Genomic DNA, 113,361 nt, shown 5'->3' with positions numbered 1-113,361 from the left:
GGAGCGACGCTTACGGCGGACGTGCGGCCCTTGTTGACAGCCGATTCATCGCCCCAGGCCAGCTCCTTCTCGTTACCGGTCTCGATGTCATAGATGTAGTGCAGGGAGACAAGCCGGGTGGCTTTCTCGTTGAAATACAGGGTGCTGAACTGACGCGGGACCTGATACACCGCATCCGGGTATTCCTCGATCACCTGCCGATGCCTGCTGTCCAGTTCCATGACGGCGAACCGGTCCCGGCCCACATAGGCGATGCGATCGCCCTGATTGGCCACCCCGATGGCATAGAGCCCGGAATCCAGCTGCTCCACCGTGCGCTTGATGCTCATATCCTGCAGATCGACGATATGCAGCGTCGAGTCATACTGGGCGATCGGTACCTGGCGGTCATTCTCGGCCTTGCAGGTATTGACCACCACCGCGGCATAGCGGCCGTTGTCCGAGGCAGCCACGGGGCCGATGAACTCATAGGCGCTGTCCGTGCCGCAGCCCTTGGCCTGGCTGTTTGCCGTCAGCGGAATACGTGCCGGCTGCTTGCCGTCGAGATTGAAGTAACCGCCGATCAGATCGGGCAGCTGCACCTCGGTGCGGTCCTGGATCCGTCCGAGTGAACTCGGCAGCAGCACGACCTTGCCGTCCGGGTAGTTGCCGGAGACGACGATGTCCTTGAAGCTGTGAATGTTCCAGCGGCGCTTGCCGACCCGGCCATGCTGTTCGCCGAAGATGGTCTGGATATCCGCCTGCTGGCCGAAGGCCCTGACCAGTTTGCCGCTGCCCACGTCCCACAGCTTGATGCCGCCGCTGAAATTCTCGTCGTATTCCAGGCTGTGGCCGCCGGAGCCGCCGGTCACCAGATGTTTGCCGTCGGCGGAGAACTGCACGGCATAGATGTCTTCCGCCCCGGCCTGAGCCTGGCTCAGGCCCAGATGGCTGACAAAGGCAAAACTGACGATAAAGAGTGATTTCAGGCCATTCATAATTCAAGCTCGCTCTGATCGAGGGGCCCCGCGGGTCCCGTGTGCATTGAGTACCGGTGCGTCGTCTCTGCCCTGGTTCCCGGGCATTCCGTTGCTGGTTGCCCCGATGGGGGTATTTGTGCGCCAAAACCTTGACATCTGTTTCTACTTCAGGTATCGGCGTTTTGCGGGGTGACTTGAATCGTGTCAGGCGGGGGGATGTGACGGCCGCTCGGAAGGTATGGGGAGGATGTTTTTTAATATATTATAAACATGATGTTATGAGATTTCAGGGGCGCTGGCGTGGGGACTGCCGGGCGTCGTTGCAGGGCCCCGGATGCCGGCCCGGGATGCCCGGCGGGATCTGGAACGAGTCCAGGCAATCGGTCGCGGGCCCGCCCGAAAAGACAACGGAAATCCGTCAGGCCAGGACCGTCTCGATCATGGAGCGCAGGGTTTCGACATCGAAGGGCTTGTCGAACACGGCCGAGACCCCGATCTGCTGTAGGGCGGCGATGCGACTTTCGTCAGTGCGGGAACTGACCATGAGGACCGGCACGCCCGGCTGGCTGCTCTGGTTGCGGATATAGTCGACCAGGGCCTGGCCGTCCATTTCCGGCATGTAGTAATCGCTGATGATAAGATCGTAGAAGTTGTGGTCGATGAGATCGCGGGCCTCGCGGCCGTTGGCGGCTTCCTCGATCTTCTCGATACCGAGCCGTTCCAGGATGTGACGCATGAAGCGCCGGCCGGTCTGCATGTCATCGACCAGCAGGACATTGAGTTCCTCGGCGCTGTAGTGGCCCAGCTGCAGGCTGCCGGGTTCCAGATAGTCCAGGGTCGAGTACAGTGCCCGCTTCAACTGCTCCTGATCGAAGGGTTTGGGAAGGATGGCGGTCACACCGGCCTGACGCAGCGGCTCCAGATAGCGCAACCCGGTTTCGCTGGAAATCAGGATGAAGCCGGTCTCCTCGGAATCGGGCGCGTTGCGCATGACCTGCAACAGCTCGGTGCCGGTCATGTCGGCCAGGTGCATGGCGCTGATGACCAGATCGGGGCGCCGGCCCTGGATGTGCTTCAGTCCTTCGCCGCCGGTCTGGACACAGGTGAGGTGCGTGACACCGAAGGTCTGCAACCAGTCGCGGACAATGCGCTGTTGCGTGGTGGAAGGTTCGACCAGCAGTACATACAGCTGGGTAATATCCATTCACCGGCCCTTTGTTCAGATTGTAATCGTCAGCGGTTGGCCCGGTTCTCGGTCAGCTCGCCCACCACCCCCGGATCGGCGAGGGTTGAGGTGTCGCCCAGCGAGTCCAGTTCGTTGGCGGCAATCTTGCGCAGGATACGGCGCATGATCTTGCCCGAGCGGGTCTTGGGCAGGGCCGGCGCCCACTGGATGACATCCGGCTTGGCGATCGGGCCGATTTCCTCGCGGACCAGGTCCACCAGTTCCTGGCGTAATTCGTCACTGGGGTCGATATCTTTAACCAGGGTGACATAGGCGTAGATGCCCTGGCCCTTGACGTCGTGGGGATAACCGACCACCGCGGCTTCGGCCACCGCCTTGTGCAGCACCAGCGCGCTTTCCACCTCGGCGGTGCCCAGCCGGTGGCCCGAGACATTGAGCACGTCGTCCACCCGCCCGGTGATCCAGTAATCGCCGTCGGCGTCGCGGCGGGCGCCGTCGCCGGAAAAGTAATAGCCCGGGAAGGCCTTGAAATAGGTGTCGATGAAGCGCTGGTGATCGCCGTAGACGGTGCGCATCTGGCCCGGCCAGGGCCGGGTGATGACCAGGCTGCCCTCGCATTCGCCTTCCATGAGTTTGCCCTCGTTGTCGACGATGCCCGGTACCACCCCGAAGAAGGGACGGGTGGCTGAACCGGGTTTCATCGGGATGGCGCCTGGCAGCGAGGTGATCATGTGGCCGCCGGTCTCGGTTTGCCACCAGGTGTCCACGATCGGGCAGCGTTCGTCGCCCACCACCCGGTAATACCATTCCCAGGCTTCCGGATTGATGGGCTCGCCCACCGTGCCGAGCAGCTTGAGTGAGCTGCGGGTGGTCTGCTTGACCGGCGCCTCGCCCTCGCGCATCAGGGCACGGATGGCGGTCGGGGCGGTGTAGAAGGTGTTGACCTGATGCTTGTCGACCACCTGCCAGAAGCGGGAGGCGTCAGGCCAGGTCGGGACACCCTCGAACACCAGGCTGATGGCGCCGTTGGCCAGCGGGCCATAGACGATATAGGAATGACCCGTGATCCAGCCCACGTCGGCGGTGCACCAGTAGACGTCGCCGTCGTGGTAGTCGAAGGTGTACTTGTGGGTGATGGCGGCGAACAGCAGGTAGCCGCCGGTGGTGTGCAGCACGCCCTTGGGTTTGCCGGTGGAACCGGAGGTGTAGAGGATGAACAGCGGATCCTCGGCATCCATCTCCTCGGCCGGACAGTCGGTGGAGGCCTCGGCCACCTCCTCGTGATACCAGACATCGCGGTTCGGGTTCCATTCCACCTCGCCGCCGGTGCGCTTGACGGTGAATACCGTGTGCACGTCGGGGCAGGACTGCAGCGCCTTATCGGCATTGGCCTTGAGCGGGACCTGGCGGCCGCCGCGCACGCCCTCGTCGGCAGTGATCAGCACCCGGCAGTCGGAGTCCAGGATGCGGTCCTTGAGCGATTCCGGTGAGAAGCCGCCGAAGACCACCGAGTGCACCGCGCCGATGCGAGCGCAGGCCAGCATGGCGATGCAGGCCTCAGGGATCATGGGCATGTAGATGCATACCCGGTCGCCTTTTTTCACACCCCGCGACTTGAGGGCATTGGCGAATCTGCACACGGCCGCGTGGAGTTCACGATAGGTCAGCGTTTTGTCAATGTTCGGATCGTCGCCTTCCCAGATCAGGGCGGTCTGTTCACCACGGCTTTCCAGGTGGCGGTCCAGGCAGTTGTAGCAGGCATTGAGCCTGCCGCCCTCGAACCAGCGGATATGTGCCTTGTGGTAATCCCATTCAAGGGTTTTGTCCCAGGGGCTGAACCAGGTAAGGAACTGCTCGGCCTGCTCGGACCAGAAGCCTTCCGGGTCCTCGACGGAACGCTGGTACATGGCCTTGTACTGATCGGCGTCGATGAGCGCATTGGCCGCGAAACCGTCCGGGACGGGGTGGATCCTGATATCCGACATAAAAGCCTCCTGGGTACCGGTCTGTTGCCTGTGCCGTGACGCGCGCTGTCCAGGCGTAGTCTCCGCCTTCACGCCCGGGCGGGTCGGGAAACCATTCTAGCCCAGAGCGACGGTCCATGTGGAGTCGTCTGCAGGCTGAACTGCGAAGGGCGTTGTTCGGGGACGGAATAAAAGGCCGGTGGGGAGGCTCTAGTGGTAGACGGCTGGCAAAGCCAACCCGGATTCATCACACAGCGTCAGGAGGAATGACATCATGAAACATCTCATCGCCGCCGTACTGGCAGCTCTGTTCACTCTGGCATCCGCTGTGGGGACGGCGGGAGAATACGGCAAGCAGAAGGTGGTGTATCACATCAACATGGATGACCCCGCGATCCACAATGCCGCCATGCGCAACATCCAGAATCATATCAATGCCGTTGGTGCGGAGAATCTCGATCTGCGCATCGTCATGCACGGCGATGGCGTGTCGCTGCTCCAGAACGCCAATTCCGACATGAACGTACAGAGCAAGGTGGTCAGCCTGAAGAGCCAGAACATCAGGTTTCATGTCTGCGCCAATACCCTGCGTGGTCGCGGGATCGACAAGGATAACGATCTGTTCAACGTCACCGAGGCGGATATCGTTCCCAGCGGGGTGGCGGAACTGTCCCATCTGCAGCAGCAGGGCTTTACCTATATCAAGCCCTGATGACCACCGATCCGGTCAACCGGGCCGGGCCCGGGCTTTTTCTGCTGTCCGGCCAGCGCCTCGGTTCGCCAGTGCGCCCGGGCCCAGTCCCAGAATTCCCTGACCGATGCCGCCAGCAGGTCGCGCGGCGGCTCCAGTTCCAGGAAGGCGGCGGCCCGCCACAGGGCGGGTAGCGGTTGGCTGGCATCCAGCGCGGGCGCATGGGTCTGCTTGCTGAGTTTCTCTCCCGCCGTATTGACCGCTACCGGAATGTGCATGTAACGCGGCCGGGGCAGACCGAGCTGCGCCTGCAGCCAGCACTGGCGCGGGGTGGAGGCCAGCAGATCACTGCCGCGCACCACATCCGTGATCCCCTGTTCGGCATCGTCGATGACCACCGCCAGTTGATAGGCGAACAGGCCGTCGGCGCGGCGGATCACGAAATCGCCCAGTTCCCGGGCCAGGTTCTGGCTGATGCGTCCCTGCAGCCGGTCCTCGAAGCTCACGTCCTGGTCGGCAACCCGCAGCCGCACCGCTCGCGGTGCCTTGCCCGCGGCCAGGCCGTCGCGGCAGGTGCCGGGATAGACAGGACCCTCTATGCCGGGACGCGCCGCCTCCAGGATCTCACGCCGGCTGCAGCCGCAGTGAAAGGCGAAGCCTGCTTCGAGCAGCCGGTCGATCTGCGCCTGATAGATTTCGCCGCGCCGCCCCTGAAACCAGACCGGGCCGTCCCACTCGAACCCGAAGGCTTCCAGCGAACGCAGGATATCCGCCGCCGCTCCCGGTACCTCGCGCGGCGGATCCAGGTCCTCCATCCGCACCAGCCACTGACCCTGGTGTGCACGCGCATCCAGATAGCTCGCCATGGCAGCGATCAGGGAGCCGATATGCAGGGGCCCGGTGGGCGAGGGGGCGAAACGGCCGCGATAAGAGGGAGCGCTCATGGGGAGATTCTATCCAACCCATGAAAAGGGAGGAACTGGCGAACCGGCTATCGTCCATCCCCTCCGGCGGGAGAGGGGATGGACTGTCCGCACTATCAGGGGAAGGCCGGCGGGGCCTTACTTGCCCATGTGCTTCTCGCGGATCTCGTCCAGGGTCTTGCAGTCGATGCACAGGGTGGCGGTGGGACGTGCCTCCAGCCGGCGGATACCGATCTCGATGCCACAGGACTCGCAGTAGCCGTACTCGTCGTGGTCCAGCTTGTCCAGCGCCTCGTCGATCTTCTTGATCAGCTTGCGTTCACGGTCGCGCGTGCGCAGTTCCAGGCTGAACTCGGATTCCTGGGTGGCCCGGTCGTTCGGGTCGGGGAAGTTGGCCGCTTCGTCCTGCATGTGATGCACGGTGCGGTCGACCTCTTCCATCAGTTCGCGCTTCCAGGCCCAGAGCAGGTCGCGGAAGTGCGACTTCTGGTCCTCGTTCATGTACTCCTCGCCGACCACTTCCTGGTAGGGCGCGATCTCCTCGATCAGGGTCGTGCCCTTGCCGCCGACCTTTTCTGCCGCGGGTGTTTTTCTGGCACCTGTCTTCCCGGTCACCGTCTTTTTTGCGGCTGCCTTTTTCGCGGTTGCCTTTTTCGTCGCGGCCTTCTTCACGGCAGCCTTTTTCTTCGCCGTGGTCTTTTTCGCCGCTGTCTTCTTGCTCGCGCTCTTTTTGGCTGCCGTCCTGCCGGTTACGGCCTTCTTGACCGCTGCTTTCTTCTTCACGGTGGCCTTCTTTTTCGCCGTAGCCTTTTTCCTGACTGCGGCCGGCGCTGCCTTCTTCGTGACCGCCTTCTTCTTGGCGGTGGCCTTTTTCTTGGTAGCCATCCAGTTCTCCTACAGGATTCGGTTACTGCGGGTTGTCCCGGTTCAACGCCGGCGGGCTGCCATGCGAAAAACTACAAGCGGCTAAGTTTCGGGATACAGCGGGCCCGAGTCAAGCCCGCTGCGGGCGAATTTGCCGCTCCGGCGCCGCGGGTATGAAAACCTGTGCCGGCTCGGGTAAGCTTGGCCGCCTGCAAAATTTCGGGGGACAGCCTTCGATGACGGAATTACAGGCACTGCTGTTCGATGTGGACGGGACGCTGGCCGAGACCGAGGAGGTCCATCGCGAGGCCTTCAATGCCGCCTTTGCCGAGGCCGGGCTGGACTGGCACTGGGATGAGGCCACCTACGGCGACCTGCTCAGCGTGACCGGGGGACGCGAACGCATCCGCTTTTTTCTGGAGAAATATCGCCCACCGTTCGAGCCGCCCGCGGATCTGGATGGCTACATCGCCGGCCTGCACCAGGCCAAGACCCGCATCTATACCGAACGGGTCGCGGGCGGCGGCCTGCCGTTGCGCCCCGGTGTGCGCCGGCTGCTGGAGGAGGCGCGCGCTGCCGGGCTGCGGCTGGCCATCGCCACCACCACCACCCCGGACAACGTCATCGCCCTGCTCAGGGCCAGCCTGGCCCCGGATGCCGAGGACTGGTTCGAACTGATCGCAGCCGGCGGTATCGTACCGAGCAAGAAGCCGGCCCCGGACATCTATCATCACACCCTCGACGCCATGGGGCTGGCCCCGCAGGCCTGCCTGGCGCTGGAGGATTCGCATAACGGCCTGCTTTCGGCGCGCGCGGCCGCTATCCCCACCCTGATCACGGTCAGTCACTATACCCGGGACCAGGACTTCAGCGGCGCGGCCCTGGTGGTCGACCAGCTGGGCGAACCGGGGGCACCCTGCCGGGTACTGGCGGGTGAGGCCGGCGCGACCGAGTACGTGGATGTGGCGCTGCTGCGTGAGATTCACCGCCGCAGCCTGACACCGGCAGCGGAGCGTGCCGAGGCACCCTGATGCCGCCGCGCGCCGCACGCCTGAGCGAGATCCGGCCCTTCCACGTCATGCGCCTGCTGGAGCGGGCGCGGGAGCTGGAGGCGCAGGGCCGGGACGTCGTGCACATGGAGATCGGCGAGCCGGATTTTCCCACCCCCGCGCCGGTGATCGAGGCGGGCTGCCGGGCCCTGGCGGAAGGCCGGGTCCACTATACCCCGGCCCGCGGCCTGGCTCCGCTGCGCGCGGCGGTGAGCCACTATTACCGCGATCGCTACGGTGTGGAGGTCGACCCGGCGCGCATCCTGATCACCCCGGGCGCCACGGGTGCCCTGCAGCTGGTGCTGGCAGCTCTGGTCGATCCGGGGCGGCGGGTGATGCTCACCGACCCCGGCTATCCCTGCAATCGCAACCTGGTGCGCCTGTTCGAGGGCCTGGCCCAGCCGGTCCCCACCGGGCCGGACGCGGGCTATCAGCTCACCCCGGCGCTGGCGGCCGCGCACTGGCAGACCGACACCGCGGCCCTGCTGGTGGCCACCCCGGCCAACCCCTCCGGCACCCTGCTCACGGACGGAGAACTGGCCGGCCTGGCTGCATTGAGCCGGGAACGCGGCGCGGCCCTGATCGTCGACGAGATCTACCAGGGCCTGACCTATGACACCGAAGATGTCACGGCCCTGGCCCTCGGTGAGGACATCTTCGTCATCAACAGCTTCTCCAAGTACTTCGGCATGACCGGCTGGCGCCTGGGCTGGCTGGTCGCGCCGCCCGATTATGCCGCCGAACTGGATGTGCTGGCGCAGAACCTGTTTCTGGCCGCGCCGACCGTCTCCCAGTGGGCAGCGCTGGCGGCCTTCGGGGAGGACACCCGGATCCTCCTGGAGCAGCGGCGGGAGGCGTTTCAGCAGCGGCGGGACTTTCTGCTGCCGGCGCTGCGCAGGTTGGGTTTCGATATCCCGGTCACGCCGCAGGGCGCCTTCTACCTGTATGCCAACTGCCGCCGCCTGACCGACGACAGCTTCGACCTCTCCCATCGCCTGCTGGAAGAGGCCGGCGTGGCCGTCACCCCCGGCATCGACTTCGGCGATTACCGTGCCGGCGAGCATGTGCGCTTTGCCTACACCACCTCGCTGGATGCACTGGAGAAGGGGGTTGAGCGTCTGCGACGGTTTCTTTCCTGACGGCTATTTCCAACGCAGAGGCAGGTGCGAAGACGCAAAGATAACTCATCGTGTGCATATTGTTCGCTTCTCGTCATCCCGGCGAAAGCCGGGATCCAGGAGGAATAAGGCACATGGATGCCGGCCTTCACCGGCATGACGGATTAATCTGATGGCAGGAAGCTCCTGATTACTAGATTCTCTGCGTCCTTTGCGTCTCTGCGTTAACCCGGATTCTGTCCCTTCATCCCCTTCACCCACAGCGCCGTCGCGCCGGCCACGGCCGCCGGCATGGCGATGAAGTTCACCACCGGGATCAGGGTCATCAGCATCGCCCCGGTGCCGAAGCCCAGGGTGAGCAGGCGGTGGCCGCGGGCGCGCTCGCGCTGCTGTTTGAACAACAGTCCATGGTTGCCCAACGGCGGGTCCAGGTATTCCAGCGCGAGCATCCAGGCGCTGAATACCGCCCACAGGAAGGGGGCGAACAGGTTCAGGCCCGGGATCAGGAAGGTCAGGCCCACCGGGATGGCCCAGAGTACGAAATAGAGCAGCTTGCGGACCTCCGAGAACAGGGTGGCCGGCAGTTCCTTCAGCATCTGCTTCCAGCTCTCGCCACCCGGCAGGGGCTGGTCGGTCAGGTGTTTTTCCACCGCCTCGGCCAGCAGGCCGTTGAAGGGCGCGGCGATCAGGTTGGCCACCAGGGTGAAGCTGTAGAAGATGATGAGCAGCGCGCTGATGGCCAGCAGCGGCCACAGCAGATACTGCAGCCACTCCAGCCAGCTCGGCAGGTAGTCCAGCACGGCGGCCATCAACTGCTGGAACCAGCCATAGGCGGCGTACAGCAGGCCGGCGAACAGCAGCAGGTTGACCAGCAGCGGCACCAGCACGAACCGGCGCAGGCGCGGGCGCTGGATCAGCCGCAGGCCCTCCAGCATGAAGGCGAAGCCGCGGGGGAAGTCGGTCATCGGATTACTCCATTCGAGGTCGTCAGCAAGCAGGTCGGGGCAGCCCGTCAGGGCGTAACCCGACATCGCCCGCGCTTGTGTCGGGCTACGCTGCGCTAACCCGACCTGCGGGACAGCCCCTGCGCCAGCCGCGCGCTGCCGTAGGCGGCTTCCTGCTGCGGGGCGAGCCGTACCGGACACCGCAGCAGACGTTCACGCATGACCCGCCAGGGGGCATTGGCCGCGCCGCCGCCACTGCTCAGCACCTCGCCGGGCCAGGGCGCACCCAGATCACGCAGCCGCCGGTAGCCGCTGCGCTCGATGCGCGCCAGGCCTTCCAGTATGCCCTGAAGGAATTTCAGATCGGAATCGGGCCGGGGGTGCAGCCTGGGCTCCCGCTGCGGGTCGTTCCAGGGGAAGCGCTCGCCCGGGGCCGGCAGGGGATAATATTCCAGGCAGGTGGGACGGTCGGGCCGCAGCCGCGGGGTCAGTTCGGCCAGTTCGGCGTCACTGAAGTGCTGGCGCAGCACCGCGCCGCCCGCATTGGAAGCGCCGCCGGCCAGCCACAGATCGCCCAGGCGATGACTGTAGATGCCGTACTCGGGGGCGAATACCGGCTGCGGCGAAAGCACCTTCAGCACCAGGGTCGAACCCAGCACTGTGACCGCCTGGCCGATGTGTTCGGCGCCGGTGGCGATGACCGCAGCGGTACTGTCGGTGGTCCCGGCGCAGACTGTGGCGGCTTCGGGCAGGCCCCAGCGCGCGCGCAGTTCCGGCCGCAGCGGCCCCAGCAGAGTGCCGGCAGGCCGTACCGTCGGCAGCAGACCGGCGGGCAGCTCCAGCCGTTCCAGCCAGCCGGGCCAGCGCCGCTGAACCGGGTCGTACCCCAGCTTCAGGGCATTGTTCTCGTCGCCCAGGTCGAAGCGGCCGGTGAGCCGGCCTGTGATCCACTCGGCCTGATGCAGGGCATGGGCGTTCCGGGCCGGGTGCTGGTCACACAGCCACAGCAGCTTGGCCAGGCTGGCGCAGGCGCTGTGCACCGGGGCCTCGGGCGGTGCGGCGGCGGCGATGTCGGCGAGCCGGTTCCCGGCGCGGGCATCGTTGTACATCAATGCCCGCGTGAGCGGTGTGCCATCGGGGCTGCACAGCAGCAGGGTGGCGGCGGTGCCGTCGACGGCGATGCGCTCAACCCGGCTCAGGGCATCCCGGCCGGCGAGCTCATCCAACAGCTGCTCCAGCTGCCGCCACCAGTGCTCCGGATCCTGGGAGACGGCTGCACCGTCGCGTTCGGGCGCGGGCAGGTCGGCCCGGGCCTCGGCCCGGATGGCGCCGCCGGTGTCGATCACGCAGGCGCGGACCCCGGAGGTGCCGAAGTCGATGCCGAGTGCCAGGCTCACGATCTCAGGGCAGGGTGACGGGCGGGGCGGGCTGCCAGTGTTCGGCCCGGTGCTCGGCCACCACGGTGGTGTAGATGCCGCCGCGCACATTGAATTCGGCGGTCAGCCGCATGAAGCGTGGCTGGATCGCCGCCACCAGGTCGTCGAGGATGCGGTTGGTCACCGCCTCGTGGAAGGCGCCCTGGTCACGGAAGGCCCAGACGTAGAGCTTGAGGGACTTGAGTTCCACGCACTTGTATTCGGGTACGTATTCCAGGTGCAGGGTAGCGAAGTCGGGCTGGCCGGTCTTGGGACACAGGCAGGTGAATTCGGGCACCCGGATGCGGATGGTGTAGTCGCGCTCGGGCTGCGGGTTGTCGAAGGTCTCGAGGTCTTTACTGGGCTGGGACGGCATGGGTCGGAATAGGGTATCGGGTGGCTGTGGCCGGAGCCGGGCTCCGGGTGATTCAGGGTCGACGCTGCACGGTATCGGGCACGGCGATTGTGATAGGATACCGCACTTGCGAGGCGGGGCTCCACAGCAATTCTCCCCGCCTTTACGCGCCGGTTGCAGCCATCCCGGGCATGGGTCCGCGAATGCGCTGTGGCCAGCTTGTATCCTGAATCCTGAATCCTGTATCTTGCCCCGATGCGTCTGACCAAAATCAAACTGGCTGGCTTCAAGTCCTTCGTCGACCCCACCACGATCCACATTCCGACCAACCTGGTCGGTATCGTCGGACCGAACGGCTGCGGCAAATCCAACACCATCGACGCCGTGCGCTGGGTGATGGGCGAATCCTCGGCCAAGCACCTGCGCGGTGACTCCATGGCGGATGTCATCTTCAACGGCTCCAACGCCCGCAAGCCGGTGGGGCACGCCAGCGTCGAGCTGATCTTCGACAACAGCGAGGGCAAGGTCACCGGCCAGTACGCGCATTACAACGAGATTTCCATCAAGCGTCAGGTCTCCCGCGACGGCCAGTCCAGCTACTATCTCAACGGCACCCGCTGCCGGCGCCGCGACATCACCGACATCTTCCTCGGCACCGGCCTGGGGCCGCGCAGCTATTCCATCATCGAGCAGGGCATGATCTCGCGCCTGATCGAGGCCAAGCCGGAGGAACTGCGCATCTACCTGGAAGAGGCCGCCGGCATCTCCAAGTACAAGGAGCGCCGCCGCGAGACCGAGAACCGCATCCGGCACACGCATGAAAATCTCGATCGTCTCAATGATTTGCGAGATGAAATTGAGAAATATCTTGAGAAGCTGCAGCGTCAGGCGCGCACCGCCGAGCGGTACAAGGAACTCAAGCAGCAGGAACGCCGCCTGCGCGCCGAACTGCTGACCCTGAAATACTCGGCCCTGCACCAGGACTTCGCCACCAAGGAACGCGCCATCAAGGAACAGGAGACGGCCCTGGAAGGGGTGGTCGCCGAACAGCGCGCCATCGAGACCGAAATCGAGAAATCCCGCGAGTCCCTGGTCGAGGCCAACGAGACCTTCAACGAGGTACAGGGCCGCTACTATGGCCTGGGCGCCGAGATCGCCCGGTTGGAGCAGGCCATCCAGCACAGCAAGGAAAGCCGTCAGCGCCAGCAGGAGGAACTGCGCAAGGCCGAGCAGGCCTGGAACGAGGTCGAGGCCCATATCAGTGTCGACGGCAAGCGGTTGCAGGAGCTGGACGGCGAACTCACCGAGAAGCAGCCGGTCCTGGAACAACTCCAGGGCAGGGCCGAGGCCTCGCGCGAGGCGCTGCAGCAGGCCGAGCAGACCATGCAGCAGTGGCAGAACGAGTGGGAGGCCTTCAATCAGCGCGCCGCCGAACCGCAGCAGACCGCCCAGGTCGAGCGCGCCCGCATCGATCAGCTGGAGCGCCAGCTGGCCCAGTACGAACAGCGTCTGACCCGTATCGAGGAAGAGAAAAATCGTCTGGATGACAGTCAGTTGCAGCAGGAAATTGATACGCTTTCAAACCAGGAGGCCGAGCGCGCCCGGGCCGTCGAGGCCCTGCAGGCTGAACTCGACACGATCCGTAATCGTATCAATGAGCTGAGAGAGCAACTTCAGAAACAACAGCAGGAACTCGAGGCCCTGCACAGCACCCAGCAGGAAGCGCGCGGCCGACTGGTCTCGCTGGAGGCGCTGCAGAAGGCGGCCCTGGGCAAGGAGGGCGGTACGGTTAACGCCTGGCTGGAATCGCGCGGCCTGCACGAGGCCCCCCGCCTGGCCGAACAGCTCCAGGTCGAGCCCGGCTGGGAACGCGCGGTCGAGACCGTGCTGGGCGCCTATCTCGAGGCTGTCTGTGTCGAGGATCTCAACCAGCCGGCCCGGGCGCTGGATGAACTGGGCGAGGGAAGTCTGAGCCTGTTCGACATCCGCGCCGTCGCCGGTGCCGGCCCTGCCGGTGACCGCGCCCTGGCAGCGAAAGTCAGTGCGCCCTGGTCGCTGCAGGGCCTGATGGACGGCGTCCAGGCCGTCGACAGCCTGACCGAGGCCCTGGCACTGCGACCGCAGCTGGGCCCGGAGCAGTCCGTGATCACCCGTGACGGCATCTGGCTGGGTCCGCGCTGGCTGCGTCTGAGCCGGGATCAGGATGCCCAGGCGGGCGTGCTGGAAAGAGAAAAAGAAATCAGTGAATTATCAGAATCTATTGATGTCAATGCTGAAGAGATAGAGCGCCAGCAATCGGCCCTGCAGCAGGCCCGTGACGAACTCCATAGCCTGGAGCAGCAGCGCGACGAACTGCAGACGGGCGTCAACCAGGCGCATCGGACTCACAGCGATCTGCGGGCCCAGCTCAGCGCCAAACGTTCGCGCCAGGAACAGATCCACAATCGGCGCGAGGCGCTGGACAAGGAAGCCGGCGAGATCCGCACCCAGCAGCAAACCGACACCGAGACCCACGCCACTGCCCGCAGCCGGCTGCACGCGGCAATGGCCTCGATGGACGAACTGGCGCGCGAGCGTGAGACCCGCGAGGCCGAACGCAACCGCCATCGCGAGGCCCTGCAGGCGGCCCGCCAGCAGGCCCAGACCGACCGCGACGAGGCCCATGGCCTGGCCATCCAGGTCGAGTCCATGCGTACGGCACTCAAGAGCACCCGCGAGAACCTGGAGCGGATGCAGGGACAGCAGGCCCATCTGCGCCAGCGCCGCGAGGAACTGCAACAGGCCATCGCCGCGGGCGAGGCGCCGCTGCGCGAACAGGAGCAGGAGCTGGAACGGCTGCTGACCCAGCGCGGTGAGGTGGAGAAGGAACTGCAGGCTGCCCGCCGCGCGGTCGAGGAGATCGAGCACAATCTGCGCACCCGGGAACAGAACCGTCAGCGCAGGGAGCAGGACAGCCAGCGCCTGCGCGAGGAACTGGGCCAGCAGCGCATGGCCTGGCAGGAACTCAAGACCCGCAGCCAGACCCTGCTCGAGCAGCTGAATGAAACCGGCTACGAACTGGAGACCCTGAAGCAGGAGCTGTCCGGGGAGGCCAGCATCGAGGCCTGGGCGGAGGAACTGGACAAGCTCGAGACCCGCATCCAGCGCCTGGGGCCGATCAACCTGGCGGCGATCGAGGAGTTCGAGGAACAGTCCAGGCGCAAGGAATACCTGGACGCCCAGCACAAGGATCTGACCGAGGCGCTGGATACGCTGGAAAACGCCATCCGCAAGATCGACCGCGAGACCCGCACCCGCTTCAAGGAGACCTTCGACAAGGTCAACACCGGCCTGCAGGCCATGTTCCCGCGCCTGTTCGGCGGCGGTCACGCCTACCTGGAACTGACCGGTGAGGACCTGCTCGATACCGGCGTGGCCGTCATGGCACGCCCGCCGGGCAAGCGCAACAGCACCATCCATCTGCTCTCCGGCGGCGAGAAGGCGCTGACCGCCGTGGCCCTGGTGTTCGCCATCTTCGAGCTCAATCCCTCGCCCTTCTGCATGCTCGACGAGGTCGATGCGCCGCTCGACGATGCCAACGTCGGACGCTTCTGCGGCATGGTGCGGGAGATGGCCGAACGGGTGCAGTTCATCTTCATCACCCACAACAAGATCACCATGGAACTGTCTAACCAGCTGATCGGTGTGACCATGAACGAACCGGGCGTGTCGCGCCTGGTGGCGGTCGACATCGACGAGGCCGCACAGATGGCGGCCATGTAGGGACATAAGGCATGGAATCCTTGCGCTGGATACTGCTGGGAGTGGGGTTGGTGGTCATCGCGGGCGTCTATTTCTGGTCGCGCCGTCCCTCCCGGCCGTCGCGGGTCGAACCCCGGGTCGAGTCCGACTCCGCGCCCGAGCCGGGCGATTTCGATATCGGCGGTGACGCGACACTGGAATCCGAGACCTTCAGTCAGGTCGAATCGGCTGCAGCGGAATCCGAACCGCAGGCCTGGCCGGACGCGGTGGACGAGGAACTCGCCGAGCTCAGCGCCGCCATCCAGGAGGAGCGCGAGGGTGCTGCGCCGCCCCCGCCGCCTGACGCGGTGGAGAAGATCATCGTCTTCTATCTCATCGCCCCGCGCGGCGAGCCCTTCACCGGCCCCGAAATGGATCGCGCCTTCACCGAGCTGGGTCTGGAGTACGGCGACATGCAGATCTACCATCGCATGGCGCCGGGCAGTTATCGCCGGCCGGTGTTCAGTATCGCCAACCTCACCGAACCCGGCACCTTCGATCCGGCCGCGCTGGGGCATTTCACCACCCCGGGCCTGAGCCTGTTCCTGCAACTGCCGGCGCCCATCGACTCGCTCAAGGCCTTCGACGACCTGGACGACACCGCGCACAGGCTCGCCGACAGGCTCGGCGGCGAGCTGCGCGACGAGACCCGCAGCCCGCTGAGTCGCCAGCGTATCGAAAACCTGCGCGAGGAGGTGGCCGAGTTCGAGCGTCGGCAGAAACTCAAGCACGCCGGCCGATGAGCACCCCGAAGCAGATCCGCAAGCGGGTCGAGACACTGCGCGAACAGATCCGCCATCACAACCATCTCTACTACGCCCTCGACGCGCCCGAGATCTCCGACGCCGAGTACGACGCCCTGCTGCGCGAGCTGCAGGCGCTCGAAGCCGAACATCCCGACCTGGTCACCGAGGATTCGCCCACCCAGCGCGTCGGCGCCGAGCCGGTGGAGGCCTTTGGCACGGTCCGCCATGAACAGCCCATGCTGTCGCTGGACAATGCCTTCTCCGACGCTGAGCTCAGCGACTTCGACCGCCGCATCCGCGAGCGGCTCAAGACCGACGATGAAATCGAATATGCGGCCGAGCCCAAGCTCGACGGCCTGGCGGTCAGCCTTCTGTATGAAGACGGCAGGCTGGTTCGGGGTGCGACCCGCGGCGACGGCACCACCGGCGAGGACATCACCCAGAATGTGCGCACCATCGGTTCCATCCCCTTGAAGCTGGTCGGCAGGGACTACCCCCGCCGGCTCGAGGTGCGCGGCGAGGTCTACATGACCCACGCCGGTTTCAGGAAACTGAACGCGGCGGCGGAAAAGGCGGGCGGCAAGACCTTCGTCAATCCCCGCAACGCCGCCGCCGGCAGCCTGCGCCAGCTCGATCCGAAGGTGACGGCGAAGCGCCCGCTTGAGTTTTTCTGCTACGGTGCCGGACTGATCGAAGGGGCCGAGCTGCCCGATCGCCACATCGACATACTGGAGCGGCTCAGGCAATGGGGGCAGCGCATCTATCCCGAGATCCGGCGGGTGAAGGGTCTCGAGGGTTGTCATGCGTACTATCAGGAAATGGAGCGCCGGCGCGAGTCGCTGGACTTCGATATCGACGGCGTGGTGTTCAAGGTCGACCGCCGCGACCTGCAGGAACGGCTGGGCTATGTCTCGCGCGCTCCGCGCTGGGCCATCGCCCGCAAGTTCCCGGCCCAGGAGGTCAACACCGTGCTGCGCGAAGTGGAATGGCAGGTCGGGCGTACCGGCGTGCTCACCCCGGTGGCGCGGCTGGAACCGGTGTTCGTTGGCGGGGTGACGGTAACCAACGCCACCCTGCACAATCCCGACGAGATCGAGCGCAAGGACATCCGCCTGGGCGACACCGTGGTGGTGCGCCGCGCCGGCGACGTCATCCCGCAGGTGGTTGCCGTGGTCAAGGCCAGACGGCCGAAGGGCGCCGGACGCATCAGCCTGCCCAGGAAATGCCCCGTGTGTCACTCCGATGTGGTGCGCGACGAGGGCGCGGCTGCACTGCGCTGCAGCGGCGGCCTGCACTGTCCGGCCCAGCGCAAGGCCGGGCTGATGCATTTCGCCTCGCGCCGGGCCATGGATATCGACGGTCTGGGCGAAAAGCTCATCGAGCAGCTGGTCGAGCGCGATCTGGTGCATGACGCCGCCGACCTGTATGCGCTGACGCAGGAACAGCTCGCCGGTCTCGACCGCATGGCCGGAAAATCCGCACAGAACCTGGTCGAGGCGCTGGAAAAAAGCAAGGACGTCACCCTGCCGCGGTTCATCCACGCGTTAGGCATTCCCGAGGTGGGGGAGGCCACGGCCAAGGCGCTGGCCGGACACTTCGGCAGTCTGGATGCCCTGATGTCCGCCGATGCGGATGCCCTGCAGGAGGTGCCCGATGTAGGCCCGGTGGTGGCCCGCGAGATCGCCACCTTCTTCGACCAGAAACACAACCGGGAAGTGATCGACAAGCTGCGCGACCACGGCATCGAGCCGCCGGCTCAGGAGATCAGGCGCCGCGCCGAACTGCCGCTGAAGGGACAATCCTGGGTGCTCACGGGGACGCTGGAATCCATGACCCGTGACGAGGCGAAGGAACAACTGGAAGCGCTGGGCGCGAAGGTGACCGGCAGCGTGTCGAAAAAGACCGATTATGTGGTTGCCGGCAGCGCAGCGGGCTCAAAGCTGGCTAAGGCCGAGCAGCTGGGGGTCGAGGTGCTGGACGAGGACGCCTTCCTCAAACGGCTCGAAGCACTCGAATAACTGTTGTGCGAGGCGCACGCCCGGCTTCGCCCGGGGAGAACCATCCACCCGGAAGCTGGCTGCGGTCCGCCCGCTCTCGGTATGGTCCGCAGCAGCAGGCGCTGATATATTGGCAGCGCCTGATCGGATGGCCGCAGTGAACCTCAGGGAACCCGAGCAGAATGACAACCACACCACAAGCGCGCACCACCCCTCTCGGTGGCAAGTTCGGCAAACTGATGGAAAGCTGCCGGCGCATGACCCGTTCGCATCTCGCCCCGCTCATTCGCAGCCTGCTCGAGCAGGTGGAAGTCGCCCTGCTGGAAGCCGCCGACAAGGCCGGCGACAACCAGAAGCAGCTCCAGTATTTCGACACCATGAACCTGGTGAAACGCAACCAGGACCGGATCGCCGAACACTACCTGAAGACGATCGACGCCGGCTTCGAACGTTTCATCCAGGGACAGCTGCCGACTTCCGGCGGCGGTGGTCTGGCCGGCATGCAGATGCAGCAGCTGGCGCTGGTGGACAAGCAGGCCATCGAATACGAACTGCCGGTCAAGAACCTCGTCGCCAAGGCCAATGCGGCCTATGCCGACGATCTGTACGGTCTCGACCAGCGCCTGGCCGTGGTCAACGGCGGCGAGCGGGTACCGGAACCGGCCCAGCCCGGCGGGCCGGTGCAGCTGGCCCAGGCCTTCGCCGACGCCCTGCAGGACATCGAGATGGCCAAGCCGGTACTGCTGATCCTGTTCGCGCTCTATGACCGCCATGTGATCCGCGAGCTCCAGGCCTTTTACGATGAATACAACCGGCGACTGGTCAGTGCCGGCATCCTGCCCAACCTGCGCTACGAAATCCGCAAGCACCATGATGCCCGCCGGGCGCGGCCGACGGCGCCGCCACCGGCCGGTGGTGCCGGCGGAGCCGGTGGCCGGGGGGGCGGCAACAGCGGTTTTTCGGTGGTTGACGCCCCGGCGGGAAATGTCGCGGAAGCCGGCGGGCACGCGTATGCCGATGCGGGCGGTATGGCGGGCAGCGCCGGCGCGGCAGGCAATGCCATGCTCTCCGACGAGGAACTGGACCTGCTGTCCGATCTGCGCCGCGGCATGGCCTCGCAGCGCGGCGAGACGGAACCGGATACCCGCCAGCTGCCGCCGGAACAGCGCGAGTCCAGCCGGCGCCGCATCGTCCAGTCGGCCCAGACCATCCAGGACACCTATGCCGAGGGCAGCGCCGCTCAGAATCTGGACCAGCTGATCACCAATCTGGAGGTCGATGCCGACCTGCTGAGTCATCTGCAGACGGTCATCAGCACCGAGCGGCGCCAGATCGAAAGCGCGGTGGAACAGGAGGCGCTGGATCCCGAGGACGCCGATATCATCGACCTGGTCGGGCTGCTGTTCGACCGCATGCTGGCCGAACAGCGGCTGCCCAACGCGGTCAAGGCCCTGCTCAGTCGGCTGCATACGCCCTATCTCAAGATCGGGCTGCTGGACAAGGCCTTCTTCATGCGTCAGGACCATCCGGCCCGGCGCCTGCTGGACCGGATGGTCGATGCCGGCGGCCAGTGGGTGATGGAGGACGACCTGCAGCGCGGCATCTTCCCCTGTCTGCGCGAGACGGTGGAGCGGATCATGCAGGACTATGCCCAGGATCCGCAGCTGTTCGAGGAGCTGGAGCAGGGGCTCGGTTCACACATCGATGAGCTCGAGCACAAGACCGGCATCATCGAGAACCGCGCCGTCGAGGCCGCCAATGGCCAGGAGCGCCTGGGCCAGGCCCGCCGGCGCGCGCATGCCGAGATCGCCCGTATCATCGCCGAACGGCACCTGCCCGAGGAGGCGGCGGTTCACCTGACCCAGGTGTGGGCGGAAAAGCTGATGTTCATCCTGCTGCGCGAGCGCGATGGCGAGGCCAGCCCGGCCTGGAAACTGGCCACGCGCGTGCTGCAGGACGTGATCGAGAGCATCGAGACGCCTGAATCCGAGGCCGAGTGCGAACGCCGCCAGGCCCGTCTGCCGCGGGTGCAGACGGCGATCCGGGATTCGCTGGGTGAACTCAGCGAATACGGCCGCAAGGACACGCCGGAACTGATGAAACGCATCCAGGCCTGGCAGGAAGCGGCCTGCGATCCCCGGGCCGGCGCCACGACCGGGCCGGTCAGGCTGGAGGTGCTGGACCTGACCCTGCCCGGACAGGCCGAGGCGGAAACCGCCGGAAGCAGCCTCTCGGCCCTCGAGCAGGCCCATGCCGATCACCTGGAGCAGATCGACTACGGGACCTGGTTCCAGTTCATGGATCCGGACAGTCGCCCGCGGCGCCTGCGCCTGGCCTGGTACAGCAAGCTCAGCAAACGCTACCTGTTCGTCGATCCGATGGGGGTGAAGGCGGCCGAGTACACGCGTGACCAGCTGGCGCGGCGCCTGGCCGCCGACAGCGCGCGGATCGTGCAGCAGGACCCGCGGCCCTTCGTGGACCGGGTCATGGATACGGTCCTGTCCTGGATCGCGGACAAATAACGGCCACGGGAGCCGCCATGAAGGAAAAACGCCAACATGCCCGCAAGTCCGTCCCCGGTGGGGTACGGGTGCGTGATGTGAACACCGGCCGGGAACTGGGTACGCTGCTCAATCTCTCACCCAGCGGCATGATGGTATTCACTGAACAGCCGGTGCCCGCCAATGCCGTCTATCAGTGCGAACTGGATCTGGGCACCGCCGTGCAGGACGAGGCCGGGCCGCTGCGCTTCGGGGTCGAATCCCTCTGGTGTCAGCCCTCGGAGCAGCCGGGCGCCTGGTGGGTCGGGCTGCGCATTATCGACATCGAATCCGGACACAGCGCCAGTCTGGAACGCTACCTGGACGAACTCTGACCAGGCCGCGCTGCGCTGGCCGCCCCACCGGGTTGTCATGTCACATATGAAATGCTTTCTGCCGCTGACACTGGCGTTGCTGCTGCCCCTGGCAGCGGCCCGCGGCCAGAGCTTCCCACTGCCGCCGGACGACGTCGATCTGGTGGGCCGGATTCAGGTCATCGAGGCCGCCCACGAGGACACCCTGCTGGATATCGCCCGCCGCCATCAGCTCGGCCATGACGAGATCCTGCTTGCCAACCCCGGCGTGGACCGCTGGCTGCCGGGAGCGGATACCCGGGTCACCCTGCCCACCCGATTCATCCTGCCGGCCGGTGAACGGGAGGGGCTGGTGCTGAACGTGCCGGAGATGCGGCTGTATTATTATCCGCCGGCCGGACGGGGCGAGAGACCGGAGGTGCGCACCTGGCCGGTCAGCGTCGGGCGCATGGACTGGAACACACCGCTGGGCAGCTGGAAGATCAGCCGCAAGCAGACAGATCCCGCCTGGTATCCCCCGGCCTCGATCCGCGAGGAGGCGGCGGCCCGCGGCGAGCCGCTGCCCGAGGTGGTGCCGCCCGGTCCCGACAACCCACTGGGTCAACACGCCCTGCGATTGAGTGTGCCCGGCTACCTGATTCACGGTACCAACAAGCCCTGGGGCATCGGTATGCGGGTCACCCACGGTTGTATCCGCATGTACCCGGAGGATGTCGCCGTCCTCTACGAGCAGGTACCGGTCGGTACGCCGGTGCGGATCGTCAACCAGACGGTGAAGGCGGGGTGGCTGCTGGGGACCCTCTACCTCGAGGTGCATCCCCCGCTGGAGGAGGACCGCCCCGGACGCGAACAGCTGCTGTCCATTGCCCTGGATGCCATCGAGACGGCCACGCAGGGACGGCCGCCGGTGCGGCTGAGCGGCCGGCGGATCAACCAGGCCGTGGAGAATCCGAGCGGCTATCCGGTCGCGGTTTCGCTGCCGGAATGAGGCGCCGCCCTCTTACTTGTACATGGACTTCTTGAACATGCGGTCGATCTTGGCATCCGTTTCCTCGGACCTGGCCTTGGCGGCGGCCGCATCGTCCTGGGCCTCTTCGGCCAGCCTGCGGGCAGCAGCAGCCTCGCTCCGGGCCGCGGCGGCCTCGGCGGCGGCATCGTCCGCGGTGCTCTGCGCCCGTTCGATATCGGAACGCAGCTGATCGATTTCACCGGTACTGGCGCAGCCGCCGAGGGCGAAGGCGCCGAGGAGCAGGATGGCGCCGAACTGTGTTTTTTGCTTCATTGTCGCGTCTCCCAGTAATGAGGGGTGGGTGAAAGAAACCTGCCGTGATGAATCGGGTTTCACCCCGGAGTATATCCAAGCCCGGTGTCTATTCAATGACCACCCGCGTGCCTTTGTCGATCCATTGAGCCAGATCATCAACCTGTTCGTTGGTCAGGGCGATGCAGCCCTCGGTCCAGTTGAAATCGGCGTGGATCGCGGAGTCGCCGTCACCCAGGCCGTGAATACCGATGTAACCGCCCAGGGCCGTGTGCTGTGGTGGCTCGGTCTCCTGGCGCAGGGCCTGGCGGATGCGTTCGAATTGCGTCGCCGTGATGCGGCCCGCCTGCAGCCCGGCACGGGCATGGGACAGGTTGGGATAATCCAGACCGTAGAAGCGGTGGAAGTCGGTGCGCGCGGCAATGCGCACGATGCGGAACTCGCCCAGCGGCGTCATGCCGTCGCCGACGCGCTTGGCCGCGGTGGTACCGTAACGGCCGATGGCGATCCCGGAGTAGGTGCGCAACCGCTCACCGCCGCGCATGACATGAAGTTCCAGGGCGGCGGTGTCGATCCGCAGCCAGACAGCCGGCTGTCCGGCACCGACCCCGGCCGCGGCCAGACCGGACAGCAGCAGGCAGACAAGGCCTGCCAGCCAGCCCCGGCGCCGGTTACGCGGACCGCGCATCCAGCTCGGCGGCCAGCGCCGTCGCGTCGATCTCCGCACCCAGGAAGGCCGCGAGGCTGCGCAGGTCCTGCTCGGCGTTGTCCAGGCAGGAGGTGCCGCCGGGCGAGGGGGTCATGTTGAAGATGGCGCCACGGCCGGTGTCGATCTTGGCCTCGCCCATGAGCAGCCGGGCGTTGGGCTTGTCGATCAGCTGCGGCCGGATGCCGCCGAAGCGACGGGCAAAGCTCAGGTCCCGGTAGCGCAGTCCCGGCACGATCTTGCGCACATCGCGCAGGAACAGCGTCTTGCGCAGCACCGGCACCTCGAACAGCAGATTCTTGAACATGTAGTTGCGGATATCCTTCACCTTGAGCAGGTCCCACAGCACCTTCGCCACCCGGCGGTCGAAGCGCAGTACGCGCAGGAAGTCCGGCAGGGTGCGGTAATTGTAACGCTCCAGGATGGGCAGGATCAGGGCCGTGGGCCCGAAACGGGTCTTGCCCGGCACCATGACATCCGGATCACCGTGGATGGCGGCAAAGGGCAGCTTGTCGTTCTGCAGGGTGTAGACCTTGCCGTTGAGGATCTGGGGCGTGAAGTAGTAGCTGCCGGCCACCGGCAGGCAGGAATACTCCAGCCCATAGCCCAGGTCCTGCGCCAGCTTCAGGCTGTGTCCGCCGGCGCAGACCACCAGCGACCGGGTCCGATAGCAGGCCTCTGCCGTGTCGACCCGCAGGCCGTCGTCCTCGATGACGATGCGGCTGACCGGCTCGTTGTAGCGCACATCGATCTGTTTGCCGGCCACGGCCTGCGCCTGGCGCAGGAAGGAGCGCGACACGGCGCCGAAATCCACCGCCGTGTACTCATCGGTCGAGCCCAGCGCCAGCAGCGGTTCCGGACGCAGGTGGCCGTCGGCACCGATGGCCACGGCCGGCTCGATGCGGGCGATATCCTTCTTTTCCAGCCGTTGCAGGGCAGGGTAGTGCGGACGCAGGGCCTCGAAGCGGCTTTCCAGCGCGGCGCACTCGGACGCGCCCACGCCCAGCACCATCTTGGGGTATTTGAAGATCAGGTGATCCCGGTCCGGCTGGGCAAGGCAATAGTTGGCCAGCTTGCGCGCGGCCTGCTGCACCTTGAGGGCCTTGTCCAGACTGTAATTGGTCTCGATATCGCCGCAGTGCAGGGTCTGGCTGTTATTGCTGGACAGGGTGTTGACCTGCGCCGGTGCGGCGTATTTCTCGATGATGCCGATGCGTTCGATGCCGCTGTAGCGTGCCGCCAGGTACAGCAGCGCCGTGCCGGTGATGCCGGCGCCGATGATCAGCAGGTCGTACTGGTCGTTGGGCATGAATCAGCCGGCCTCGGGTTCCAGCAGCTCGATCCAGTGCCGCACCGGCCGGTCGCTTTCGCTCTGCAGGTGCAGCTGGCAGCCGACGTTGGCAGTGGCGATCAGTTCCGGTCCGCCGCTGTCCAGGGCGGCCAGCTTGTTGTCGCGCAGCTGTGCGGCCAGTGCCGGCTGGGTGATGGAATAGGTCCCGGCCGAGCCGCAGCACAGATGCTTGTCCGGCACCGGCGTGAGCTGATACCCCAGCCGGGTGAGTATCCCTTCGACAATCTCCGGCAGCTGCTGGCCGTGCTGCAGAGTACAGGGCGGATGGTAGGCAACTCTGCGACCGCCGCCGTCCAGGCCCAGCGCGGCGAGATCCTCCTGCTGCAATACCTCGGCCGGATCGCGTGCCAGTTCGCTCACGCGTGCCGCCTTGTCGGCATAGGCCGGGTCGTCGGCCAGCAGTTTGCCGTATTCCTTGACGAAGGCGCCGCAGCCGCTGGCCGTGACCAGGATCACCTCCGCGCCCTGTTCGATATGCGGCCACCAGGCATCGATATTGCGCCGCATCATGGCGCGTGCCTCGTCGCCGGCGGCGAAGTGATGACTCATGGCGCCGCAGCAGCCCGCGGCCGGCGCCTCGATGAGCTGAATGCCGAGCCGGTCCAGCACCCGGGCGGTGACCGCATTGGTGGCAGGTGTGGTCACCGACTGCACGCAGCCGGCCAGCGCCAGCATGCGGCGGGCATGCGTGGTCGTCGGCCAGGCGGGCACGTTCTGCACCGGCGGCAGCTTGCGCCTGAGCCCGGCCGGCAGCAGCCGGGCGAAGCCCCGTCCCAGACCCAGCAGGGGTTTGAAGCGGCGTGGGTAGGGCAGGGTCAGACGCAGGGCGCGCTGCAGCAGACGCTGGGAATGCGGCCGGGGCAGCCGCCGGTCCAGCTCCTCGCGGCCGATGTCGAGCAGGCGGTGGTAGACCACGCCCGAGGGGCAGGTGGTCTCGCAGGCGCGGCAGCTCAGACAGCGGTCCAGGTGCTGGCGGGTATGGGTACCGGCTTCATCGCCTTCCAACATCTGTTTGATGAGATAGATGCGTCCGCGCGGGCTGTCCAGCTCGTCGCCCAGCAGCTGGTAGGTCGGGCAGGTGGCGGTGCAGAAACCGCAGTGCACACAGCTGCGCAGAATGGCGTCGGCCTCCTGGCCGGCGGCGGTGGCAAGCAGTGATTCGGGCAGGCGCGTCTGCATCAGAACTCCGGGTACATGCGGCCGGGATTGAGAATGCCCTGCGGGTCCAGGGCCTGCTTGAGACGCTGGTGCAACGCCAGCAGGGCGGGATCGAGCGGGTGAAAGCGCGGCGTGTCCTCATCGCCATTGCGGTACAGGGTGGCGTGGCCGCCGGCCCCGGCGGCCAGACGCCGGATGCGCTCGGCCGGCTGACGGCTGGCGAGCCAGCGCAGACCGCCGCCCCAGTCGACCAGCTGGGCATCGTCCAGCGCCAGCGGCGGACTGGCCGGGGCCACGGCGCAGCGCCACAGCGGCGCCTTGTGTTTGAAGAAACTCAGTTCCTGTTCGCGCAGACGCTGCCAGAAGGATTCCGCCCTGGCGTGCGGTTCGCCGCCGAGCTTATTCGCGGCCGCTTTCACCGCGGTCTCGGCGCCGCTCAGGCGCACATACAGATGATCGCCGTCATAGCAGGCGCCGGACAGGGGCAGCGGCTTGCCGGCCCAGGTGTTCATCAGCTCGATGGCTTCCCGATCCCCTCGCTCCTGGACCAGGGTCTGTTCCACCTCGGGGCGGGGCAGTACCTTGAGGCTGGCCTCCAGGATCACGCCCAGGGTGCCGAAGGCACCGATCTGCAGCCGGGACAGGTCGTAGCCGGCGACGTTCTTCATCACCTCGCCGCCGAAATGCAGGTCCTCGCCCCGGCCGTTGAGCAGCCGGCAGCCCAGCATGAAATCGCGCGCCGCCCCGGCATAAGGCCGGCGTGGGCCGGACAGACCGGCGGCGAGCGTTCCGCCCAGGGTCGCGGTTGGGCCGAAGTGGGGCGGTTCGAAGGCCAGCATCTGACCCTCGGCGGCAAGCAGGCGTTCAATCTCACTGAGCGGCGTGCCGGCACGTGCAGTAATGACCAGTTCGCTCGGCTCGTAATGCAGTACGCCGTCGTGGTCGTGCACCGACAGGGCCTCGCCCCGGACTGCCAGGCCGAGAAAGGCCTTGGTGTTGCCGCCATGGATGCGCAGCGCGCTGCCGCTGTCGGCGGCGGCGCGCACCCGCTCGCTGAGTTCGGCGGTCATATCGCACATCAGAAGCGTTCCAGCTCGGGATGCGGCAACTCGCCCTGGTGCACATGCATGGCGCCGAATCGGCGGCGCAGCGGTGCAGGGTGGGTACGGCCTTGCCCGGGTTGAGCAGGCCGGCGGGATCGAACGCGGCCTTGACGGCATGGAACTGCGCCAGCTCCAGCGGCCGGAACTGGACGCACATCTGGTCGATCTTCTCCATGCCCACGCCGTGCTCGCCGGTGATGGTACCGCCGACTTCGACGCACAGCTCCAGGATCCGGCCGCCGAACTCCTCGGTGCGTTCCAGCTCGCCGGGGATTGTTGGCATCGTAGAGGATCAGCGGATGCAGGTTGCCGTCGCCGGCATGAAAGACATTGGCCACGGCCAGGCCGTATTCCCGTGACAGTTCGCCGATGCGGGTCAGCACCTCGGCCAGGCGGCTGCGGGGAATGGTGCCGTCCATGCAGTAGTAGTCCGGCGAGATGCGTCCCACGGCCGGGAAGGCGGCCTTGCGTCCCTGCCAGAAGCGGGCGCGTTCGGCCTCGTCGCGGGCGGTGCGCACTTCCACCGCGCCGTGCTCCTGCAGCAGCCCTGCGCACCTGGCTGATGTGTTCGGAGACCTCTTCGTTGGTGCCGTCCAGTTCGCACAGCAGGATGGCCTCGACCTCGGGGTAGCCGGCATGCACGAAATCCTCGGCGGCGCGGATGGCGAGGCGATCCATCATCTCCAGTCCCGCCGGGACGATACCGGCGGCGATGATCGCGCCCACGGCCCGGCCGGCCCGGGCCACGTCGTCGAAGGCGGCCAGGATCACCTGGGCGCGTTCGGGAATCGGCAGCAGCTTGACCGTGACCTCGGTGATGACCCCGAGCATGCCTTCCGAGCCGGTCATGAGTGCCAGCAGATCGTAGCCGGGCGCGTCAGGCGCGGCCGTGCCGATGCGCAGGCGTTCGCCGTCGATGGTGAGGATTTCCAGTTCGACCAGGTTGTGCACCGTCAGGCCGTATTTGAGGCAGTGCACGCCGCCGGAGTTCTCGGCCACGTTGCCGCCGATGGTACAGGCGATCTGGGAGGAGGGATCGGGCGCATAGTAGAGCCCATAGGGTTTCGCCGCTTCGGAGATGGCCAGGTTGCGCACGCCGGGCTGAACGCGCGCAGTGCGGTTGCGCGGATCGATCTCGAGGATGCGGTTGAACTTCGCCAGGCTGAGCAGAATGCCCTCGGCATGGGGCAGGGCGCCGCCGGACAGACCGGTGCCGGCGCCGCGCGCCACGACCGGTATGTCATGTTCACTGGCGTAGCCGAGTACGGCCCGGACCTGTTCCACCGTCGCCGGCAGGGCCACGGCCAGGGGCAGTTTCCGGTAGGCCGACAGGCCGTCGCATTCGTACGGGTGCAGATCCTCGGGCAGGTGCAGCAGCTGGTCGCTGCCGAGCAGGGCCTGCAGATCAGCGATGATACGGGCGCGCGATGGGCGGGGGGCTGTAGCGGTGGCTGTGGACATCGGCTCTGGTAATCCGGTTTGGGATACTTGCAACTTTAACATTTATGTCTGGGATGAACGGCATTTACTTTAGCCGTCATTGCGAGCGCAGCGTGGCAATCTCATACTGCGGAATCAATCGGTTGGAGATTGCCACGTCACTTCGTTCCTCGCAATGACGGGTGTTATTCTGCATGAGTGGACGGCATTCATGCACGGGAGATTAACTCTCGCCGGTCCGGGTTATTCCTGTGCCGCAGGCTTGCTCCGGCATGCCTGGCGCCGGACAATGCGCCTTTCGTAACACGGCCGCGGGCAGTCATTCCATGGACAAGCAATTCTGGCTCGAACGCTGGGACAACAACCAGATCGGTTTTCACCAGGACGAGATCAACACCCACCTGCAGCGTTTCTGGCCGCAACTCGGCCTGGCGCCGGACCGGCATGTGTTCGTGCCGCTGGCCGGCAAGACGCTGGACCTGCTCTGGCTGGCCGCCCAGGGCCACCGCGTGACCGGGGTCGAGATCAGCGAACGGGCTGTGCGTGCCTTCTTCGACGACAACGATCTGACACCCCAGACCCGTGACACGGATGGCTTCCGCCTCTGGCAGGCCGGCGAGATCACCCTCATCGAAGGCGATTACTTCGACCTGATGCCGGCCGAGCTCGGGCCGGTGGATGCCGTCTTCGACCGCGCCTCCCTGATCGCCCTGCCGCCGGCCATGCGTCCGAACTATGCCCGTCAGCTGCAACAGCTGGCACCCGCCTGCCCGGTGCTGCTGGTGACCCTGGACTATGACCAGCACGAGATGGACGGCCCGCCCTTTGCCGTCAGCGCCGATGAGATCGAGCAACTCTACGGTGCCAGCCACCGGATCACCCCGCTGGACAGCCTGGACGTGCTGGCCGAGAACGCCCGCTTTCGCGAGCGCGGTCTGACCCGGCTGGAGGAGCGGGTCTACCGTCTGGAGCCCAGCGACTGAATCCCGCCCGCCCGCTTTTCTCACGAAAACAGCCCGTTGTACCGCCTTTCTGCTAAGTTCTGACAGCCTGCGGCCGTTATAGGCTGTAGCTCCGCCAGTGCGGGTGGCCGGATCCGCCCGGCACCCGCCCGGGGTTTATGATTAATCTATAAAACATGATGTTATGTCAGGGATAGAGAAAGGATCGAGATTATGGAGCCCATCCTGACCGGCCGCTCCGCCGGCCCCGAGTCCGATGTTTCCCACCCCGCCGGTACCTGGCTGTCCGGCCTGGTCCTGGCCGCTGTCCTGTGGCTGCTGAGTTCGGCGGTCACGGCGGCCGGCTCCGACGATTTCGTCGCCGCCGGCAACGGCGAGGGTGTCGATGCGGTGCTGATCATCGACAGCTCCGGCAGCATGAAGGAGACCGACCCCAGGCGCCTGCGGGTTGCCGCCGCGCGCATGTTCATCTCCCTGCTGGCCGGACAGGACCGGGTCGGGGTCATCAGCTTCAGCGATGCCGGCTATCCGGTCGCCCATCTCACCCCGGCCACCGAGGCCAACCGCAGCCAGCTGTTCGCGGCCGTGGACAAGGTCTCCGCGCTGGGCGCCTACACCAATCTGCATGCCGCGCTGGAGACCGGCCGCCGGATGCTGGCCGAGGAAGGGGGCGAGGGTCGGCGGCGCATGCTGCTGCTGATGTCCGACGGCAGGATGGATACAGGCGACTTCGATCAGGATCAGCGCCTCACCGCCGTCATCGAACAGGACATGATCGGGGAACTGCGCGCGGCCGGCATCGAGGTCTATACCCTGGCCTTCACCGAGGCTTCGGACATGCCCCTGCTGCGTACCATCGCCAGCGGCACCGGCGCGATCTCGCGCCTGGCGTCCAACGATCGGGAGCTGCACCGGGTCTTCAGCACCCTGTTCGAAAGCGCCAAGCAGCCCGACATGCTGCCCATCGCCGGCGGCGAATTCATGGTCGACGAAGCCATCGAGGAGGTCACGGTGGTGGCCTCGAAGAACACCCCGGGCTCCGAGATCAAGCTGGTCATGCCCGATGAACGCATCATCCGGCCCGACGTCGCCGGTCCCGCCGTGCGCTGGTTCCAGTCCGAGCGCTTCGACATGATCACCATCGAAAAGCCGCCGGCCGGGACCTGGCGGCTGGTCTCCGACAGCGAGGATAACCGCGCCTATGTAGTGACCAACATGCGCCTGGAGGGCCGCCTCGGCGATGCCGATTCCGACCCCGCCATCGGCGAGCCGATGCAGGCCAGCGCCTGGCTGGAGCAGGCCGGAGAGACGATCAAGGCGGCCGAGATCCTGGATCACACCGAATTCCGCATGCAGATCACCCCGCCCGAGGGCGAACCGCGCCACCTGTCACTGCAGGCCGGTGCGGACGCCGATCCGGGCCACTTCCTGCAGAGCTTTGAATTCACCCGCCCGGGCTCTCACCGCATCCGCCTGATCGCCAGCAGCCAGACCTTTCAGCGGGAAAAGTCCCTGTTCATCGAGGTGCCGCCGCTGCCGGAAGGCGAGGCACCGCCGCCCGATCCGGTTACGGCCGAGGAGCCTGATCCCGAACCTGAATCTGAATCTGAGCCCGAAGCCGAAGCCGAACCCGAGCCCGAGCCTGAACCGCAGGCCGAACCGGAACCCGAGCCCGAGCCGCAGGCCATGCGGGAAGAGATCATCGATCCCGAGCCGGAAGCGGAACAGGATTCCGGCCTGAACCTGAATCTGGGCCTGATCCTGGGCCTGTTCATCCTGGTCAATGTGCTCATCGGCTCGGCCGTCGGCGGCTTCCTGTGGTGGCGCAGGCGCCGCGCCCGCAAGGCCGCTGCGCAGGACGGGGAGGACGCCGAGACGGCCGACGACGAGGGCCCGGACAAGGGCTGATCGCGGCAGGATGACGCCATGATCGAACTGCACATATACGGCATCCTCGCCATCCTGGAACTACTGCTGCTGGTCTGCGTCCTGGCCGGGTATCTGTATGTGCGCAACCGCCGGAACACCCGCACCATCGCCCGGCTGAGTCAGTCGCTGGCGCAGCAGCCCGCAGTCCCCACAGCCCCGGTGGCGGAACCGGCGCCCACGCCGGACACCCAGGCCGAGACCCGCGCCTACAGCGATTTCCTGCGCGAGGAACTGGATGCCTCCAGCCTGATGCTGGGTTCCGACCCGGCGTCGGGGACGGACGACGGGACCGATCCCGGGGACGGATCGCAGCAGGGACAGGCGCGTGAAATGCTGGCCGCGCGCCATCAGTTTCTGCAGCTGGAACTGGATGCCCAGGCTATGGCCGGGGACCCCGAGGCCCGGCGTCAGCATATCGTGCAGCAGATGCAGAATCTGCTCGCCACCTTCACGCCCACCGCAGCGGAAACGGTGGAGGAAGACGAAGCCGATGAGGCAGCCGGCGCCCTGGCGCGCGAGCAGCAGCTGGAAAGCCAGCTCGCCCATCTGCGCACGGTGGTCGGCAACCAGCAGGACGTGATGCGCGAGCTGCGCGACCTGCTGGAAAAGGAGATGAGCGAGTCCGAGGAAATGCGCGACATCATTGCCAAACTGCAGGACGCCGAAGCGAGCAGCCTCGAACTGGAACGCTCGCTGGAGGCCATGGACAGGCAGACACCAGAGCCGGGTGAACAGGGGCAGGGCAGTGTCGGGCCACAGGGCGCGCATGCCAGCCCGGACTCCGACATGCTGCGCAACCTGGTCGGCAACCAGCAACAGGACCATCAACAAGTTACAGAGCATGCTCAAGCAGTCGGTGGGGGAGAAGGAGGCCTCGGTCGAGCTGCGCGATGCGATGGAGAAGATCCAGCGCTCCAATCAGGAACTGGGCACCTGTGTGATGGTGCTGGAAGACGAGAACAGCCTGCTGCGCGAGCAGATCGAATCGCTGCAGTCTCAGCTGGAGAATCCCATGGGGGAGGAGACTGACCCGCCGGCGGCGCAGAGTGCTGCCCCGGCCGAGTATGAGTGCGGCTTGCAGCGCGCGGATGCGACGCGCCCGATCGGAGGCTGCAAATCGCCATCCCGCAGCGGACACCGCCCTCAGTGGAAGTGATGAAACGCGCACCTGCAGCCGAATTCCGCAGGGAAGCGGCGGCCGCCGCGGCGACGCGACGGTCGATGCCCTGCTGGAGGAGGCCGCCCCGCAGCCGCCCCTGCTGCCGGGGTTGAGACCAGAACGCCGTAGTCCGCCGCCTAGACGCGGGCAATCAATACCCCAGGGAGGTTCGGCCTTCGACCACGAGGAGGAGACGCCCGGTCCATCGATATGACAGCGACACCCTGAATTCGAATCTGAAGAAGGACTGAATACAGCGGCCCGGCCCGTTGCGCAGCACAGTTCGTTGATTCAGGGGAGATGGGCCGAGCCGTCCGAGCCAATTCGTGGCTGGGGATCGATCCCCGCGCACCGTCGACGCCGGACGGACAAAGATGTGGTCGATGCGGGCTGCCGGGGAACGGCTGGGATAGGTTCCCCTTGCACCCCAACGCGGCCAGCCTCCCGGAATCGACTTCGCCAGGCGGCACAGAGCTTGGCGTACAACCGCGATGCGAAGGCGTTGAATCGCCGCAAAGGATGACGGGTCACGCATTGCGCGTGAGCCAGCCAGTCGCTTCCTCCCAGCAGGGGCAGGGCCGCCACCTCGACAGGCGTGTCGCCAGCGGAGACAGCCGCCAGGTGGGTGTTGAGGCCCTGAACCTCTCTGCCTTCCAACTCCACGCGCCCAATCGCCCCCCGCGTTCCAGTTTGGGCCGCTCGGCAGGCCCGGCCGGCATGAGCCGCACGCACGATCCGCAGCGGGCAGATGGGTTCAAGAATCGCGTCCCCGTAGCGTTTCTTCCCTCGAATGCAGGGCCGGATGGAAATGAAACTCCATTTCCAGATAGCGCGCGATCAGGTGTGCCTGATCCATCCCGGCGGTGCGTTGCCGTCCCACGTCCAGTTCCTGCAAGGCAACCACGTCCGGGCGCGCGCGCGCAATGATGCGGGCGATGCGTTCGACGTCGATCCGTCCGTCCATGCCGATACAGCTGTGCACGTTGTAGCTCATGACCCGGAGCCGGGCTGAGCGGGCGGCGGCCGGGCGCCGTCGCGCCGCCCCGGTGCGGGTCGCAACGCGCCCCAGTTGCCGCAGGGCCGCATCGCGCAGATCGCCGGGACGCAGATAGGTGTGGTCTGAGCGGGGCAGCGCTGTGTCCGGGGGCAGCAGCGCAAAGCCGTGGGTTTCCTCCGGATGCAGGCCGGCGTGGGCCCCCGCCTCGTTGGCGAAGCTCAGCGGGCTGCTGCCGGCGTGCCAGCCCAGGAGCACCAGGTCCCCGGCATCGGGATGTTCACACAGGCGCAGCAGGTCGTCGCCGAGCGAATCGATGAAGGGATGCCGCGCCCCGAACAGGGCCGGGACCTCCTGCGGCAGATCGAACCCGCCGGTGTCGGTCCAGGCCCGCAGCCGGCCCGCCGCCCGGCAGCTGAGCACGACGGGGATCCCGTGGTTCCGGGCCAGATCGCGGGCGAGCAGCTCGCGTTCCCGCACCTTCAACCGGGCCGGCAGGTAGACATGCGCCACCGGACCCAGCGCGGCGATCATCGCATCGTCCTGATCCTGATCCTGGTCCGGTTCGCCCCCGTTTATACCCAGGACCGAGAACAGCCGCTGGATGTTCCGCCCGCCCAGCAGGCGCACGCGCTGGGTCTGAACCCCGGGGAGATCCCGGTTGCCGGTGACAGCCGGGTGGACGGCCAGTTGCGCAAGCGCCGTCCTGACGGATTGCTCCAGGTCATGGCCCTGCAGCTCATGGTAGGGTCTTACCCCGACCTGGCCGTGATCGGAATAGATCCAGACATCATAATGCCGCCAGACGCTGCGGTTGGCGGCGCGCCACAGCCGGGCGACGGCATCGTCGATGCCCTTCAGGGTCCAGTGGGCGAACAGCGAGTCCGGTCCGCGCCGATGGGCCTGCTCGTCATAGCCCAGAAAGTTGAGGTGAATGATGGGCAGGCCGCGGCTGATGTCCAGCTTGCCGCCGATCACGCAGAGTTCGCGCAGCAGGATGGAGATGGCGACCCGGGTGGGAATGAACTTCAGCTCCTTGATGAAGTCCTGACCCCGGGCTTGACCGCGAACGAAATCGGTCAGGGCCAGGCCTGATTCCAGCGCCAGCAGGGCCGCGATGCGCATCAGGCTGTACAGATGACTCAGCACAAAGGCGACCAGCACCAGCGGATTGGCGCCGCGCAGCGCCGGCCCCCAGCCCATGGAGGAGGGGCAGAAATGCGTCTCCTCGGCGCCGCCGCTGAAGTTGTCCAGATAGGCGCTGCCGCCCCTGAGCAGGGGCTCGTCTCCGGCATCGCGGTAGCGGTCCTCGATCCGCGCGGCGGCCTCGGGCTCGTACATGCGCACGATCCGGCCCGAGTTTCGTTCCCGGAAGGAAAACGCCGGAACGGCGGCCCTGACGCCATAGAACAGTTCCGCCTGTACCGCCGGCGTGGTCGACGGCAGGCCCGAGTAATGCGCATGCACCTGATAGTCTTCACGCCGTATCAGGCGCCGCAGGAAAGGCAGTTCACCCCGCTGCAGTGCCTGTTCCAGCTGCGGTTGCGAAAGTCCGTCGATCTGGATCATGATCAGCCCGGGCCGGTTCGGCGAACCCTCCGACACCGGCAGGCGCAGCAGACGCGACAGCCAGAGGCTGCGGCTGAGGCTGCGGCGCAGCCGCCGCAGCGCAGTCTCGAGGCGGCCGATCATGGGACGGCCGGCACGCCTGTGTCCCGGCTCCAGCTCACGGCTGCTCTTCCTCGATTACGCCGGCGTCGCGGTAGCGCTTCAGCGCCCGTTGCGCGATCCGGTTGAGATACACGACAACGGTCACGGTGGCGACGAAGCCGGTGGCATAAAGGCCCCATGCCAGCGGGCTGCGCTCCAGGCCGCCCGTGCCCAGGCTGGTGAGATCGGCCGCGATCGAGCCGAGATAGGCGTTGTGCAGGGAGAAGGGGATGAAGCCCACGAGCGAGCCGCCCGTGTAACCGCGCAGGGAAAACGAGGTCATGCCGAAGAAGTAATTGGACAGCTTGCTCGGAAAGAAGGGAATCAGGCGTGTCAACAGCACGATCTTCCATCCCTGCGGTGTCAGCTCATCGCTCAGCACGCGCAGCCTGGCCCGCGCCATGATCCAGGCCCTGACGCGCCGACCGAACAGATGGCGGGCCATGAGAAACGCCAGCGCCGCGCCGAGTGTGGTCCCGAGTACGACATACACAGTCCCCTCCACAACCCCGAAGATGAAGCCCGCACCGGTGGTGAACAGCACTCCCGGCAGCAGCAGTATCACCACTAACGCCATGATCAGGATGAACAGCAGCGGCGCCCAGGCGCCCTGTGCCTCGAACCAGCGCAGCAGTTCCAGCACCCGGGCGTGGACGCCGAAATGAATCAGCAGGGCAAGTACCGCGGCCACGAACAGGATACTGGCCGCAATCCCCCACAATGGCGAGAGGGTAGAGGCTGTGGCAGGGTCTGGCCGGGGCGGCTTCATGCCCGGGACGATAGCCTATCGCCGCGCCTCCGGGAAGCCCGCAGGCGCGCGCCGGACAGGGACGCTGTGCTCTGGCAATTCCCCGGCGCTTCGCGTACTCTTCGCCGGCATCGCCAGACGGATCAACAGGCATGGCAAGGCGCCGATCGACTTCCCCCCGCAAACGCAAACGCCCCGCACGTCAAACCCAGCGCCGGCCGCGCCGCGCTTTTCCCTGGTTGCGCATCCTGTTGGTGCTGCTCGTCGTCCTGGCGGCCTACGGGGTGTACCTGGATGCGAGCATCCGGGCCAAGTTCGAGGGCCAGCGCTGGGCGCTGCCGGCACGCGTCTATGCCCAGCCGCTGGAACTCTACACCGGCCTGGAGCTGAGCCCGGCGCGCTTCGCCGCTGTGCTGGATCGGCTCGGCTACCAGCAGGTACCGGCGCTGCGTCATGCCGGCGAGTTCTCGCGCGACCGCGACCGGTTTCATGTGCATACCCAGCGCTTCCAGTTCTGGGATGCCACCGAGCCGGCGCGGCGTCTGCGCATCGACTTCGCCGGCGGGCGTATCAGTGCCATCAGCGATCTGGCCGGCGGCCGGGCGGTGCCCATCGTCCGGTTGGAGCCGGAACAGATCGCCAGCATCTATCCCACCCACGGCGAGGACCGCATCCTGGTCAGTCTGGATGGGGTGCCCGACTTTCTCACCGCCGCCCTGATCGCCACCGAGGACCGCGGCTTCTACGATCACCACGGCATCTCGCTGCGCGGCATCGCCCGTGCCCTGTTCGCCAACATCCGCGCCGGCGGGGTGGTGCAGGGCGGCAGCACCCTCACCCAGCAGCTGGTGAAGAACTTCTTCCTCACCCACGAACGCACCCTGGTCCGCAAGCTCAACGAGGCCCTGATGGCCCTGCTGCTGGAGCTGCATTACAGCAAGAATGAGATCCTCGAGGCCTATCTCAACGAGGTCTACCTGGGCCAGGACGGCGCCCGCAGCATCCACGGCTTCGGTCTGGCCAGCCGTTTCTATTACGGCCGCGCCCTGGAAGCGCTCACGCCGGAGCAGACTGCGCTGCTGGTGGGCATGGTCAAGGGACCTTCCTATTATGATCCCCGGCGTCATCCCGAGCGTGCCCGCGAGCGGCGCAACCTGGTGCTGGAGCTGCTGGCCGAACAGGGCCGGCTCGAGGCACGCGATGCCGCCCGGCTCCAGGCCCGACCGCTGGGCGTGGTGGACAAGCGCCGGGTGGCCAGCAATGCGCATCCCGCCTTCCTGGAACTGGTACGCCGGCAGCTGCAGCGCGATTACCGCGAGGAGGACCTGCGTTCGGAAGGGCTGCGCATCTTCACCACCCTCGACCCGCTGCTGCAGCGCACGGTCGAGGCGCAGGCCGACGCCCGTCTGACGCAGCTCGAGCGCGGCTACAATATCGAGCCCGACGCCCTGCAGGCCGCCGTGATCGTCACCCGTTATCAGAACGGTGAGGTACTGGCACTGCTCGGCGACCGTGACCCGCACGCCGCCGGCTTCAACCGGGCACTGGAGGCACGGCGCCAGATCGGCTCCCTGATCAAGCCCTTTGTCTATCTCACCGCCCTGGAATCGGGGGGCTATACCCTGGCCAGCCGGCTGGAGGATACCCCCTTCACCCTGGACATGCCCATCGGCGATCCCTGGCAGCCCCGCAACTACGACAGGAAATTCCGCGGCGAGGTGCTGCTGATCGATGCCCTGGTCGAATCCCTGAACGTGCCCACCGCGCGGGTGGGTCTGGATACCGGCCTGGACAGCCTCATCCGTACTCTCGACCGTATGGGCCTGGAGCGCGACATCCGGCCGCTGCCCTCGTTGCTGCTGGGCGCGCTGGAACTGACACCGCTCGAGCTCACCCAGCTCTACCAGGGCCTGGCGGCCAACGGTTTCCGCTCGCCGCTGCAGGCGATCCGTGAAGTGGTGGACGCCGAGGGCCTGCCGTTGCAGCGCTATCCGCTGGAAGTGCAGCGGGTGGCCGAACCGGCGGCCGTCTCTCTGGTGCAGTTCGCCCTGCGCGAGGTTGCCCTGCGCGGTACGGCCAGGGCGCTGGGCGCGCGCTTCGGCGCCGGGGCCGGACTCTCGGGCAAGACCGGCACCACTGACGAACTTCGCGACAGCTGGTTCGCCGGCTATGATGATGACCGGCTGATGGTGGTCTGGGTGGGACGCGATGACAACCGCAACATGGGTCTGACCGGCAGCCAGGGCGCGTTGCAGCTGTGGAGCGAAATCATGGCGCGCAGGGGCGTGCTGCCGTCGGTCTACACCCCGGCGACCGGGGTGGAACTGGCGGAAATCGACCCCGCTTCGGGCCTGCGGGCCGACCGTGGCTGCGCAGATCGGGTACAATTGCCCTTTATCGAAGGCACCGTACCCGAAACCCTGGCGCCCTGTGCGCGGGGCGAGGGCCTGAGTCCCGGCAACTGGTTCAAACGATGGTTCGACTGACACAGATTCTGTTCCGATTACTGCCCCTGACCGCGCTGCTGCTCTCGGCCTGCGCCAGCGTGCCGCCGGGGGAACGCGCGCCGGTCATCGATGCCGGCCAACCGGCCGGGACCGGCGGGGGCAGGGCGCCCGCGCCGGCCGCCACCGCCGACACCCCGGAAGATGGAGCGGATGTGGTCGTTATCCCGCTGGAACGTTCCAGTTCCGGTGCCAGTCCGGCAGTGGCCAGCCTGCTCGGACAGGCCGAGGCGGCCAGCCGCGAGCGCGACTGGTCGGCCGCGGCCGTGTCGCTGGAACGCGGCCTGCGCATCGAGCCGCGCAATCCCGTGCTGTGGAACCGTCTGGCCGAGGTCCGGCTGCAGCAGGGCCAGTACCGCCAGGCCGAACAGCTGGCGGCCAAATCCAGCAGTCTGGCCGGCGACGATTCCCTGCTGCAGGCCCGTAACTGGCGCCTGATCGCCCGTGCCCGGCGCCATCAGGGGGACGAGCGAGGGGCGGCCGAGGCCGAGCGCCGGGCCGATTCCTTGCGCTAACTGGCTGTCAACATTGTAGAATGCCCGAGAGTGCGGGATGTCGTAGGTTGGGCTTGGCTGGGCAAGGCCCAACATCTCACAGACAGGAGCGACCGGGCATCATGGCCGAGCCGAAATCCAACGACAATGACAAGCAGGGCGGCGAGGAGAATCCCTACGCCGTCGACAAGCTGATCTCCCAGGCCCGCCAGCTGGCGGCCGATTACTGGCGGGCCACCGGCAAGCCGCTGCCCGGCATCAGCGCCGAGATCGCCGAGAACGATGCCGCCCGGCTGCTCGACCTGGAACTGGTCGGCGATCGTGAGGCCGGTTACGACGCCGTCGGTCGCGGCCGCCGGGTCCAGATCAAGTGCCGCACCATTTTCGACGAGAGCAAGTCCGGCCACCGTCTCGGCCAGCTCAAGCTGGACAAGGACTGGGACAGCGTGGTGCTGGTGCTGATGGACGACAGCTACGAGCCCACCGAGATCTACGAAGCCGGACGCGACGTCATCACCGCGACCATCGACGAGGCCGCGGCCAGCAAACGCAGCAAGCGCGGCCCCCTGTCGATCGCCCGCTTCAAGGCCATCGGCCGGCTGGTCTGGACCCGGGAAGAGGGGCGGCTTGATTGAGACTGCGGAAGCGTTTTGAATCATTCAACAGAGTCCGTCATTGCGAGGCGCGGAGCCGCGGTACGAGATTGCCACGCTGCGCTCGCAGTGACGGATTGATATCAGAGAGTTCCGATAAATACCTGCCGGATTTGCCCAGCCAGCCACGAACTGACGCGTGACCGATTTCCACACCACAGCCGCCGACCTCCTGGGCCAATCCGGCCCCTTCGCCGAACTGGTGAACGGCTTCAATGTGCGCGAACCGCAGCTGCGCATGGCCGCTGCCGTGGAGCAGGCCATCGAGGCCCGCGAACAGCTGGTGGTCGAGGCCGGTACCGGCATCGGCAAGACCTACGCCTATCTGGTGCCGGTGCTGCACAGCGGCAAACGGGCCATCCTCTCCACCGGCACGCGACACCTGCAGGATCAGCTGTTCCACACCGACCTGCCGCGCGTGTGCGAGGCGCTGGGTGTGCAACCGAAAATCGCCCTGCTCAAGGGCCGGTCCAATTACCTGTGCCTGCACCGCCTGCAGCTCACCCTGGAGGAAGGACGCTTCGCCCGGCGCCGCCAGGCCGCCGAGGTGCAGAGCATCAACGACTGGTCCGGCCGCACCCGCACCGGCGATGTCAGTGAACTGTCCGACATCCCCGAGGACGCGCCGGTGTGGCCGCGCGTGACTTCCACGGCCGACAACTGCCTGGGCAGCGACTGCCCGTCCTATCGTGACTGCTACGTGCTCAAGGCCCGGCGCCGCGCCCAGGAGGCCGAGGTGGTGGTGGTGAACCATCATCTGCTCAGCGCCGACATGGCACTCAAGGAAGAGGGCTTCGGCGAGCTGCTACCGGGCGCCGAGGTGGTGGTGATCGACGAGGCGCATCAACTGCCCGAGACCGCCGCCCGGTTCTTCGGTCTGAGCCTGGGCAGCCGCCAGCTGCAGCAACTGGCGCGCGACACCCGGGCCGAACACCTGCGCGAGGCCGGTGATATGCAGGACCTGCCCGACAGCGCCGACGCGCTGGACAAGGCCGCCGCCGACCTGCGCCTGGCCTTCGGCCAGGGCAACCGCCGTCTGCCCTGGAAGGATATCCGCCACAAGCCCGAAGTGCGGGCCGCGCTCGACGGGCTCAGGGACGCGCTGGAGCAGCTGCGCGTTTGGCTGGAGACCGCTGCGGCGCGCGGCAAGGGCCTGGAAGGTTGCTGGCACCGGGCCGAACAGCTCGTCCACAAACTGGCCAGCGTGTGCACGGAGGAGGGCGGCGATCATGTCCAGTGGCTGGAAACCTACACCCGCAGTTTCGCCATTCATCTCACGCCGCTCAACGTCGCCGCCATCTTCCAGCAGCAGCTCGAACGCCTGCCGGCGAGCTGGGTATTCACCTCCGCCACTCTGGCCGTGGGACAGGACTTCCATCATTTCACCAGGCAGCTGGGCCTGGTGGAACCACGCACCCTGCAGCTCGACAGCCCGTTCGACTTTCAGTCCAATGGCCTGCTATACGTGCCAGCCGCACTGCCCGAGCCGAACAGCCCGAGCTATACCGACGCGGTCATGGACCAGGCCGAACACCTGATCGAGGCCAGCGGCGGCCGCGCCTTCCTGCTGTTCACCAGTCACCGCGCCCTGCAGGCGGCCGCCGAGCGGCTGCAGGAGTGTGAGCACCCCGTGCTGGTCCAGGGCCAGATGCCCAAACGCGAACTGCTGCGCCGTTTCCGCGAACTCGGCAATGCCGTGCTGCTCGGCACCAGCAGCTTCTGGGAAGGCGTGGACGTGCGCGGCGAGGCCCTCTCATTGGTGCTGATCGACAAGCTGCCCTTCGCCGCCCCGGGCGATCCGGTGGTGCAGGCCCGCATCGACCGGCTGCGCGAGGCCGGCGGCAATCCCTTCATGGATTTCCAGGTGCCCAGCGCCGTGATCACCCTCAAGCAGGGCGTGGGCCGGCTGATCCGCGATGCCACCGATCGCGGCGTACTGGTGCTGTGCGACCCGCGTCTGCTGAACAAGCCCTACGGCCGGATATTCCGCCGCAGCCTGCCGCCCATGCCGCTGACCCGCGAGCTGCGCGACGTCGAGGCCTTCTTCGCTGCGGGCATCGCCGACAGGGAAGCGAAGGCCCGCGCATGAACGCTCCCGCCCAGTACATCCTGGCCCTGGACACCGCCACCGAGGCCTGCAGTGCCGCCCTGTACGTTCAGGGGGACATGACTTCGACCTGTCAGGTCGATCCGCGCGGCCATGCCCGCAACATCCTGCCCATGATCGAGGAATTGCTCAACGGGGCCGGCCTGGCCATCCGGGAACTGAATGCCATCGCCTTCGGCCGCGGCCCGGGCAGCTTCACCGGCCTGCGCATCGCCGCCGGCATCACCCAGGGACTGGCCTTCGGCGCCGGGCTGCCGGTCATCCCGGTCTCCACCCTCGCCACCCTGGCGCAGGGCAGCGATAATGACGAGGTGCTCGCCGCCATCGACGCCCGCATGCATGAAGTCTACTGGGGTGCCTTCCGCCGCGATCGCGACGGTGTCATGCAGCCGGTCGTGGATGAGACCGTGCGTCCGCCGGACCGGGTGACCTGTCCCGGCCAGGGCGAATGGCAGGCCCGCGGCAGCGGCTGGAAGACCTACGGCGAGGCCCTGAACAACCACTGCACCGGGCGAATCGTCCAGTATGAACCCGATGCCCTGCCGCACGCCGCCGACATGATCCCCATCGCCCTGCAGCTGTATCGGCAGGGCCGGACCGTCAGCGCCGAACAGGCGGTTCCGATCTATCTGCGTGACCAGGTGGTCCAGACCCCGTCAAAAAGTTCCATTCCTCTCCCTTGACGGGGGAGGCCAGTCTTGTAGGTCGGGTTAGCAAAGCGTAACCCGACACTCACGGCGGGAACGTCGGGTTACGCCCTTCCGGGGCTAACCCGACCTACGATACTGCGTTGAGATTTGAACTGTTCAAGGAAAACCCATGGATCTGACACCCCTCGAGGAAACCAGACAGATCGTCAGGGACAACACTCACGGCGGTGCCTCGCTGCTGCTGTTCGCCCTGCTCAAGACCCTGTCCGCCGAGAACGGCCAGTACCTCTACCTGCTCAACAAACTCCGGGACATGACCCCCGAAACCCGCCAGCTTGCCTACCGCCTCATGGAACTGATGGCCCAGGGCGGCAATGAGAGCGAGGAATGGAAGACCACTGTCGTCGAGATCGAGGAACTGATCAGGAAAGGCTGACTCCTTCGGTATGGCTGGTACCGCATGAAGTTCCCTACTATAGTTTTCCGTAGCGCATTTTTCTTGTTAATGACCTGCTGTATCGGAGGAAAAGGAAATGAGTCAGAAACAAGCCTACGAAAAGAAGCTGCGGGCACAACTGGATGAATGGAATTCCGAGATAGACCGGCTCAAGGCAAAAGCGGACTCAGCCGAAGCCGATGCGCAGCTTGAATATTACAAGCATATTGAGGAGTTGAGGACACGGCAGGAAGCGGCCAGAACGAAGCTCGAAGAGCTGGAAAACGCCAGTGAAGATGCGTGGGAAGATCTCAAGGCGGGAGTCGAGAGCGCCTGGGATGATCTCGGTCAGGCAATCCGCTCGGCCGCAACAAGATTCAAATAAATCTCATTACTCCGATGAAGCTGCCAACTATTTCGCTTATCGTCTGCCTGATCCTGGCGGGCTGCGTTCATATGCGCGAGCCGGATACGATAATGGTGTACAAATACGACGGTTCCGTCCAATGCGAGGAGAGCGGGGTGGCCGTCGAGGACATGCGCCGGGAACTTACCCGCGCAGGGGTGGAGGTCGTGTGCGGCCGCAAGGCGCAGGACGGCAGGGCCTACCCGGCCATGTGCGGGGCGGCGACCGGCCGGATCAATGTCTACACCATCGACGAATCGGGTCTTGATACGGCCGAGGCGCTGGACTTCAAGTCGGTCGAGACGCTGCCCGACGCCAGGATTCCCCCCTGTGAATAGCTATTCCGCCACCGCCTTCTGAATCAGCGGCACCAGCGCCTCCGGCAGCCGGATCCCGCCGGTCAGGGCGAATTCCTGCGCCCGCGGAGACATCTTGCGCCAGGTGCGCTGGATGATGGTGATCCACTTCTCCTCGTCGTATTCCGGATGCTTGCCGGCGAACTCTTCCATGTAGTGTTCGATGAAGACAAGGGCGGCGATGTCCTCCACCATCTGGGTGTCCGGGTTGCGCTTGAGCGCCTTCTTGCCCACGGCCTGCTTGACCCGGTCGACGAAGTCCTCGTCGTAGCCGGCCTGTTCCAGCAGGGCGCCGACGGTTTCGGCATGGAAGTCGTACAGGGCGGTACGCCACTGGTGATAGCCCTTGCGGTCCATCGGATAGTCGCTGCGTGGGGACTTCCAGCGCTGAATGTGCTGCGCCCGCACGGCCAGTTTGGCGGCGGCGTCGGCATCCGGATCGAAACGCTCGATCATGTCACTCATGCGGTGGCCGTAGAGCAGTTCCTTGGGCCAGGTCTCGCCGTCGACCGTTTCCTGGTTGGGATCCTCGCGGTTGGCGGCGTCGATCCAGTTCGACGGCACGGTTGAACTTTGCGGTATCTGACATGCAGGAATTCCTTGTTGTGATTCCCGTCGAGTTTACCTCAGGCCCTGCAGTTCCAGCCAGCCGGACTTTCTCCTCACTCCTCGCTACATAAAAAACCCGCGCAAATGCGCGGGCAGGTTTCAGGCCAATGGAGTGTGTAATCCGATCAGATGAACAGGCAGACGTCCGATTCGCGCGCTACCGGCATAAAGTAGGTGGCGCCGACATAATCCAGGCCGTCGATGAATTCACTCTGCTCAAAGCCGAACACGTCCACCGTCATCTGGCAGGCATACATCTTCACGTCGGCCTCGATGCACAGTTCACGCAGTTCCTCGACCGTAGCCACACCCTTGTTCTTGAAGGTCTTCTTCATCAGGGAGGTGGCGACCTTCTCGAATCCCGGGATGCGGCCATGATCAGATTCGGCATTGGCCAGGTGATGTTCTGGAACCACTTGGGTCCGAACGGCATCTTCATCGGCATGGCCGGGTTGCCCAGCGGGCTGACCTCGGAGGGGATCTCCTTCTTCAGCAGCAGCAGGCCGTAAAAGGTGAAGAAGATGCTGGTTTCCCAGCCCAGCGCCGCGGCGGTGGAGGCCAGGATGAAGGGTGGATAGGCCCAGTCCAGGGTCCCCTTGGTGGCGATCAGTGACATGCTCGGGGTCTTGCTCTCCTCGATGGCCTCGAGCTTCTGTGGCAGGAGTTCATCGAGTTTCTCGTTCAGCCACTGGTCCATTTGTGCATTCGGTTCGTTCATGTGAGGTCTCCTCGGTCGATCGTGTACAGGGTCCCTTGATTGCCGTCAGTGTTGGTCTTGTGCGCGGGACGGCACGCGCTGGCTTCAATAGCCGAAGTCACCGGCCCAGGCGCCGGAACGGTGATCGATACTCACCCATTTCGGGATGAAGGCATCGGCACGCTTGGCCGGCATGGTCTTGACCGGCGGTGCGCCTTCCAGGGTGTCGATGTTGCAGACTTCCGCGACGACGGGCCGGAACAGCAGGCTCAGGCCGGGGTAAAGCTCGACTGGTTCCAGCACCGATTCCGGGGCGGCATCCACCTGATGAAAGCGTAGACGCTTGCGCAGCAGGCAGCTGAAAAACAGTTCCATCTCCACCACCATGGGGATGCCGAGCGACTCGGCTGCCTTGCGGGCACGGGGTGTCAGGGTCGCGGTGATTGGTCGTCCCTGCAGGAATACGGTAAAACTGCCTTCCTGTAAGGTCTGGGCCAGGCCCCGGGCGGGGCGGGCCTGGGTCGGTGTGCCGGTCATAAACGCCTCCTTATGTCGGTATGGGCGTGGAAACAACCAGTTGGTAGTAAAATAGACCTCGCAGGAGAAAAGTCAAGTAAATAAAATGAGTATGTATTTATAAGCTTCTTTCAATCAGGATTTTCAAATTGCTTGCTTACAGGGGAGAGGGACGCCAGACTGCGTAGCCCGTAATCATGACCAAGACCATGCCAACCGAAGAACGCCAGCGCACCCGCAATCCGGACGCCACCCGACGGCGGATCCTGGAATCCGCCTATCAGGAGGTCTATCGCCACGGTGTATCAGGGCACCGCCTGGACGACGTGCTCAGGGCGACGACCGGGCCGAAAACCAGGCGCTCTGTATCATCATTTTTCCCAACAAGCAGGCCCTGGGCTACGCCGTGGTCGAGGACGTGATCCGCGGCATCATCAGCGATATGTGGCTCAGACGCTGAGCAGGCCGAGATCACTGGCCAACATCATTCATATAATAAGGAACCAAAATGGGAAAAAAAAACACCCTGGCCGGGGACAAGCTCACACCCTGGGCTGTCCGCTCAACAACCTGGCCCAGGAGATGTCGCCGTTGGACGAGGGCTTCCGTCAGCGCATCGACCACGTCTACCGGGACTGGCGGACCTGGCTGGCGCGGAGGCGCTGGAAGTGCCCGGCGCAGGGACAGTTCGGTCCACGTGGGACGTGCGAACAGGTGGCGACCTTTTCATCGGGCCGCCCTTGCCGGCTGCATCGCATCGCCAAGAAGGCCCCAGAGCAAGGAGCCGCTTGGCCGTAATGGCGGCACCGGTCTGATAGCTATCTGGAGTTGTTGCGCGCCTGAGAACGCAATCCGAACCCACCCCGACGAGAACAATACTAATGAGAACGCAAGTTAGACGACACGCACAGGCTTCAAGGCCGCGGTCTGCATCAAGGCGCGTGCGCCGGGAATGGGGCCACCCGTGCAAAGCGGCGCAACAGCGCGAGCGACGCGCGTGAAGCCCTAACAATTGATTTTGAAAGGACAGGCCGTTGTGTGGCTCAACGTAGGCCTGCGTTATCGAAGCTTGCTGTAGGAGTGCTACAGCGGCGCTTCGCTGCCTTGGCCTACGTGAGCACACAACGGCTGAGTGTCCGCTAACTTGCGTTCTCATTAGTAAACGGATGATCCCCCGACTGGCCGAATGGATCCTGCGGTTGCGGCTGCTGTTGATCCCACTGCTGATCCTGCTGGCGCTGCTGGCCGGGACGGGTGCGCAGAAACTTCACTTCAGCAACGACTACCAGATCTTCTTCAGCGAGGAAAATCCTCAGCTTCTGGCCTTCGAACGGCTGCAGGACACCTACACCCAGAACGACAACATCCTGTTGTGGCTTGCGCCGGAAAACGGCACTGTCTTTACCCGCCATAACCTGGCCGCGGTGGAGTGGCTGACCGAGCAGGCCTGGCAGATTCCCTATTCCCTGCGGGTCGATTCCATCAGCAATTTCCAGCACACCTATGCCGAGTCGGATGATCTGGTGGTGGAGGACCTGGTCGCCGATGCCGAGGCGCTGGATGCAGACCGGATCGAGCGTATCCGCAGGGTGGCACTGATGAAACCCCTGCTGCACAACCGCCTGATCGCCCCGGGCGCGGACGTGACCGGAGTGAACGTGGTGCTGCAACTGCCGGGCGAGAACCTGACCGAGGAAACCCCCGAGGCGGTGGCGCATGCCCGTGCGCTGGTCGAACGCTTTCAGACCCGATTTCCCGGCATCGAGGTCTACACCACCGGCATGGTGATGATGAACAATGCCTTCTCCGAGGAGACCCGCCACGATATGGCCACCCTGGTGCCGGCCATGTTCGCCATCATCTTCGTTGTGCTGCTGGTGCTGCTGCGCTCGCTCACGGCCACCCTGGCGACCTTCGCCGCCATCGGCCTGTCCATCGCCACGGCCATGGGGCTGGCCGGCTGGCTGGGCATCGCCCTGTCGCCGCCCTCGGCCTTCTCGCCCCAGATCATCATGACCCTGGCCCTGGCCAACTGCGTACACGTGCTGGTCAATTTTCTGCATGGGATGCGGCTGGGCCACGGCCGGCGCGAGGCCATGCTGGAAAGCCTGCGTATCAACATCCAGCGGGTATTCCTCACCAGCCTGACCACCGCCATCGGCTTTCTCAGCATGAATTTCTCGGACGCGCCGCCGTTCCGCGACCTGGGTAACATCGTCGCCATGGGCATGGGTGCGGCCTTTGTCGCCTCGATCTTTCTGCTGCCGGGGCTGATGCTGCTGCTGCCGCTGCGGGTCCGCCCGCAGCCGGAAGCACGGCGGATGGCCATGGATGCACTGGCCGAGTTCGTCATCCGTTACAAGCGGTCACTGCTGTGGGGTATGGGACTGCTGATACTGGGACTGATCGCCCTGATCCCGAAAAACGAGCTCAACGACGAGTTCGTGAAATATTTCGACGAGAGCATCGAGTTCCGTACCCACACCGATTTCGCCATCGACAACCTCACCGGCATCTACACCATCGAGTATTCGCTGCCGGCAGGCGAGCCGGGCGGCATCGCCGACCCCGACTTCCTGCGTCGGGTCGAGGCCTTCGCCGACTGGTACCGGGAGCAGCCGGGCGTGCTGCACGTCAATACCTTTACCGACATCATGAAGCGGTTTGACATGAACCTGCATGCTGACGATCCGGACTGGTACCGCCTGCCGCGTGAACGCAACCTGGCCGCCCAGTACCTGCTGCTCTACGAGATGTCGCTGCCCTACGGACTGGACCTGAACAACCAGATCAACGTGGACAAATCCGCCACCCGCCTGACCGTCACGGTCGACAGCCTGTCTTCCAATGAGCTGCTGGCGCTGGAGGAGCAGGCCCGGGCCCTGGCTGCGCGAGCATGCCCCGGCGCAGCTGGTGGAGGGGGCGAGTCCGGCGCTGATGTTCGCCCATATCGGCAAGCGCAATATCCAGAGCATGCTGGGCGGGACCACGCTGGCGCTGGTGCTGATATCCATGATCCTGGTCCTGGCGCTGCGCTCGCTGCGCATCGGATTGATCAGCCTGATCCCCAACCTGGTCCCGGCGGCGATGGCCTTCGGCCTGTGGGGACTGCTGGTCGGGCAGGTGGGGCTGGCCCTGTCGGTGGTCACCGGCATGACTCTGGGAATCGTGGTCGACGATACCGTGCATTTTCTCAGCAAGTACCTGCGGGCACGGCGCGAGCAGCACCTGGCCAGCGAGCACGCCGTGCGCTATGCCTTCCATACGGTCGGCACGGCGCTGTGGATGACCACCCTGGTGCTGGCCGCCGGTTTCCTGGTGCTGGCGCAGTCGGCCTTCGTGATCAACGCCGGCATGGGTACCCTGAGCGCCATGACCATCCTGCTGGCCCTGCTGGCGGACTTCCTGCTGCTGCCCCCCCTGCTGATCTACGCCGACCGGCGCAGAAACTATTGAAGGGACTCCCGCCGAGGGCCGCGGGCGGCTACCAGCGGTCAGGGATGCGCTTGTTGATGACGAAGCGCTTGCCGTCCATGGAAATGTAATTTCCGGCCCGCAGATCCTTGAGGATGCGGCTCACCATTTCGCGCGAGGATCCCACCTGATCGGCGATATCCTGCTGGGTCAGGGACGGCGTGACCAGACGCCCGTCCTCCTCGATCGCCAGCTGCAGCAGCAGGTTGGCATACGACGCCCGAATACATCCATCAACGCGAGGCTCTTGGCATGATCGGTGGTCCGGCGCAGGCGCTCGCCCATCCCCTCGAGCATCCGGATGGCCACCCTGGGATGCGTCTCCAGATAGTCGATGAAATACGCCCGCGTCAGCACCGACAGGCGACACCGGGTCAGCGCTTCGATGGAAGCGGAGCGCGGCTGTTCGTCGATGAGTGAGAGCTCGCCGAAATAGTCCCCCGGGCCCAGGCGGTTGATGATGTTGGCCCTGCCGTCCTCGTCGCTGACGTAGACCTTCAGCTCGCCGTCCAGAACCAGATAGAGTGAACTCGAGGCATCACCCTCGCTGATGATGATGCTGTTCTTTCTGTAGCTGCGGACCGTTGAGGCGGCCGCGATCTGCGCCAGGTCGTGGTCATCCACGTTGGCGAACAGGGGGATTGTGCGCAGGGCTTCGACGCTCATGCCCCGATGGTATACGAATTCAGCCCGGACGGCGAAACGTCGGGATACATCCCGGTTAGCGGATGGTTCCATTGTCCCTGCGGATGGCCTATGCTTGCGTTCAGACACCGGCGGTCAATAGGGGGCCGGTGTCGCCGGGTCACGCGCCGGAGAGCGCGGACCATCAGGATACCTGCTGTGCATTAGGGAGGGGGCTGTGGGGATAACTGCCAAATTCAACCTGATTCTGGTCTCTGTGCTCGGAACCGGCTTCGCGGTAATCGGCCTGAACACCCATCGAACGCTGTACGAGAGCGCCTATCACGAGGTCCTCAGACAGGCCGGCCTGATGATGGACAGCGCCATGGCGGTGCGCGGCTATACCATCGACGAGATCCGGCCGCTGCTGGTCGATGACCTGGAGGAAAGCTTCCTGCCCCAGATCGTGCCGGCCTATGCGGCGACCCGGAGTTTCATGCGTCTGCACGAAAGCAATCCCGACTACGTCTACAAGGAAGCCACCCTGAACCCGACCAACCCGCGCAACCGGGCCGTGGACTGGGAAACCGACATCATCAGCATGTTCCAGAACCAGCCGCAGCTGGAGGAGTTCACCGGCGAGCGTGATACTCCGAAGCGGCGCTCCCTGTACCTCTCGCGTCCGATTCGCATCGGCAATCAGGACTGCCTGAGCTGCCACAGCACACCGTCGCAAGCACCGCAGACCATGCTGGCACGCTATGGCAACGCCAACGGTTTCGGCTGGAAGCTACACCAGGTGGTGGGTGCACAGATCGTATCGGTCCCGATGGAGGTTCCCATCGCCAAGGCCCAGGAGACCTTCCGGCTGCTGATGATCGTGCTGGCAGTCACCTTCATCGTCGTGATCGTACTGATCAATGTGCTGCTGCGGTTGACCGTGATCAGCCCGATCCAGAAGATGTCGCATACCGCGGACCAGGTAAGCCGGGGCACCCTGGATGTGCCGGAGTTCGAGACGGCGGGCAGAGACGAGATTTCCGTACTGGCCGCTTCCTTCAACCGCATGCGCCGCAGCCTGGACAAGGCAATGGCCCTGCTCGACGGCGAACGGCGGTGAGCGGATGAGTGAGCGGATGAGTGAGCGCAACCGTACCTGGCTGTGCTGCGTGGCCTTTCTGGATGTCGTTGGTTTCAGCAAGCACCACCTGCAGGCCCAGATCGCGATCAAGGCTCACCTCGATGCCCAGGTACAGAAGCTGCTCGCCAAATACACCGAAAACGATTATATCCTGCTCGATCGCGGCGACGGGGCGGCCGCGTGTTTTCTGGTGGAACCGGAAGCGGCCCTGTATTTCGCGCTCGATCTGCGCGATGCCGTCCGTGCTCAGGAGGGCGGCACGGTGCCCTATGAGGTACGCATCGGCATCAACCTGGGGCCGGTCAGGATCGTGCACGACGTCAAGGGTGAGGAAACCACCCTGGGCGAAGGCATCAACTGCGCCGCCCGGGTCATGGATTTTGCCGGCGCTGGTCAGATCCTCGTCTCGCGCTCCTTCTACGAGGTGATCGGCTGTCTCAGCCAGGAGTATTCCGAACTCTTTCAGTATATGGGCAGGAAAGCGGACAAGCATGTCCGCGAATTCGATGTCTATGAAGTGGCGCCGGCCCGAAGCGAAGCGGGCAACCGGGCGGCAGTACTCAATCAGCCGGTTCCGGCGGTCGTGACCGGGCCATGGGGACCGGAAGCGCTGCAGGACCGCGTGGATCGCCTGAGCCAGGAGATCGGTCCCATGGCCAGGATACTCGTGCACCGGGCCGCCCAGCGGGCCGGATCACTCGAGGAAATCGATCAGATCCTGGCCGCGCCTGAAATCCGGGTGACACCGCAATCCAGTGACACCACTCCCGCACCGGCCAGTGACATCGATCCGGCTCTGCTGGCACGGGCCGAGCAGCTGCTCAGCGATTATATCGGTCCGATCGCGTCACTTCTGGTCAGGAACGCCGCCGGGCAGGCCCCTGATCCTGACAGTCTGGGCAGGATGCTGGCCGCCGAACTCGCCGACCAGACCGAACAGCAGGCCTTTCTTGCTGACCTGGGGCAGGACCGCTAGGCTGCCATTGTCCGGCGGCAGGCACGCTTTCCTGCGCAATCTAAAAACATATAACTTATTATTATATATATTATTTTCCCGTCATTGCGAGGCGCGCAGCGCCGTGGCAATCTCCAAAATTTCATGCCCCACTCCCGGGGTGTGAATAAGTCACAGAATCCGCTCCACTAGTTAACGGCGCCTCCATGGGCTCTTCCGTACAGTTGTTTCCATCGGGACGGCAACAGGCCACCCGAAAACAAACGACCAGAGGAGAGCACCCCATGAAGACGATCATCACAAACAACCTCCGCCGCACCTTCATTTCTCTCACCGCCGCCGTGGCCGTCGCTGTACCCGGCCTGGCCTCCGCCGGTTTCGGCGACCGCATCCAGACGGTCAAGACCCGGGCCAATGTCCACATCACCAACGTGCGGGACAAGCAGCCGATCCGAAACCGGATCGATGAAGCGAAGGAACCCGCCGCCGAGATCTTCCAGCAGGTAAAGGATATGCAGGTCATGGAACAGTTCCGGGAGAGCATGGGGCTGATCAGGGAAAATGCAGTCCGATTATGTGTATTTCACCGGCGGTGAGGGATGCAACGCGCACTGCGCCGGTTTCCGCGCCAGCCTCAGGAACACGTTCAACAATTTTTCCGCGCTGGTCGACGAGGTGCCCGCGCTCAGCGGCAACGGCAACCTGAAGGCGAACATCCAGCGTATGTCCAATCTGATCGACTACATGCCGCCGCGGGCCCTGTACCTGATGTGGCAGGCGACTTCGTCCAGGGTGGCCGAGATGGAGTCGATGGCTGACGAGATCCGTCAGGCGTTGGACACGCTGCCGCCGCTGATGCGTCCTTCGACGCTCGGCGCCCCGCAGACGTCGGCGGATACGCGCAACGCCGGCTCCGGTTCCGGCAGCGGTCTCTGCGCCTGGTCGGATCAGGACGACAAGCCTTACGTCGAACTGATTCAGGCCCGTCTGGAGCAGCTGGGATGGACCTTCGAGAAACTGGCCGGCATCATTCCCGACCTGATGGTGAGGGGCGAGGCCGGGGTCTCTGCCGGTGCCGCCGTGACCAACGGCGAGGCCAGCGCCGCCGTCGGCATGAAGCCCTCCGACAGCATGAAGATCAGCCTGAAGGTACTGGCCGCAGTGCCGCAGGAGATCAACTGGATCATCAGAATCAATATGCTGCGCGCCAAGGTCTACTGCTCCTGAATCCCGACTCTCCCTGATCAGGAAGGGAAGCGGACTGCTTCCCTTCCTGTGTCGTTGCACACCAGAGCGCCGAACATATCCCCGTACCTGTGCCAATCCTGATCCAGATCAAGTTCGCTGCAGTCATGACACACCTGACAGGCTGCGCAGCTTCCCTGGCATACATTCTGCTCCTATCATGTGCGTCAACAGGAGTCGGATTATCAGGAGAACTGTAATGGCACATATTGTCATCATCGGCGCCAGTACCGGCGGCATGCCGGCCGCCTACGAAATCAAGGAAGCGCTGGGCAGCGGTCACAAGGTCACCGTCATCAACGCCACGCCGGATTTCCATTTCGTTCCATCCAATCCCTGGGTGGCCGTCGGCTGGCGCAGCCGCGCCGATATCAGCTTCGACATCAAGCCCCGGCTGGAGAAGAAGGACATCGATTTCATTCCGGTTGCGGTCAGCGAGATCAAGCCCGAGGATAACCGGCTCACCCTGGCCGATGGCCGGACGATCGATTACGACTATCTGGTAATCGCCACCGGGCCGAAGCTGGCCTTCGACGAGGTCGAGGGACTGGGCCCGGAGGGCTTTACCGAATCGGTCTGCACCGTCGGGCACGCCGAGAAGGCCTATGCGGGCTGGCAGAAGTTCGTGGAGAGCCCCGGCCCGATCGTGGTCGGCGCAGTGCAGGGCGCATCCTGCTTCGGTCCGGCCTACGAGTTCGCCTTCATCATGGACGCGGACCTGCGCAACCGCAAACTGCGCGACAAGGTACCCATGACTTTCGTTACCTCCGAGCCCTACATCGGCCACCTGGGTCTGGGCGGGGTTGGCGATTCCAAGGGCATGATGGAATCCGAACTGCGCCAGCGCCATATCAACTGGATCACCAACGCCAAGGTCACCCGGGTCGACGCGGGCAAGATGCACGTCGCCGAGCACAATGCGGACGGTGAGGTAATCAAGGAGCACGAACTGCCGTTCGATTATTCCATGATGCTTCCTGCCTTCAAGGGGGTGGACGCCGTCGCCGCGCTCGGCGAGGATCTGGTCAATCCACGCGGTTTCGTCAAGGTCGACGAATACCAGCGCAATCCCAAATGGCACAATATCTATTCAGTGGGCGTATGCATCGCCATCCCACCCGTGGAGCCAACGCCGATACCAACGGGTACACCCAAGACCGGTTACATGATCGAATCCATGGTCACGGCCGTGACCCACAACATAAAGAACGATCTGGAGGGTAAACCGGTTGACCGCGAGGCGACCTGGAATGCCATCTGCCTGGCAGACATGGGCGACACCGGGGTGGCCTTCGTCGCCATGCCGCAGATCCCGCCCCGCAATGTTTCCTGGATGAAGAAGGGTAAGTGGGTGCACTACGCCAAGGTCGCCTTCGAGAAATATTTTCTGTCCAAGATGAAGCGCGGCTCGACCGAACCCGTGTACGAGAAATACGTCCTCAAGGCAGTGGGCATCGCCAAGCTGAAGTAGGACGGAGACATTGCCGCGCGGGATTGTTTGTCAGGATATGTCAGGCCGGAAGGATTGTATCCCGCGCTGACTTTTGCTGTCATTGACATGACAGTGTCATGAAGTGAACCAGGCAGACCGCAGGAACCCAGCATGCCGAACCGGATCAGACCCAGTTGCGACCAGATCATCATCGATATCATGCCGAACCCCTTCGTGGTGATCGACAGCGATTTCAACATCGTCGCCGCCAACCGCAGCTACCGCGAACGCTATGGCGTACAGCCCGACCAGCTGATCGGACGCAAGTGTCACCAGATATCGCACCATTCCGATGTGCCCTGCAGCCAGCACGGAGAACATTGTCCACTCGAAGAGGTATTCGCCCGCCGCCAGGCCACGCAGGTCATGCACATCCACTATGACGGCAAGGGCCGCGAGGAGTATGTCCAGCTGCATGCCAACCCGCTGCTGGGAGACAGCGGCCAGGTACGCTATATCGGCGAGACCATCTTTCCGGTCACGGCCCCGGATACGGCCACGGACACCCTGCTGATCGGCCGTTCCCGGCCCCTGCTGCGCATGACCAGCCTGCTGCAACGGGTTGCCCCCACCCAGACCACGGCCCTGCTGCTGGGAGAGAGCGGCGTGGGCAAGGAGGAGGTGTCCAAGTACATCCATCATTATTCGACGCGCGCCAATGGGCCCTTCATCGTGGTGGACTGTGGTGCACTCGGCGAAAGCCTGATCGAAAGCGAGCTGTTCGGGTATGAAAAGGGCGCCTTTACCGGGGCGGCACAGCGCAAGAAGGGCCTGTTCGAGGCCGCCAACGGAGGCACCCTGTTCATCGACGAGGTCGGCGAGCTGCCGCTCCCGCTGCAGACCAAACTGTTGCGGGTACTGGAAAGCGGTCAGATCCGCCGCATCGGCGGTACCGACTACATCGACGTGGATGTGCGTATCATTACCGCCACCAATCGCGATCTGCAGCGCATGGTCGCCGCAGGCGAGTTCCGTCAGGACCTCTACTACCGGTTATCCGCCTTCCCCGTCTATGTACCGACCCTGCGCGAGCGCAAGGACGACATCCCGCAGCTGGCGGAGCATTTTCTCGGCCGCATGGAGAGCGCGGACCGTCATCTGCCGCTGTCGGCAGAGGTGATCGAGGCCCTACTGGATCACGACTACCCCGGCAATGTGCGCGAGCTGCGCAACATCATTGAGCGCGCCGCCATCCTCGCTGCCGACGGCATGATCCGTCCCGAACACATCGTGTTCGAGGACACCCCGGTGCCGATCGACACCCATGTGCCCTCCCATCGTACCGACAAGCTGCTCTCGCGGCGCAGCGGACGCCTGAGTGTGCAGGACGTGATGTCGGCCCTGGACCGGGCCAACGGCCATCGGGCCCGTGCCGCCGGCCTGCTGGGGGTGAGCGAGCGTACTCTGTACCGCTACATCAAGCGTCTCAAGCTCGACACCTGCCATCAGGGCGGACTACAGGAAGGCTGACATATCTGCCAGTCAGCGCCAGCAGTTGCAGTCATTGTCAGGCAATGGCAGTGATTTACTCAGGAGTCAGAATACACGGCTACAGTTTCACGGCGTCATTCCCGCGCGGGCGGGACAAAAGCGTGCAGCGCGTTGAACGCCTTTATGCCCTATGGGGACGAAGGACGAGCGCAGCGAGTAATCCATAAACCGCTGCGGCGGCTGGATCCCCGCCTGCGCGGGGATGACGGTGCCTCCGGTTCTGTAGCCACTATTTCTGACTACTGTGTAACACGAATAATTTGGTTGCCGGATTAAATCAGGACATAAAAAAACGGAGCGGCACCGGCCGCTCCGCTGGACTGCGTCAGGCTGAATTACTTGCCTTCGACCGTGGTCAGGCCAAGAATCTCCCAGTTCTGCATGCCGCCGCGGTACCACTTGATCTTGTGTGCGGGATAGCCGAACTTGAGCAGAGACTTGATGTTGTTCGGTGACTGACCGCACCACATGCCGTTGCAGAACATCACCAGGGTCTTCACGTTCGAGAAGTCCCACAGGCCCTCCTGCTTGCGTGCCCCGAACTGATTTTCCATGATGTCCTCGATGGTGAAGGGGTCGGAGCGGCTGGCATTGAGCTGGGTCCAGGGGATGTTGATCGAACCCGGGATGGTGCCGCGCTCGATCCAGTCCGGCGTGCGCGAGTCGATGACCAGAATGCTGTCATCGCCGTTTTCCTTGCGCTGCAGGTAGTCCAGCATCTCGGTCTCGGCGATGGTTTCCACCCCCGGCGCCAGGCTTATCGGCTGAATGCAGAAGGGCGGACATTTGCGTGAAGTCTTGGAAAAGGCCGGATCGACCGTGTTCTTCTCGTTCTGATCACGCATGATGGTGACCTTCTTGCCCTGATGGGTCACCGTCAGGCTGGCCTGTTCCGGGGTTATCTTGACGGCGATGTCGTCCTCAGCTGCCAGAACTGGCGTGCTCAGGCACAGGCCCAGCAGGATGCTGGATACAGTGTTTCGGATTGATATCATCGATTCTCTCCTCTGGTGTGTTATGCGTTGTTACCGGGTTTTCGTGCCTGTCGGCGCGATGACGGGATGGATTGACCGGGCGTCCGGCATCAGCAGTCCGGGTCTTCGGGGATGACGGGCTCTTCGGTGCCGCCGTTGCTGTCGTCGCCCTCGGCGTCTTCCGCCGCGGTCAGCGCAGGCTGGGTGGCGAGAAGGACAAGCAGGATCAGGCTCCAGTAAGGCATCTCAGACACTCCTCCATGGTGGCATCGGGTCCGAGACGGGACGGTCAGGGGTCGGCCGTGTACTCCCGCATCAGTGCCACTCGTTTCAAATAGGCCTCTCGGGCTACCTGAACGTCTTGCAGGAAGGGTGCCAACTCATCCAGACGCAGGGCCTGGGGGCCATCGACCAGGGCCTTCTCCGGCGCCGGGTGGAAATCCACCAGCACCATGTTGGCCCCGGCGATCACGCCCTGTGCGGTGACATGCATGACATCGAGCAGCCGATCCGGCGCCCGATCGCGGCTGCCGACCGAGTGCGAGGGGTCGATGCACACGGGCAGGCGGCTCAGGCGCTTGACCACGGGTACGTGGGCAAAGTCGACGAAGTTGCGGTGCGGATCGCCCATGTTGGTCTTCATGCCGCGCAGTCCGAACACGATGCGGCTGTTGCCCTCGCTGGCGAGATACTCGGCCGCGTTGAGGGACTCCTCCAGGGTGATGCCGAAACCGCGTTTGAGCAGTACCGGCATCTCGGTCTGCCGGCCGACGGCCTTGAGCAGTTCGAAGTTCTGGGTGTTGCGGGTACCGATCTGCAGCATCACCCCGGTTGGGTGCCCGGTCTGTTCCAGCGCCTCGTGGATCTCGCGCACATGATTTTCGTGCGTGACCTCCATGGCGATGACCCGGATACCGTACTTGCCGGCCAGCTCGAACACATAGGGCAGGCAGCTCTTGCCGTGGCCCTGAAAGGCATAGGGGCTGGTACGCGGCTTGTAGACACCCATACGGGTGCAGACCTGGCCGTGTTCCTGCAGGGCCTGCATCATCGTTTCGACATGTTCGGGGGTGTCCACCGCGCACAGGCCGGCGAACACGTGCAGTTCGTGCTGGCTGAAGGTCACGCCCTTATAGGTGAATTCCAGCGAGCGTTCGTTGTCATGATGGCGGCCGATGATGCGGTACTCCTCGGAGATACGCACAACGCGTTCCACCGTCGGCAGAGTGGACATCTCCTCGATCGACAGGGCGCTGGTGTTGCCGATGAGATAGATCTCGGTCAGTACCTGTTCGGCACCTACAACCCGATGGGTGCGGCTCTGGATGTCGGGCAGCTGGTCGAGAAAACGCATCAGCTGCCGGTAGGTATCGGATTCGGGATCGGTATTGGGTTCGAGGATGAGAATCATCGGTCGCGTCCTGTGAGTCTGCGGGGATTGTTGTTGTATCCTGTATCCTTATACTAACGGCTTACCCCGACTCCAGGCCAGCAGGACCATGACCATCAGCTATCCCGGCCCGGCCAGCGCGGCCTGCCAGCAGGACTGGCAGCGTTTCGACCGCGAGCACGTCTGGATCCCTACAGTTCCCTCACCCGCCCGATCACCGCCTATCCGGTGGCCGGCGCCAGCGGCACCCGCATCCGGCTCGAGGACGGCCGCGAGCTGGTCGACGGCATGGCCAGCTGGTGGTCGGCTATCCATGGCTACAATCATCCGGTGCTCAACGCCGCCGCCCGCGACCAGCTGGAGGCCATGGCTCACGTCATGTTCGGCGGCCTGACCCACCGGCCGGCCGTGCGTCTGGCCGCCACCCTGATCGACATCACCCCGGAGCCGCTGCAGTACGTCTTCTTCGCCGATTCCGGCTCGGTGTCGGTGGAGGTTGCCATCAAAATGGCGCTGCAATACTGGTTCGCCCGGGGCCACAGTCAGCGCAGCAAGCTGCTGACCATTCGCGCCGGCTACCACGGTGATACCTTCGGCGCCATGTCGGTGTGCGATCCGGTCGGCGGCATGCATCACCTGTTCAGCGGTGTGCTGCCGCAGCACCTGTTCGTGAGAACGCCCGACTGCCGCCGCGATGACGAATGGCGCGAATCGCAGATCGCCGAACTCAGGCAGCACCTGGAGCATGCCGGCCATGAGATCGCCGCCGTGATCCTCGAACCCATTGTGCAGGGCGCGGGTGGCATGCGCTTCTACTGCCCTGAATTTCTGCGCCGGGTGCGCGCCCTGTGCGATGCGCACGAGGTACTGCTGATCTTCGACGAGATCGCCACCGGCTTCGGCCGCACCGGCGAGCTGTTCGCCATGCACCACGCCGACGTGGTGCCGGACATCCTGTGCCTGGGCAAGGCCCTGACCGGCGGCTACATGACCCTGGCAGCGACCCTGTGCAACGCCCGGGTGGCCGAAGGCATCAGCGAGCACGATCCGGGCGTGTTCATGCACGGGCCGACCTTCATGGCCAACCCGCTGGCCTGCAGCGTGGCGCAGGCCTCGATCGAACTGCTGCTGGAATCGGACTGGCGGACAAATATCCACCGCATCGAAACGGCGCTTGAGACCGGTCTGGCACCCTGTCGTGAACTGGAACAGGTGCGCGACGTGCGGGTGCTGGGCGCGATCGGGGTGGTGGAACTGATTCATCCGGTGGACATGCACACACTGCCCGAGGCCTTCGTCCAGCGCGGGGTGTGGGTGCGGCCCTTCCGCAACCTGGTGTATGTGATGCCGCCCTACATCATCAGCGACGAGGAACTGGGAGTGCTGACCGTGGCGATCTGCGAGGTGGTGCGGGAGTGTTGCTGAGTTTCAGGCCTGGGTGATGGGTAACGCAGAGGACGCGGAGACGCGGAGACGCGGAAACGCGGAAACGCAAAGGAACATCAAGGCTGAGAAAACTTCTTTCTGCCATCCGGACTCATTTTTCCCGTCATTCCCGCGCAGGCGGGAATCCATTGACCACAGCGGTTACTGGATTCCCGCCTGCGCGGGAATGACGGACAATCGTATATTCAGAACAGAATGTAGGTTGGGCTGACGCAGGAAGCCCAACACTCCTGACGTATCCCCTGTCGGGCTTCGCCTGCGCTCAGCCCAACCTACATCACTTGATATTCCTCTGCGCCTCCGCGTCTTTGCGCCCTCTGCATTTATCCCGCCACAGCTCAATCCCGATACCGCTTGACGATATCCCCATAGGCATCGATGCGCCGGTCGCGCAGGTAGGGCCAGACGCGGCGCACCTGCTCGCTGCGTGACAGGTCGATGTCGACGACCAGGGTTTCGGCGTCCTCACCGGCCCGGGCCAGGACCTCACCCTGGGGGCCGGCGACGAAACTGCTGCCCCAGAAGCGGCTGCCGGCAGTCTGACCTGAGGGGTCGGGCTCGAAGCCGACCCGGTTGCAGGCCAGCACCGGCAGGCCGTTGGCCACGGCGTGGGCGCGCTGGACGGTCTCCCAGGCCTCGCGCTGACGCTGCTGCTCGTCCGGCGTGTCGTCGGGGTCCCAGCCGATGGCGGTGGGATAGAGCAGCAGCTCGGCCCCGGCCAGGGCCATCAGGCGCGCGGCCTCCGGATACCACTGGTCCCAGCACACCAGCACGCCCAGCCGGCCGAGCGCGGTGTCGATGGGCTCGAACCCGAGATCGCCCGGAGTGAAGTAGAACTTCTCGTAATAGCCGGGATCATCGGGGATATGCATCTTGCGGTAGCGCCCGGCCAGGCGGCCGTCGGCGTCCAGCACCACGGCGGTGTTGTGATACAGGCCGGCGGCGCGGCGTTCGAACAGGGAGGCGACGATAACCACGCCGAGTTCGGCGGCCAGGGCAGCCAGCCGTTCGCTGCTCGGCCCGGGGATCGGTTCGGCCAGATCGAAATGCCGCGCCTCCTCGGTCACGCAGAAGTAACGGCTGTTGTGCAGTTCCTGCAGCAGCACCAGCCGCGCGCCGCGCGCGGCGGCATCCCGCACGCCCTGGACCATGGTGTCCAGATTGGCGGCCGTGTCCTCACCGCAGGCGGCCTGCACCAGCCCGACTGTGAGCGTCTTCGTCATGCCCGGGTACCTGTCCCGTCCAGGACTCCGCCTGGCAGTTGCATGGTCACACAATGCAGGCTGCCGTACTGGCGGATCAAGGGGCGGCAGTCCAGCGCGACCAGCTCGCGCTCGGGAAAGGCGGTGGCCAGGCGGTCGCAGGCGAGATCATCCAGCGGGTCGCCGTAGACCGGCACCAGCACGGCCTGGTTGAGGATCAGGAAATTGGCATAGGTGGCGGGCAGGCGCCGCCCCTCGGCATCATGAATCGCGGCCGGGAGGGGCAGGGGGATCAGTTCGTAGGGACTGCCGTCGGGGCGGCGCAGGGCCTCGAGTTCGCGCTGCATGGCCTGCAGCGGCACATAGTGAGTGTCGGCCGGATCCTCGCACTGCACATGGGCGATGGTGTGGTCATTGCAGAAGCGGGCGAGGGTGTCGATGTGGCCGTCGGTGTCGTCGCCCTCCAGCGCGCCGTGCTCCAGCCACAGGATGCGCTCCACGCCCAGGTGGCGGCGCAGCCGCTCCTCGAGTTCGAAACGGCCCAGGCCCGGATTGCGTCCGGGACTGAGCAGACAGGAAACGGTCGTCAGCAGGCTGCCGGCGCCGTCGACCTCGATGCTGCCGCCTTCCAGCACCAGATCGACCGGTTCCACCGGGGTGTTGCCGAAGGCGCCGGCCTCGGCCAGCCGGCGCGTGACCCGGTTGTCGAGTTCGGCCGGATACTTGCCGCCCCAGCCGTTGAAGACGAAATCGAGCAGCACCGCGCGCCCGTCCTGCTGTACGGTGACGGGGCCGTGGTCCCGGACCCAGCTGTCGTTGGAGGCGGCGACATAGAGCTCGACCCGGTTGAGATCGGCGCAGGAATGCATCAGCAGATCGGCCACATGGGCGCGGTGTTCGTCGTCGTGGCAGGCGATGAGCACGGTTTCGCGCCGGGCGATCTCGCAGGCCAGGCGCGCGAACAGGGCATCGACTTCATCGATGTGAGCGGCCCAGTCGCCGTGATAATGCGGCCAGGTCAGCATGACCGCATCCTGGGGTGCCCATTCGGGCGGAAGATAGGGTCGGGTCATGCGCAGAGAGGAAATATCAGCGCTGATCGCGGCGCACGACCGCGTGAATGACGCGATCGTGCTCGAAATAGACGGTGAAATCCGGGTATGACCAGCGGGTGATGGGCGGCTCGCCGACGGCGGGCAGGGCCTCGCGCGGCTCGCCGAAGCGGCTGCGCACGGTTTCCATGCTCGTTCCCCGCGCCGGGGTCGGGACCGCGGCGCTGTCCGCGACGGTATCGATCAGCAGCACCTCGGCCTGCAGCGGCAGGGCGGTCAGCGCCAGGACCAGGACGGCGAACAGGGACGGAAACCGGTACATGGTTGAATCTCCTTGCAAAGCAGGTTTTGCGGCAACTATATCACGGCCCCCCATGAATGCGAATCTGGACGGCCGCCGGGTGCAGAGCGGCGGTAAAGTCCGGGCCCGGGATGCCGACATACTGAGCATGAACAGCACCCTGTCCGCACACCGCTGCCGGAACACGGCCCTGGGTCTGGTACTGGGCCTGGTTGCCGGTTCCGCCCTGGCCCAGATCGCGCCACGCCACTACCAGGCCGATTTCGAAACCGCCGACTGGCGGGTCGAGGCCGGCAGTCGCAGCTGTGCGCTCAGCCACGAGGTACCGGGCTTCGGCACGGTGCGCTTCGTCCAGCACTGGGCCGAACCGATGCGGTTCCAGGTGCGGGTGCCGATGGCGGTGTCCGATTACTCCCGGGTCAGCATCCATTCCACGCCCGCGCCCTGGCAGCACGACGGCGGGGCCAGGGATATCGGCAGCGTACGGGTCGCCAGCGCCATGCAGCCGCTCGACCTGCAGGGTGGGGCGGTGCGCACGCTGCTGCACGAACTGGAACAGGGCCGCTTCACCCGGCTGGACTGGCAGCCGGAACAGGCGGCAGCCGAACCGCTGGTGGTCACCGTCCCGGCGGTGCGGCTGCGCAACGCCCTGCCCGAATTCCAGCGCTGCCTGGCCGGCGTCATGCAGCTGGACTTCATGCCGACAGGCGAATACAGCGTGAGCTTCGACAGCAATTCAACCCGTCTGAGCTACCTGGCCCGGCGCGCCCTGGAGCCCGCCATCCGCCGGTATAAGGCCAGCCGCGGCGGTGTTGCCCGTATCGTGGTCGCCGGTCATACCGACAGCAGCGGGGCGGCCTGGGCCAATGAGAAGGTTTCGCTGGCACGGGCCCGGGCGGTGCGTGACTACCTCACCCGGCGCGGCATCCCGGCCGGCCGTATCGAGATCCGCGGTTATGGTGAACGCTGGCAACTGGACCCGGACAACCCCGCCGGCAACCGCCGGGCGACGGTCTGGCTGGTGGAAAAGTGATCGGTAAGCGCCCCTGACGGTCACGGCCGCCGTTCGTCTTCCCCGCTGCCGGATTTCTCCTGCACTTCATCTTCCTCTTCCAGCTCCCAGCTGTAACGCCGCCGTTCGACCGGATCGCGCCGGCGCAGGGCGAAGGCGGCCAGCAGACCGCTGAGTGCACCGAACAGGTGGTACTCGAAGGAGATGCCGGGCGCGAGCGGAAACACACCCCAGATCATGCCGCCATAAAGAAAGAACACCAGCATGGACAGCGCCATGGCACTGCGGTCGCGCCGGATCACCCCGCTGGCGAAGATGAAGAACATCAGTCCATGGGTCAGGCCGCTGGCGCCGATATGGAAGCTGTCGCGGCCGAACAGCCACACGCCCAGCCCGGACAGCAGATAGATCGCCGGCAGGGCCAGTCGGCTGGCCCGGGGATAGCGGTACAGACTGACCACCAGCAGCAGGAACAGGGCCGGCGTGTTCACCGCCAGGTGCGACCAGGAACCGTGGATCCAGGGCGCGGTCAGGATACCGGGCAGACCCGTGATTTCACGCGGAAGCACGCCCAGGCGCTGGGCCGGCCAGTCGAAAAACGTATGAACCGCATGCAGGCACCAGAGCAGGGCGATGACCAGCCCCACACCGAGGGCGATCTGTTTGAGACGGCCGTCACGCGGATGATTCATGCCGGCACCTTCAGCCACGTCGGCTGACACGATTCGCAATTGCGCCGAAGTGTGGTTTAATCCGCGCATGTTTCGCCCCTACGAAATCTTCATCGGGCTGCGCTATACCCGCGCCAAGCGCCGCAATCATTTCATCTCCTTCATCTCGCTGGTTTCCATCCTGGGCATCGCGCTGGGCGTGACCGCGCTGATCACGGTGCTGTCGGTGATGAACGGCTTCGAAAACGAGTTGCGTACCCGCATCCTGGGCATGGCATCGCACGCCACGGTGACCTCCGCCGGCGGCGGTATCGACGACTGGCAAGGTATCATGCAAACGGTCACGCAGCATCCCGACGTGGTGGGCGCCGCACCCTTCGTCCGCGGCGAGGCGATGCTGGCGCTGAACGAGCGGGTCAGCGGTGCCATGCTGAGGGGTATCCTCCCCGGGCAGGAAGGGGCGGTCTCGGACGTCGGCGCGCACATGAAGCTGGGCCGGCTGGAAGATCTGCGGCCCGGTGAATACGGCATCGTGCTGGGCAGCGAGCTGGCCTACAGCATGGGCGTGCGGGTCGGCGATCGCATCACCGTCATCAGCCCGCAGGCCACGGTGACGGTTGCCGGCGCGCTGCCGCGGCTGCGGCGCTTCACCGTGGTCGGCCTGTTCGAGGTGGGCATGTATGAATACGACCGCGGCGTGGCCCTGGTGCACATGCAGGATGCGGCGAAGCTGTTCCGGCTGAACGACCAGGTCAGCGGGGTGCGGCTCAAGCTGCGCGACCTGTTCGAGGTCAAGCGGGTGGTGCATGAGCTGTCCACGCAGCTGCCGGTGCGCTACCGGCTGTCCGACTGGACCCGCGAGCATCACAACTTCTTCCGCGCCATCCAGACCGAAAAGCGGGTCATGTTCGTGATCCTGGCCCTGATCGTGGCGGTGGCGGCCTTCAATATCGTGTCCACCCTGGTGATGGTGGTCACCGACAAGCAGTCCGATATCGCCATCCTGCGCACCCTGGGTTCGACCCCGGGCTCGGTGATGGCCATCTTCACCATCCAGGGCCTGGTCATCGGTGTGCTCGGCACCCTGCTGGGCATGGCCGGCGGCATCGGCCTGGCGTTGAACGTGGAGACCCTGGTGCCGGCCATCGAGCGCTTGTTCCAGGTCGAATTCCTGCCGGCCGACGTCTATTACATCAGCGACCTGCCGTCGGACCTGAACTGGCCAGATGTCTGGCACATCAGCTCGGTGGCCTTCCTGCTGAGCCTGCTCGCCACCCTGTATCCGGCCTGGCGGGCCTCCCGCACCCAGCCGGCGGAGGCGTTGCGTTATGAGTGAAGCAGCTATACCGGCGGTCGAGTGCCGCAATCTGGCCAAGACCTTCATCCAGGGCCAGTACCGGGTGGAGGTGCTGCGCGGCGTGGATCTCAGCGTGGCGCCGGGCGAGCGGCTGGCCGTGGTCGGCGCCTCCGGCAGCGGCAAGAGCACCCTGCTGCATCTGCTCGGTGGGCTGGACATCCCCACGGCCGGCGAGATCCGGGTGGACGGTCAGCCAATCAATGCCCTGAGCGACCGCCAGCGCGGACTGCTGCGCAACCGGGCCCTGGGCTTCGTCTACCAGTTCCATCACCTGCTGCCCGAGTTCAGCGCCCTGGAGAATGTCGCCATGCCGCTGCTGATCCGCGGCGAGTCGGTGCGTACGGCCCGCGACCAGGCCGCACGGCTGCTGTCAGGGGTGGGACTGGGCGACAGGCTGCGGCACAAACCGGGCGAGCTTTCCGGCGGCGAACGCCAGCGCGCGGCCCTGGCCCGTGCCCTGGTCACCCGGCCGCGCTGCGTGCTGGCCGACGAGCCGACCGGTAACCTGGACCGCGCCACGGCCGAGGAGGTCTATGGCCTGATGCTGGATCTCAATCGGGAATTCGGCATCAGTTTCGTGATCGTCACCCACGACCCCACCCTGGCTGCACGCATGGACCGGGTGGTGGAGCTGGTCGACGGGAAGGTCAGGTACGAGGGAGAGTAGGATGGGGTACGGCGCACAGCGCCTTCACCCATCCTACAACTCCCCTCGGCCCTGGCACCTGGAACCTAACGTTTTTTTACGCCGATAGCGGCGAATGACATACAGGCGCCATAACAACCGCACGCTGGCATAGCCCAGGGCCGCCGCCAGCACGCCGGCGATCAGGCTGCCCAGCACCAGCGGCTGCCATACCTGGCCCAGGGTATGCAGCGTCTCCCAGGACAGACTGAAATCGAGCCGCATTGCCGGCCGGTCCAGCAGCCAGGCACCCAGACGGTAGGTGGAGTAGAACACCGGCGGTATGGTCAGGGGATTGGTGCTGAATACCAGCAGCAGGGTGGCGGGCAGGTTGACCCGCAGCCAGATGGCCAGCAGCGCGCCCAGCAGCAGCTGGCCCGGTATCGGCAGCAGGGCGCAGAACAGGCCCAGCGCCACCGCGCCCGAAATCGAGCGCCGGTTCAGATGCCACAGGTTCGGATCCTGCAACCTGCAGCCGAAGCGGCGCAGCTGCGGGTGCTCGCGCAGCTTGACCGCATCCGGCAGGTATTTTCTGATAAGGTGTCTGGGCATGTCCTGTGCGCCATACCGGCAGGGAAGCCGGTGCCGTCAATAAACCTGGTTACCGTGTTCAGGGACGAACATGTATCGCTATGCCATCGCCTTTCTCGGCGGCACCCTGTGCCTGCCGTTGTGTTTCAGCCGCCTGCCCGATCCGCTCTGGGCCTGGGCGCTCGCCGCGGCCCTGCTGTTCAGCCTGTTTCGCCGACATCTGTATCTGGCTGCCGCCCTGGCCGGCCTGGCCGGTTTCTGGTGGCAGGCCGCCGCGCAATTGCAGTCGCAGCTGCCGCCGGCGCTGGAAGGCGAAGATATCACCCTGGTCGGTGTTGTCGATGATATCCCCGCGCGGGGGCAGCGGGTGCTGCGTTTTCCCTTCCGTGTCGAGGGTCGCGTGGACGGTCCTCTCCCTGTAGCGTTCCCGCAGCGCCTGCGCTTGAGCTGGTATGACCCGCAGCAGCGCCCGCGGGTGGGGGAGCGCTGGCGGGTGCGGGTGCGGCTGAAGCCGCCCTGGAGTTTTCGCAACCCGGGCGGCTTCGATTACGAGGCCTGGCTGTTCCGCCAGCGCATCGGCGCCACCGGCTATGTCCGGGATCAGGCCGGCGAGCGGCTGGCCGAACCGGCCTGGTACCGGCCGGCGGCCTGGCGCCGGGGTCTGCACCGGGCCTTCGAGGACCGGGTGCTGTCGCGGCCGGGCGGGGAGGTCATCCTGGCGCTGGCGCTCGGGGCCCGCCATGGGCTGACGGACGCCCAGTGGGACCTGTTCCGGGTCACCGGCACCAGTCACCTGATGGCCATCTCCGGCCTGCATGTGGGCCTGGTCGCCGGACTCTGCTTCGGTCTGCTCCGGCTGTCGTGGGGGCTCTCTCCCGCCCTGGTGCAGCTGTTGGCCGCGCCGCGGGCCGGCGCCCTGGCAGCCATGGCCGGGGCCCTGGGCTATGCCGCCCTGGCCGGCTTCTCCATCCCCACCCAGCGGGCCCTGATCATGATCTGGCTGGCCTGTACCGCCGTCTGGCTGCAGCGTCAGGTCCATCCGCTGAACACCCTCGGACTGGCCCTGATCCTGGTGCTGTTGCACGACCCGCTGGCGGTGCTGGGCAGCGGCTTCTGGCTGTCGTTCGGGGCGGTGCTGCTGCTGGTGCTGTTCTACCTGCGCCTGCGCCGGACCCCGCCGGCGGCTTCGGCCGCGGGGCGCGGCTGGCGGCTGATTCAGGCCCAGTTGCTGCTCAGTCTCGGGCTGATGCCGCTGACCGTTCTGAGCTTTCATACCGCCGCCTGGCTCTCTCCCCTGGCCAATCTTGTCGCCATTCCCTGGGTCAGCCTGGTGGTGGTCCCCCTGACCCTGCTCGGGGTTGCGCTATTCGCGCCCGCACCCGGCCCGGCGGAGGGCCTCTGGGCCCTGGCCGGGCTGGCCTATACGGCACTCGAATGGCTGCTGGGCCGGCTGGCGGCCGTCCCGCTGGCGGAACTCCACCTGGCCCGGCCGCTGTGGACAGTGGTCCCGGCCCTGGCCGGCGTGCTGGGCCTCCTGGTCTGGAGCGGACGGCCCTGGCGCCGGGGGCTCTGGGCGCTGCTGATCCTGCCACTGCTCCTGTACCCGGCAGCGCGGCCGCCGCCGGGCACGGCCTGGGTGGATGTGCTGGACGTGGGCCAGGGCCTGGCGGTGGTGATTCGCACCCGTCAGCATACCCTGGTCTATGACACCGGCCCGCGCTTCGCCTCGGGGCTGGATACCGGCGCGGCGGTGCTGGTGCCGTTCCTGCGGGCGGAGGGCAGGACGGCGGTGGATACACTCATCGTCAGCCACGGCGACAACGACCACAGCGGCGGCGCCGGCTCGCTCATCGAGGCCTACGCGCCGGCGCGGGTTCTGTACAGCGACCCGCCGGCCCCGGCCCCGGATGCCCGTCCCTGCCGCGACGGCCAGGCCTGGACCCGGGACGGCGTGCGCTTTCGCATCCTGCACCCGGCGGATGACGGGGCAGGGCGCAACGACGCCTCCTGCGTCCTGCTGATCGAGACCGCCGGCGGCGCCCGGCTGCTGCTGCCGGGCGACATCGAGGCCGCAGCCGAGTACGCCCTGCTGCGCCGTCACGGCACCGACCTGCGGGCCGACGTGCTGGTCAGCCCGCATCACGGCAGCCGCACCTCCTCGACGCCGGCCTTCATCCGCGCGGTGGCGCCGGACCTGGTCATCCACCCGGCCGGACGGGCCAATCGCTACGGTTTTCCGCATCCCGACATCCGCGCCCGCTATCGGACCCGGGGCGCGGAACAGCGGGTCAGCGGCTGTACCGGCGCGCTACACCTGCAACTGGACAGCCCGGACGCACGGGCGGCCGTTTCCAGCTACCGTGAACGCGCCCGGCGCCTGTGGCACCGACCGGATCCCGACTGTGACCGGCAATGATGCACGCCCGGACGCGAATCCGTATCATACGACGGGTTTACGGAAACCCTGCGAGGGACGCGACGTGCTGGAACTGGTCAAAGCCGGCGGCTGGCTGATGCTGCCCATCATTGCCTGCTCGGTCATCGCCCTGGCGATCATCGGGGAGCGTCTGTGGATGCTGCGGGTGCGCCGGGTGGTACCGCGCCATCTGGTCGCCCGGGTCTGGACCTGGATCCGCGATCAGCAGCTGGACAATGTGCACATTCATTCCCTGCGCACCGGCTCGCCCATGGGGCGCATCCTCGCCGCCGGCCTGGTCAACCGTCATCATGAACGCGAGATCATGCTGGAAGCGATCCAGGACACCGGCCGTCATGCCGCGCTGGAGCTGGAACGCTACCTCAACACCCTGGGCACCATCGCCGCCATCACCCCGCTGCTGGGCCTGCTGGGCACGGTGATCGGCATGATCAAGGTGTTCTCGGTCATCACCACCCAGGGCGTGGGCGACCCCGGCGTGCTCGCCGGCGGCATCTCCGAGGCCCTGATCACGACCGCCGCCGGCCTGACCGTGGCCATTCCCAGCCTGATGTTCTATCGCTACTTCCGCGGCAAGGTCGACATGCTGGTGGTGCGCATGGAGGAGGAGGCCATGAAGATGGTCGAGGTGATGCAGGGTGAGCGCGAGGCCGACACTGATTTCCAGGAGCCGGCATGAGACTGCGCACCCGCGAACGGGCCGAGCCCGACGTCAATCTCACCCCGCTGATCGATGTCGTCTTTCTGCTGCTGATCTTCTTCATGATCTCGACCACCTTCGAACGCGAGGCCCAGCTTCAGGTGGAACTGCCCGAGGCCAGCACCGAGGCCGAGAAGGCCCCGCCCGAGCGGCTCGAAGTCACCATCAAGAGCAACGGTGACATCTTCATCAACGACCAGCAGGCGGTGAACAACAAGCCGGAGACCCTCACGCGCGCCATCAAGGAACTGCTGGGCGACAAGCGCGACCTGCCCATGATCATCCGCGCCGACAGCGACAGCGCCCTGCAGTACGCCGTGACCCTGATGGACATCGCCCGCCAGCTCGAGATCAAGCAGGTGTCGCTGGCTACCGTGCAGACCGACACCGACGGGCAGTGATGGCAGGCACGGCATGGGCGGACTACCGGCGCCTGCTGGCCTATGTCCGGCCCTACTGGAAGCCGTTTCTGCTCGCCAGTCTGGTGATGGCGGTCTACGGCTCGACCGACGCCATGTTCGCCGCCCTGATGAAGCCCATGCTGGACGAGGGCTTCGTCGCCCGCGACCCGGACATGATCCGGCTGGTGCCGCTGCTGCTGATCCTGCTGTTCGTGTTCCGCGGCCTGACCGGCTTCGCCTCCAACTACGGCATGAACTGGGTCGGCCGGCGGGTGATCGAGACCCTGCGCGGCGAACTGTTCCGCAAGCTGGTGCGCCTGCCCGTGGCCTTCTATGACCGCAGCACCACCGGCGATCTGGTCGCGCGGCTGATCTATCACGTCGAGCAGGTGGCCCAGGCCAGCACCAACGCCGTCACCATCCTCATCCGCGACAGCTTCACCGTGCTGTTCCTGCTGGCCTGGATGTTTCTCATCAACGGCTGGCTGGCGGGGCTGTTCGTGATCATCGGCCCGGTGATGGCTGTGCTCATCCGCAGCGTCAGCCGGCGCCTGCGCGAGGTCAACCGGCGCATTCAGGATTCCATGGGCGATGTCACCCATCTGGCCGAGGAGGCCGTGACCGGGCAGCGGGTGATCAAGGCCTTCGGCGGCGAGGCGGTGGAAGTGGCCGCCTTCGACGCCGTCAACAAGAAGAACCGCTCCCTGCAGATGAAGATGATCGCCACCAGCACGCTCAGTGTGCAGCTGGTCCAGCTGCTGGGCGCAATCACCTTCGCCCTGGTGATCTGGCTCGCCACCCGCCACCCGGCCGCCGACGCGATCAGCGCCGGGGACTTCGTCTCCTTCATTACCGCCATGATGCTGCTGATGCCGCCGCTCAAGCGGCTGACCAGCGTCAATGCCAGCCTGCAGCGCGGCATCGCCGCCGCCTCCAGCCTGTTCGGCCTGCTCGACACGGCCCCGGAGGCGGATACCGGTACGCACGAATGCCGCCGGGCCCAGGGGCGGCTGGCATTCGAAGACGTGCGCTTTCGTTACGATACCGGCCAGCCGCCGGTACTGGACGGCGTGAGCTTCACCATCGAACCCGGCCAGACCGTGGCGGTGGTCGGCCGCTCGGGCAGCGGCAAGTCAACGCTCGCCAACCTGATCCCGCGCTTCTACGAACCCGAGTCCGGCCGCATCCGCCTCGACGGCGTGGGTCTGCATGACTACCGCCTCGCCGACCTGCGCCGCCAGATCGCCCTGGTCGGCCAGGAGGTGGTGCTGTTCAACGACACCGTGGCCCGCAACATCGCCTACGGCCAGAGTGAAGGCGCCCCGCGCGAGGCCATTGAGCGCGCCGCCGAACTGGCCAGCGCCATGGACTTCATCCGCGAGCTGCCGCAGGGGCTGGACACGCCGGTGGGCGAACACGGCGCCATGCTCTCCGGTGGCCAACGCCAGCGCATCGCCATCGCCCGAGCCCTGCTCAAGGACGCCCCCCTCCTGATCCTGGACGAGGCCACCTCGGCCCTGGACACGGAATCCGAACGTGCCATCCAGGCCGCGCTGGAGCGGCTGATGCAGGGCCGCACCACCCTGGTCATCGCCCATCGGCTGTCCACGGTGGAGCGGGCCGACTGCATCCTGGTGCTGGACCAGGGCCGGGTGGTGGAGGCCGGCCGCCACGAGGAACTGCTGGCGCGCGAAGGCCACTATGCCGGCCTGTACCGGCTGCAGTTCAGTGACAGGACCCTGATGTAATGTGGAACCGGCTCTGGTACGAAGGCCATCCCCTGGCGCTGGCGCTCACCCCGCTGGCACTGCTGTACTGCGCGGTGGTGTGGCTGCGCCGCCAGGCCTACCGCCTGGGCCTGCGGCCTGCCCACCGCGTGGGCGTGCCGGTGATCGTGGTCGGCAATATCACCGCCGGCGGCACTGGCAAGACCCCGCTGATCGCCTGGCTGGCCGCCTGGCTGCAAGCACAGGGCTACACACCCGGCATCATCGCCCGCGGCTACGGCGGCAAGGCACGCCACTGGCCGCAGCAGGTACGCCCCGACAGCGACCCGCGCACGGTCGGCGACGAACCCGTGCTGCTGGCCCGGCGCACCGGCTGCCCCATGGCCGTCGGCCCGGACCGCGCCGCCGCCGCCCGGGCGCTGCTGGAGCACAGCGACTGCGACATCCTGATCAGCGATGACGGCCTGCAGCACTACGCCCTGGCCCGCGACATCGAGATCGCCGTGGTCGACGGCGACCGCCGCTACGGCAACGGCTTCTGCCTGCCCGCCGGCCCCCTGCGCGAACCCAGATCCCGACTCAAGGACATCGACCTGATCGTCTGCAACGGCACCCCGGGCCGCGGCGAGTTCGGCATGCACTACGTGCCGGGAGAACTGATCAAGGTGCATGATCACAACCAGCGACTGGCCCCCGACCAACTGCGCGGCCAGTCCGTCGACGCCGTCGCCGGCATCGGCCACCCCGAGCGCTTCTTCCGCCTGCTGGAACGCCAGGGCCTGACCTGCCGCAAGCAGCGCACCTTCCGCGACCACCACACCTGGCGCGAGACCGATTTCGACTTTGCCGACGATCACACCCCGGTCGTCATGACGGAAAAAGACGCCGTCAAATGCGAACGCCTGTCCCGCGACAACCTCTGGTACCTTCCCATCCAGGCCGAACTCGACCCCCGCATCGAAACCCGCCTGCAACGCCTGCTCCAGGAGAGGAGCACTCATGACAAGCGTGTCGTCACCCCGGAGAAATCCTGATCAATCCCATCATCCCGTATTTTTTCCATCATCCCGTATTTTTTTCCGTCATCCCGGCGAAGGCCGGGATCCAGTACCCACAGCGGCATCTGGATCCCGGCGTGCGCCAGGATGACGATGACAGGCAAAACGACCGCCTTCTAAGCAATCCCCGGACGACTTAGACGAACCCCATGAATGCGTTACACTGTCCCCCATCAGCACAATCCCCGGAACCCACACCCATGGACAAAAAACTCCTAGACATCCTCGTCTGCCCCCTCTGCAAGGCCCCCCTGGTCTACCTCAAGGCCGAACAGGAACTGATCTGCCGCGGCGACCGCCTGGCCTATCCCATCCGCGACGGCATCCCGGTCCTGCTGGCCGACGAAGCCCGCGAACTGCCCCCGGAAGAAGAGGTCCCGAAGGGCAGTACTCCTTGAGCATGGTATTTTCGCGTTCAGCGCTTCCCCGGGTGTTTCGCCGCAAGGCGCAGCCTGCAGGCAATGGCCGCTCCCTTGTCAAAGGCTGCAACGCCGCGGCGGGACACCCGGGGAGCGTCCTTCGGATCAGCTTGTCAGCCTCCATGGACAGCGTTGCGCCTCTTGGCAAGGGGGCCCCATTCCCGGCGAGGCGCGCCTTGCCATGAACACTGACAAGCTGACTGAACGCGAAAATACCATGCTCAAGGAGTACAGAACCGCATGAGCTTCAAGGTCGTCATCCCGGCGCGCTATGCCTCCAGCCGCCTGCCGGGCAAACCGCTGCTGGAGATCGCCGGGCGCCCCATGCTCGAACACGTCTACCGCCGCGCCTGCGAGAGCGGGGCAGGGGAGGTCATCGTCGCCACCGACGACGACCGCATCCGCGAAGCCGCCGAGGCCTTCGGCGCCGGCGTCGCCATGACCGCCGCCGACCACCCCTCCGGCACCGACCGCATCGCCGAGGTGGCCGAGACCCGCAACTGGCCTGCCGACGCCATCATCGTCAATCTCCAGGGCGACGAGCCCCTGATGCCGCCCAGCCTGATCCGCACCGTCGCCGAGGCCCTGGAGGCCCACCCCGACGCCGACATCGCCACCCTGTGCACCCCCATCGACTGCGCCGAGGACTTCTTCGACCCGCATATCGTGAAAGTGGTGCGCGACAGCCAAGGCTACGCCCTGTACTTCAGCCGCGCCCCCATCCCCTGGGACCGCGACGAATTCGCCACCGGCAGCAAGACCCTGCCCAAGGGTGTACCCCACCTGCGCCACATCGGCATGTACGCCTACCGCGCCGGATTCCTGCAACACTACCGACAGCTGGAACCGGCGCCGATCGAAAACAGCGAGATGCTGGAACAGCTGCGGGCGCTGTGGCACGGTGTACGCATTCATGTTGCAGACGCGCCGGAGACGCCGGGGCATGGGGTGGATACGCAGGCTGATCTGGAAAGGGTAGCGGGACTGTTGGCAGCAGAGTGATCAGCCGGAATTGACTCACAAGTTCGATCCATTGTTAGGTAACCATGCATTGGGATGTGACAAAAGTACGCCCCCTTGACGACTATCAGATTTATGTCGAGCTGGAGGACGGTCGGAAGGGAATATTTGACCTCAAACCATACCTGGATCATGGAGTGTTCAGGGAACTCAGGGATAAAGAATATTTTTCCGAGGTCGGGATTGTACTCGGCGCGGTCACCTGGCCTCATGAGCAGGATATTGCGCCAGAGACGCTGATTTCAGGATTGAAACCGGTAGAACATAAAGAAATCCTTGGCTAAACATATATCGCATCTGATGATGCAAAAATTAGGTCAAGGATCGGTGATTCTCAAAACAAAGCCAAGCGCCATAACTTGCGATGCGAAACAAGGATGTTTGATTGTAATTCCCAAGACTGCTCAGTCACGATAGTTATTATCAGTAGGTTGTTTGCTTTCGGCACAAAGCGGAACTTTAGCGATATATAAATTAGTAAATACTGAATAACTGTTGTCGGCCCACACTTACCATCTCTTTTGCCCGCGCGAATATCCGCCATTGCGGTGCAAACCGGTCGTTGTGCGGCCACGGTATGAGCGGGCGTTGGCGGCTTATCGTGCACAAAAAAACAGGGATAGCCGTAAAGGCTATCGACAAGGGTTCAGCTTGTGACATGTATCAAATAATCTCTTAATATCAATGGGAAAGCGAATATCGTCGATTTCGCGTTTGTCGGTAAGCTATACAGTCGGTTGACAGTGGCAAACCGGTCAAACAGGTAGGCAGGCAGTAAACTGAATAAATAACAGCATGTTACTCCCCCCTAGTGTTTCAATGGTCTGTATCTTGCCCAGGGAACTATCGTGATCGTGATAACAGCGGGCATTCAAACGCCCGCGATCGCCATCAACACAACGAAGCCCCGCAGTCTACGGGGTCAGGGGAGAATGGATATGGAATCACGTCTTTGGGGCGCGGCCAGCGCCTGCGCCATGGCACTGGTATCAGCGACCGCCCATGCCGCTGGCATTTCCGGCCAGGGCACCTGGGAGAGCACGCTGCAAGGGCGCGATCTGGACGGCAATTCGGCGACCATCGAAGCCTACTACGACACCACCCTGGACATCACCTGGCTGGCGGATGCCAATGCCGGTGTTGGCTCGGCGTTTGATGATGGCTTTAGTCCCAATGATGGCCGGATGACCTGGTCCTCGGCCAACGCCTGGGCGGCGGGTCTCGATGTCAACGGCATCACCGGCTGGCGGCTGCCGACCGTCACGCCGATCGACGGCACGAGCTTCAACACGTTGTTCAGCAACAACGCCACGACGGATAAAGGTTATGCCGACGCCGACGGCTGGGTGGACGGCTCGGGCACGCCTGTGTCGGAGATGGGGCATATGTTCTACGTGACCCTGGGCAACCTGGGGTTCTGCACCCCGAATGACACCAGCCCGGGTTCCTGCGTAACACCGACCGGCTCGGGCCTGTCCAACACCGGTCCCTTTTCCAACGTCCAGTCCGACTTCTACTTTTCGGGGTCGGCGTTGGGTTCCAGTAACGCCTGGGGCTTCTTCTTCCGCAACGGCACCCAGGACGCAATCGGCCAGAGCTTCAGCGAGTTCGCGTGGGCTGTTCGCTCCGGCGATGTCAGCGCCGTACCGGTCCCCGCCGCCGTGTGGCTGTTCGGCAGCGGCCTGCTGGGACTGCTCGGCTTGGCAAGACGCCAGCGCTGACATTTGGCGCTTTTGAGGGGGTTTGGGGGAGCCTTCCCCCAAGTGCCCGCCCGACAGGGCGGGCTGACGTGATTTTTCAATTAAAGGCAATTAAAGGGGTCGGTGACAAGTGGTAATCATTTGCATTAGCATTTGTCACCGACCCCTTTTCTGATGCTTGCTTACTGGGCTCGGTGTTAAGTGATAGCACAAAGTCGCACAACAGCAGCTTCCAGTCTGCACACAACGCGCGCCGGTCAGCAGATACGATGGCTCTGTGGCAGCTGTACACGCAGGTCGCACGTCGGCTTCTGGTCGTGTCCAGACAGAGCTGAATTCCCTTTACTTAACGTGCTCTCATGGGAATGAGAGTAGCATCTCAGGCTACGAATACCGACGATATTGCAATTTTGAATGAATTAGGTAATAAGATGTGATGGATTCTTCTCAAATTATAAGCCAAATCCTGACTGCGCTATGGTGGTTGGTTCCAGCGGCTATCATAATTAGTATTTTTCAATCAGCCTGGCTCAAAGGTGTTCTTGGAGAGGCGCTCGTCAAGGTAGCCTCTAGAATCAGTCTACCACGAAGAATCTATCATCCAATTCACAACGTGACATTGCCAGCATTGGATGGCACAACTCAGATCGATCATATTTTTGTATCGCGATTCGGTATCTTCGTTGTTGAGACAAAAAATATGAAGGGTTGGATTTTTGGCGACAAAAATCAGGCTCAGTGGACTCAAAAAGTCTTTAAGAAATCGTTCAAATTTCAGAATCCTTTGCGTCAGAATTACAAGCACACAAAGGCGCTTGAGGCGGCACTAGACGTGCCTGCGGAAGCCATTCGGTCTGTTATCGTTTTTGTGGGCGAAGGTACGTTTAAAACGCCAATGCCACCAAATGTAACTCGGGGTGGCGGCTATATTTCCTACATCAAATCATTCCGCGAGCCTATTTTGTCTGAAGTGCAGGTGCTGGCTGCTGTGACACAGATTGAGTCTGGACGCCTTGTGCCATCTCGTGAAACACACCGCAACCACGTTCAACATCTCAATTCGCTCTCGCGCGAGGCTAAGGAGAAACGGCAAGATGCAAAATCTTGATCTCAAACCGATCCATTATTTTTAAGCTTGGATTTAAACCTGCGGACATAGAATAATGAGATTATTTAATGCGCTAGTATTATTCGTTTTTAGTTTATGCGTTTGGGCTGATGAATCGGAAACACCTTTTGATGTGCCTGCGGGCATGGTTCAAGCCATCTTGAAAGAAGATGTGGAACACACACAAGATGCCGAGTGCACGGTCGATTTTTCAAGTTTTTCCTACGAAGGCGAGTGGGGCCCTGGTTTCACGTTGCGTGCTCACGGTGAAGGGAAAAAATTCGTTCAAATTAGTATGGCACGTGCAGAAACAGATAAGGGATATGTATTTTTTATTGAAGCCGGGAATGATGAAGAAATGTATTACAATTTTCCGTTTTCTGGCTTTATCAATAGATCCAAGAGAGTTACTTTTAGATTGAGCTGGCGTGACGATGGCGCTTTCGTATATATGGTCCAAGCAGGCAAGTCATTTGGACGGGGGAATATTATTATTCCACAATTCACGGCAACAAAATTTTCTGTACATGCAAGTGGAGTAAAGGGTAAATCAATATGTAAACTTGCAGTATAAGCTATCAGCAATCCCATATTGCCAACGTCGGCTCTTGGTCGAAAACGGACTTGTTAGGTAACTGATACTTGCTCATCAAATACTTCCAGTTGCAGCTATCAACCTCTATTCCGGGGACAGTATACCTAATTCCCAGCACACCAAGGCAGTGCTTGTAGGATTAATATACTGTCCCCGGATTCGGCTTCCATGCCACATGCTGTTCATGGCAAGAGTTCGAATCCCTCGATGCGGAAATCCGAGTCCAGGGCCAGAGCGGTGGTTATGCCGAGGCGGCGCATGAGCGCGAAGGAGGTGCAGTCGGTGAAGCTGTAGTGCTTGTCGGCGCGGTTGCGGAACAGTGCCCACGCGGCCTGTTCGTCTTCTGGCAGGAGGCGGATTTGGTCGACTGTATTGGGGTCGAGCAGGACGTTTCCGACGCGTTCCGCGACAGTGTGTCCGAGACGGTAAAGACACAGTGAAATGGTTTCGTCGAAGATGTAATTGGAAGTGGTCAGGCGCCCCTCGAAGCCATCAAGTACCGCGCGCACAGCGGCATGATCCGGATCCCGACGATTGGCGAAGGCAAACCACAGGCGCTGGTATCGACAAACAGCCGCTGCATCAGTCGGCGTCTTCCCCATACAGGTATTGGTCGTGGTCACGGCCATAGGAGGCGGTGTCCTCTCCCATGCCGCCGATCTCGCCGAGGCGGCTTTTCTGTCCGGCCGGTGGACTGAGCGCGGTCTGCAGAATATCGCGCACCACCGCTGACATGCTGCGTCCTTCCCGCTCGGCCCGGGCGCGCAGAACCTGATATTGCCAGTCTTCGAGAATGATCTGAGTGCGGTGCATGAAAATATGCTGCACCATACACACGGTGTAATCAACATGACATCCATACACCATTTATTCAATAAATAACAATGAGATATAGAGGCTGCACATGCTCACCAGATACCTTCAGTTGCAGTTGTCCACCTCTGCCGGCATCTCCCTGCATGATGTCACTCCGCAGATCCGGGACTGCCTGGCCGACAGCGGTATCGGTAACGGCTTTGTCACCGTCACCTCCCGGCACACCACCACGGCATTGACCATCAACGAGAACGAGGCGCGACTGCTGGAGGATGTGAAGGACTTCTTTACTAAGCTGGTCCCGCCAAGGGACAGGTATCTGCACAACGATATCCATTTGCGCGACTGTCCAGCGGATGAGCCGGAGAATGCGCATTCGCATCTGGTGGCGATGATGCTGGGCAGTTCTGAGGTGGTGCCGGTGAGTGAGGGGCAATTGGTGTTGGGGCAGTATCAGTCGGTTCTGCTGGTGGAACTGGATGGGCCGCGGGAGCGGACGGTTGCGGTGCAGGTGGTGGGGGAGTGAGAGAGGCGTTCGCGGCTGACCGTAATGGTATCTAGATGAGACGGGAACGGCAGTAGACCGTTGGCGATGGCGGTTTCTGGATCCCCGCCTGCGCGGGGATGACGTTATAAAGTACGGGGATGACGGTTACGGCTAGGTGCCGGGGATGCTTATTTCTCCTGCAGCGCCTCGAACAGCAGTTCAATATCCGGGTTCGGCCTCTGTTCGCGGTCATAGAGCGGGATGGTGCGGGTCTGGGCGACGCGGCGGGTGGCATCCCCGAACTGGTTGGCCTGGATGGTCTTGTCCATGCCCAGGCACTCGATTACGACGCTGGGGCCGTCCTCCAGCACTTCCATGATGCGGCAGGCACGGTCCTGCACCTGCACCACCTGGCCGATGGCGGCGCGCAGGCGCTGGAGGTCGTCAATCGGTTCCTGATCGGATTCACTGTTCATTCCCGGATATTCGGTCATTCTCCACCCGGATGCAACTGGGCAGCGGGTTCCGGCTTCCCGAGTCCAAGTTATTGTTTTAGAATATAAGAATGTGGATTTGCAGTAACAGAGAAAGAGAAGCCGAACATGAGTGATCAGAACAAGGTGCGCGTGCTGTTCGTGTGCATGGGCAATATCTGCCGTTCGCCCACGGCCCAGGGCGTGTTCGAGAAGGTGGTCGAGGAGGCCGGTCTGCTGGACCGGATCGAGATTCATTCGGCCGGCACCCATGCCTATCATGTGGGTGAGCCGCCGGATGCACGGGCGCAGGAGGCCGCCGGCAAGCGCGGTTATGATCTGTCCGCGCAGCGCGCGCGCAAGGTGCAGGTCGAGGATTTCATCGAATTCGACTATGTGCTGGCCATGGATCGCAGCAACTATGCCGATCTGCAGGAACTGGTGCTGCCGGACTACGAACAGCGCCTGAAACTGTTCCTGGAATTCGCCCGGGAGTTGCAGGACACCGATGTGCCGGATCCCTACTATGGCGGCAAGCAGGGCTTCGAGCGGGTGCTGGACCTGATCGAGGCGGCCTCGCACGGGCTGCTCGAGCACATCCGGATCGAGCACAGGCTGTAGGCTACGATAAAAGTCGTAGGCCGGGATAAGCGCAGCGTGGAGATTGCCGCGTCACTTCGTTCCTCGCAATGACGGACAATTGTTTAAGGCCGTAGGCCGGGATACGCGCAGCGCCCCGGCCTACGTCTACCATCCAGCCTGCTATTCCTTGTTGCCCACCACCTTGGCCGGGTCCTTCGGCGCGGATTCGGCCGCGGGTTTGTCGGCCGGCGCATCGGAGCGTGCCGGGGCGGGCTTGTCCTGGCTGGCCGCCGGTGCCGGCCCGGCCGTGTCGCCGCCGCTCGGGGCGGGCTTGGGGTTGAGGGTGCTGTCAGCCGGCTTTTCGACCGGCTTTTCGGCCGGCTTGTCCTGGGCCTTCATTTCGACCACCTGGCCGCCGACCTGCTGGCTGCCATCCTTGCCCTGATCGCCGCCGGCGGCTTTGCTGGTGCCGGATTGTGCGGCGGGACGGTTTTCATTGTCCTGCGTCGGCGCCTGGCCCTGGTTCTCGCCCTGAGCCTGCGCCTGTCCGCCTTCGCGCTGGCGGTTGCTGCCGCCGGAGCGGCGCCGGCCGCTGCCGCCGCGCCGGCCCCGGCGACCGCTGCGGCCGCTGCGGGATTCGCGGCCCTGGGTCTGGCCGGATTCGCCGCCTTCACCCTGGGCCTTCGGCTCGGGTTTGGCCTTGGCCTCGGGTTTGGTTTCGGACTTGGCCTCGCCCCGGGTTTCCTGTGACCTGGCCGGCGTCGGCTTGTCCTGAGCGGCCTTGTCCTGGGACGGCTCCTGGCGCTTGGCCCGGCTGCGGTTACCGCCGCTGCGGCTGCCGGAGCTGCTGCGGCTGCGGCCGCCGCCGTTGCGGTTGTCACTGCGGCCTCCGCCCGTACCGCTGCGGCTGTCCTGACGGCCCTTGCCGCCGCTGGCGCGGGAGGGCTTCTCTTCCGCGCTCTCCCCCGGCTCCGGGGTGCCGAACAGGTTCGACCACAGGCGCTTGAGGAGACCGGGCTGACCGCCGGCGGCCGGCCGGGCCGGCGCCTCGCTGACAGGGGTCGGCGGCGGCACCGGGGAGGAGGGCACCAGCATCTTCACGGCCGGCTCCTCGACCCGACGGGTCACGGCCTCGCCGGCCGGCTCACCCGCCTCGAGCGTCTCCTCGGGGATGAGCTCGAAGCTGGCGGCGGCCTGCTCGCCCTTGACCTCGTCGGTGCGCAGGCGCCGGACCTCGTAGTTCGGCGTCTCCAGTGAGGGGGAGGGGATGAGCATGACGCTGACCCTGTAGCGTTGCTCGATCTCGTACAGCGGCCCACGCTTCTCGTTGAGCAGGAAGGTCGCCACCTCGACCGGCACGTGGGCCACCACGCGCGCGGTCTTCTCCTTCATGGCGTTCTCCTCGACGATGCGCAGCACCGCCAGGGCCAGGGATTCCACCCCGCGCACCGTGCCGTGGCCGTTGCAGCGCGGGCAGACGATCTGGCTGGACTCGCCCAACGACGGCCGCAGGCGCTGGCGCGACATCTCCAGCAGGCCGAAGCGCGAGATGCGCCCGACCTGGACCCGGGCGCGGTCCATCTTCAGCGCCTCCTTCAGGCGGTTCTCCACTTCGCGCTGGTGTTTGGCCGCGGACATGTCGATGAAGTCGATGACGATCAACCCGCCCAGGTCCCGGATGCGCAGCTGGCGGGCGATCTCATCGGCCGCCTCCAGGTTGGTGTTGAGCGCCGTCTCCTCGATGTCGCTGCCCTTGGTGGCGCGCGCCGAGTTGATGTCGATGGACAGCATCGCCTCGGTGTGGTCGATGACAATGGAGCCGCCCGAGGGCAGGGTGACGTCGCGCTGGAAAGCCGACTCGATCTGGCTCTCGATCTGGTAGCGCGAGAACAGCGGCACCGGGTCGTCGTAGCGCTTGAGCTTGTGCAGGTTGTGCGGCATGACGAGTTCCATGAACTCGCGCGCCCGTTCGAAGACCTGGGCGTCGTCGATCATGATCTCGCCGATGTCCGAGCGCAGGTAGTCGCGCAGGGCCCGGATGATGACGTTGCTCTCCTGGTAGATCAGGAACGGGGCCTTGCCCTCGTCGGCGGCCTTCTCGATCGCGCTCCAGAGCTGAAGCAGGTAGTCCAGGTCCCACTGCAGCTCCTCGGTGGAGCGGCCCACGCCGGCGGTGCGCACGATCAGCCCCATGCCGTCCGGGATGTTCAGCTCGGACATGATGTCGCGGACCTGGCTGCGGTCGTCGCCCTCGATGCGGCGCGACACGCCACCGGCGCGCGGGTTGTTGGGCATCAGCACCAGATAACGTCCGGCCAGGCTGATGAAGGTGGTCAGCGCCGCACCCTTCTGGCCGCGCTCCTCCTTCTCCACCTGGACGACCAGTTCCTGGCCTTCCCTGACCGCATCCTTGATGCTGGGGCGGCCGTCGCCGGACAGCGCCTGTTCGGAGAAATAGCTGCGGGCGATTTCCTTGAGCGGCAGAAAGCCGTGGCGGTCGGCGCCGTAATCGACGAAGGCCGCTTCCAGACTGGGTTCTACACGGGTGATCTTACCCTGGTAGATATTGGATTTTTTCTGCTCGCGGGAAGGGACCTCGATATCGAGATCGTAGAGTTTCTGGCCATCGACCATGGCCACGCGCAACTCTTCGGGTTGAGTTGCATTGACAAGCATTCTTTTCATAAGTCAGTTCTCGCCGTTGCTCGACCCGTTTCAGGTCAGGCCGCGCGGCGCGGCGCGGAGATGCCGCCGGCCAGGCGCGGTCCAGCAGCGGCTGCAGCCAGGGGGACAGACCCATCAGCACCAATAGTGCCCGGGTCCGCTCCGCAAGGCCGGTCGTGCTCGACATGAAACAGGGAACAAACAAATTCATGTGAAATGAAACCGTATTGCCTGAGTTTGAAACCGGCTGATGCAACGGCGGGATAATGTCTCGAACCGCGGGGGCTGCATCAGCCGGGGTGGCGTTGCGGCATGCGTGCGACCTGTTTTGTGTTGACAACTTGTCGGCGCGTGCTGCGCAGTCGCCTGCAATTCCGGTCCGCCGGCCAAAACCGGCCAACCGGGCAAATCGACGGCCCAACTATATCAACGGGCTCCCCTCAAATCAATTGCTTAGCGAGAAGATTTCCGTTCTGTTCCGAGCCCGCATTTCTCACCGCCCTTCTACTGCGACGGCCCCAGGGCACGCCCTGTCTGGCTTTCGCTCGGTCGGAGTGTGCTCGACATAGTGTCGACTATGCCTGCGCGCTCCTCGGTCGCGAAAGCCCGCCATACCGCACCCTGGAACCGTCTCGCGACGAACGGCGGTGAAAAATGCGGGCCAGCCGCTCCGGCTGCTATGATAGCCGGCCATGAATATGGACAAATCACGCGTCCAGATGGTGGAAATCGATGCCGAGGACGCCGATCAGCGCATTGATAACTACCTGCTGCGCATACTGAAAGGCGTGCCGCGCAGCCGTATCTACCGGTTGCTGCGCAAGGGGGAGGTCCGGGTCAACCGGGGCCGGGTCCGCGCCGATTACCGGCTGGGCGGGGGGATCAGGTCCGCATCCCGCCGGTCACGACCGCGGCGCAGAAGGCCGGTCCGGGCCCGGCGCCGGGCCGGCAGCTGGCCGGCCGTATCCTCTATGAAGACGACCGGCTGCTGGTGGTGGACAAGCCTGCCGGCATGGCGGTACACGGCGGCAGCGGTCTGAGTTTCGGGGTGATCGAAGCGCTGCGCGCGGCCCGGCCGGAGGCGAAGTTCCTGGAGCTGGTGCACCGGCTGGATCGCGAAACCTCGGGCTGCCTGATCCTGGCCAAGCGCCGCAGTGCCCTGCGGGCCCTGCACGAGCAGCTGCGCGAGAATCGCATGGACAAGCGCTACTTCGCCCTGGTCCGGGGCCAGCTCGCTGCCGGGCGGCAACGGGTGGAGGCGCCGCTGCGACGCAACCAGCTGCGTGGCGGCGAGCGCATGGTGCAGGTGGCCGAGGACGGCAAACCGGCCCGCACCGATCTGCGCCTGGTGGAGGCCTGGCCCGGTGCCAGCCTGGTCGAGGCGGTGCTGCACACCGGCCGCACTCACCAGATCCGGGTGCATGCGGCCCACCTCGGGCATCCGCTGGCCGGGGACGACAAATACGGCGATCCGGACTTCAACCGGGCACTGAAGGCCCGCGGCCTGAACCGGCTGTTTCTGCACGCCCACCTGATTGCCTTCGACCATCCGGCCACGGGCGAGCGGGTTCAGGTCAGCGCGCCCCTGGACGCTGAACTGCACGGGGTACTGGAAAAACTGCACCGCGACCCCATTATTCCCGCATCCCGGGAATCCTGACGCGCATTTGTCATCCGATCCGGGTAGAATGCGCGCCCCGTAGACGCCTGCACCTGCCCGCAGGCCCGGGAACAGATATAGAATCTGCTTGAAAAATTCCTCACAAGTGTAAGTAATTATGGATAATAACCTCAGAGAGCTGAAGCTCCTTGTGTTCGACTGGGATGGCACCCTGATGGATTCCGAGGCCCAGATCGTCGGTTGCATGCGGGCCGCCGCCGCGGACCTCGCCCTGCCCGAGCGCAGCCCGGACGAGATCCGCAACATCATCGGCCTGGGTCTGAAGGAGGCCGTCACCAGCCTGTATCCCGAGCACGGCGAGACGCTGGCCGGTGAACTCGCCGCCCGCTACCGCGAGCACTGGCTGGGACAGCTCGAGGCCAGCAGCCTGTTTCCGGGCGTGGTCGAGACCCTGCAGCTGCTGAAGGAGGAGGGCTTCCTGCTGGCGGTGGCGACCGGCAAGGGCCGCGCCGGCCTGGACCGGGCGCTGGAAATCAGCGGCCTGAATGCCGTCTTCCACGCCACCCGCTGCGCCGACGAGACCCGCTCCAAGCCGCACCCGCAGATGCTGCAGGAGATCATGCATGAGCTGGATATGCCCGGTCACCAGACGGCCATGATCGGTGATACCGAATACGACATGGCCATGGCGCGCAATGCCAATACCCATCCGGTTGCGGTATCGTATGGCGTACATGAATGGGAGCGGCTGCAGCGCCACGCACCGGTGGTATGCCTGGAGCAGTTCACCGACATCAATGACTGGCTGGCGGAGCTGCGGCTCAGCAACCGCCACTGACTGCCGAGCAGACGGGATAGGGCCTGTTACTCAGGAACTATATGTGGCTACACTAAACGCAGCGTCATTCCCGCGCAGGCGGGAATCCATAAGCCGCCGCGACTGCTGGATCCCCGCCTACGCGGGGATGACGGCGTCTGCGGTAGTGTTAACAGGCCCTAGGAAAAACAACCCATGAGCGAAGACAACTGGGCGGAACCGCCGGGCGGAGACAAATCCGACCGGAATCAGCAGTCCAGGGAGCGCAGCCCCGAGGTGAACTGGGAGCGTGACCTGCTCAACCGCCTGGCCTTCGCCTCGCTGATCGAACAGCGCCGCACCCGGCGCTGGGGCATCCTGTTCAAGATCCTGATCTTCTTCTATCTGTTCGGACTGCTGTTCCTGGCCCGCACCGACCACTGGGATACGAGCAGTGTGGCCGCCGGCCAGCACACTGCCCTGGTCGATCTGAGCGGCGTCATCTCGGCCCAGAGCCCGGCCAATGCCGATACCCTGGCCCGGGGCCTGCGCAATGCCTTCGAGGCCAGAAAGTCCGCCGGCGTCATCCTGCGCATCAACAGCCCCGGCGGCAGCCCGGTACAGGCGGCCTATATCAACAACGAGATCAGCCGGCTGCGCGAGGAGTATCCGGACAAGCCCATCTACACCGTGGTCAGCGACATCTGCGCCTCCGGCGGCTACTACGTCGCCGCCGCGACCGACAGGATCTTCGTCAACGAGTCCAGCATCATCGGCTCCATCGGCGTGCGCATGGACAGCTTCGGTTTCGTCGATGCCATCGACAAGCTGGGCATCGAGCGCCGCCTGCTCACCGCCGGCGAGAACAAGGCCTTCCTCGACCCCTTCCTGCCCGCCCGCGAGGAGGACGTGGAACACGTCGAGGCCCTGCTCGACGAGGTGCACCAGCAGTTCATCGACACCGTAAAGAAAGGCCGCGGCGAGCGCCTGAGCGAAGACCCGGCCATCTTCACCGGCCTGATCTGGACCGGCGCGCGCGGCGTGGAACTGGGCCTGGCCGACGGCTTCGGCAGTGCCGGCCAGGTTGCCCGCGAGGTGATCGGCGCCGAGGAGATCATCGATTACACCCCGCGCCCGGACTTCTTCGAACGCTTCGCCCGTGAGTTCGGTGCCTCTGTCGGCCAGGCCCTGGGCACCACCCTGGGAGTGGACGGGGCGCGGTTGGAATAGGGCCTGTCCTGATTCTGCTGCTGCCCAGAAGCATTAAACCGCAAAGGCGTCGAAGGCGCGCGAAGGTAAACCGAGAAAACCCAATCGTTGCATAAATGTCGGTTGCGATAACCGCCATCGTCATCCCCGCGCAGGCGGGGATCCAGCGACACAGGTCAGCCTGGAAGGCGTAACCCGACCTACGTCTTCACATCCGTCGCGCGCCTTCGACGCCTTTGCGTTTGAGGCTCTTTGTGTCCACTAGGGCAACACCACCCCTTCCTCCGCCAGCATCTCCACCAGCCGGATCAGCGGCAGCCCGACCAGGGCGCTGGGGTCGTCACCCTGCATGCGTTTGAACAGGGTCACGCCCAGGGCCTCGGAGCGAAAGCTGCCGGCGCAGTTGTAGGGCTGTTCCTGTTCCAGATAACGCTCGATCTGTTCGGGTGTGAGGCTGCGGAAATCCACCCGGTAGGGAATCACGTCCAGCTGCACGCGGTCCGATGCACTGTTATACAGGCACAGCCCGGTCAGAAAGGTCACACTCCGGCCGGACAGCCGGGCGAGCTGTGCGCGCGCCTTCTCCTGGTTGCCGGGCTTGCCCAGGATTTCGTTGTCGACGACCGCGACCTGGTCGGAGCCGATGATCAGGGCCTGCGGCCAGGCCTGGGCCACGGCCCTGGCCTTGGCCTCGGACAGGCGCGCGACCAGGTCGCGCGGCGCCTCGCCGGCACGGGCGGACTCGTCGATGTCCGGGCTGTGGCATTCGAACGGCAGGCCCAGTCGCTCCAGCAGTTCACGACGGAAGGGCGAACTCGAACCGAGCACCAGGGTGAGCATCAGGGCTGGATTATCCGACATCAGGCGGGCTCGATTTCCAGCAGGGTTTCGTCGGGATTGACGCGGTCCCCCTTTGCCACATGGATGGCGGTGACCGTGCCGGCGATGGGTGCCTGGATCTCGGTTTCCATCTTCATCGCCTCGGCCACCAGCAGGGGATCGCCGGCATTGACCCCCGCGCCGACCTCGACCAGCACGTCGATCACGGTACCGGGCATGGAGGTGGTGACATGCCCGGGCTGGGTCGCGCGCGGGCGGTTGCTGCCTCTGGGCTGACGCGGCTGCGGGGCACCGCCTTCGTCATATTCCAGCTCTTCCAGCGATTCCAGCAGAATCTCCTCGGGCACGCCGTCGACGCTGAGATAGAAGGGCCGCTTGTCCTGGCTCCTGTGGCCGGCCCCGGTCACGCGGATGTGGTAGGTCTCGCCGTGCAGGGTGACATTGAATTCGGTTGGCCGGCCCATATCACCGTTGCCCGCAGGCGGCTCCAGCGGTTCGGGGACGAGGGTGCCGTTGTTGCGGTGTTCCAGGAACTCGCGGCCGATCTCGGGGAACATGGCATAGGTCAGCACGTCTTCTTCCGATTGCGCCAGCTCGCCGATCTCGCCGCGCAGGTTGTCCATCTCCGGCGCGAGAGCAGGTCGGCGGGACGGGTGTCGATCACCTCCTCGTTGCCGATGGCCTGCTGGCGCAGCATGGCGTTCACCTCACCGGGTGCGCGGCCATAGCGGCCCTGCAGATAGAGCTTCACTTCATTGGTGATGCTCTTGTAGCGGGCGCCGGTGAGCACGTTCATCACTGCCTGGGTGCCGACGATCTGTGAAGTGGGCGTAACCAGCGGCGGGTACCCCAGGTCCTCGCGCACCCGCGGAATTTCGGCCAGCACTTCATTCATGCGGCCCAGCTCGCCCTGTTCGCGCAGCTGGTTGTAGAGGTTTGAGATCATGCCGCCGGGCACCTGGTAGATCTGCACCCGGGTGTCCAGGCCGGTGAAGTCGCTCTCGAACTGGTGGTACTTTTTGCGCACTTCACGGAAATAGAAACCGATCTCCTGCAGGGCGTTCAGATCCAGGCCGGTGTCGTAATCGGTGCCGGCGAGTGCCGCGACCATGCTCTCGGTGGGCGGATGACTGGCGCCGCCGGCGAAGGATGAAATCGCTGTGTCGATGTGTTCGCAACCGTTCTCGAGCGCCTTCAACTGACACATCTCCGCCACCCCCGCCGTGGCGTGCATGTGCAGATGCAGCGGGATACTCACGGCCTGTCTGAGCCCGCGGATCAGCTCGCCGGCCACCATGGGCGTGAGCAGTCCCGCCATGTCCTTGATGGCAATGCTGTCGCAGCCGAGACGTTCCAGTTCGCGCGCCATGTCCATGAAGGTCCCGATGTCGTGGACCGGGCTGGTCGTGTAGCAGATCGTCCCCTGGGCGTGCTTGCCGGTGGCCTTGACCGCACGGATGGCGGTTTCCAGGTTGCGGGTGTCGTTGAGCGCATCGAAGATGCGGAACACATCGATGCCGCCCGCCGCGGCGCGTTCGACGAAGGCGCTGACAACGTCATCCGAATAATGGCGGTAGCCGAGCAGATTCTGGCCGCGCAGCAGCATCTGCAGCCGTGAGTTCGGCAGGGCCCGGCGCAGCTGATGCAGGCGCTCCCAGGGATCCTCCTTGAGATAGCGCAGACAGGCATCGAAGGTAGCCCCGCCCCAGACCTCCAGCGACCAGTAGCCGGCCTGGTCGAGCTGGGGGCAGATGGGCAGCATATCCTCGGTGCGCATGCGGGTGGCGATCAGCGACTGATGGCCGTCGCGCAGCACGAGTTCGGTGATGTGGGTCTTCGCCATCGAAAAAAAGTCCTATTATTGTGACATTGCCTGACCGTGCATGAGCAACCTTGTTCCCGTCATTCCGGCGCAGGCCGGACAAAAGCGCGCAGCGCGTTGAACGCCCGGAGGGCGGCCCGAAGGGCGAGCGCAGCGAGTAATCCAGTGACCGCAGAGGTGCCTGGATCCCGGCCTGCGCCGGGATGACGAAATCTGTTGTAGTGCAGCAGAGGCTGATTGGTTTTCATCCATCAGAATCCGGCATGCGCGGCCACAGCCGCGGCGATCACGGCCGCCATCTCCCGGGTGGGGCGGCGCACGGTGTAACTGGTCAGTTCGGGATGGGCCTCGACAAAACCGGTGTTGAAATGCGCGGCGCGGAAATCGGGCGTGCGCAGGATTTCCAGGAAATAGGGGATGGTGGTCTTGACCCCGTAGACCCCGATATCGTGCAGGGCACGTTCGGCCCGGTTCAGCAGCGCCTCCCAGTCCATGGCCCAGACGGTCAGCTTGGCGCACATGGAGTCATAGTAGGGCGGAATGTGGTAGCCGGTATAGATGGCCGCGTCGGTGCGCACACCCGGTCCGCCCGGGGCGAAATAGCGGGTGATGCGGCCGAAGCTGGGCAGGAAGTCGTTCTGCGGATCCTCGGCATTGATGCGCAGTTCCATGGCAAAACCGCGACGCTGGATGTCGGACTGGGCATAACGCAGGGGCTGGCCGGCGGCGATGCGGATCTGCTCCTGGACGATATCCACGCCGGTGATCTCCTCGGTCACCGTATGCTCGACCTGCAGCCGGGTGTTCATCTCCATGAAGTAGAAATTGTCATCGCCCTCCATGAGGAACTCCACTGTACCGGCATTCTGGTAGCCGACCGTGCGCGCGGCCTTCACGGCGTATTCGCCGATGCGCGTGCGCTGCGCCTCGGTCAGCTGGGGGGAGGGGGCGATTTCGATCAGTTTCTGATGACGCCGCTGGATGGAGCAGTCGCGTTCAAACAGGTGAATGACGTTACCCTGTCCATCGGCCAGGATCTGTACCTCGATGTGGCGTGGATCGACCACGCACTTTTCCAGGAACACATCGGCGCTGCCGAAGGCCTTCTGCGCCTCGGACAGAACCCGGTCATAATTGCGCCGCAGCGCCTCGGCGCTGTCGCAGCGCCGGATGCCGCGGCCGCCGCCGCCGGAGGTGGCCTTGAGCATGACCGGGTAGCCGATGCCGTCCGCGAGGCTCAGGGCGGCGTCCAGGCTGTCCAGGTTGCCCTCGCTGCCGGGGACCACGGGCACGCCCGCGGCCTGCATGCTGCGCCGGGCCTCGGTCTTGTCGCCCATGCGGCGGATCACGTCGGCGTCCGGGCCGATGAAGCGGATGCCGCGGCGGGCGCAGATCTCCGCCAACTCGGCGTTTTCCGAAAGAAAGCCATAACCGGGGTGGAGCGCGTCGCAGCCCGTGGCATGGGCCAGGTTCACGATCCGGTGGGCATTGAGGTAGCCGGCCACCGAGTCGGGGCCGATGTTGTAGGCCTCGTCGGCCTTTTTCACATGCAGGGCGTGACGGTCGGCGTCGGTGAAGATGGCGGCCGAGCGGATGCCCAGCTCCCGGCAGGCGCGCACGATGCGCACCGCGATCTCTCCCCGGTTGGCGATCAGTACCTTTTTTATCACGTTGATTTCCCTGGGGCCTGGGCCGATTCCGGCGTTCCTGCTGCGGGCAGCGTGTCCGCGACTTCTACGTAAAAGGCCCGGGCATGTCAATGCCGGGGACCGGCCGGACGCCTGTCACAAACGGCCTTTTTTGTTTTGACACAGGCGCTTGGAGACATTATGATGCGCCGCTTATGCACCCGCGCCTGCCGGACTGGATCGACCCGGTAACCCTGATCCGCCAGGGCCGTATCCTCGAAGGGACACTCCCTGTCGAGCGTTTTACGCGTCTGGCCGAACAGCTGTATGACACCGAGGGTGAGGTGGCGGTCGAGCTGCACTTCGGACGTTTCGATACCGGGGTGGAAGGCATTACGGGACGCATCACGGGTGAGCTGCATCTGATCTGTCAGCGCTGCCTGGGCCGGATGCGGTTTCCGGTGCAGCAGGAGGTCAGGCTCGGGCTGGTCGAATCAGAGGCCCTCATCGAGCGCCTGCCCGAAGGTTACGAGCCGCTGCTGCTGACGGAAGACAGGCTGGCACTGACGGATCTGGTCGAGGATGAGCTGCTGCTCGCACTGGCCGATTTCCCCAAGCACGCGGAGCAGGAATGCACGGCCCGGCTCGGAACCGCGGCCGAAACCGGCGGGGAGGACGCGCCGGAGCAGGAAACCGGCGACAACCCCTTCGCCGTATTGACGGATTTGAAGAAACACTAGCTAGCATTCAATGCAGGAGTCGACACCATGGCTGTCCAACAGAATCGCAAGACACCTTCCAAGCGCGGCATGCGCCGTTCCCATGACGCCTTGAAAGGCAAGGCCCTGTCGATCGAACCGACCACGGGCGAGACGCATCTGCGTCATCACATCAGTCCCGATGGCTACTATCGCGGTCGCAAGGTCATCGACCGCGACCTCGACTGAAACCGATCGGCTCGACCACGCGGCGCGCGGCAGCCGATCGGCTCGCGCGCCGCGCGCGTTTCTGCCCTAGCAACGGATAAACGACACGCGTGACGGATAGGGTTGTCATCTCGCTGGATGCCATGGGAGGCGATGTCGGCCCCGGGGCCGTGATCCCTGCAGCCGTCAGGGCGCTGTCGAAACATCCGGGGCTGGAACTGATACTGGTCGGCGACCAGGCCGTACTCGAAGGACATCTGGAACCGCACCGACAGCTGCTGCAATCGCAGCGTCTGCGCGTTCATCACGCCAGCGAGGTGGTGGAGATGGACGAACTGCCCTCGCGGGCGCTGCGCTTCAAGAAGGACTCCTCCATGCGCGTGGCTATCGACCTGGTCAAGGATGGGACCGCCCAGGCCGCGGTCAGCGCCGGCAACACCGGGGCTCTCATGGCCACTGCGCGCTACCTGCTCAAGACCCTGCCGGGCATCGACCGGCCTGCCATTCTCACCGCCATTCCCTCGATCAGGGGTCGCACCCTGATGCTGGATCTGGGCGCCAACGTTGGCTGCACCGCCGAACACCTGTTCCAGTTCGCCGTGATGGGCTCGGTGCTGGCCCATGCCGTTGACGGCATCGACGCCCCCCGGGTCGGCCTGCTCAACATCGGCGAGGAGGAGATCAAGGGCAATGACCAGGTCAAGGAGGCCGCGCGCCTGCTCCACGACAGTTCGCTCAATTATGTCGGCTTCGTGGAGGGCGATGACGTCTACACCGGCGATGTGGACGTGGTGGTCTGCGACGGCTTCATCGGCAACGTCGCACTGAAGACCAGTGAGGGCGTGGCGAAGATGATCGCCCAGTTCATGAAGGAAGAGTTCACCCGCAATCCCCTGACCCGGCTGGCCGGTCTGATCGCCCTGCCAGTGATCCGCGCCTTCCGGCGCCGGGTCGATCCGCGCAACTACAACGGCGCCAGCCTGCTGGGTCTGCGCGGCATCGTGATCAAGAGTCATGGCGGGGCCGATGCCCAGGCCTTCGCCAACGCCATCGGAGTGGCGGTCAAGGAGGTCGAGAAGGCGGTCCCGGACCGCATCGACCATCAACTGGAAGCGCAACTGAACGAAAGGCAGGCGGTGTGAGCTACGCACGCATTACAGGGACCGGCAGCTATCTGCCCGAGAAGGTGCTGACCAATCACGATCTGGAACAGATGGTCGAGACCAACGACCAGTGGATCCGGGAACGCACCGGCATCGAGAAGCGCCACATCGCCGCCGACGACCAGACCACCTGCGACCTGGCCGAGCAGGCTGCGCGCCGGGCGCTGGAGGCCGCCGGGCGCAGCCCCGACGACATCGACCTGATCATCGTCGCCACCACCACCCCGGACCGCGTCTTTCCCAGCACCGCCTGCCTGGTCCAGCAGCGCCTGGACATCCACGGCTGCGCGGCCTTCGACATACAGGCCGTGTGCACCGGCTTCGTCTACGCCCTGGGCGTGGCCGACAAGTTCATCCGCACCGGCGCGGCGAAATGCGCCCTGGTCATCGGCGCCGAGACGCTGTCACGCATCATCGACTGGACCGACCGCAGCACCTGCGTGCTGTTCGGCGACGGCGCCGGGGCGGTCATCCTCGAGGCAAGCGAGGAGCCGGGGATCCTGTCCACCCATCTGCATGCCGACGGCAACTACGAAAGCCTGCTGACCGTGAATGTCGGTGTGTCCAGCAACTTCGACGCCCTGGTCCGGGGCGAGGCCTACATCCACATGAAGGGCAACGAAGTGTTCCGGATGGCCGTCAACACCCTCGGGCGGATCGTCGACGAGACCCTGGAGGCCAATCACATGACCCAGGCCGATGTCGACTGGCTGATCCCGCACCAGGCCAACATCCGCATCATCAACGCCACCGCGCGCAAACTGAACATGCCGCCGGAACGGGTGGTGGTGACGGTCGATCAGCACGGCAACACCTCGGCCGCCTCGGTGCCCATGGCGCTGGATGTCGCCGTACGCGACGGCCGTATCCAGCGCGGCGAGACCCTGCTGATGGAGGCCTTCGGCGGCGGCTTCACCTGGGGCTCGGCGCTGCTGAAGTTCTGAGTTATGAACCGCCAAGACGCCAGGAGCGCCAGAAACACACAACTCAGGGGCAGAATATATAGCTACACTGACGCAACGTCATTCCCGTACCGGCCTGCACCGGCACAGGCTCCGGCGGGATCCATATACCGCCGCGGCTACTGGATCCCCGCCTGCGCGGGGATGACGGTGTCCTCGGCGTTGTAGCCAATATTCCTGACCGCTGTGTAAGGCATTCTGCAATACAGAATAAACGGAAAACCATGACTGACTTCGACTACACACTCGCCTACGTCTTTCCCGGACAGGGTTCGCAGAGCGTGGGCATGCTGGGTGAGCTCGCCGCCGTCCACCCCCAGGTCGGCGAAACCTTCGCCGAGGCCTCCGAGGTGCTCGGCTATGACCTGTGGCAGCTGGTTCAGAACGGGCCGGAAGAACAGCTCAACCAGACCGACAGGACCCAGCCGGCCATGCTCGCCGCCGGCGTGGCCGTCTGGCGGGTGCTGGCCCGTGCCACCGACAGGCGTCCGGCCATGCTGGCCGGGCACAGCCTGGGTGAGTACAGCGCCCTGGTCTGCGCCGGGGTGCTGGAGTTTCCCGCCGCGGTCAAACTGGTCGAGAGTCGCGCCCGGTTCATGCAGCAGGCCGTACCGGCGGGCGAGGGCGCCATGGCTGCCATCCTGGGCCTGGACGACGAGGCCGTGCGTGCAGTATGCGAGGAGGCCGCCGCGGGCGAGGTGGTCGAACAGGTGAATTTCAACGCGCCCGGGCAGGTGGTCATTGCCGGCGCCGCTGCCGCCGTCGAGCGGGCCGTGGCCCAGGCGAAGGCGGCCGGCGCCAAACGGGCCGTGCCGCTGCCGGTGAGCGTGCCCTCGCACTGCAGCCTGATGCAGCCGGCGGCCGAGGCCCTGGCCGGTGAACTGGCACGGGCCGATCTGCGCACCCCCAGCATCAACGTCATTCACAACGTCGATGTACGGCCGCACAGCGACGCCAACGAGATCCGGGATCTGCTCGCACGCCAGCTCCACAACCCGGTGCGCTGGGTCGAGACCATCCGGTATATGCAGGCCGAGGGTGTGACCCGGCTGATCGAATGCGGTCCCGGCAAGGTACTGGCCGGGCTGAACAGGCGCATCGCGAAGGACATGACCGCGCTGCCGGTGTACGATCCGGCCAGTCTGGATGCGGCGCTGGAACAGATCTGAAAACACGCAATGGTTACTAATAAATCCACGAAACCCACGAAAACTATGAAAGCGTGTAGGTCGGGTTGGCACGAAGTGCGTAACCCGACACCAGGCCGCGTTTGTGTCGGGTTACGCTGCGCTAACCCGACCTACGGCTATATCAAGAACGGCTATCGGAAAGGTGATTTGACATGAGTCTGGACAAGCACATCGCCCTGGTCACCGGCGCCAGCCGCGGCATCGGCCAGGCCATCGCCCTGACCCTGGGCCGGCGCGGCGCCACCGTCATCGGTACCGCCACCAGCGAGGCGGGCGCGGCCGCCATCGGCGAAACCTTTTCGGCAGAGGGCATCAAGGGCACCGGCCGGGTGCTGGATGTCACCGACGCCGGCGGGGTGGATGCCCTGGTGAAATCGATCGGCGACGAGATCGGTTCACCCACTCTCCTGGTCAACAACGCCGGCATCACCCGCGACAACCTGCTCATGCGCATGAAACCGGAGGAGTGGGACGCGGTGATTGATGCCAATCTCAATTCCGTCTTCCGCCTGTCCCGGGCCTGCCTGCGCGGCATGATGAAGGCCAGACAGGGTCGGATCATCAACATCGCCTCCGTGGTCGGTGTCAGCGGCAATCCCGGACAGGCCAACTATGCCGCGGCCAAGGCCGGCATGATCGGATTTGCCAAGTCGCTGGCCCGCGAGGTCGGCTCGCGCGGCATTACCGTCAATACGGTGGCGCCCGGGTTCATCGACACCGATATGACCCGGGCCCTGCCCGAGGACCAGCGCCAGGCCCTGCTGGCCAGCATCCCGCTGGGCCGGCTCGGAGACGCGGCAGACATTGCCAATGCCGTGGCATTTCTCGCCTCCGACGAGGCCGGCTATATCACGGGCGAAACACTGCACGTCAACGGCGGCATGTACATGGCCTGATGGTTTTTATAGGAAACTGTTGTATCACACTGTTATATGGAAAGTTATCCATCCACTCTGCCCGGTGTGGAGCGGAAGCCGCGCAGGCTGATGCCGGCAGTATTTCTGCTGGATTAGCCTGGGGCTTTTCACTACAATACCGGCCGCAGTTTACTGCCTGAAGTCTCGGAGGAAAGATTCATCATGAGTAATATCGAAGAACGGGTTAAGAAGATTGTTGTCGAACAGCTGGGTGTGAAGGAAGATGAAGTCACCACGGGTGCTTCCTTCGTGGACGATCTGGGCGCGGATTCTCTGGACACCGTCGAGCTGGTGATGGCCCTGGAAGAGGAATTCGAATGCGAAATTCCCGACGAGGAAGCCGAGAAGATCACCACCGTGCAACAGGCGATCGACTACATCAACGCCAATCTGGGCTGATCCGCCCGGGTAAAATCCAGTGCCGCAGCCACTGATGTGGTCGCGGCCTTTTGTTATTCGAACCACAAGACCGCCAGGAACACGCGGGGCATCATTGGCGTGTGTACATACGCCATACCGTGTCCGCCGACTCCGAGGATCTGAACTCTCGGGGTTTTCGGATGTCCCCTGTGTACTTCGTGGTTTGAGATTCCATCTCCAAGAGGCGCCATCTTGTCACGTCGTCGCGTAGTCATTACCGGCCTGGGTGCGATTGCACCTGTCGGACTGTCCGTGGAAGAAGCCTGGGCCAATATCAGGGCCGGGCAGGGTGGTATCCGTCCGATCACCAGCTTTGACACTTCGGCCTTTTCGGTGCGCTTCGGCGGGACAGTGGAAGGTTTCGAGGTCACGGACTACCTGCCGTCCAAGGAAGCCCGCAAGATGGATCCCTTCATCCATTACGGCATGGCGGCCGGCATCCAGGCCATCCGCGATGCCGGTCTGGAGGGCACCTCCGACGAGGAGGGCCGCTTCGGTGTGGCCATCGGCTCCGGTATCGGCGGTCTGTGCACCATCGAGAAAAACCACGCCCTCCTGCTCGAAAGCGGACCACGCAAGATCTCTCCCTTCTTCGTGCCCAGCAGTATCATCAACATGATTTCGGGCAACCTGTCGATCATGCACGGCTTCCGCGGTCCCAACATCGCCATGGTCACCGCCTGCACCACCGGCACTCACAACATCGGTCAGGCCGCGCGTTTCATCCAGTACGGCGAGGCCGACGTGATGGTCGCCGGCGGCGCCGAGATGGCCAGTACCCCACTGGGGCTGGGCGGCTTCGCCGCCGCCCGTGCGCTATCCACCCGCAATGACGATCCGGCCACCGCCAGCCGGCCCTGGGACAGGGACCGTGACGGCTTCGTGCTCGGCGACGGTGCCGGAGTACTGGTGCTGGAAGAACTGGAACACGCCCGCAGTCGCGGGGCGAGGATCTACGCCGAGCTGATCGGCTACGGCATGAGCGGCGACGCCCATCATATGACCCAGCCTGCCGAAGGCGGGGAGGGCGCGGTCCGCTGCATGCGTGCCGCCCTGAAGGATGCCGGCATCGCACCGGAAGACATCGACTACATCAATGCCCACGGCACCTCCACACCGGCCGGGGACAAGGCCGAGACCGAGGCCATCAAGACCACCTTCGGCGAGCATGCCTACAAGCTGGCGGTCAGCTCCACCAAATCCATGACCGGCCACCTGCTGGGCGCGGCCGGCGGTGTGGAAGCGGTGTTCACTGCGCTGTCCCTGCAGGATCAGGTCGCTCCGCCGACCATCAACTATGCCACCCCGGATCCGGACTGCGACCTCGACTATGTACCGAACACGGCGCGCGAGATGAAGCTCGACATCGCCCTGTCCAATTCCTTCGGTTTCGGCGGGACCAACGGCACCATCGTCATGCGCCGCTTCAACGGCTGACAGCCGCTGCCGCGGGCCGGACGCCATGGCGGTTTCCCAGCGCTATCCTTCCGCACTGCCGGCCGGTTTCGACCTGCTGGCAGTGCATGAGGCCTTCCCGGAACGCTATCCCTTTCTGCTGCAGAGCGCGCTCGCCGGGGCACAGGGCCGGTACGACATCCTGTTCGCCTTCCCCGGCGAGGCCCTGACCCTGGAGGCCCCCGGGCGCCTGCGCGGGCCGCAGGCCGACACGGCCGACGGCTTTCTCACCGCGCTGGATGCCTGGTGGCGGCAGCAGAGCCCGGGGCAGACGGACACCCTGTCCGGGTTGCCCTTTACCGGCGGCTGGTTCCTGCTGCTGGGCTATGAACTCGCCCGGGAGGTCGAACCCGTACTGCAACTGGTCCAGCCGGCGCACATGCCGTTCGTCGCCACCGCCGTGCGCTGTCCGGCCGCGGTGATCCATGACAGGGCCGCAGACGAACTGTGGCTGGTCAGTGAAACCGACAGCGGCCTGCTGGAAGCGATGCGCACGGATGTCGAACAGGCCGGCTCAAGGCCATCGCCGGCACCGGGGACGCTGTCGCTGTCGCAGCAGACCGAGGAGGCATCGCGGCACTATACCGCTGCGGTCGAGCGCACCCTGAAATACATCCGCGATGGCGATGTATTCCAGGTGAACCTGTCGCGCCTGTGGTCCGCAAGCCTGGGCGAGCCCACCCCTCCGGCCGCGCTTTACCGCCGGCTGCGGGGGCGCAATCCCGGTCCCTTCAACGGCCTGGCGGTATTTTCCGACTATGCGGTGATCAGCTCCTCGCCCGAACGCCTGGTCGAGGTACGCGGCAGCCATGTGAGCACCCGGCCCATCGCCGGCACCCGGCCGCGCGGGGAGGGCGCACAGGACCGGGAACTGTCGGATGAGCTGCTCGGCCACCCCAAGGAACGCGCCGAACACATCATGCTCATCGATCTCGAGCGCAATGATCTGGGCCGGGTCTGCCGGCCCGGCAGCATCCGGGTCAACGAACTGATGCAGCTGGAATCCTATGCCCACGTCCATCACATCGTCTCCAACGTCGAGGGCGAACTGCGGGCGCAGATCACCCCGGGCGAAGTGATCCGGGCGGTGTTTCCCGGCGGTACCATCACGGGTTGCCCCAAGGTACGCTGCATGCAGATCATCGCCGAGCTGGAAGCCGGCGGCCGCGGCGCCTACACAGGCGCAATGGGCTATCTGAACCGTAACGGCGACATGGATCTCAACATCCTCATCCGCACCATCGAACAGCGCGGCCGCCAGCTGTACTGGCGGGCCGGGGCGGGCATCGTGGCCGATTCACAGCCGCAGCAGGAACTGGAGGAGACCCGCGACAAGGCGCGCGGACTGGTGCTGGCCCTGGAAGACACGCCGGAGGACGCGGCATGAGCCAACCCGAGCAGGCCTGGATCAATGGCGTGGCACAGCAGCAGCTCAGTGTCTACGATCGCGGCCTGCAGTTCGGCGATGGACTGTTCGAGACCCTGGCCGTCATCGATGGCCGCATCGCCCACTGGGAGCTTCACCGGGCACGGCTCGCACACGGCTGCCGGCGTCTGGGTCTGCCACCGCCGTCCTGGCCGCAGCTGGAACAGGAACTGCGACTGGCCACTACGGACTGCGCACGGGCCGTGCTCAAGCTCATCCATACCTGCGGCCCTTCGCTCCGCGGCTATGCCCGGCCCGCTGCACCCGAACCGCAGCGGATACTGTTGCGTTCGGCCTGGCCGGCCTCACTGCAGCGACACAGCGCGGCCGGGCTGCGTATAATCTGGTGCCGGCACCGACTGGCCACACAGCCAGCACTGGCCGGCATCAAGCACCTCAACCGGCTGGACCAGGTGATCGCCCGCGCCGAATGGCAGGATCCCGCCATCGACGAGGGCCTGCTGTGCAACCAGCAGGGAAATGTCATCGAAGGTGTGGCCAGCAACCTGTTCCTGGTCCGGGACGGTGCACTGCTCACACCACTGCTGGATGACTGCGGCGTGGCGGGCGTGATGCGTGAACACCTGATGCAGACGGCACGGGAGGCTGGCATCGAGGTGGAGGAAACCCGCATCGACAGACATGACGTGACCGGGGCGGAGGAACTGTTCCTGTGCAACAGCCTGATGGGGCTGCGTCCGGTGATCCGGCTCGCCGATCAAGGTTATGACACGGGGCCGCTCACCCGCAGGCTGCTGACCATTCTGAATAACCAGGATTTCTGAAATCGCGCATTTCGATGCGTAGACGAACGCTGGCATGGCTGCATGACAACAAGTGACCCACAAACATCCCGCCTGCGTCGGCCGCTGCTGCTGATCCTGCTGGCACTGCTGATCGCCGCCCTGGGCGCGGTCGGCTGGCTGTACCTGGACTATCAACGCTTCCTGCGCACGCCGCTCGTGACGGAAACCACCGGCCGGGTTCTGCAGGTCCAGCCGGGACAGAGCCTGTCCGTTCTGGCCCGCCGCCTGCACCAGGAAGGCCTGATCCGCCATCCCCGCTACCTCACCCTGCTGGGACGGCTCAGCGGCCAGGCCGGCCGCATCCAGGCCGGGGAGTTCCATATCCCCCCCGGTGCCACGCCGGTGGATCTGCTGCGCGTGCTCACCAGCGGCCGGGTGGTGCAGTATCCCGTCACCCTGATCGCGGGCTGGACCTTTCAGCAGCTGCGCACCTACCTGGCCGAACAACCCTTCCTGCAGCACGGCCTGGAGGAGGCGGTCGACGATGCTGAACTGATGCGGCGTCTGGGCCGCCCGGAGCAGCACCCGGAAGGCTGGTTCCTGCCCGATACCTATCATTTCCCGCGCGGCACCAGCGAGCTCGAGGTCCTGCGGCGAGCCCTGCGCGCCATGGAAAATCACCTGGAACAGGCCTGGAAGGGACGCGACCCGGAGCTGCCGCTGGACTCCCCCTACGAGGCCCTGATCCTGGCCTCGATCGTGGAAAAGGAGACCGGCGTGCCCGAGGAGCGCACCCGCATCGCCGGGGTCTTCATCCGCCGCCTCGAACGGGGCATGCGGCTGCAGACCGATCCCACCGTGATCTACGGTATGGGGGAGACCTTCGACGGCAATATCCGGCGCCGTGATCTGCGCACCGACACCCCGTACAATACCTATACCCGCGGCGGGCTGCCGCCCACCCCCATCGCCCTGCCCAGTGCCGAGGCGGTGGAGGCCGTGATGCATCCGGCCGAGGGCGACGCGCTGTATTTCGTCTCGCGGGGCGATGGCAGTCATGTATTTTCCGCCACGCTGGAGGAACACAACCGGGCGGTACGCCGCTACCAGCTGAAGCGTCCCTGAGCGTACACCGGGTCAGCCTGCACGCACTGCCCGATACATGAGTCGATTGATACGATGCAGACAATCCTGATCACGCTGTTCCTCATCCTGTGGCTGGCAAGCGGTAGCGCCCCGGTCCGGGCGGAATCGGAGCCCGGTCCGGAGGCTGGCGCCGGGGAGGCGGACACTTCCACGCCTGAGACGACCGGTACGACCGTGCAGGAGGACGCAGCGCTCGATCCCTACGTCATCACGCCCGAGCAGAAGGCACGGCTGGATGCCGAGCGGGAATCCGGCCGGCGGCATGCCGGCCCGGACGCCGATACGGATATCCCACCGGTGGAGGAGGTCACAGTCCCCGAATCGAACGACGGTACGCCGGCCGCCACCGGCGCCCGTCTGCATCCGCTGATCCGTTCCTTCGTCGAGTCGCGCTATGGCCGGGAACATTGCAGCGCACCGACCCACTGCGACCGCCTGGTCGAGCTGCAGTGCCTGAATACCGGTGACGGCCCGATCTATTACTACAACAACGACAACGGCCGGCTGTTGATGACCTGCGGCCGTGCCTGCCTCGACCCCGACCCCTATGATGAACGCGACTGCAAGAAGTGCCCCTATACACCCTGGGTCGACTGCCAGGAGCGTGCCTGGCGCGAGGAGCAGAAGCGACTGCAGCAGGCACGCCAGGAAGAAATCGAGCAGCTGCAGGCCGAGGAGGCCGAGCGCCAGGCACGCGAGGCCGAGATACTCAGGCGCATCAGTGAAATCGAACAGGACTGCAACACCCGCATACGGGAGCTGCAGCGCGAGCTGGATACACTGCAATGAGCGGCAGGGGATGAGACATGAGTGAGGAACATACCGTAACCGTTACCGACAACCGCACCGGAAAATCGGTCGAACTGCCCGTCAGCCAGGGCACTCACGGGGCGGATGTGATCAACATCCAGGGGCTGCACCAGGGTCTGGGCATGTTCACCTATGATCCCGGCTACGCCGCCACGGCCAGCTGTCGCAGCAGCATCACCTACATCGACGGCGACGAGGGCACCCTGCTGTACCGCGGCTATCCCATCGAGCAGCTGGCCGAGCACAGCGATTACCTGGAAGTCTGCTACCTGCTGCTCTATGGCGAGCTGCCCGAGACGAAGCAGATGGAGAAATTCCGCGACATCATCACCCGCCACACCATGGTCAACGAGGACCTGCTGCGCTTCTACGACGGCTTCCGCTACGACGCCCATCCCATGGCCATCATGGTCGGCGTGGTGGGGGCACTGTCGGCCTTCTACCACGACTCCACCGATGTGACCGACCCGCGTCACCGCGAGATCTCCGCCCACCGCATGATCGCCAAGATGCCGACCCTGGCCGCGGCCAGTTACAAGCATTCCATTGGTCAGCCGCTGATCTACCCGGACAACAGCCTGGGCTATGTGGACAACTTCCTGCGCATGATGTTCGCCGTGCCTTCCGAACCCTACACGGCCAATCCCGTAGCCTCGCGCGCGCTGGACCTGATGATGATCCTGCATGCCGACCATGAGCAGAACGCCAGCGCCTCCACCGTGCGTCTGGCCAGCAGCTCCGGCGCCAATCCCTTCGCCAGCATCGCGGCCGGCATCGCCTCCCTGTGGGGACCGGCCCACGGCGGTGCCAACGAGGCCGTGGTACAGATGCTGGAATCGATCGAGTCGGTGAGGGACGTTCCCGGTCTGGTGGATCGGGCGAAGGACAAGTCCGATGCCTTCCGGCTGATGGGCTTCGGCCACCGCATCTACAAGCAGTACGATCCGCGGGCCAAGATCATCCGTCAGTCCTGTCACGAGCTGCTGAATGAACTGGGCTCGACCCGGGACCAGCCACTGTTCGAGATCGCCCTGGAGCTGGAGCGGATCGCGCTGGAGGACGATTACTTCAAGGAGCGCAACCTCTACCCCAATGTCGATTTCTACTCCGGTATCATCCTGCGCGCGCTGGGCATACCGCTGAGCATGTTCACGGTCATGTTCGTGATGTCGCGCACGGTGGGCTGGATCGCCCAGTGGATGGAAATGATGGACGACCCCGATTCCCGCATCGGCCGCCCGCGCCAGCTCTACGTGGGCCATTCCCGGCGGGATTACCTGCCGCTCGACCAGCGCGGCGGATGATCGTCGGACAGAGGATTTGATGCGGGTCAAGGTACCGGACCCGGTCGGGCGACTAGTCTCTGGCTCATCCCGACACCACCGGAGACATCACCATGAACCTGCGTCACTGGCTGCGCCCGTTCCTGTACCTCAACATCCTGGCCGGACTGCTGGCCTTCACTGGTCTGGCGCTGTATCAGGGCGTGGCCGGCGCGGCCGGTGCCACGGCCCTGAACCTCGCCGTAGCGGCCCTGTTCTACAGCTATCTGTTCTGGCTGGTGGAGATCTTCAGCCGTCCGGCGGCGGATACGGGCAGACACCGTTCAGGTTCTGTTTAACCGGCCTGCGCTAGGCTGTCAGACAGATCCGGCAAAAGTTTATTTCATCAATGGATAAAATTGTTGAATCAAAGCCTTATATTTGAAATCCGGTCCATTCGGAGTATATTTGCCCGATAAATATCCGGTGTATGCTTATCCCCAACTACAGGAGAATACTGCAATGAAGAAGCTGATCATTACGGCCCTCGCCGGCGCAATGGCCGCAAGCAGCGGGCTGGCACTGGCCGAACGCAGCGGCAAGGAAGTCTATGACAGCAAGTGCTTTGCCTGCCACAGCACCGGTGCCGCCGGTGCCCCTAAGGTCGGCGATGCCGCCGCCTGGGCCCCGCGCCTGGAGCAGGGCATGGACACCATCATGAAGCACGCCAAGGAAGGCCTGAACGCCATGCCGCCCATGGGCACCTGCATGGACTGTTCGGACGAGGAACTGCAGGCTGCGGTCGACTACATCATCGAGCAGTCCAAGTAAGACCGATCCACAGTCTGACGGATCCGGAACCGGGCCTCGCGCCCGGTTCTTTTTGTTTAAAATCCCTTCAACGCAATGCCTGGACGTCGGGTTACGCCCTTCGGGCTAACCCGACCTACGATGTTCATGAAATAACAGACCTTTGCGTTCTCTGCGCCTTCGCGCCTCTGCGTTGAGGTCTTTTTCCGCTGCAAGTGACCGGCGGATTCCATACAATAAGCGCATGATCGTCCTGTTCAACAAGCCCTTCCGGGTCCTGTCCCAGTTCCGCCGCGAGGGCGACAAAGCCAGCCTCCAGGATTTTATCCCCATCAAGGACGTCTATCCGGCCGGGCGGCTGGATTTCGACAGCGAGGGCCTGCTGCTGCTGACCGACGAGGGCCGGCTGCAGCATCAGCTGTCTCACCCCAAATTCGGCAAGGCCAAGGGTTACTGGGTGCAGGTGGAAGGGATCCCGGAGGAGGCCGCTCTGGACCAGCTGCGCCGGGGGGTGGAACTCAGGGACGGCCCGACCCTGCCGGCGCAGGTGAAACGTATCGAACCGCCCGAGGTATGGGAACGCGAGCCGCCGATCCGCTACCGCAAGTCGGTCCCGACCTGCTGGCTGCGCCTCCTGATCGAGGAGGGGCGCAACCGTCAGGTCCGGCGCATGACGGCCCACATCGGCCATCCCACCCTGCGCCTGATCCGCTACCGCATCGGCCGCTGGACCCTCGGTGAGCTGGCCCCCGGCCAGTACCGCTGTGTGGGCAAGCCCGGGACCGGAACGGCCCCCCGGCGTGAACGCACGCCGCCCGGAACCGCTCAGCGAGGCCGGTCATGAAGGGCAGATTCATTACGGTGGAAGGCGGGGAGGGCGTCGGTAAAACGACAAATATCAACTATATAGAATCATTAATTAAAGAAAAAAATAAATCACTGATCACGACCCGAGAACCCGGTGGCACACCGCTGGCCGAGGCCGTGCGCGGCCTGCTGCTGGACCCGGTCCACCGGGGCATGCACCCGGACTGCGAGCTGCTGCTGATGTTCGCCGCCCGTGCCGAGCATCTGGACAAGGTGATCCGCCCGGCGCTCGAGCGCGGCGACTGGGTGTTGTGCGATCGCTTCACCGACGCCACCTATGCCTACCAGGGTTACGGCCGGGGGTTGTCGCTGGAACGGATCGCCGAGCTGGAACAGCTGGTGCAGGGCGGACTGCGCCCCGACCTGACGCTGCTGCTCGATGTTCCTGTCGAGATCGGTATGGAACGTGCCGGTAACCGCAGTGATCCAGACCGTTTCGAGCAGGAGAATCTGGAGTTTTTCGAGCGCATCCGCCAGGGCTACCTGAGCCGGGCCCGGGTCGAACCGGAACGCTTCGCCGTCATCGACGCCGGGCAGGAACTCGAGGCCGTTCAGAGCGGAATCCGCCAGGCCCTGGAGCGACTGCTGGATGATTGAGGCGCCGGAATGACGGGAGTAAGAAATCGCAGTTGAATATACCTGATAATATACTTCACTATTTATCTGTAATATACTATTAATGAAAGAAATCTATCCCTGGAATCAAACCGCCTGGCAGCAGCTCCAGGCCCAGCGTCAGGCCGGCCGGCTGGCCCATGCCTACCTGTTTCAGGGCCCGTCCGGCATCGGCAAGCAGGACCTGGCCGACGCCTTCGCCGCCAGCCTGTTGTGCCAGCAGCCGGCCGCGGACGGGACCGCCTGCGGCCAGTGCGGCGCCTGCCAGCAGTTTGAAGCCGGCACCCATCCCGATGCGCTCAGTCTGGTGCCGGAGCCGGGCAAGACCCAGATCCGGATCGACCCGGTGCGTCAGCTCACCGCCCGGCTCGGACTCAAAAGTCATCAGGGCGGTTTCAAGGTGGCCCGTATCGAAGGGGCGCACCGGCTGAACACCGCCGCGGCCAACAGCCTGCTCAAGACCCTGGAGGAACCGACCGATAACACGGTACTGGTGCTGATCACGGACCAGCCCTCGCGGCTGCTGGCGACCATCCGCAGCCGCTGTCAGGGGCTGCGGCTTGTCCCGCCGCCGGCCGCGCTGGCCCGGGACTGGCTGGCGGCCCGGGTCGGGGAGGGCGATGCGGACCTGCTGCTGGCCCTGGCCGACGGTGCGCCGCTGACCGCACTGGCGCTGGCCGAGGGCGAGCATCTGACGCAGCGCCGGGCCTGGTTCGATCAGTGGCAGGCGCTGATCGACGGCCGCCAGGACGCGGTCGCGGTGGCCGCCGACTGGGCCGGCGAGGCGGGTACGGCACCGCTGGAATGGATGAGCCAGTGGCTGATGGATCTGATACGCCTGCAGCAGGGCGAGACGGCGATACGCAATCCCGACCTGCTTGAACCCATGCAGGATATGACCGAGGATATGGACCCGGTCACCCTGCACAATCTACTGGAGCAGGTCTGGCAGGCCCTGCGCCTGGCGGCGACCCCGGTCAACCGGCAGGCGCTGATCGAGGACCTGCTGATCGCCTGGACGGCAGCGGGCAGACCCCGCAGGAGACGCAAACGCGCATGAAACCCGGACGGCAAGGCATACTTTCACTGAGCATCAAGGACAAGGGCGCGCTGTACGCGGCCTACATGCCGTTCGTCAGGAACGGCGGCCTGTTCATCCCCACCAACAAGAGCTACCAGCTCGGCGACGAGGTCTTCATGCTGCTGACCCTGATGGACGAGGGCGAGAAGCTGCCGGTGGCCGGGCGCATCATCTGGATCACGCCCAAGGGCGCACAGGGCAGCCGCGCGACCGGCATCGGCGTGCAGTTCAGTGACCAGGACGGTGGCAGCGCCCGCAACAAGATCGAGACCTATCTCGCCGGCGCGCTCAAGGCCGAACGGCCGACCCATACCATGTAACCCTCTTCGGCGCGGGAATAACCCCGCACCGCATGGGTAAACATCCGGCGCCAAAAACCTTAGACTACACGGCCGTTGTCTGCAGCCGGATGTATTCATATACCATGCTGATCGACTCCCACTGTCATCTCGACCGTCTCGACCTGAGCCGCTACCCCGCTGGCCTGGGCCAGGCCCTGGACGCGGCCCGCGTCCATGGGGTCGGGCGCTTCCTGTGCATCTCCATCAGCCTCGAGGCCTATCCGGCCATGCGCGAACTGATCGAACCCGAGCCGGACGTGAGCGTCTCGGTCGGTGTGCATCCGACCGACGAGGTGCCGCAGGAGCCCACCGTCGAGGCCATCCTGGCCCATACCGACGACCCGCGCGTGGTCGCCATCGGCGAGACCGGGCTGGACTATTACTATGTGAAGGAGACGGACGCTCAGGAGATCCAGCGCACCCGCTTCGCTACCCACATCGAGGCCGCACGCGCCTGCGACAAGCCGCTGGTGGTTCATACCCGGGACGCCCGCGAGGACACCATCGCCCTGCTGCGGGAAGGCCATGCGGAAGAACCCGGCGGCATCCTGCACTGCTTTACCGAGACCTGGGAGATGGCCCGCGCCGCCCTGGACCTGGGCTTCTACATCTCCTTCTCCGGCATTGTCACCTTCCGCAACGCCGAGGCCCTGCGCGAGGTGGCGCGCAAGGTGCCGTCCGACCGCATCCTGATCGAGACCGACTCGCCCTATCTCGCTCCGGTGCCCAGGCGCGGCAAGCCCAACGAGCCGGCCTATGTCCGCTTCGTGGCCGAATCCCTGGCCGAGACCCGGGGTGAACCGGTGGAGGACCTGATCGCCGCCTCCACCGAGAACTTCTTCCGGCTGTTCCCCTCCACCCGGGAGGAATATCGGGTCTCGGCCTGAGTCCCGGGCTCCGGCGGTGCAGATCCTGTTAAAGATTATCCCGCCGTTTCCGCTAACGCCTTTACCGCCCGCGCATGAGCGCGGGCTCCTGCACGCACGGACGCCCTGAACGCAGAAAAATATCAAGGGGGCGGAAATGGACCGACGCAGTCACGACCGTACCGAAACCTGCATCGACGTGGAAATCCGGCACCTGCACGGCAACTGCCGCGGGCGTATCCGCGACCTAGGCCCGTGCAGCCTGTTCGTCGAGATCGCAGGCGGCAATTATCCCGCCACCGGCTCGCTGGTGCAGCTCAATTTCGGCATCGACACCGGCTGGTGCCGGATCTCGCGCCAGGCCACCGGCGAGGTGGCCCGCTGGGACGAGCAGGGGGTGGCGGTGCGCTTCGACACCGGCGACGGCATCAGCTGTGCGGTGATCGAGGAGATTCTCTACTACCAGCGGATGGAGCAGCGGCAGGATCGGCTGCTGACAGCGACCGACGCGGCCTGAAAGGACGTCTTTTCGGCAATTTACTCGTCATCCCCGCGAAAGCGGGGATCCAGAAACCACCGCGGCCAATGGATTCCCGCATTCGCGGGAATGACGGGAAAAGGGGATCCTCACCGGCGCTCGGTCCCCCGGCACAGCCGGGGGTTTTCCTCGGTGAAATAATCACACCGGCCGCGGCTTCCCGTTCTCGTCCAGGGCGACATAAACCAGGTTGGCCTCGGTGACCTTGAGCCGGGTGATGCCCGCGCGCGAATCCCGCTCCACGAATACCTCCACATGCACTGTGATGGAGGTGTTGCCCACCTTCACCACCTCGGCATAACAGCTGACCAGGTCGCCGACCAGCACCGGCTGGTGGAACTGCAGCGAGTCCACCGCCACCGTGGCCACCCGGCCGCCGGCGCGGCGGTAGGCCGCCACGCTGCCGGCCACGTCCACCTGCGCCATGATCCAGCCGCCGAAGATGTCGCCCGCGGCATTGGTGTCCTGCGGCGAGGCCACCACCCGGAGGGCGGGCTGGCGGCTATCGGTGTCCGTTTCCGCCATACTCAGTGCCCCGCGTACATGCGGCTGATATCCTCGACGGCATTCTCCACCACCCGGTCGCGGCGCAATTTCAGGGTCGGGGTGAGCAGCCCGGACTCGATGGTCCAGGGTTCCCAGTAGCAGGTGATTTCATAAATCCTGGCATAGCCCGGGAAGGCCTTGATCCGTTCATGCACCCGCGCCAGGGCCAGCGACCTGAACGGATCGCGGTTCAGCACGTCGGCGGCGTCCGGGTCCTGGTTCAGGCGCTTGAGTTCCAGCCGCGCCTGGTCCGGGTTGACCACGATCAGCGCGGCGAGGAAGGGATGTTCATCGCCCAGCACCAGCACCTGGTCGAACAGCGGATCCATGGCGATGGCCATTTCCATGTCCCCGGGCGGGACCTTCTCGCCGTTGGACAGCACGATGATCTCCTTGCAGCGCCCGGTGATCCAGACCCGGTTGTCTTCACCGACGCGCACCTTGTCGCCGGTGTGCAGCCAACCCTCGCTGTCGATCATGCGGGCGGTGGCTTGCGGATCGTCCCAGTAGCCGAGCATCACACCGGGACTGCGCACCAGCAGCTCGTCGCCCTCGCCCAGACGCACCTCCACATCCGGCAACGGCAGGCCGGCGCTGTCGGGCACATTGTCCTCCAGAGTGCTGGCGCACAGCACCGGGCTGGTCTCGGTCAGGCCGTAGCCCTGCAGCAGGTTCAGTCCCAGGCCGATGAACAGCCGCGAGATATCCGGGGGCAGGGCCGCGCCGCCGCTGATGGCCAGGCGCATGCGTCCGCCAAGTTTCTGCATCACCTTGCGCGCCACCAGCGCATCGAGCAGCGGCCACGCCAACAGGACGGGGGACCAGCCGGCCCGGCCCTGGCGGTGCTCGAAGCGGCGCCAGCCGACATCGACGGCCGTGTCGAACAGCGCGCGGGCGAGCGGCGACTTCTCCTCCAACTGGGCCTGGATCCTGTTGTAGACCCGCTCGAAGATGCGCGGCACCGAGATCAGCACCGTGGGACGGATCTCAAGCAGGTCATCGGCCAGTTCCGGGATGGAGCGGTTGTAGGCCACCGCCGCCCCGCACATCATGCTCAGGTAATAGCCCACCGTGCGCTCGAAGGTGTGTGACAGGGGCAGGAAGGACAGGAACAGGTCATCGGTATAGACCGCGGCCATGCGTTGCGAGGCATGGGCGTTCCACAGGATGTTGGCATGACTGAGCATCACGCCCTTGGGCCGGCCGGTGGTGCCCGAGGTATAGACGATGGTGGCCAGGCTGTCCGCAGGTACCGGCTTCACATGCAGGGCATCAGGGCCATCCGTGTCCGGCGCCGCACCGAGCCAGTCGTCGAGGCACTGCAGCCGGGGCTCGTGACCGGGATCGCTGCAGCGCCGCACGCTGACGATGCGCCGCAGAAAGCCCAGTTCGTCACGCACCGACCCGAGCAGATCCCAGTGCTCGTCGTCGCCGATCAACAGCAGCTTCACGCCGGCGTTCTGCAGGATATAGGCGATGTTCTCCGCCCGGTCCTGGGTATAGAGCGGCACCACCACCAGCCCCAGGCCGGAGGCGGCGATGTCCAGCTGCACCCACTCGGGTGAATTGCGCAGCATCAGGGCCACCCGGTCGCCCGGTTGCAGCTCCTCGCGCCGCAGCGCGGCCTGCCAGTGCGCGATACGCGCGGCCATGGCATTCCAGCTCAGGCTTTCCCAGGCGCCACTGTCAGGGTTGAAGGAACGGTAGGCCTCGGCATCGCCCGAGCGCCGGACCCGTTCGCGGAACAGGCCGGCCAGAGTGCCGGCCTCGTCCGGGGTGATGACATCGCGTCTGCCCATGTCGGTCTCAGTCAGTCTCGTGTCTTTGTTCCCACCAGGGGTCCGGTGCGAAGCGCTCGCCGTGGCGGGCCTCCAGATCGTGCAACTGTATCAGAATGTCCTCCACGCCCCGATCCCCGGCATAGTGCATGGGCCCGCCGCGGAAGGGGGCGAAGCCGGTGCCGAAGATCATGCCGGCATCCAGCAGGTCGCTGTCCTCCACCACGCCCTCGCGCAGACAGGCAGCAGCCTCGTTGAGCAGCCGCATGATCAGGCGCGCCTCGATATCCTGCGGCACGGTGCTGGCGGTGACCCGGGTCCTGATCGGTTTGCCCTTGTGATAGCGATAGAAACCGCGGCCGGACTTCCTGCCAAGATGGCCGTCCGCGACCAGCTGTTCCAGCCGTACCGGCACCGCCAGGCCGAAGGCCTCGCCCAGGATGCGTGCCACGTGCAGGCAGATGTCCAGCCCCACCGTATCGGCCAGGGTGATCGGCCCCATGGGCATGCCGAACTCCAGCGCCGCGGCATCGATACGCGCCGGCGGTACACCTTCCTCCACCAGCTCGACCGCCTCCAGCAGGTAGGGCATGAGGATGCGGTTGACCAGAAAGCCCGGCTTGCTCGCCACCGGCAGCGGCAGCCGGTCGATGCCGCGGGTGAAGGCGAGGGCGCGTTCGAACACCTCCGGCGCCGTCTGCCCGCCGCGCACCACCTCGACCAGCTGCATGCGCGCCACCGGGTTGAAGAAGTGCAGCCCCACCAGCCGCTCCGGTCGCGAGAGCGCCGTGGCCAGTTCCTCCAGCGGGATGCTGGAGGTGTTGGTGGCGAGCAGGGCATCGGGTCTCAACCGCGGCTCAATCGCCTGATAGAGCTGTTGCTTGGCTTCGCGGTCCTCGAAAATGGCCTCGATCACCACATCGGCATGCCCGACATGCTGCCCGCGATGGTCCGGGATCAGCCGGTCCAGGGCAGCGGTGACTTCGCGGTCGGTCTTCAGCCGCCGGCGGAACAGGCTGCCGGCGCGGCCGACGGCGGGCGCGATGCGTTCGGGGGACTGGTCCTGCAGGGTCACGCGCCAGCCCTGCAGGGCACACCAGGCGGCGATGTCGCCGCCCATCACGCCGGCGCCGATGACATGCACATGGGTGGGTTCAGGCTTATTCCCCTTCGCCAGCCCCTTGAGCCGTTCCTGCAGAAAGAACACCCGCACCAGGTTCTGCGCCGTTTCGCCCCGGATCAGGTCGGCGACCGATTCGGCCTCGGCGGCGAACATAGCCCGGCGGTCGTCGCCGTGTTTCACCCACAGGTCGAGCAGGGCATAGGGCGCCGGGTAGTGCTCGGGCCGGGCCTTCGCCGCGACCTTGCGGCGCATGACCGCGGCCAGCAATGGGCGCATCAATTTATGATTAGCCACGCGTTTCCACCAGGCCAGCCGGGGGAGGGTGCGACCTTCCTGCAGAACCGTCCGCGCGGCGGTCCCGGCATGGCGCTCGGGGACGGCATGCTGAACCAGCCCCAGCCGCCGCGCCTGGCGGGCCGAGACGCTGCGCCCGGTCAGCATCAGATCCAGCGCGGCCGGGGCGCCGATGGCGGCGATGGAGCGCACGCTGCCGCCGAAGCCGGGGTGAATGCCCAGCCGCACCTCGGGCAGACCGAGGCGGGTATTGGGCTGATCAACGGCGATGCGATAGCGGCAGGCCAGGGCCAGTTCCAGACCACCGCCCAGACAGAAGCCGTGGATCAGGGCCAGAGTGGGACAGGGCAGGGTCTCCAGCCGATCGCAGGCGGCCTGACCGCGGCGGATGAGTTCAAGGGCCTGATCACGGGATTCGAGCTGGGTGAAGGCGCGCACGTCGGCCCCGGCGATGAAGCCGTTGGGCTTGGCCGAGCGGATGACCAGCCCGGCGGGCGGCGACTGTTCGAGCCGGTCCAGGGCCTGATCGAATTCATCCAGCACCTGTTCGGTCAGCACATTGGTGCCGGCATCGGCCCGGTCCAGGGTCAGCCAGGCGATGCCGGCGGCGTCGGTCTCGAGGTTCCAGTCCCGCCAGCTCATGCCCCTGCCTCCGGGCGTTCGATCAGCAGAGCGCCGCCCTGGCCGCCGCCGATGCACAGCGACGCCAGGCCGCGACGGGCCTGTTCGCGTTCCAGCACCTGCAGCAGATGCAGTACGATGCGTGCGCCGCTGGCACCGACCGGATGGCCGAGGCTGACGCCGCCGCCATCCACATTCAGGCGTTCGCGCGGGATGGGATCGAAGGCCGACTCCAGGCCGAGTTCCTCCCGGCAGTAGTCCGCATCCTGCCAGGCCGCCAGGCAGGCCAGCACCTGGGCGGCGAAGGCCTCGTTGATCTCCCAGTAGTCGATGTCCGTTGTACCCAGTTCGTGGCGCTGCAGCAGCGGCGCCATGGCATGCACCGGCCCCAGACCCATCTGGCCCGGGTCCAGGCCGGCCCAGTGGCTGTCGACGATGCGGGCGCGCGGGGTTAGGCCATGGCGCTCGATCGCGGCCTCCGAAGCCAGGACCAGCCAGGCCGCACCGTCCGTGACCTGGGCGCTGTTGCCGGCGGTCACGCTGCCGAAGGGCCGGTCGAACACCGGCCGCAGTCCGGCCAGCTGCTCCAGACTGGTGTCGCGGCGCAGGCCGTCGTCCTCGCACCAGAAATGGCCGTCAGGCGCATACAGGGGTTCGACCTCGTCCATGCGGCCGGCGTCATAGGCCGCGCCGAGACGTTGGTGGCTGGCCAGGGCGTATTCATCCATGGCCTCGCGACTGATACCGAAGCGGTGCGCGAGCACCTCGGCCGTCTGCCCCATGGACAGACCCACCACCGGATCGGTCAGGCCGCGCAGCAGACCGATAACAGGTTTCAGGTAGCCGGGGCGCATCCGGGCCAGTTGTTTCGCCCGCTGGCCCGGGGAGCGTGCCCGCATCCAGCCGCCCAGCCAGGCCACCATGGCACTGCTCCACAGCACCGGTGCATGACTCATGGCCTCGATGCCGCCGGCCAGCACCAGTTCGGACCGGCCCAGGGCGATGTTGCGCAGCCCCGTGTCCAGTGCCTGCAGACCGGAGGCGCAGTTGCGCTGCACGGTGAAGGCCGGCACCCGCTCGCCGCAGCCCAGGCGCAGCGCGACCACCCGCGCAATGTTGGCCTCGTCCGGGCCGGGCATGACGCAGCCGGCAATGACCTCGTCGAAGGCAGCGGGCGCGAACGGCTGACGCAGCAGCAGGGCGCGGCCGGCATGCACGGCCAGGTCGGCCGCACTGAAGGGGCCGGGGGCATTGCGGGCCTTGAGAAAGGGTGTGCGCAGTCCGTCGACGATGTAAACCGGATTCATCCTGCCTCCGCCTGTGTGCGTGTGTGTCCGCCATACTCCCCACGGCCCAAGTCTGCCGGGTCGAAGGCATCGACCGCAATCACCTCGCGCCGGGCCGCGACGGCCTCGCGCACCCGTACGGCATCCGCCTCGGTGATCACACCGGCCCCTGCCGCTTCATCGACACGGGCCTCGGGGTCGTCGCTCGTCAGTGTGCCCGCACGCATGGCCT

The 113,361-nt window shown here is 65.0% G+C and carries 105 protein-coding genes and 7 pseudogenes (2 of these 112 only partly in view); 70 read left to right on the top strand and 42 right to left on the bottom strand.

What is annotated here, in order from left to right; all coding sequences use genetic code 11:
* From D6C00_RS00825 to acs, 3 genes are all read right to left on the bottom strand, one after another.
* Window positions 1-977, bottom strand: the 5' portion of a protein-coding gene (locus tag D6C00_RS00825) for a WD40 repeat domain-containing protein (RefSeq protein ID WP_125179879.1). It extends 391 nt beyond the left edge of the window; the window shows 977 of its 1,368 coding nt (coding positions 1-977); the start codon lies at window positions 975-977; its stop codon lies off the left edge, out of view.
* A gap of 400 nt (window positions 978-1,377) precedes the next feature.
* Window positions 1,378-2,163, bottom strand: coding sequence for a response regulator (locus D6C00_RS00820; protein ID WP_125179878.1), 786 nt, complete (start codon window positions 2,161-2,163; stop codon window positions 1,378-1,380).
* A gap of 29 nt (window positions 2,164-2,192) precedes the next feature.
* Window positions 2,193-4,130 (bottom strand): acetate--CoA ligase, encoded by a 1,938-nt coding sequence (acs, locus tag D6C00_RS00815; RefSeq protein ID WP_125179877.1) that lies wholly within the window; start codon window positions 4,128-4,130, stop codon window positions 2,193-2,195.
* Between the two features lie 253 nt (window positions 4,131-4,383).
* Here acs and D6C00_RS00810 point away from each other — a divergent pair, with 253 nt between their 5' ends.
* The gene (locus D6C00_RS00810; RefSeq protein WP_125179876.1) at window positions 4,384-4,821 is read left to right on the top strand and encodes a DsrE family protein; all 438 of its coding nucleotides are present in this window, start codon (window positions 4,384-4,386) and stop codon (window positions 4,819-4,821) included.
* Here D6C00_RS00810 and gluQRS read toward each other — a convergent pair.
* Window positions 4,806-5,744 (bottom strand): tRNA glutamyl-Q(34) synthetase GluQRS, encoded by a 939-nt coding sequence (gene gluQRS, locus D6C00_RS00805; protein ID WP_125179875.1) that lies wholly within the window; start codon window positions 5,742-5,744, stop codon window positions 4,806-4,808. The genes D6C00_RS00810 and gluQRS overlap by 16 nt on opposite strands.
* Window positions 5,745-5,861: 117 nt before the next feature.
* Window positions 5,862-6,272 (bottom strand): RNA polymerase-binding protein DksA, encoded by a 411-nt coding sequence (gene dksA / locus D6C00_RS00800; RefSeq protein ID WP_241546892.1) that lies wholly within the window; start codon window positions 6,270-6,272, stop codon window positions 5,862-5,864.
* Between the two features lie 551 nt (window positions 6,273-6,823).
* Between dksA and D6C00_RS00790 the strand changes: the two genes are divergently transcribed.
* Together D6C00_RS00790 and D6C00_RS00785 are read left to right on the top strand one after the other, a co-directional pair.
* A complete protein-coding gene (locus D6C00_RS00790) occupies window positions 6,824-7,618 on the top strand; it encodes an HAD-IA family hydrolase (protein WP_125179874.1) in 795 nt (264 codons plus the stop codon).
* Window positions 7,618-8,775, top strand: coding sequence for a pyridoxal phosphate-dependent aminotransferase (locus D6C00_RS00785; protein WP_125179873.1), 1,158 nt, complete (start codon window positions 7,618-7,620; stop codon window positions 8,773-8,775). Before D6C00_RS00790 ends, D6C00_RS00785 begins: the two co-directional genes overlap by 1 nt.
* 203 nt (window positions 8,776-8,978) lie before the next feature.
* On the opposite strand, the gene cysZ is transcribed toward D6C00_RS00785, so the two are convergent.
* The 3 genes from cysZ to queF form a co-directional block, all read right to left on the bottom strand.
* A complete protein-coding gene (cysZ, locus tag D6C00_RS00780; protein WP_125179872.1) occupies window positions 8,979-9,719 on the bottom strand; it encodes a sulfate transporter CysZ in 741 nt (246 codons plus the stop codon).
* Between the two features lie 95 nt (window positions 9,720-9,814).
* On the bottom strand, window positions 9,815-11,098 hold the full coding sequence (locus D6C00_RS00775; protein ID WP_125182303.1) for an FGGY-family carbohydrate kinase: 1,284 nt from the start codon (window positions 11,096-11,098) through the stop codon (window positions 9,815-9,817).
* A 1-nt stretch (window position 11,099) separates the two neighbouring features.
* The gene (gene queF, locus D6C00_RS00770; RefSeq protein WP_125179871.1) at window positions 11,100-11,489 is read right to left on the bottom strand and encodes a preQ(1) synthase; all 390 of its coding nucleotides are present in this window, start codon (window positions 11,487-11,489) and stop codon (window positions 11,100-11,102) included.
* 234 nt (window positions 11,490-11,723) lie between these two features.
* Between queF and smc the strand changes: the two genes are divergently transcribed.
* The 6 genes from smc (at window position 11,724) to D6C00_RS00740 (ending at window position 21,833) form a co-directional block, all read left to right on the top strand.
* A complete protein-coding gene (gene smc, locus D6C00_RS00765) occupies window positions 11,724-15,230 on the top strand; it encodes a chromosome segregation protein SMC (protein ID WP_125179870.1) in 3,507 nt (1,168 codons plus the stop codon).
* A gap of 11 nt (window positions 15,231-15,241) precedes the next feature.
* The gene (zipA, locus tag D6C00_RS00760) at window positions 15,242-15,991 is read left to right on the top strand and encodes a cell division protein ZipA (protein ID WP_125179869.1); all 750 of its coding nucleotides are present in this window, start codon (window positions 15,242-15,244) and stop codon (window positions 15,989-15,991) included.
* Window positions 15,988-18,012 carry an NAD-dependent DNA ligase LigA gene (ligA, locus tag D6C00_RS00755; protein ID WP_125179868.1) on the top strand — a complete coding sequence of 675 codons (2,025 nt, stop codon included), beginning with the start codon at window positions 15,988-15,990 and terminating at the stop codon, window positions 18,010-18,012. Before zipA ends, ligA begins: the two co-directional genes overlap by 4 nt.
* Before the next feature lie 161 nt (window positions 18,013-18,173).
* Window positions 18,174-20,513, top strand: coding sequence for a DUF1631 family protein (locus tag D6C00_RS00750; protein WP_125179867.1), 2,340 nt, complete (start codon window positions 18,174-18,176; stop codon window positions 20,511-20,513).
* A 17-nt stretch (window positions 20,514-20,530) separates the two neighbouring features.
* On the top strand, window positions 20,531-20,866 hold the full coding sequence (locus D6C00_RS00745; RefSeq protein WP_125179866.1) for a PilZ domain-containing protein: 336 nt from the start codon (window positions 20,531-20,533) through the stop codon (window positions 20,864-20,866).
* Between the two features lie 37 nt (window positions 20,867-20,903).
* Window positions 20,904-21,833: a L,D-transpeptidase family protein gene (locus D6C00_RS00740; RefSeq protein ID WP_125179865.1), complete on the top strand. Its 930-nt coding sequence runs from the start codon at window positions 20,904-20,906 to the stop codon at window positions 21,831-21,833.
* 12 nt (window positions 21,834-21,845) lie between these two features.
* Here D6C00_RS00740 and D6C00_RS00735 read toward each other — a convergent pair whose 3' ends face one another.
* From D6C00_RS00735 to D6C00_RS00710, 7 genes and pseudogenes are all read right to left on the bottom strand, one after another.
* Window positions 21,846-22,127 (bottom strand): Lpp/OprI family alanine-zipper lipoprotein, encoded by a 282-nt coding sequence (locus tag D6C00_RS00735; RefSeq protein ID WP_125179864.1) that lies wholly within the window; start codon window positions 22,125-22,127, stop codon window positions 21,846-21,848.
* An 88-nt stretch (window positions 22,128-22,215) separates the two neighbouring features.
* Window positions 22,216-22,794 (bottom strand): L,D-transpeptidase family protein, encoded by a 579-nt coding sequence (locus D6C00_RS00730; RefSeq protein ID WP_125179863.1) that lies wholly within the window; start codon window positions 22,792-22,794, stop codon window positions 22,216-22,218.
* The gene (locus tag D6C00_RS00725; protein ID WP_125179862.1) at window positions 22,778-24,121 is read right to left on the bottom strand and encodes an FAD-dependent oxidoreductase; all 1,344 of its coding nucleotides are present in this window, start codon (window positions 24,119-24,121) and stop codon (window positions 22,778-22,780) included. Before D6C00_RS00725 ends, D6C00_RS00730 begins: the two co-directional genes overlap by 17 nt.
* 3 nt (window positions 24,122-24,124) lie before the next feature.
* Window positions 24,125-25,342 carry a glycolate oxidase subunit GlcF gene (gene glcF, locus D6C00_RS00720; protein ID WP_125179861.1) on the bottom strand — a complete coding sequence of 406 codons (1,218 nt, stop codon included), beginning with the start codon at window positions 25,340-25,342 and terminating at the stop codon, window positions 24,125-24,127.
* Complete coding sequence (locus tag D6C00_RS16665; RefSeq protein ID WP_399361181.1) at window positions 25,342-25,416, bottom strand: FAD-linked oxidase C-terminal domain-containing protein; 75 nt, start codon at window positions 25,414-25,416, stop codon at window positions 25,342-25,344. Before D6C00_RS16665 ends, glcF begins: the two co-directional genes overlap by 1 nt.
* Window positions 25,405-26,340: pseudogene (gene glcE, locus D6C00_RS00715) on the bottom strand (glycolate oxidase subunit GlcE); the annotation flags it as partial. The pseudogene glcE and the gene D6C00_RS16665, both read right to left, overlap by 12 nt.
* A 59-nt stretch (window positions 26,341-26,399) precedes the next feature.
* Window positions 26,400-27,885, bottom strand: a pseudogene (locus D6C00_RS00710) (FAD-linked oxidase C-terminal domain-containing protein).
* Window positions 27,886-28,190: 305 nt separating this feature from the next.
* Between D6C00_RS00710 and D6C00_RS00705 the strand changes: the two are divergent.
* The 3 genes from D6C00_RS00705 (at window position 28,191) to D6C00_RS00695 (ending at window position 31,784) form a co-directional block, all read left to right on the top strand.
* Window positions 28,191-28,847, top strand: a complete 657-nt coding sequence (locus D6C00_RS00705; protein WP_125179859.1) for a thiopurine S-methyltransferase — start codon at window positions 28,191-28,193, stop codon at window positions 28,845-28,847.
* Between the two features lie 192 nt (window positions 28,848-29,039).
* The gene (locus tag D6C00_RS00700; protein ID WP_125179858.1) at window positions 29,040-30,734 is read left to right on the top strand and encodes a vWA domain-containing protein; all 1,695 of its coding nucleotides are present in this window, start codon (window positions 29,040-29,042) and stop codon (window positions 30,732-30,734) included.
* 18 nt (window positions 30,735-30,752) lie between these two features.
* Window positions 30,753-31,784 (top strand): hypothetical protein, encoded by a 1,032-nt coding sequence (locus tag D6C00_RS00695; protein WP_125179857.1) that lies wholly within the window; start codon window positions 30,753-30,755, stop codon window positions 31,782-31,784.
* Window positions 31,785-32,668: 884 nt separating this feature from the next.
* Here D6C00_RS00695 and D6C00_RS00690 read toward each other — a convergent pair.
* Window positions 32,669-34,600 (bottom strand): endonuclease/exonuclease/phosphatase family protein, encoded by a 1,932-nt coding sequence (locus D6C00_RS00690; protein WP_125179856.1) that lies wholly within the window; start codon window positions 34,598-34,600, stop codon window positions 32,669-32,671.
* Between the two features lie 34 nt (window positions 34,601-34,634).
* Complete coding sequence (locus tag D6C00_RS00685; RefSeq protein WP_125179855.1) at window positions 34,635-35,387, bottom strand: TVP38/TMEM64 family protein; 753 nt, start codon at window positions 35,385-35,387, stop codon at window positions 34,635-34,637.
* 131 nt (window positions 35,388-35,518) lie between these two features.
* Between D6C00_RS00685 and mrcB the strand changes: the two genes are divergently transcribed.
* The 8 genes from mrcB to D6C00_RS00645 all read left to right on the top strand — a co-directional run bounded on the left by mrcB (window position 35,519) and on the right by D6C00_RS00645 (window position 42,954).
* The gene (gene mrcB / locus D6C00_RS00680) at window positions 35,519-37,852 is read left to right on the top strand and encodes a penicillin-binding protein 1B (protein ID WP_125179854.1); all 2,334 of its coding nucleotides are present in this window, start codon (window positions 35,519-35,521) and stop codon (window positions 37,850-37,852) included.
* The gene (locus tag D6C00_RS00675) at window positions 37,840-38,385 is read left to right on the top strand and encodes a tetratricopeptide repeat protein (RefSeq protein ID WP_125179853.1); all 546 of its coding nucleotides are present in this window, start codon (window positions 37,840-37,842) and stop codon (window positions 38,383-38,385) included. The genes mrcB and D6C00_RS00675 overlap by 13 nt, the downstream gene beginning before the upstream one ends.
* Window positions 38,386-38,486: 101 nt before the next feature.
* Entirely contained in the window at window positions 38,487-38,999 is a 513-nt protein-coding gene (locus D6C00_RS00670) for a DUF6998 domain-containing protein (RefSeq protein WP_125179852.1), read from the top strand.
* Between the two features lie 157 nt (window positions 39,000-39,156).
* Window positions 39,157-41,106 carry an ATP-dependent DNA helicase gene (locus D6C00_RS00665; protein ID WP_241546757.1) on the top strand — a complete coding sequence of 650 codons (1,950 nt, stop codon included), beginning with the start codon at window positions 39,157-39,159 and terminating at the stop codon, window positions 41,104-41,106.
* Complete coding sequence (tsaB, locus tag D6C00_RS00660) at window positions 41,103-41,807, top strand: tRNA (adenosine(37)-N6)-threonylcarbamoyltransferase complex dimerization subunit type 1 TsaB (RefSeq protein WP_125179851.1); 705 nt, start codon at window positions 41,103-41,105, stop codon at window positions 41,805-41,807. The genes D6C00_RS00665 and tsaB overlap by 4 nt, the downstream gene beginning before the upstream one ends.
* A gap of 136 nt (window positions 41,808-41,943) precedes the next feature.
* A complete protein-coding gene (locus D6C00_RS00655; RefSeq protein ID WP_125179850.1) occupies window positions 41,944-42,210 on the top strand; it encodes a hypothetical protein in 267 nt (88 codons plus the stop codon).
* 97 nt (window positions 42,211-42,307) lie between these two features.
* Entirely contained in the window at window positions 42,308-42,595 is a 288-nt protein-coding gene (locus D6C00_RS00650; RefSeq protein ID WP_125179849.1) for a sll1863 family stress response protein, read from the top strand.
* 92 nt (window positions 42,596-42,687) lie between these two features.
* Window positions 42,688-42,954, top strand: coding sequence for a hypothetical protein (locus D6C00_RS00645; protein WP_125179848.1), 267 nt, complete (start codon window positions 42,688-42,690; stop codon window positions 42,952-42,954).
* Here the strand turns inward: D6C00_RS00645 and D6C00_RS00640 are convergent, their stop codons facing one another.
* The 3 genes and pseudogenes from D6C00_RS00640 to D6C00_RS00630 form a co-directional block, all read right to left on the bottom strand.
* Window positions 42,955-43,536 carry a DUF4202 domain-containing protein gene (locus D6C00_RS00640; protein WP_206609477.1) on the bottom strand — a complete coding sequence of 194 codons (582 nt, stop codon included), beginning with the start codon at window positions 43,534-43,536 and terminating at the stop codon, window positions 42,955-42,957.
* Between the two features lie 170 nt (window positions 43,537-43,706).
* Window positions 43,707-44,197 (bottom strand): annotated as a pseudogene (gene dsrE2, locus D6C00_RS00635) (sulfur carrier protein DsrE2).
* A 186-nt stretch (window positions 44,198-44,383) separates the two neighbouring features.
* The gene (locus tag D6C00_RS00630) at window positions 44,384-44,815 is read right to left on the bottom strand and encodes a hypothetical protein (RefSeq protein WP_125179846.1); all 432 of its coding nucleotides are present in this window, start codon (window positions 44,813-44,815) and stop codon (window positions 44,384-44,386) included.
* Between the two features lie 279 nt (window positions 44,816-45,094).
* Between D6C00_RS00630 and D6C00_RS16660 the strand changes: the two genes are divergently transcribed.
* The 3 genes and pseudogenes from D6C00_RS16660 (at window position 45,095) to D6C00_RS16500 (ending at window position 48,250) form a co-directional block, all read left to right on the top strand.
* Window positions 45,095-45,592, top strand: coding sequence for a TetR family transcriptional regulator C-terminal domain-containing protein (locus D6C00_RS16660; RefSeq protein ID WP_399359922.1), 498 nt, complete (start codon window positions 45,095-45,097; stop codon window positions 45,590-45,592).
* 368 nt (window positions 45,593-45,960) lie between these two features.
* A pseudogene (locus D6C00_RS16505) lies at window positions 45,961-47,046 on the top strand (efflux RND transporter permease subunit); the annotation flags it as partial.
* A 595-nt stretch (window positions 47,047-47,641) separates the two neighbouring features.
* Window positions 47,642-48,250 (top strand): efflux RND transporter permease subunit, encoded by a 609-nt coding sequence (locus tag D6C00_RS16500; RefSeq protein WP_317623016.1) that lies wholly within the window; start codon window positions 47,642-47,644, stop codon window positions 48,248-48,250.
* Between the two features lie 28 nt (window positions 48,251-48,278).
* Here D6C00_RS16500 and D6C00_RS16655 read toward each other — a convergent pair whose 3' ends face one another.
* Both D6C00_RS16655 and D6C00_RS00610 read right to left on the bottom strand, forming a co-directional pair.
* Entirely contained in the window at window positions 48,279-48,422 is a 144-nt protein-coding gene (locus D6C00_RS16655; RefSeq protein ID WP_399361178.1) for a helix-turn-helix domain-containing protein, read from the bottom strand.
* Entirely contained in the window at window positions 48,419-48,934 is a 516-nt protein-coding gene (locus D6C00_RS00610) for a Crp/Fnr family transcriptional regulator (protein WP_158675235.1), read from the bottom strand. The genes D6C00_RS16655 and D6C00_RS00610 overlap by 4 nt, the downstream gene beginning before the upstream one ends.
* 196 nt (window positions 48,935-49,130) lie before the next feature.
* Between D6C00_RS00610 and D6C00_RS00605 the strand changes: the two genes are divergently transcribed.
* The 6 genes from D6C00_RS00605 to D6C00_RS00580 all read left to right on the top strand — a co-directional run bounded on the left by D6C00_RS00605 (window position 49,131) and on the right by D6C00_RS00580 (window position 55,195).
* Entirely contained in the window at window positions 49,131-50,012 is an 882-nt protein-coding gene (locus tag D6C00_RS00605) for a c-type heme family protein (protein ID WP_125179842.1), read from the top strand.
* Window positions 50,013-50,028: 16 nt separating this feature from the next.
* Window positions 50,029-51,009 carry an adenylate/guanylate cyclase domain-containing protein gene (locus tag D6C00_RS00600; RefSeq protein ID WP_158675234.1) on the top strand — a complete coding sequence of 327 codons (981 nt, stop codon included), beginning with the start codon at window positions 50,029-50,031 and terminating at the stop codon, window positions 51,007-51,009.
* Between the two features lie 263 nt (window positions 51,010-51,272).
* A complete protein-coding gene (locus D6C00_RS00595) occupies window positions 51,273-51,584 on the top strand; it encodes a hypothetical protein (protein WP_125179840.1) in 312 nt (103 codons plus the stop codon).
* Window positions 51,565-52,215, top strand: coding sequence for a hypothetical protein (locus D6C00_RS00590; RefSeq protein WP_125179839.1), 651 nt, complete (start codon window positions 51,565-51,567; stop codon window positions 52,213-52,215). The genes D6C00_RS00595 and D6C00_RS00590 overlap by 20 nt, the downstream gene beginning before the upstream one ends.
* A 217-nt stretch (window positions 52,216-52,432) precedes the next feature.
* Window positions 52,433-53,704, top strand: coding sequence for an NAD(P)/FAD-dependent oxidoreductase (locus tag D6C00_RS00585; protein ID WP_125179838.1), 1,272 nt, complete (start codon window positions 52,433-52,435; stop codon window positions 53,702-53,704).
* A gap of 132 nt (window positions 53,705-53,836) precedes the next feature.
* Window positions 53,837-55,195 (top strand): sigma-54 interaction domain-containing protein, encoded by a 1,359-nt coding sequence (locus tag D6C00_RS00580; protein ID WP_125179837.1) that lies wholly within the window; start codon window positions 53,837-53,839, stop codon window positions 55,193-55,195.
* A gap of 356 nt (window positions 55,196-55,551) precedes the next feature.
* Here D6C00_RS00580 and D6C00_RS00575 read toward each other — a convergent pair whose 3' ends face one another.
* The 3 genes from D6C00_RS00575 to D6C00_RS00570 all read right to left on the bottom strand — a co-directional run bounded on the left by D6C00_RS00575 (window position 55,552) and on the right by D6C00_RS00570 (window position 57,601).
* Window positions 55,552-56,211 carry a rhodanese-like domain-containing protein gene (locus D6C00_RS00575; RefSeq protein WP_125179836.1) on the bottom strand — a complete coding sequence of 220 codons (660 nt, stop codon included), beginning with the start codon at window positions 56,209-56,211 and terminating at the stop codon, window positions 55,552-55,554.
* 89 nt (window positions 56,212-56,300) lie between these two features.
* Window positions 56,301-56,435: a hypothetical protein gene (locus D6C00_RS16250; protein WP_255416736.1), complete on the bottom strand. Its 135-nt coding sequence runs from the start codon at window positions 56,433-56,435 to the stop codon at window positions 56,301-56,303.
* A 44-nt stretch (window positions 56,436-56,479) separates the two neighbouring features.
* Entirely contained in the window at window positions 56,480-57,601 is a 1,122-nt protein-coding gene (locus D6C00_RS00570; RefSeq protein ID WP_125179835.1) for a 3-deoxy-7-phosphoheptulonate synthase, read from the bottom strand.
* Between the two features lie 88 nt (window positions 57,602-57,689).
* Here D6C00_RS00570 and bioA point away from each other — a divergent pair.
* A pseudogene (bioA, locus tag D6C00_RS00565) lies at window positions 57,690-59,005 on the top strand (adenosylmethionine--8-amino-7-oxononanoate transaminase).
* Between the two features lie 359 nt (window positions 59,006-59,364).
* Here bioA and D6C00_RS00560 read toward each other — a convergent pair.
* Genes D6C00_RS00560 through D6C00_RS00550 form a run of 3 tightly spaced genes read right to left on the bottom strand, consistent with a single transcriptional unit; the run spans window position 59,365 to window position 61,602 of the window.
* Window positions 59,365-60,249: a carbon-nitrogen hydrolase gene (locus tag D6C00_RS00560; RefSeq protein ID WP_125179833.1), complete on the bottom strand. Its 885-nt coding sequence runs from the start codon at window positions 60,247-60,249 to the stop codon at window positions 59,365-59,367.
* On the bottom strand, window positions 60,246-61,328 hold the full coding sequence (locus tag D6C00_RS00555; protein ID WP_177433213.1) for an agmatine deiminase family protein: 1,083 nt from the start codon (window positions 61,326-61,328) through the stop codon (window positions 60,246-60,248). The genes D6C00_RS00560 and D6C00_RS00555 overlap by 4 nt, the downstream gene beginning before the upstream one ends.
* A complete protein-coding gene (locus D6C00_RS00550; RefSeq protein WP_125179831.1) occupies window positions 61,318-61,602 on the bottom strand; it encodes a hypothetical protein in 285 nt (94 codons plus the stop codon). The genes D6C00_RS00555 and D6C00_RS00550 overlap by 11 nt, the downstream gene beginning before the upstream one ends.
* Window positions 61,603-61,654: 52 nt before the next feature.
* Between D6C00_RS00550 and D6C00_RS00545 the strand changes: the two genes are divergently transcribed.
* Window positions 61,655-62,614, top strand: coding sequence for a MotY family protein (locus D6C00_RS00545; RefSeq protein ID WP_158675233.1), 960 nt, complete (start codon window positions 61,655-61,657; stop codon window positions 62,612-62,614).
* Window positions 62,615-62,634: 20 nt separating this feature from the next.
* On the opposite strand, the gene D6C00_RS00540 is transcribed toward D6C00_RS00545, so the two are convergent.
* The gene (locus tag D6C00_RS00540) at window positions 62,635-63,285 is read right to left on the bottom strand and encodes a rhomboid family intramembrane serine protease (RefSeq protein ID WP_125179829.1); all 651 of its coding nucleotides are present in this window, start codon (window positions 63,283-63,285) and stop codon (window positions 62,635-62,637) included.
* A 67-nt stretch (window positions 63,286-63,352) separates the two neighbouring features.
* On the opposite strand from D6C00_RS00540, the gene D6C00_RS00535 reads away from it, so the two are divergent.
* Both D6C00_RS00535 and lolD read left to right on the top strand, forming a co-directional pair.
* Complete coding sequence (locus D6C00_RS00535; protein WP_125179828.1) at window positions 63,353-64,600, top strand: lipoprotein-releasing ABC transporter permease subunit; 1,248 nt, start codon at window positions 63,353-63,355, stop codon at window positions 64,598-64,600.
* On the top strand, window positions 64,593-65,288 hold the full coding sequence (gene lolD / locus D6C00_RS00530; protein WP_125179827.1) for a lipoprotein-releasing ABC transporter ATP-binding protein LolD: 696 nt from the start codon (window positions 64,593-64,595) through the stop codon (window positions 65,286-65,288). The genes D6C00_RS00535 and lolD overlap by 8 nt, the downstream gene beginning before the upstream one ends.
* 33 nt (window positions 65,289-65,321) lie before the next feature.
* Here lolD and D6C00_RS00525 read toward each other — a convergent pair whose 3' ends face one another.
* Window positions 65,322-65,858 carry a DUF2062 domain-containing protein gene (locus D6C00_RS00525; RefSeq protein WP_125179826.1) on the bottom strand — a complete coding sequence of 179 codons (537 nt, stop codon included), beginning with the start codon at window positions 65,856-65,858 and terminating at the stop codon, window positions 65,322-65,324.
* Between the two features lie 70 nt (window positions 65,859-65,928).
* On the opposite strand from D6C00_RS00525, the gene D6C00_RS00520 reads away from it, so the two are divergent.
* The 11 genes from D6C00_RS00520 (at window position 65,929) to D6C00_RS00470 (ending at window position 76,981) form a co-directional block, all read left to right on the top strand.
* The gene (locus D6C00_RS00520) at window positions 65,929-68,253 is read left to right on the top strand and encodes a DNA internalization-related competence protein ComEC/Rec2 (RefSeq protein ID WP_125179825.1); all 2,325 of its coding nucleotides are present in this window, start codon (window positions 65,929-65,931) and stop codon (window positions 68,251-68,253) included.
* A 64-nt stretch (window positions 68,254-68,317) separates the two neighbouring features.
* Window positions 68,318-68,953, top strand: a complete 636-nt coding sequence (locus tag D6C00_RS00515; protein ID WP_177433189.1) for a MotA/TolQ/ExbB proton channel family protein — start codon at window positions 68,318-68,320, stop codon at window positions 68,951-68,953.
* Window positions 68,950-69,375, top strand: a complete 426-nt coding sequence (locus tag D6C00_RS00510) for an ExbD/TolR family protein (RefSeq protein ID WP_125179824.1) — start codon at window positions 68,950-68,952, stop codon at window positions 69,373-69,375. Before D6C00_RS00515 ends, D6C00_RS00510 begins: the two co-directional genes overlap by 4 nt.
* Window positions 69,375-71,123 (top strand): lipid A export permease/ATP-binding protein MsbA, encoded by a 1,749-nt coding sequence (msbA, locus tag D6C00_RS00505; RefSeq protein ID WP_125179823.1) that lies wholly within the window; start codon window positions 69,375-69,377, stop codon window positions 71,121-71,123. Before D6C00_RS00510 ends, msbA begins: the two co-directional genes overlap by 1 nt.
* A complete protein-coding gene (gene lpxK, locus D6C00_RS00500; RefSeq protein ID WP_125179822.1) occupies window positions 71,123-72,136 on the top strand; it encodes a tetraacyldisaccharide 4'-kinase in 1,014 nt (337 codons plus the stop codon). Before msbA ends, lpxK begins: the two co-directional genes overlap by 1 nt.
* Window positions 72,137-72,360: 224 nt before the next feature.
* Entirely contained in the window at window positions 72,361-72,558 is a 198-nt protein-coding gene (locus tag D6C00_RS00495) for a Trm112 family protein (RefSeq protein WP_125179821.1), read from the top strand.
* 261 nt (window positions 72,559-72,819) lie between these two features.
* Window positions 72,820-73,581, top strand: coding sequence for a 3-deoxy-manno-octulosonate cytidylyltransferase (gene kdsB, locus D6C00_RS00490; protein ID WP_125179820.1), 762 nt, complete (start codon window positions 72,820-72,822; stop codon window positions 73,579-73,581).
* A gap of 56 nt (window positions 73,582-73,637) precedes the next feature.
* On the top strand, window positions 73,638-73,883 hold the full coding sequence (locus D6C00_RS00485) for a DUF2442 domain-containing protein (RefSeq protein WP_241546756.1): 246 nt from the start codon (window positions 73,638-73,640) through the stop codon (window positions 73,881-73,883).
* Between the two features lie 654 nt (window positions 73,884-74,537).
* Entirely contained in the window at window positions 74,538-75,320 is a 783-nt protein-coding gene (locus D6C00_RS15355; protein WP_158675232.1) for a DUF1566 domain-containing protein, read from the top strand.
* A gap of 415 nt (window positions 75,321-75,735) precedes the next feature.
* Complete coding sequence (locus tag D6C00_RS00475; protein ID WP_125182300.1) at window positions 75,736-76,407, top strand: nuclease-related domain-containing protein; 672 nt, start codon at window positions 75,736-75,738, stop codon at window positions 76,405-76,407.
* 55 nt (window positions 76,408-76,462) lie between these two features.
* The gene (locus D6C00_RS00470) at window positions 76,463-76,981 is read left to right on the top strand and encodes a hypothetical protein (RefSeq protein ID WP_125179818.1); all 519 of its coding nucleotides are present in this window, start codon (window positions 76,463-76,465) and stop codon (window positions 76,979-76,981) included.
* Window positions 76,982-77,184: 203 nt separating this feature from the next.
* On the opposite strand, the gene D6C00_RS00465 is transcribed toward D6C00_RS00470, so the two are convergent.
* Together D6C00_RS00465 and D6C00_RS15350 are read right to left on the bottom strand one after the other, a co-directional pair.
* Window positions 77,185-77,631: a type II toxin-antitoxin system VapC family toxin gene (locus D6C00_RS00465; protein ID WP_158675231.1), complete on the bottom strand. Its 447-nt coding sequence runs from the start codon at window positions 77,629-77,631 to the stop codon at window positions 77,185-77,187.
* A complete protein-coding gene (locus tag D6C00_RS15350; protein WP_158675230.1) occupies window positions 77,585-77,815 on the bottom strand; it encodes a FitA-like ribbon-helix-helix domain-containing protein in 231 nt (76 codons plus the stop codon). Before D6C00_RS15350 ends, D6C00_RS00465 begins: the two co-directional genes overlap by 47 nt.
* 91 nt (window positions 77,816-77,906) lie before the next feature.
* Between D6C00_RS15350 and D6C00_RS00460 the strand changes: the two genes are divergently transcribed.
* Window positions 77,907-78,344: a secondary thiamine-phosphate synthase enzyme YjbQ gene (locus D6C00_RS00460; protein WP_125179816.1), complete on the top strand. Its 438-nt coding sequence runs from the start codon at window positions 77,907-77,909 to the stop codon at window positions 78,342-78,344.
* 149 nt (window positions 78,345-78,493) lie between these two features.
* Here D6C00_RS00460 and D6C00_RS00455 read toward each other — a convergent pair whose 3' ends face one another.
* Window positions 78,494-78,781, bottom strand: a complete 288-nt coding sequence (locus D6C00_RS00455; protein WP_125179815.1) for a hypothetical protein — start codon at window positions 78,779-78,781, stop codon at window positions 78,494-78,496.
* Window positions 78,782-78,907: 126 nt separating this feature from the next.
* On the opposite strand from D6C00_RS00455, the gene D6C00_RS00450 reads away from it, so the two are divergent.
* Window positions 78,908-79,399 (top strand): low molecular weight protein-tyrosine-phosphatase, encoded by a 492-nt coding sequence (locus D6C00_RS00450; RefSeq protein ID WP_125179814.1) that lies wholly within the window; start codon window positions 78,908-78,910, stop codon window positions 79,397-79,399.
* 141 nt (window positions 79,400-79,540) lie between these two features.
* Here the strand turns inward: D6C00_RS00450 and rne are convergent, their stop codons facing one another.
* Window positions 79,541-82,045 (bottom strand): ribonuclease E, encoded by a 2,505-nt coding sequence (gene rne, locus D6C00_RS00445; protein ID WP_125179813.1) that lies wholly within the window; start codon window positions 82,043-82,045, stop codon window positions 79,541-79,543.
* Window positions 82,046-82,716: 671 nt separating this feature from the next.
* Here rne and rluC point away from each other — a divergent pair.
* The 3 genes and pseudogenes from rluC to D6C00_RS00430 all read left to right on the top strand — a co-directional run bounded on the left by rluC (window position 82,717) and on the right by D6C00_RS00430 (window position 85,671).
* A pseudogene (rluC, locus tag D6C00_RS00440) lies at window positions 82,717-83,684 on the top strand (23S rRNA pseudouridine(955/2504/2580) synthase RluC).
* 118 nt (window positions 83,685-83,802) lie between these two features.
* On the top strand, window positions 83,803-84,483 hold the full coding sequence (locus D6C00_RS00435; RefSeq protein ID WP_125179812.1) for an HAD-IA family hydrolase: 681 nt from the start codon (window positions 83,803-83,805) through the stop codon (window positions 84,481-84,483).
* A gap of 174 nt (window positions 84,484-84,657) precedes the next feature.
* A complete protein-coding gene (locus D6C00_RS00430) occupies window positions 84,658-85,671 on the top strand; it encodes a S49 family peptidase (protein ID WP_125179811.1) in 1,014 nt (337 codons plus the stop codon).
* Window positions 85,672-85,911: 240 nt separating this feature from the next.
* On the opposite strand, the gene D6C00_RS00425 is transcribed toward D6C00_RS00430, so the two are convergent.
* The 3 genes and pseudogenes from D6C00_RS00425 to D6C00_RS00415 form a co-directional block, all read right to left on the bottom strand.
* On the bottom strand, window positions 85,912-86,511 hold the full coding sequence (locus D6C00_RS00425; RefSeq protein WP_305000407.1) for a Maf family protein: 600 nt from the start codon (window positions 86,509-86,511) through the stop codon (window positions 85,912-85,914).
* A pseudogene (gene oadA / locus D6C00_RS00420) lies at window positions 86,511-88,333 on the bottom strand (sodium-extruding oxaloacetate decarboxylase subunit alpha). The gene D6C00_RS00425 and the pseudogene oadA overlap by 1 nt, the downstream one beginning before the upstream one ends.
* A 230-nt stretch (window positions 88,334-88,563) precedes the next feature.
* The gene (locus D6C00_RS00415) at window positions 88,564-89,982 is read right to left on the bottom strand and encodes an acetyl-CoA carboxylase biotin carboxylase subunit (RefSeq protein ID WP_125179810.1); all 1,419 of its coding nucleotides are present in this window, start codon (window positions 89,980-89,982) and stop codon (window positions 88,564-88,566) included.
* A gap of 173 nt (window positions 89,983-90,155) precedes the next feature.
* Between D6C00_RS00415 and D6C00_RS00410 the strand changes: the two genes are divergently transcribed.
* The 21 genes from D6C00_RS00410 to D6C00_RS00310 all read left to right on the top strand — a co-directional run bounded on the left by D6C00_RS00410 (window position 90,156) and on the right by D6C00_RS00310 (window position 107,460).
* The gene (locus tag D6C00_RS00410) at window positions 90,156-90,680 is read left to right on the top strand and encodes a YceD family protein (RefSeq protein WP_158675229.1); all 525 of its coding nucleotides are present in this window, start codon (window positions 90,156-90,158) and stop codon (window positions 90,678-90,680) included.
* 27 nt (window positions 90,681-90,707) lie between these two features.
* A complete protein-coding gene (gene rpmF, locus D6C00_RS00405; protein ID WP_096366335.1) occupies window positions 90,708-90,887 on the top strand; it encodes a 50S ribosomal protein L32 in 180 nt (59 codons plus the stop codon).
* Window positions 90,888-90,976: 89 nt separating this feature from the next.
* Window positions 90,977-92,008: a phosphate acyltransferase PlsX gene (gene plsX / locus D6C00_RS00400; RefSeq protein ID WP_125179808.1), complete on the top strand. Its 1,032-nt coding sequence runs from the start codon at window positions 90,977-90,979 to the stop codon at window positions 92,006-92,008.
* Complete coding sequence (locus D6C00_RS00395) at window positions 92,005-92,973, top strand: beta-ketoacyl-ACP synthase III (RefSeq protein ID WP_125179807.1); 969 nt, start codon at window positions 92,005-92,007, stop codon at window positions 92,971-92,973. The genes plsX and D6C00_RS00395 overlap by 4 nt, the downstream gene beginning before the upstream one ends.
* Before the next feature lie 242 nt (window positions 92,974-93,215).
* Complete coding sequence (fabD, locus tag D6C00_RS00390; protein WP_125179806.1) at window positions 93,216-94,160, top strand: ACP S-malonyltransferase; 945 nt, start codon at window positions 93,216-93,218, stop codon at window positions 94,158-94,160.
* 173 nt (window positions 94,161-94,333) lie between these two features.
* On the top strand, window positions 94,334-95,077 hold the full coding sequence (fabG, locus tag D6C00_RS00385) for a 3-oxoacyl-ACP reductase FabG (RefSeq protein ID WP_125179805.1): 744 nt from the start codon (window positions 94,334-94,336) through the stop codon (window positions 95,075-95,077).
* Window positions 95,078-95,260: 183 nt separating this feature from the next.
* Entirely contained in the window at window positions 95,261-95,497 is a 237-nt protein-coding gene (gene acpP, locus D6C00_RS00380; RefSeq protein WP_096366340.1) for an acyl carrier protein, read from the top strand.
* A gap of 213 nt (window positions 95,498-95,710) precedes the next feature.
* A complete protein-coding gene (gene fabF, locus D6C00_RS00375; RefSeq protein WP_125179804.1) occupies window positions 95,711-96,955 on the top strand; it encodes a beta-ketoacyl-ACP synthase II in 1,245 nt (414 codons plus the stop codon).
* Between the two features lie 25 nt (window positions 96,956-96,980).
* Complete coding sequence (locus D6C00_RS00370) at window positions 96,981-98,360, top strand: aminodeoxychorismate synthase component I (RefSeq protein WP_125179803.1); 1,380 nt, start codon at window positions 96,981-96,983, stop codon at window positions 98,358-98,360.
* On the top strand, window positions 98,357-99,184 hold the full coding sequence (gene pabC, locus D6C00_RS00365; RefSeq protein WP_125179802.1) for an aminodeoxychorismate lyase: 828 nt from the start codon (window positions 98,357-98,359) through the stop codon (window positions 99,182-99,184). Before D6C00_RS00370 ends, pabC begins: the two co-directional genes overlap by 4 nt.
* Before the next feature lie 42 nt (window positions 99,185-99,226).
* Window positions 99,227-100,270, top strand: a complete 1,044-nt coding sequence (mltG, locus tag D6C00_RS00360; RefSeq protein WP_125179801.1) for an endolytic transglycosylase MltG — start codon at window positions 99,227-99,229, stop codon at window positions 100,268-100,270.
* A gap of 54 nt (window positions 100,271-100,324) precedes the next feature.
* Window positions 100,325-101,080 (top strand): V-type proton ATPase subunit G, encoded by a 756-nt coding sequence (locus tag D6C00_RS00355; RefSeq protein WP_125179800.1) that lies wholly within the window; start codon window positions 100,325-100,327, stop codon window positions 101,078-101,080.
* 17 nt (window positions 101,081-101,097) lie between these two features.
* Window positions 101,098-102,405 carry a citrate synthase gene (locus D6C00_RS00350; RefSeq protein ID WP_125179799.1) on the top strand — a complete coding sequence of 436 codons (1,308 nt, stop codon included), beginning with the start codon at window positions 101,098-101,100 and terminating at the stop codon, window positions 102,403-102,405.
* Window positions 102,406-102,497: 92 nt separating this feature from the next.
* Entirely contained in the window at window positions 102,498-102,722 is a 225-nt protein-coding gene (locus D6C00_RS00345) for a hypothetical protein (protein WP_125179798.1), read from the top strand.
* A 163-nt stretch (window positions 102,723-102,885) separates the two neighbouring features.
* Entirely contained in the window at window positions 102,886-103,194 is a 309-nt protein-coding gene (locus tag D6C00_RS00340) for a c-type cytochrome (RefSeq protein ID WP_125179797.1), read from the top strand.
* A gap of 223 nt (window positions 103,195-103,417) precedes the next feature.
* On the top strand, window positions 103,418-104,017 hold the full coding sequence (locus D6C00_RS00335) for a pseudouridine synthase (RefSeq protein ID WP_125179796.1): 600 nt from the start codon (window positions 103,418-103,420) through the stop codon (window positions 104,015-104,017).
* Entirely contained in the window at window positions 104,014-104,637 is a 624-nt protein-coding gene (gene tmk / locus D6C00_RS00330) for a dTMP kinase (RefSeq protein ID WP_125179795.1), read from the top strand. The genes D6C00_RS00335 and tmk overlap by 4 nt, the downstream gene beginning before the upstream one ends.
* Window positions 104,638-104,719: 82 nt before the next feature.
* Window positions 104,720-105,715, top strand: coding sequence for a DNA polymerase III subunit delta' (locus D6C00_RS00325; RefSeq protein WP_125179794.1), 996 nt, complete (start codon window positions 104,720-104,722; stop codon window positions 105,713-105,715).
* Window positions 105,712-106,056: a PilZ domain-containing protein gene (locus tag D6C00_RS00320; RefSeq protein WP_125179793.1), complete on the top strand. Its 345-nt coding sequence runs from the start codon at window positions 105,712-105,714 to the stop codon at window positions 106,054-106,056. Before D6C00_RS00325 ends, D6C00_RS00320 begins: the two co-directional genes overlap by 4 nt.
* Before the next feature lie 104 nt (window positions 106,057-106,160).
* Window positions 106,161-106,964: a TatD family hydrolase gene (locus D6C00_RS00315; protein ID WP_125179792.1), complete on the top strand. Its 804-nt coding sequence runs from the start codon at window positions 106,161-106,163 to the stop codon at window positions 106,962-106,964.
* A gap of 136 nt (window positions 106,965-107,100) precedes the next feature.
* On the top strand, window positions 107,101-107,460 hold the full coding sequence (locus tag D6C00_RS00310) for a PilZ domain-containing protein (protein ID WP_125179791.1): 360 nt from the start codon (window positions 107,101-107,103) through the stop codon (window positions 107,458-107,460).
* A gap of 162 nt (window positions 107,461-107,622) precedes the next feature.
* Here the strand turns inward: D6C00_RS00310 and D6C00_RS00305 are convergent, their stop codons facing one another.
* The 5 genes in view from D6C00_RS00305 to D6C00_RS00285 are tightly spaced (at most 7 nt apart) and all read right to left on the bottom strand, a layout consistent with a single transcriptional unit that may run on beyond the window.
* Complete coding sequence (locus D6C00_RS00305; RefSeq protein WP_125179790.1) at window positions 107,623-108,006, bottom strand: acyl-CoA thioesterase; 384 nt, start codon at window positions 108,004-108,006, stop codon at window positions 107,623-107,625.
* A 2-nt stretch (window positions 108,007-108,008) separates the two neighbouring features.
* Window positions 108,009-109,826 (bottom strand): AMP-dependent synthetase/ligase, encoded by a 1,818-nt coding sequence (locus D6C00_RS00300; RefSeq protein WP_125179789.1) that lies wholly within the window; start codon window positions 109,824-109,826, stop codon window positions 108,009-108,011.
* A 7-nt stretch (window positions 109,827-109,833) separates the two neighbouring features.
* Window positions 109,834-111,864 carry a 3-hydroxyacyl-CoA dehydrogenase NAD-binding domain-containing protein gene (locus D6C00_RS00295; RefSeq protein WP_125179788.1) on the bottom strand — a complete coding sequence of 677 codons (2,031 nt, stop codon included), beginning with the start codon at window positions 111,862-111,864 and terminating at the stop codon, window positions 109,834-109,836.
* Window positions 111,861-113,150 carry an acetyl-CoA C-acetyltransferase gene (locus tag D6C00_RS00290; protein WP_125179787.1) on the bottom strand — a complete coding sequence of 430 codons (1,290 nt, stop codon included), beginning with the start codon at window positions 113,148-113,150 and terminating at the stop codon, window positions 111,861-111,863. The genes D6C00_RS00295 and D6C00_RS00290 overlap by 4 nt, the downstream gene beginning before the upstream one ends.
* On the bottom strand, window positions 113,147-113,361 hold the 3' portion of the coding sequence (locus D6C00_RS00285; protein ID WP_125179786.1) for an acyl-CoA dehydrogenase. It continues 2,134 nt past the right edge of the window; only the last 215 of its 2,349 coding nucleotides appear in the window; the start codon falls outside the window, past its right edge; its stop codon occupies window positions 113,147-113,149. The genes D6C00_RS00290 and D6C00_RS00285 overlap by 4 nt, the downstream gene beginning before the upstream one ends.

The sequence above is a fragment of the Thiohalobacter thiocyanaticus genome (assembly GCF_003932505.1).
In the GTDB taxonomy this organism is placed as follows: domain Bacteria; phylum Pseudomonadota; class Gammaproteobacteria; order Thiohalobacterales; family Thiohalobacteraceae; genus Thiohalobacter; species Thiohalobacter thiocyanaticus.
Note: the sequence above shows the minus strand (reverse complement) of the source record. Positions and strands in the feature narration are given on the sequence as shown.

Bases quoted from the DNA above. Each gene is read 5' to 3' on its own strand.
- D6C00_RS00560 (WP_125179833.1), bottom strand. From the start codon at position 60,249: ATGACGAAGACGCTCACAGTCGGGCTGGTGCAGGCCGCCTGCGGTGAG.
- D6C00_RS00525 (WP_125179826.1), bottom strand. From the start codon at position 65,858: ATGCCCAGACACCTTATCAGAAAATACCTGCCGGATGCGGTCAAGCTG.
- kdsB (WP_125179820.1), top strand. From the start codon at position 72,820: ATGAGCTTCAAGGTCGTCATCCCGGCGCGCTATGCCTCCAGCCGCCTG.
- smc (WP_125179870.1), top strand. From the start codon at position 11,724: ATGCGTCTGACCAAAATCAAACTGGCTGGCTTCAAGTCCTTCGTCGAC.
- D6C00_RS00670 (WP_125179852.1), top strand. From the start codon at position 38,487: ATGGCCGAGCCGAAATCCAACGACAATGACAAGCAGGGCGGCGAGGAG.
- D6C00_RS00630 (WP_125179846.1), bottom strand. From the start codon at position 44,815: ATGACCGGCACACCGACCCAGGCCCGCCCCGCCCGGGGCCTGGCCCAG.
- lpxK (WP_125179822.1), top strand. From the start codon at position 71,123: ATGTGGAACCGGCTCTGGTACGAAGGCCATCCCCTGGCGCTGGCGCTC.
- D6C00_RS16250 (WP_255416736.1), bottom strand. From the start codon at position 56,435: ATGCCTTACTGGAGCCTGATCCTGCTTGTCCTTCTCGCCACCCAGCCT.
- D6C00_RS00355 (WP_125179800.1), top strand. From the start codon at position 100,325: ATGCAGACAATCCTGATCACGCTGTTCCTCATCCTGTGGCTGGCAAGC.
- D6C00_RS00820 (WP_125179878.1), bottom strand. From the start codon at position 2,163: ATGGATATTACCCAGCTGTATGTACTGCTGGTCGAACCTTCCACCACG.
- D6C00_RS00295 (WP_125179788.1), bottom strand. From the start codon at position 111,864: ATGAGCTGGCGGGACTGGAACCTCGAGACCGACGCCGCCGGCATCGCC.
- D6C00_RS00705 (WP_125179859.1), top strand. From the start codon at position 28,191: ATGGACAAGCAATTCTGGCTCGAACGCTGGGACAACAACCAGATCGGT.
- msbA (WP_125179823.1), top strand. From the start codon at position 69,375: ATGGCAGGCACGGCATGGGCGGACTACCGGCGCCTGCTGGCCTATGTC.
- tmk (WP_125179795.1), top strand. From the start codon at position 104,014: ATGAAGGGCAGATTCATTACGGTGGAAGGCGGGGAGGGCGTCGGTAAA.
- D6C00_RS00600 (WP_158675234.1), top strand. From the start codon at position 50,029: ATGAGTGAGCGCAACCGTACCTGGCTGTGCTGCGTGGCCTTTCTGGAT.
- lolD (WP_125179827.1), top strand. From the start codon at position 64,593: ATGAGTGAAGCAGCTATACCGGCGGTCGAGTGCCGCAATCTGGCCAAG.
- D6C00_RS00455 (WP_125179815.1), bottom strand. From the start codon at position 78,781: ATGAACAGTGAATCCGATCAGGAACCGATTGACGACCTCCAGCGCCTG.
- acpP (WP_096366340.1), top strand. From the start codon at position 95,261: ATGAGTAATATCGAAGAACGGGTTAAGAAGATTGTTGTCGAACAGCTG.
- D6C00_RS00580 (WP_125179837.1), top strand. From the start codon at position 53,837: ATGCCGAACCGGATCAGACCCAGTTGCGACCAGATCATCATCGATATC.
- zipA (WP_125179869.1), top strand. From the start codon at position 15,242: ATGGAATCCTTGCGCTGGATACTGCTGGGAGTGGGGTTGGTGGTCATC.
- D6C00_RS00725 (WP_125179862.1), bottom strand. From the start codon at position 24,121: ATGCCCAACGACCAGTACGACCTGCTGATCATCGGCGCCGGCATCACC.
- D6C00_RS00315 (WP_125179792.1), top strand. From the start codon at position 106,161: ATGCTGATCGACTCCCACTGTCATCTCGACCGTCTCGACCTGAGCCGC.
- D6C00_RS00550 (WP_125179831.1), bottom strand. From the start codon at position 61,602: ATGTACCGGTTTCCGTCCCTGTTCGCCGTCCTGGTCCTGGCGCTGACC.
- D6C00_RS00810 (WP_125179876.1), top strand. From the start codon at position 4,384: ATGAAACATCTCATCGCCGCCGTACTGGCAGCTCTGTTCACTCTGGCA.
- mrcB (WP_125179854.1), top strand. From the start codon at position 35,519: ATGGCAAGGCGCCGATCGACTTCCCCCCGCAAACGCAAACGCCCCGCA.
- D6C00_RS00645 (WP_125179848.1), top strand. From the start codon at position 42,688: ATGGTGTACAAATACGACGGTTCCGTCCAATGCGAGGAGAGCGGGGTG.
- acs (WP_125179877.1), bottom strand. From the start codon at position 4,130: ATGTCGGATATCAGGATCCACCCCGTCCCGGACGGTTTCGCGGCCAAT.
- cysZ (WP_125179872.1), bottom strand. From the start codon at position 9,719: ATGACCGACTTCCCCCGCGGCTTCGCCTTCATGCTGGAGGGCCTGCGG.
- D6C00_RS00345 (WP_125179798.1), top strand. From the start codon at position 102,498: ATGAACCTGCGTCACTGGCTGCGCCCGTTCCTGTACCTCAACATCCTG.
- D6C00_RS00585 (WP_125179838.1), top strand. From the start codon at position 52,433: ATGGCACATATTGTCATCATCGGCGCCAGTACCGGCGGCATGCCGGCC.
- D6C00_RS00650 (WP_125179849.1), top strand. From the start codon at position 42,308: ATGAGTCAGAAACAAGCCTACGAAAAGAAGCTGCGGGCACAACTGGAT.
- D6C00_RS00540 (WP_125179829.1), bottom strand. From the start codon at position 63,285: ATGAATCATCCGCGTGACGGCCGTCTCAAACAGATCGCCCTCGGTGTG.
- rpmF (WP_096366335.1), top strand. From the start codon at position 90,708: ATGGCTGTCCAACAGAATCGCAAGACACCTTCCAAGCGCGGCATGCGC.
- D6C00_RS00425 (WP_305000407.1), bottom strand. From the start codon at position 86,511: ATGTCGGATAATCCAGCCCTGATGCTCACCCTGGTGCTCGGTTCGAGT.
- D6C00_RS00535 (WP_125179828.1), top strand. From the start codon at position 63,353: ATGTTTCGCCCCTACGAAATCTTCATCGGGCTGCGCTATACCCGCGCC.
- glcF (WP_125179861.1), bottom strand. From the start codon at position 25,342: ATGCAGACGCGCCTGCCCGAATCACTGCTTGCCACCGCCGCCGGCCAG.
- D6C00_RS00290 (WP_125179787.1), bottom strand. From the start codon at position 113,150: ATGAATCCGGTTTACATCGTCGACGGACTGCGCACACCCTTTCTCAAG.
- D6C00_RS00465 (WP_158675231.1), bottom strand. From the start codon at position 77,631: ATGGCCGTGACCACGACCAATACCTGTATGGGGAAGACGCCGACTGAT.
- queF (WP_125179871.1), bottom strand. From the start codon at position 11,489: ATGCCGTCCCAGCCCAGTAAAGACCTCGAGACCTTCGACAACCCGCAG.
- D6C00_RS00610 (WP_158675235.1), bottom strand. From the start codon at position 48,934: ATGAGCGTCGAAGCCCTGCGCACAATCCCCCTGTTCGCCAACGTGGAT.
- fabD (WP_125179806.1), top strand. From the start codon at position 93,216: ATGACTGACTTCGACTACACACTCGCCTACGTCTTTCCCGGACAGGGT.
- D6C00_RS00460 (WP_125179816.1), top strand. From the start codon at position 77,907: ATGCTCACCAGATACCTTCAGTTGCAGTTGTCCACCTCTGCCGGCATC.
- D6C00_RS00695 (WP_125179857.1), top strand. From the start codon at position 30,753: ATGATCGAACTGCACATATACGGCATCCTCGCCATCCTGGAACTACTG.
- D6C00_RS00435 (WP_125179812.1), top strand. From the start codon at position 83,803: ATGGATAATAACCTCAGAGAGCTGAAGCTCCTTGTGTTCGACTGGGAT.
- D6C00_RS00545 (WP_158675233.1), top strand. From the start codon at position 61,655: ATGAATGCGAATCTGGACGGCCGCCGGGTGCAGAGCGGCGGTAAAGTC.
- fabG (WP_125179805.1), top strand. From the start codon at position 94,334: ATGAGTCTGGACAAGCACATCGCCCTGGTCACCGGCGCCAGCCGCGGC.
- D6C00_RS00470 (WP_125179818.1), top strand. From the start codon at position 76,463: ATGAGATTATTTAATGCGCTAGTATTATTCGTTTTTAGTTTATGCGTT.
- D6C00_RS00300 (WP_125179789.1), bottom strand. From the start codon at position 109,826: ATGGGCAGACGCGATGTCATCACCCCGGACGAGGCCGGCACTCTGGCC.
- D6C00_RS00430 (WP_125179811.1), top strand. From the start codon at position 84,658: ATGAGCGAAGACAACTGGGCGGAACCGCCGGGCGGAGACAAATCCGAC.
- D6C00_RS00685 (WP_125179855.1), bottom strand. From the start codon at position 35,387: ATGAAGCCGCCCCGGCCAGACCCTGCCACAGCCTCTACCCTCTCGCCA.
- D6C00_RS00410 (WP_158675229.1), top strand. From the start codon at position 90,156: ATGCACCCGCGCCTGCCGGACTGGATCGACCCGGTAACCCTGATCCGC.
- tsaB (WP_125179851.1), top strand. From the start codon at position 41,103: ATGAACGCTCCCGCCCAGTACATCCTGGCCCTGGACACCGCCACCGAG.
- D6C00_RS00785 (WP_125179873.1), top strand. From the start codon at position 7,618: ATGCCGCCGCGCGCCGCACGCCTGAGCGAGATCCGGCCCTTCCACGTC.
- D6C00_RS00305 (WP_125179790.1), bottom strand. From the start codon at position 108,006: ATGGCGGAAACGGACACCGATAGCCGCCAGCCCGCCCTCCGGGTGGTG.
- D6C00_RS00520 (WP_125179825.1), top strand. From the start codon at position 65,929: ATGTATCGCTATGCCATCGCCTTTCTCGGCGGCACCCTGTGCCTGCCG.
- D6C00_RS00655 (WP_125179850.1), top strand. From the start codon at position 41,944: ATGGATCTGACACCCCTCGAGGAAACCAGACAGATCGTCAGGGACAAC.
- D6C00_RS15355 (WP_158675232.1), top strand. From the start codon at position 74,538: ATGGAATCACGTCTTTGGGGCGCGGCCAGCGCCTGCGCCATGGCACTG.
- D6C00_RS00595 (WP_125179840.1), top strand. From the start codon at position 51,273: ATGAAGACGATCATCACAAACAACCTCCGCCGCACCTTCATTTCTCTC.
- D6C00_RS00750 (WP_125179867.1), top strand. From the start codon at position 18,174: ATGACAACCACACCACAAGCGCGCACCACCCCTCTCGGTGGCAAGTTC.
- D6C00_RS00310 (WP_125179791.1), top strand. From the start codon at position 107,101: ATGGACCGACGCAGTCACGACCGTACCGAAACCTGCATCGACGTGGAA.
- D6C00_RS00340 (WP_125179797.1), top strand. From the start codon at position 102,886: ATGAAGAAGCTGATCATTACGGCCCTCGCCGGCGCAATGGCCGCAAGC.
- D6C00_RS16500 (WP_317623016.1), top strand. From the start codon at position 47,642: ATGAGCTGCTGGCGCTGGAGGAGCAGGCCCGGGCCCTGGCTGCGCGAG.
- D6C00_RS00735 (WP_125179864.1), bottom strand. From the start codon at position 22,127: ATGAAGCAAAAAACACAGTTCGGCGCCATCCTGCTCCTCGGCGCCTTC.
- mltG (WP_125179801.1), top strand. From the start codon at position 99,227: ATGACAACAAGTGACCCACAAACATCCCGCCTGCGTCGGCCGCTGCTG.
- rne (WP_125179813.1), bottom strand. From the start codon at position 82,045: ATGAAAAGAATGCTTGTCAATGCAACTCAACCCGAAGAGTTGCGCGTG.
- D6C00_RS00450 (WP_125179814.1), top strand. From the start codon at position 78,908: ATGAGTGATCAGAACAAGGTGCGCGTGCTGTTCGTGTGCATGGGCAAT.
- D6C00_RS00700 (WP_125179858.1), top strand. From the start codon at position 29,040: ATGGAGCCCATCCTGACCGGCCGCTCCGCCGGCCCCGAGTCCGATGTT.
- D6C00_RS00475 (WP_125182300.1), top strand. From the start codon at position 75,736: ATGGATTCTTCTCAAATTATAAGCCAAATCCTGACTGCGCTATGGTGG.
- D6C00_RS00570 (WP_125179835.1), bottom strand. From the start codon at position 57,601: ATGATTCTCATCCTCGAACCCAATACCGATCCCGAATCCGATACCTAC.
- D6C00_RS00790 (WP_125179874.1), top strand. From the start codon at position 6,824: ATGACGGAATTACAGGCACTGCTGTTCGATGTGGACGGGACGCTGGCC.
- D6C00_RS00730 (WP_125179863.1), bottom strand. From the start codon at position 22,794: ATGCGCGGTCCGCGTAACCGGCGCCGGGGCTGGCTGGCAGGCCTTGTC.
- D6C00_RS00740 (WP_125179865.1), top strand. From the start codon at position 20,904: ATGTCACATATGAAATGCTTTCTGCCGCTGACACTGGCGTTGCTGCTG.
- D6C00_RS00370 (WP_125179803.1), top strand. From the start codon at position 96,981: ATGGCGGTTTCCCAGCGCTATCCTTCCGCACTGCCGGCCGGTTTCGAC.
- D6C00_RS15350 (WP_158675230.1), bottom strand. From the start codon at position 77,815: ATGCACCGCACTCAGATCATTCTCGAAGACTGGCAATATCAGGTTCTG.
- D6C00_RS00510 (WP_125179824.1), top strand. From the start codon at position 68,950: ATGAGACTGCGCACCCGCGAACGGGCCGAGCCCGACGTCAATCTCACC.
- D6C00_RS00325 (WP_125179794.1), top strand. From the start codon at position 104,720: ATGAAAGAAATCTATCCCTGGAATCAAACCGCCTGGCAGCAGCTCCAG.
- pabC (WP_125179802.1), top strand. From the start codon at position 98,357: ATGAGCCAACCCGAGCAGGCCTGGATCAATGGCGTGGCACAGCAGCAG.
- D6C00_RS00575 (WP_125179836.1), bottom strand. From the start codon at position 56,211: ATGATATCAATCCGAAACACTGTATCCAGCATCCTGCTGGGCCTGTGC.
- ligA (WP_125179868.1), top strand. From the start codon at position 15,988: ATGAGCACCCCGAAGCAGATCCGCAAGCGGGTCGAGACACTGCGCGAA.
- D6C00_RS00495 (WP_125179821.1), top strand. From the start codon at position 72,361: ATGGACAAAAAACTCCTAGACATCCTCGTCTGCCCCCTCTGCAAGGCC.
- D6C00_RS00335 (WP_125179796.1), top strand. From the start codon at position 103,418: ATGATCGTCCTGTTCAACAAGCCCTTCCGGGTCCTGTCCCAGTTCCGC.
- D6C00_RS00350 (WP_125179799.1), top strand. From the start codon at position 101,098: ATGAGTGAGGAACATACCGTAACCGTTACCGACAACCGCACCGGAAAA.
- D6C00_RS00745 (WP_125179866.1), top strand. From the start codon at position 20,531: ATGAAGGAAAAACGCCAACATGCCCGCAAGTCCGTCCCCGGTGGGGTA.
- D6C00_RS00675 (WP_125179853.1), top strand. From the start codon at position 37,840: ATGGTTCGACTGACACAGATTCTGTTCCGATTACTGCCCCTGACCGCG.
- D6C00_RS00690 (WP_125179856.1), bottom strand. From the start codon at position 34,600: ATGATCGGCCGCCTCGAGACTGCGCTGCGGCGGCTGCGCCGCAGCCTC.
- D6C00_RS00320 (WP_125179793.1), top strand. From the start codon at position 105,712: ATGAAACCCGGACGGCAAGGCATACTTTCACTGAGCATCAAGGACAAG.
- gluQRS (WP_125179875.1), bottom strand. From the start codon at position 5,744: ATGAGCGCTCCCTCTTATCGCGGCCGTTTCGCCCCCTCGCCCACCGGG.